Annotated in this window: 95 protein-coding genes, 7 tRNA genes and 2 riboswitches (2 of these 104 running past the window's edge); of the genes, 19 read left to right on the forward strand and 83 right to left on the reverse strand. The window is 46.8% G+C overall.

Translation table 11 applies throughout. The features are described from left to right. A protein-coding gene (locus CI595_RS20460) for a coenzyme F420-0:L-glutamate ligase (protein WP_095175482.1) crosses the window boundary here: on the forward strand, positions 1 to 376 show its 3' portion. The gene continues 827 nt to the left of window position 1, outside the view; 376 of the gene's 1,203 nt are visible here — the last part of the coding sequence; its start codon lies off the left edge, out of view; it ends in the stop codon at positions 374 to 376. 134 nt (positions 377 to 510) lie between these two features. On the opposite strand, the gene CI595_RS20465 is transcribed toward CI595_RS20460, so the two are convergent. From CI595_RS20465 to CI595_RS20495, 7 genes are all read right to left on the reverse strand, one after another. Further along, on the reverse strand, positions 511 to 1,263 hold the full coding sequence (locus tag CI595_RS20465) for an IclR family transcriptional regulator (protein ID WP_095175483.1): 753 nt from the start codon (positions 1,261 to 1,263) through the stop codon (positions 511 to 513). A 107-nt stretch (positions 1,264 to 1,370) separates the two neighbouring features. Next, a complete protein-coding gene (gene panB / locus CI595_RS20470; protein ID WP_095175484.1) occupies positions 1,371 to 2,219 on the reverse strand; it encodes a 3-methyl-2-oxobutanoate hydroxymethyltransferase in 849 nt (282 codons plus the stop codon). Next, the gene (locus CI595_RS20475; RefSeq protein ID WP_095175485.1) at positions 2,216 to 3,736 is read right to left on the reverse strand and encodes a tripartite tricarboxylate transporter permease; all 1,521 of its coding nucleotides are present in this window, start codon (positions 3,734 to 3,736) and stop codon (positions 2,216 to 2,218) included. The genes panB and CI595_RS20475 overlap by 4 nt, the downstream gene beginning before the upstream one ends. A gap of 22 nt (positions 3,737 to 3,758) precedes the next feature. Continuing rightward, the gene (locus CI595_RS20480; protein ID WP_095175486.1) at positions 3,759 to 4,184 is read right to left on the reverse strand and encodes a tripartite tricarboxylate transporter TctB family protein; all 426 of its coding nucleotides are present in this window, start codon (positions 4,182 to 4,184) and stop codon (positions 3,759 to 3,761) included. Between the two features lie 37 nt (positions 4,185 to 4,221). Then, on the reverse strand, positions 4,222 to 5,235 hold the full coding sequence (locus CI595_RS20485) for a Bug family tripartite tricarboxylate transporter substrate binding protein (RefSeq protein WP_095175487.1): 1,014 nt from the start codon (positions 5,233 to 5,235) through the stop codon (positions 4,222 to 4,224). Positions 5,236 to 5,250: 15 nt separating this feature from the next. Then, positions 5,251 to 5,880, reverse strand: coding sequence for a hypothetical protein (locus CI595_RS20490; protein WP_095175488.1), 630 nt, complete (start codon positions 5,878 to 5,880; stop codon positions 5,251 to 5,253). 12 nt (positions 5,881 to 5,892) lie between these two features. Further along, a complete protein-coding gene (locus CI595_RS20495; RefSeq protein WP_095175489.1) occupies positions 5,893 to 6,615 on the reverse strand; it encodes a ferredoxin family protein in 723 nt (240 codons plus the stop codon). 333 nt (positions 6,616 to 6,948) lie between these two features. Between CI595_RS20495 and CI595_RS26370 the strand changes: the two genes are divergently transcribed. Then, complete coding sequence (locus CI595_RS26370; protein WP_018593020.1) at positions 6,949 to 7,104, forward strand: hypothetical protein; 156 nt, start codon at positions 6,949 to 6,951, stop codon at positions 7,102 to 7,104. Between the two features lie 160 nt (positions 7,105 to 7,264). Here the strand turns inward: CI595_RS26370 and CI595_RS20500 are convergent, their stop codons facing one another. The 19 genes from CI595_RS20500 to CI595_RS20595 all read right to left on the reverse strand — a co-directional run bounded on the left by CI595_RS20500 (position 7,265) and on the right by CI595_RS20595 (position 19,798). Beyond that, complete coding sequence (locus CI595_RS20500; RefSeq protein ID WP_095175490.1) at positions 7,265 to 7,897, reverse strand: ABC transporter ATP-binding protein; 633 nt, start codon at positions 7,895 to 7,897, stop codon at positions 7,265 to 7,267. Positions 7,898 to 7,911: 14 nt separating this feature from the next. Next, positions 7,912 to 9,201 carry an ABC transporter permease gene (locus CI595_RS20505; RefSeq protein ID WP_095175491.1) on the reverse strand — a complete coding sequence of 430 codons (1,290 nt, stop codon included), beginning with the start codon at positions 9,199 to 9,201 and terminating at the stop codon, positions 7,912 to 7,914. Between the two features lie 13 nt (positions 9,202 to 9,214). Next, positions 9,215 to 10,582 (reverse strand): ABC transporter permease, encoded by a 1,368-nt coding sequence (locus tag CI595_RS20510; RefSeq protein ID WP_095175492.1) that lies wholly within the window; start codon positions 10,580 to 10,582, stop codon positions 9,215 to 9,217. Positions 10,583 to 10,720: 138 nt separating this feature from the next. Next, positions 10,721 to 12,094, reverse strand: coding sequence for a HAMP domain-containing sensor histidine kinase (locus tag CI595_RS20515; RefSeq protein WP_095175493.1), 1,374 nt, complete (start codon positions 12,092 to 12,094; stop codon positions 10,721 to 10,723). Then, positions 12,078 to 12,755, reverse strand: a complete 678-nt coding sequence (locus CI595_RS20520; RefSeq protein ID WP_095175494.1) for a response regulator transcription factor — start codon at positions 12,753 to 12,755, stop codon at positions 12,078 to 12,080. The genes CI595_RS20515 and CI595_RS20520 overlap by 17 nt, the downstream gene beginning before the upstream one ends. 364 nt (positions 12,756 to 13,119) lie before the next feature. Next, a tRNA-Leu gene (locus CI595_RS20530) sits at positions 13,120 to 13,200 on the reverse strand. A 42-nt stretch (positions 13,201 to 13,242) separates the two neighbouring features. Then, positions 13,243 to 13,315, reverse strand: a tRNA-Lys gene (locus tag CI595_RS20535). Positions 13,316 to 13,334: 19 nt separating this feature from the next. Beyond that, positions 13,335 to 13,406 (reverse strand) — tRNA-Gln (locus tag CI595_RS20540). A gap of 19 nt (positions 13,407 to 13,425) precedes the next feature. Then, positions 13,426 to 13,499 (reverse strand) — tRNA-His (locus tag CI595_RS20545). 30 nt (positions 13,500 to 13,529) lie between these two features. Continuing rightward, positions 13,530 to 13,603: transfer RNA gene (locus tag CI595_RS20550), tRNA-Arg, on the reverse strand. Positions 13,604 to 13,624: 21 nt separating this feature from the next. Next, positions 13,625 to 13,695, reverse strand: a tRNA-Gly gene (locus tag CI595_RS20555). A gap of 28 nt (positions 13,696 to 13,723) precedes the next feature. After that, positions 13,724 to 13,798: transfer RNA gene (locus CI595_RS20560), tRNA-Pro, on the reverse strand. Positions 13,799 to 14,027: 229 nt separating this feature from the next. Further along, positions 14,028 to 14,510, reverse strand: coding sequence for a metallophosphoesterase family protein (locus tag CI595_RS20565; protein WP_095175496.1), 483 nt, complete (start codon positions 14,508 to 14,510; stop codon positions 14,028 to 14,030). Positions 14,511 to 14,532: 22 nt separating this feature from the next. Then, on the reverse strand, positions 14,533 to 15,132 hold the full coding sequence (locus CI595_RS20570) for an XTP/dITP diphosphatase (protein ID WP_095175497.1): 600 nt from the start codon (positions 15,130 to 15,132) through the stop codon (positions 14,533 to 14,535). Positions 15,133 to 15,138: 6 nt separating this feature from the next. Continuing rightward, positions 15,139 to 16,290, reverse strand: a complete 1,152-nt coding sequence (locus tag CI595_RS20575) for a THUMP domain-containing class I SAM-dependent RNA methyltransferase (RefSeq protein ID WP_095175498.1) — start codon at positions 16,288 to 16,290, stop codon at positions 15,139 to 15,141. Then, positions 16,290 to 16,832, reverse strand: coding sequence for a phosphodiesterase (gene yfcE, locus CI595_RS20580; protein WP_095175499.1), 543 nt, complete (start codon positions 16,830 to 16,832; stop codon positions 16,290 to 16,292). Before yfcE ends, CI595_RS20575 begins: the two co-directional genes overlap by 1 nt. A gap of 40 nt (positions 16,833 to 16,872) precedes the next feature. Next, the gene (locus CI595_RS20585; RefSeq protein ID WP_095175500.1) at positions 16,873 to 17,202 is read right to left on the reverse strand and encodes a rhodanese-like domain-containing protein; all 330 of its coding nucleotides are present in this window, start codon (positions 17,200 to 17,202) and stop codon (positions 16,873 to 16,875) included. 148 nt (positions 17,203 to 17,350) lie between these two features. Continuing rightward, complete coding sequence (locus CI595_RS20590; RefSeq protein WP_095175501.1) at positions 17,351 to 17,674, reverse strand: hypothetical protein; 324 nt, start codon at positions 17,672 to 17,674, stop codon at positions 17,351 to 17,353. Between the two features lie 504 nt (positions 17,675 to 18,178). Then, complete coding sequence (locus CI595_RS20595; protein WP_095175502.1) at positions 18,179 to 19,798, reverse strand: AAA family ATPase; 1,620 nt, start codon at positions 19,796 to 19,798, stop codon at positions 18,179 to 18,181. Between CI595_RS20595 and CI595_RS27400 the strand changes: the two genes are divergently transcribed. Beyond that, positions 19,797 to 19,967: a hypothetical protein gene (locus tag CI595_RS27400; protein WP_162291933.1), complete on the forward strand. Its 171-nt coding sequence runs from the start codon at positions 19,797 to 19,799 to the stop codon at positions 19,965 to 19,967. The two genes, CI595_RS20595 and CI595_RS27400, sit on opposite strands and share 2 nt — an antisense overlap. 303 nt (positions 19,968 to 20,270) lie before the next feature. Here the strand turns inward: CI595_RS27400 and CI595_RS20605 are convergent, their stop codons facing one another. The 6 genes from CI595_RS20605 to CI595_RS20630 all read right to left on the reverse strand — a co-directional run bounded on the left by CI595_RS20605 (position 20,271) and on the right by CI595_RS20630 (position 27,842). Beyond that, positions 20,271 to 20,900, reverse strand: coding sequence for a D-sedoheptulose-7-phosphate isomerase (locus tag CI595_RS20605; RefSeq protein WP_095175503.1), 630 nt, complete (start codon positions 20,898 to 20,900; stop codon positions 20,271 to 20,273). Then, positions 20,875 to 21,888 carry an ROK family protein gene (locus CI595_RS20610; protein ID WP_095175504.1) on the reverse strand — a complete coding sequence of 338 codons (1,014 nt, stop codon included), beginning with the start codon at positions 21,886 to 21,888 and terminating at the stop codon, positions 20,875 to 20,877. The genes CI595_RS20605 and CI595_RS20610 overlap by 26 nt, the downstream gene beginning before the upstream one ends. A gap of 34 nt (positions 21,889 to 21,922) precedes the next feature. Further along, positions 21,923 to 24,355, reverse strand: coding sequence for an alpha-mannosidase (locus tag CI595_RS20615; RefSeq protein WP_095175505.1), 2,433 nt, complete (start codon positions 24,353 to 24,355; stop codon positions 21,923 to 21,925). Positions 24,356 to 24,511: 156 nt separating this feature from the next. Beyond that, the gene (locus tag CI595_RS20620; protein WP_187144052.1) at positions 24,512 to 25,342 is read right to left on the reverse strand and encodes a carbohydrate ABC transporter permease; all 831 of its coding nucleotides are present in this window, start codon (positions 25,340 to 25,342) and stop codon (positions 24,512 to 24,514) included. A 12-nt stretch (positions 25,343 to 25,354) separates the two neighbouring features. Next, the gene (locus CI595_RS20625; RefSeq protein ID WP_095175507.1) at positions 25,355 to 26,248 is read right to left on the reverse strand and encodes a carbohydrate ABC transporter permease; all 894 of its coding nucleotides are present in this window, start codon (positions 26,246 to 26,248) and stop codon (positions 25,355 to 25,357) included. Positions 26,249 to 26,450: 202 nt separating this feature from the next. Further along, complete coding sequence (locus CI595_RS20630; RefSeq protein ID WP_162291934.1) at positions 26,451 to 27,842, reverse strand: extracellular solute-binding protein; 1,392 nt, start codon at positions 27,840 to 27,842, stop codon at positions 26,451 to 26,453. A gap of 480 nt (positions 27,843 to 28,322) precedes the next feature. On the opposite strand from CI595_RS20630, the gene CI595_RS20635 reads away from it, so the two are divergent. After that, entirely contained in the window at positions 28,323 to 29,552 is a 1,230-nt protein-coding gene (locus tag CI595_RS20635) for an ROK family transcriptional regulator (RefSeq protein ID WP_095175509.1), read from the forward strand. 78 nt (positions 29,553 to 29,630) lie between these two features. On the opposite strand, the gene CI595_RS20640 is transcribed toward CI595_RS20635, so the two are convergent. From CI595_RS20640 to CI595_RS20675, 8 genes are all read right to left on the reverse strand, one after another. After that, positions 29,631 to 30,101: a DUF1700 domain-containing protein gene (locus tag CI595_RS20640; RefSeq protein ID WP_095175510.1), complete on the reverse strand. Its 471-nt coding sequence runs from the start codon at positions 30,099 to 30,101 to the stop codon at positions 29,631 to 29,633. A gap of 177 nt (positions 30,102 to 30,278) precedes the next feature. Then, positions 30,279 to 30,779, reverse strand: a complete 501-nt coding sequence (locus CI595_RS20645) for a COG2426 family protein (protein ID WP_095175511.1) — start codon at positions 30,777 to 30,779, stop codon at positions 30,279 to 30,281. Positions 30,780 to 30,791: 12 nt separating this feature from the next. Then, entirely contained in the window at positions 30,792 to 31,982 is a 1,191-nt protein-coding gene (locus tag CI595_RS20650; protein WP_095175512.1) for a pyridoxal phosphate-dependent aminotransferase, read from the reverse strand. Between the two features lie 110 nt (positions 31,983 to 32,092). After that, a complete protein-coding gene (locus CI595_RS20655) occupies positions 32,093 to 33,826 on the reverse strand; it encodes an ABC transporter ATP-binding protein (RefSeq protein ID WP_095175513.1) in 1,734 nt (577 codons plus the stop codon). A 258-nt stretch (positions 33,827 to 34,084) separates the two neighbouring features. Then, complete coding sequence (locus CI595_RS20660; protein ID WP_095175675.1) at positions 34,085 to 35,827, reverse strand: S8 family peptidase; 1,743 nt, start codon at positions 35,825 to 35,827, stop codon at positions 34,085 to 34,087. 96 nt (positions 35,828 to 35,923) lie between these two features. Continuing rightward, the gene (locus CI595_RS20665; RefSeq protein WP_095175514.1) at positions 35,924 to 36,703 is read right to left on the reverse strand and encodes a formate/nitrite transporter family protein; all 780 of its coding nucleotides are present in this window, start codon (positions 36,701 to 36,703) and stop codon (positions 35,924 to 35,926) included. A gap of 103 nt (positions 36,704 to 36,806) precedes the next feature. After that, positions 36,807 to 38,492: a formate--tetrahydrofolate ligase gene (locus tag CI595_RS20670; protein WP_095175515.1), complete on the reverse strand. Its 1,686-nt coding sequence runs from the start codon at positions 38,490 to 38,492 to the stop codon at positions 36,807 to 36,809. 109 nt (positions 38,493 to 38,601) lie between these two features. Further along, positions 38,602 to 38,688: riboswitch (ZMP/ZTP riboswitch) on the reverse strand. 92 nt (positions 38,689 to 38,780) lie between these two features. Then, positions 38,781 to 39,749 carry a carbohydrate kinase family protein gene (locus CI595_RS20675; protein ID WP_095175516.1) on the reverse strand — a complete coding sequence of 323 codons (969 nt, stop codon included), beginning with the start codon at positions 39,747 to 39,749 and terminating at the stop codon, positions 38,781 to 38,783. Positions 39,750 to 40,009: 260 nt separating this feature from the next. Between CI595_RS20675 and dltA the strand changes: the two genes are divergently transcribed. The 5 genes from dltA to CI595_RS26155 all read left to right on the forward strand — a co-directional run bounded on the left by dltA (position 40,010) and on the right by CI595_RS26155 (position 44,339). Beyond that, positions 40,010 to 41,554 (forward strand): D-alanine--poly(phosphoribitol) ligase subunit DltA, encoded by a 1,545-nt coding sequence (gene dltA / locus CI595_RS20680; RefSeq protein ID WP_095175517.1) that lies wholly within the window; start codon positions 40,010 to 40,012, stop codon positions 41,552 to 41,554. After that, a complete protein-coding gene (gene dltB / locus CI595_RS20685; RefSeq protein WP_095175518.1) occupies positions 41,551 to 42,723 on the forward strand; it encodes a D-alanyl-lipoteichoic acid biosynthesis protein DltB in 1,173 nt (390 codons plus the stop codon). Before dltA ends, dltB begins: the two co-directional genes overlap by 4 nt. Positions 42,724 to 42,801: 78 nt before the next feature. After that, positions 42,802 to 43,032, forward strand: a complete 231-nt coding sequence (gene dltC, locus CI595_RS20690; RefSeq protein WP_095175519.1) for a D-alanine--poly(phosphoribitol) ligase subunit DltC — start codon at positions 42,802 to 42,804, stop codon at positions 43,030 to 43,032. 25 nt (positions 43,033 to 43,057) lie between these two features. Beyond that, on the forward strand, positions 43,058 to 44,212 hold the full coding sequence (dltD, locus tag CI595_RS20695) for a D-alanyl-lipoteichoic acid biosynthesis protein DltD (RefSeq protein ID WP_095175520.1): 1,155 nt from the start codon (positions 43,058 to 43,060) through the stop codon (positions 44,210 to 44,212). Beyond that, the gene (locus CI595_RS26155) at positions 44,178 to 44,339 is read left to right on the forward strand and encodes a hypothetical protein (protein ID WP_156087479.1); all 162 of its coding nucleotides are present in this window, start codon (positions 44,178 to 44,180) and stop codon (positions 44,337 to 44,339) included. Before dltD ends, CI595_RS26155 begins: the two co-directional genes overlap by 35 nt. A 391-nt stretch (positions 44,340 to 44,730) precedes the next feature. On the opposite strand, the gene CI595_RS20705 is transcribed toward CI595_RS26155, so the two are convergent. From CI595_RS20705 to CI595_RS20775, 15 genes are all read right to left on the reverse strand, one after another. Further along, positions 44,731 to 45,432 (reverse strand): response regulator, encoded by a 702-nt coding sequence (locus CI595_RS20705; protein WP_095175522.1) that lies wholly within the window; start codon positions 45,430 to 45,432, stop codon positions 44,731 to 44,733. Continuing rightward, entirely contained in the window at positions 45,425 to 48,004 is a 2,580-nt protein-coding gene (locus tag CI595_RS20710; protein WP_095175523.1) for an ATP-binding protein, read from the reverse strand. Before CI595_RS20710 ends, CI595_RS20705 begins: the two co-directional genes overlap by 8 nt. A gap of 134 nt (positions 48,005 to 48,138) precedes the next feature. Further along, on the reverse strand, positions 48,139 to 48,789 hold the full coding sequence (locus CI595_RS20715) for a potassium channel family protein (protein ID WP_065544451.1): 651 nt from the start codon (positions 48,787 to 48,789) through the stop codon (positions 48,139 to 48,141). Between the two features lie 27 nt (positions 48,790 to 48,816). Next, complete coding sequence (locus CI595_RS20720; RefSeq protein ID WP_095175524.1) at positions 48,817 to 50,163, reverse strand: TrkH family potassium uptake protein; 1,347 nt, start codon at positions 50,161 to 50,163, stop codon at positions 48,817 to 48,819. Positions 50,164 to 50,370: 207 nt separating this feature from the next. Continuing rightward, complete coding sequence (gene ytvI, locus CI595_RS20725) at positions 50,371 to 51,528, reverse strand: sporulation integral membrane protein YtvI (RefSeq protein WP_095175525.1); 1,158 nt, start codon at positions 51,526 to 51,528, stop codon at positions 50,371 to 50,373. Between the two features lie 211 nt (positions 51,529 to 51,739). Next, the gene (locus CI595_RS20730; RefSeq protein ID WP_095175526.1) at positions 51,740 to 52,351 is read right to left on the reverse strand and encodes an NUDIX hydrolase; all 612 of its coding nucleotides are present in this window, start codon (positions 52,349 to 52,351) and stop codon (positions 51,740 to 51,742) included. Positions 52,352 to 52,354: 3 nt separating this feature from the next. Further along, on the reverse strand, positions 52,355 to 52,993 hold the full coding sequence (locus CI595_RS20735) for an ECF transporter S component (protein ID WP_095175527.1): 639 nt from the start codon (positions 52,991 to 52,993) through the stop codon (positions 52,355 to 52,357). A 291-nt stretch (positions 52,994 to 53,284) separates the two neighbouring features. Continuing rightward, positions 53,285 to 53,403: riboswitch (FMN riboswitch) on the reverse strand. Positions 53,404 to 53,524: 121 nt separating this feature from the next. After that, positions 53,525 to 55,258 carry an AAA family ATPase gene (locus tag CI595_RS20740; RefSeq protein WP_095175528.1) on the reverse strand — a complete coding sequence of 578 codons (1,734 nt, stop codon included), beginning with the start codon at positions 55,256 to 55,258 and terminating at the stop codon, positions 53,525 to 53,527. Between the two features lie 218 nt (positions 55,259 to 55,476). Beyond that, positions 55,477 to 56,130, reverse strand: coding sequence for a hypothetical protein (locus tag CI595_RS20745; protein WP_095175529.1), 654 nt, complete (start codon positions 56,128 to 56,130; stop codon positions 55,477 to 55,479). A gap of 201 nt (positions 56,131 to 56,331) precedes the next feature. After that, the gene (locus tag CI595_RS20750) at positions 56,332 to 56,802 is read right to left on the reverse strand and encodes a hypothetical protein (RefSeq protein WP_095175530.1); all 471 of its coding nucleotides are present in this window, start codon (positions 56,800 to 56,802) and stop codon (positions 56,332 to 56,334) included. A gap of 408 nt (positions 56,803 to 57,210) precedes the next feature. Next, on the reverse strand, positions 57,211 to 57,444 hold the full coding sequence (locus CI595_RS20755) for a GlsB/YeaQ/YmgE family stress response membrane protein (protein WP_095175531.1): 234 nt from the start codon (positions 57,442 to 57,444) through the stop codon (positions 57,211 to 57,213). A 198-nt stretch (positions 57,445 to 57,642) separates the two neighbouring features. Continuing rightward, positions 57,643 to 59,628, reverse strand: a complete 1,986-nt coding sequence (locus tag CI595_RS20760; RefSeq protein ID WP_095175532.1) for an alpha-glucuronidase family glycosyl hydrolase — start codon at positions 59,626 to 59,628, stop codon at positions 57,643 to 57,645. An 84-nt stretch (positions 59,629 to 59,712) separates the two neighbouring features. Further along, positions 59,713 to 60,573, reverse strand: coding sequence for a carbohydrate ABC transporter permease (locus CI595_RS20765; protein WP_331481677.1), 861 nt, complete (start codon positions 60,571 to 60,573; stop codon positions 59,713 to 59,715). Next, on the reverse strand, positions 60,560 to 61,465 hold the full coding sequence (locus tag CI595_RS20770; protein WP_095175533.1) for a carbohydrate ABC transporter permease: 906 nt from the start codon (positions 61,463 to 61,465) through the stop codon (positions 60,560 to 60,562). Before CI595_RS20770 ends, CI595_RS20765 begins: the two co-directional genes overlap by 14 nt. Positions 61,466 to 61,679: 214 nt before the next feature. Then, entirely contained in the window at positions 61,680 to 62,990 is a 1,311-nt protein-coding gene (locus CI595_RS20775; RefSeq protein ID WP_243135225.1) for an ABC transporter substrate-binding protein, read from the reverse strand. Positions 62,991 to 63,301: 311 nt separating this feature from the next. On the opposite strand from CI595_RS20775, the gene CI595_RS20780 reads away from it, so the two are divergent. Next, positions 63,302 to 65,080, forward strand: coding sequence for a sensor histidine kinase (locus CI595_RS20780; RefSeq protein ID WP_095175534.1), 1,779 nt, complete (start codon positions 63,302 to 63,304; stop codon positions 65,078 to 65,080). Next, a complete protein-coding gene (locus CI595_RS20785; RefSeq protein ID WP_162291935.1) occupies positions 65,074 to 66,597 on the forward strand; it encodes a response regulator transcription factor in 1,524 nt (507 codons plus the stop codon). The genes CI595_RS20780 and CI595_RS20785 overlap by 7 nt, the downstream gene beginning before the upstream one ends. Positions 66,598 to 66,655: 58 nt before the next feature. On the opposite strand, the gene CI595_RS20790 is transcribed toward CI595_RS20785, so the two are convergent. Continuing rightward, the gene (locus tag CI595_RS20790; protein ID WP_095175536.1) at positions 66,656 to 68,932 is read right to left on the reverse strand and encodes a hypothetical protein; all 2,277 of its coding nucleotides are present in this window, start codon (positions 68,930 to 68,932) and stop codon (positions 66,656 to 66,658) included. 475 nt (positions 68,933 to 69,407) lie between these two features. Here CI595_RS20790 and CI595_RS20795 point away from each other — a divergent pair, with 475 nt between their 5' ends. Continuing rightward, on the forward strand, positions 69,408 to 70,424 hold the full coding sequence (locus CI595_RS20795) for a reverse transcriptase family protein (protein WP_095175537.1): 1,017 nt from the start codon (positions 69,408 to 69,410) through the stop codon (positions 70,422 to 70,424). Positions 70,425 to 70,489: 65 nt separating this feature from the next. On the opposite strand, the gene CI595_RS20800 is transcribed toward CI595_RS20795, so the two are convergent. The 4 genes from CI595_RS20800 to kduI all read right to left on the reverse strand — a co-directional run bounded on the left by CI595_RS20800 (position 70,490) and on the right by kduI (position 73,739). After that, a complete protein-coding gene (locus CI595_RS20800; RefSeq protein ID WP_095175538.1) occupies positions 70,490 to 71,275 on the reverse strand; it encodes a DUF7402 domain-containing protein in 786 nt (261 codons plus the stop codon). A 70-nt stretch (positions 71,276 to 71,345) separates the two neighbouring features. Next, positions 71,346 to 71,984, reverse strand: coding sequence for an RpiB/LacA/LacB family sugar-phosphate isomerase (locus tag CI595_RS20805; protein ID WP_095175677.1), 639 nt, complete (start codon positions 71,982 to 71,984; stop codon positions 71,346 to 71,348). Between the two features lie 49 nt (positions 71,985 to 72,033). Further along, positions 72,034 to 72,834, reverse strand: a complete 801-nt coding sequence (locus CI595_RS20810) for a gluconate 5-dehydrogenase (protein WP_095175539.1) — start codon at positions 72,832 to 72,834, stop codon at positions 72,034 to 72,036. 41 nt (positions 72,835 to 72,875) lie between these two features. After that, the gene (kduI, locus tag CI595_RS20815; protein ID WP_095175678.1) at positions 72,876 to 73,739 is read right to left on the reverse strand and encodes a 5-dehydro-4-deoxy-D-glucuronate isomerase; all 864 of its coding nucleotides are present in this window, start codon (positions 73,737 to 73,739) and stop codon (positions 72,876 to 72,878) included. A gap of 202 nt (positions 73,740 to 73,941) precedes the next feature. Here kduI and CI595_RS20820 point away from each other — a divergent pair, with 202 nt between their 5' ends. Next, the gene (locus tag CI595_RS20820; RefSeq protein ID WP_095175540.1) at positions 73,942 to 74,805 is read left to right on the forward strand and encodes an AraC family transcriptional regulator; all 864 of its coding nucleotides are present in this window, start codon (positions 73,942 to 73,944) and stop codon (positions 74,803 to 74,805) included. Positions 74,806 to 74,905: 100 nt separating this feature from the next. On the opposite strand, the gene CI595_RS20825 is transcribed toward CI595_RS20820, so the two are convergent. Continuing rightward, on the reverse strand, positions 74,906 to 75,133 hold the full coding sequence (locus CI595_RS20825; protein WP_065544432.1) for an HPr family phosphocarrier protein: 228 nt from the start codon (positions 75,131 to 75,133) through the stop codon (positions 74,906 to 74,908). A 142-nt stretch (positions 75,134 to 75,275) separates the two neighbouring features. Beyond that, positions 75,276 to 77,330 carry a glycoside hydrolase family 127 protein gene (locus tag CI595_RS20830; protein WP_095175541.1) on the reverse strand — a complete coding sequence of 685 codons (2,055 nt, stop codon included), beginning with the start codon at positions 77,328 to 77,330 and terminating at the stop codon, positions 75,276 to 75,278. A gap of 161 nt (positions 77,331 to 77,491) precedes the next feature. On the opposite strand from CI595_RS20830, the gene CI595_RS20835 reads away from it, so the two are divergent. Next, positions 77,492 to 78,337, forward strand: coding sequence for a helix-turn-helix domain-containing protein (locus CI595_RS20835; RefSeq protein WP_095175542.1), 846 nt, complete (start codon positions 77,492 to 77,494; stop codon positions 78,335 to 78,337). Here the strand turns inward: CI595_RS20835 and CI595_RS20840 are convergent. Both CI595_RS20840 and CI595_RS20845 read right to left on the reverse strand, forming a co-directional pair. Further along, complete coding sequence (locus CI595_RS20840; RefSeq protein ID WP_095175543.1) at positions 78,331 to 79,293, reverse strand: N-acetylmuramoyl-L-alanine amidase family protein; 963 nt, start codon at positions 79,291 to 79,293, stop codon at positions 78,331 to 78,333. The two genes, CI595_RS20835 and CI595_RS20840, sit on opposite strands and share 7 nt — an antisense overlap. After that, on the reverse strand, positions 79,290 to 80,168 hold the full coding sequence (locus CI595_RS20845; RefSeq protein WP_095175544.1) for an AraC family transcriptional regulator: 879 nt from the start codon (positions 80,166 to 80,168) through the stop codon (positions 79,290 to 79,292). Before CI595_RS20845 ends, CI595_RS20840 begins: the two co-directional genes overlap by 4 nt. A 134-nt stretch (positions 80,169 to 80,302) precedes the next feature. Between CI595_RS20845 and CI595_RS20850 the strand changes: the two genes are divergently transcribed. Beyond that, on the forward strand, positions 80,303 to 81,616 hold the full coding sequence (locus CI595_RS20850) for a glycoside hydrolase family 27 protein (protein WP_095175545.1): 1,314 nt from the start codon (positions 80,303 to 80,305) through the stop codon (positions 81,614 to 81,616). A 117-nt stretch (positions 81,617 to 81,733) separates the two neighbouring features. Here CI595_RS20850 and CI595_RS20855 read toward each other — a convergent pair whose 3' ends face one another. From CI595_RS20855 to CI595_RS20870, 4 genes are all read right to left on the reverse strand, one after another. Further along, positions 81,734 to 82,582 carry a PD-(D/E)XK nuclease domain-containing protein gene (locus tag CI595_RS20855; RefSeq protein WP_243135226.1) on the reverse strand — a complete coding sequence of 283 codons (849 nt, stop codon included), beginning with the start codon at positions 82,580 to 82,582 and terminating at the stop codon, positions 81,734 to 81,736. Between the two features lie 262 nt (positions 82,583 to 82,844). Continuing rightward, positions 82,845 to 84,494 (reverse strand): DUF2264 domain-containing protein, encoded by a 1,650-nt coding sequence (locus CI595_RS20860; protein ID WP_095175546.1) that lies wholly within the window; start codon positions 84,492 to 84,494, stop codon positions 82,845 to 82,847. A 10-nt stretch (positions 84,495 to 84,504) separates the two neighbouring features. Next, positions 84,505 to 85,644, reverse strand: a complete 1,140-nt coding sequence (locus tag CI595_RS20865; RefSeq protein WP_095175547.1) for a glycoside hydrolase family 88 protein — start codon at positions 85,642 to 85,644, stop codon at positions 84,505 to 84,507. A 183-nt stretch (positions 85,645 to 85,827) separates the two neighbouring features. Beyond that, positions 85,828 to 89,991: a family 43 glycosylhydrolase gene (locus CI595_RS20870; protein ID WP_243135227.1), complete on the reverse strand. Its 4,164-nt coding sequence runs from the start codon at positions 89,989 to 89,991 to the stop codon at positions 85,828 to 85,830. 208 nt (positions 89,992 to 90,199) lie between these two features. Here CI595_RS20870 and CI595_RS20880 point away from each other — a divergent pair, with 208 nt between their 5' ends. Next, positions 90,200 to 92,665: a glycoside hydrolase family 2 TIM barrel-domain containing protein gene (locus tag CI595_RS20880; protein ID WP_095175548.1), complete on the forward strand. Its 2,466-nt coding sequence runs from the start codon at positions 90,200 to 90,202 to the stop codon at positions 92,663 to 92,665. A 24-nt stretch (positions 92,666 to 92,689) separates the two neighbouring features. After that, positions 92,690 to 94,066: an MATE family efflux transporter gene (locus CI595_RS20885; RefSeq protein WP_095175549.1), complete on the forward strand. Its 1,377-nt coding sequence runs from the start codon at positions 92,690 to 92,692 to the stop codon at positions 94,064 to 94,066. A 68-nt stretch (positions 94,067 to 94,134) separates the two neighbouring features. Here the strand turns inward: CI595_RS20885 and CI595_RS20890 are convergent, their stop codons facing one another. From CI595_RS20890 to CI595_RS20955, 13 genes are all read right to left on the reverse strand, one after another. Then, positions 94,135 to 95,079 (reverse strand): AraC family transcriptional regulator, encoded by a 945-nt coding sequence (locus tag CI595_RS20890; protein WP_095175550.1) that lies wholly within the window; start codon positions 95,077 to 95,079, stop codon positions 94,135 to 94,137. Between the two features lie 4 nt (positions 95,080 to 95,083). Then, positions 95,084 to 96,829, reverse strand: coding sequence for a glycoside hydrolase family 35 protein (locus CI595_RS20895; RefSeq protein ID WP_095175680.1), 1,746 nt, complete (start codon positions 96,827 to 96,829; stop codon positions 95,084 to 95,086). Positions 96,830 to 96,955: 126 nt separating this feature from the next. Next, complete coding sequence (locus CI595_RS20900) at positions 96,956 to 98,542, reverse strand: extracellular solute-binding protein (RefSeq protein ID WP_095175551.1); 1,587 nt, start codon at positions 98,540 to 98,542, stop codon at positions 96,956 to 96,958. Between the two features lie 80 nt (positions 98,543 to 98,622). Beyond that, positions 98,623 to 99,531, reverse strand: coding sequence for a carbohydrate ABC transporter permease (locus tag CI595_RS20905; RefSeq protein WP_243135228.1), 909 nt, complete (start codon positions 99,529 to 99,531; stop codon positions 98,623 to 98,625). A gap of 12 nt (positions 99,532 to 99,543) precedes the next feature. Further along, the gene (locus tag CI595_RS20910) at positions 99,544 to 100,506 is read right to left on the reverse strand and encodes an ABC transporter permease (RefSeq protein WP_242986957.1); all 963 of its coding nucleotides are present in this window, start codon (positions 100,504 to 100,506) and stop codon (positions 99,544 to 99,546) included. Between the two features lie 232 nt (positions 100,507 to 100,738). Beyond that, positions 100,739 to 101,776: a LacI family DNA-binding transcriptional regulator gene (locus tag CI595_RS20915; protein ID WP_095175552.1), complete on the reverse strand. Its 1,038-nt coding sequence runs from the start codon at positions 101,774 to 101,776 to the stop codon at positions 100,739 to 100,741. A gap of 325 nt (positions 101,777 to 102,101) precedes the next feature. After that, positions 102,102 to 102,836 (reverse strand): response regulator transcription factor, encoded by a 735-nt coding sequence (locus CI595_RS20920; RefSeq protein WP_095175553.1) that lies wholly within the window; start codon positions 102,834 to 102,836, stop codon positions 102,102 to 102,104. Beyond that, positions 102,811 to 104,544 (reverse strand): sensor histidine kinase, encoded by a 1,734-nt coding sequence (locus tag CI595_RS20925; protein ID WP_162291936.1) that lies wholly within the window; start codon positions 104,542 to 104,544, stop codon positions 102,811 to 102,813. The genes CI595_RS20920 and CI595_RS20925 overlap by 26 nt, the downstream gene beginning before the upstream one ends. Before the next feature lie 38 nt (positions 104,545 to 104,582). Continuing rightward, complete coding sequence (locus tag CI595_RS20930; protein ID WP_095175555.1) at positions 104,583 to 106,235, reverse strand: extracellular solute-binding protein; 1,653 nt, start codon at positions 106,233 to 106,235, stop codon at positions 104,583 to 104,585. Between the two features lie 452 nt (positions 106,236 to 106,687). Then, entirely contained in the window at positions 106,688 to 108,487 is a 1,800-nt protein-coding gene (locus CI595_RS20940; RefSeq protein WP_095175557.1) for an aminopeptidase P family protein, read from the reverse strand. A gap of 24 nt (positions 108,488 to 108,511) precedes the next feature. Continuing rightward, a complete protein-coding gene (locus CI595_RS20945) occupies positions 108,512 to 110,653 on the reverse strand; it encodes a Tex family protein (protein ID WP_095175558.1) in 2,142 nt (713 codons plus the stop codon). Between the two features lie 67 nt (positions 110,654 to 110,720). Continuing rightward, positions 110,721 to 112,202, reverse strand: a complete 1,482-nt coding sequence (gene xylB, locus CI595_RS20950) for a xylulokinase (RefSeq protein ID WP_095175559.1) — start codon at positions 112,200 to 112,202, stop codon at positions 110,721 to 110,723. Between the two features lies 1 nt (position 112,203). After that, on the reverse strand, positions 112,204 to 112,917 hold the full coding sequence (locus CI595_RS20955; RefSeq protein ID WP_095175560.1) for a helix-turn-helix domain-containing protein: 714 nt from the start codon (positions 112,915 to 112,917) through the stop codon (positions 112,204 to 112,206). 211 nt (positions 112,918 to 113,128) lie between these two features. Between CI595_RS20955 and CI595_RS20960 the strand changes: the two genes are divergently transcribed. Further along, on the forward strand, positions 113,129 to 113,731 hold the full coding sequence (locus CI595_RS20960; protein ID WP_095175561.1) for a hypothetical protein: 603 nt from the start codon (positions 113,129 to 113,131) through the stop codon (positions 113,729 to 113,731). Between the two features lie 48 nt (positions 113,732 to 113,779). Here CI595_RS20960 and CI595_RS20965 read toward each other — a convergent pair whose 3' ends face one another. Next, positions 113,780 to 114,211, reverse strand: coding sequence for a DUF2752 domain-containing protein (locus tag CI595_RS20965; protein WP_095175562.1), 432 nt, complete (start codon positions 114,209 to 114,211; stop codon positions 113,780 to 113,782). Between the two features lie 103 nt (positions 114,212 to 114,314). Between CI595_RS20965 and CI595_RS20970 the strand changes: the two genes are divergently transcribed. Beyond that, positions 114,315 to 115,091: a DUF975 family protein gene (locus CI595_RS20970; RefSeq protein WP_095175563.1), complete on the forward strand. Its 777-nt coding sequence runs from the start codon at positions 114,315 to 114,317 to the stop codon at positions 115,089 to 115,091. Positions 115,092 to 115,339: 248 nt separating this feature from the next. On the opposite strand, the gene CI595_RS20975 is transcribed toward CI595_RS20970, so the two are convergent. Continuing rightward, positions 115,340 to 115,343, reverse strand: partial view of a hypothetical protein gene (locus CI595_RS20975; protein ID WP_095175564.1) — the 3' end only. Its footprint extends 740 nt past the window's final position; 4 of the gene's 744 nt are visible here — the last part of the coding sequence; its start codon lies off the right edge, out of view — the gene reads right to left on this strand; it ends in the stop codon at positions 115,340 to 115,342.

Raw genomic sequence — 115,343 nt, forward strand, 5'->3', positions numbered from 1 at the left:
GGAAGTCATGATCTACGGTGACGGCGCCTTCAAAGACCCGGTGGGAAAAATCTGGGAGCTGGCTGACCCGGTCGTTTCACCTGCCTACACAGAGGGCCTGAACGGAACTCCCAATGAGGTGAAGCTGAAATACCTGGCGGACAATGATTTCGCTGATTTATCCGGAGATGAATTAAAAGCTGCCATTAAAAATTACATCCAGGAAAAAGATGAAAAAGCAGAAAACCTGAAGGGTACCATGGTAACCCAGGGCACGACACCAAGACGCCTGACAGACCTGTTAGGCTCCCTGGCAGACCTGACTTCCGGTTCCGGAGATAAGGGTACGCCTATCATCTATATCCAGGGATATTTTGACAATTACACAAAAGAATAATGGGTATTAAAAATCCGGGATTCCGGTCTTTTACAGACTGGGATCCCGGATTTTTGTCTGCCTGCCGGTTTCTGTATCCCCCGGGGCATTCCTTTAGTCGGCACAACAAAGGCGCCGGCCTGCAAATCCTTTTATCAAAGTTTTCTTCTGGCCTGTCCGGCATATTCATGCAGAAGCTTTCCTGACCGCGCGATCAATTCTTCCGTCATCCGTGTTGCAGGCCCGGATACACTGATGGCACCTAACGGATATCCATTTAAGTCCAGGATAGCTGCCCCCACACAGACCAGCCCGTATTCCAGCTCCTCCCGGTCTACCGCATAGCCTGCCTTTCTGATCTCTTCTACCTGCTGCTTTACCTGTTCCTGTGACTGCAGCGTATTCTCCGTATATTTGGTAAATTCCGTATCTTCCAGAATCTCTTCCAGTTCCGTTCCCGGCAGTGCCGCCATAATGGCTTTCCCCACTGCTGTGCAGTACATCGGCAGGCTTTGTCCGACCTTTGTACAGATCCTCATGGAATGGGGGCTTTCCTTTTTCTCAATATATACCACATTTCCCTTCTCGCGGATGACCAGATTAACGGTTTCCTGGCACTGCCTGAGCAGTTCATCCAGATACGGAAGTACAATATTACGCAAATCAATCTGCACATGTGTCCCAAGACGGAACAGTTCTATTCCCAGACGGTATTTTCCATCCGCATCCTGTTCCAGCAGCCCATGATATTCCAAGGTCCCCACCAGGCCGAAGGCTGTACTTTTATGCAGAGCAAGCATTTTACTGATTTCCGTTATTCCCAGCCTTTGATGGTTTTCAAAGCATTTAAGAATAGATATGGCCCTTTCGACGGACTGTATAGTATTCTTTTTTTCTTTCATTTCCATGGTGACTATTCTCCTAACATCCTTTAGTAGTTATTATAAGGCAGCCTTAATTTGAAGTCCACCCAAATTTCCACTATTTTCCATATCCATCAAAATGCTTTTTACCTTCAGGCTTCTGTGATTCTTTGGAGCTTTTCCACCTCATCGGCACTCATTTTATATGTATGGACGCTGTCATCCGGAAAACTTCCGCTGCGCACTTCCCTACAATATTCCCGGAATGCCTCCTGCAGCTGCTGCCCCACATGGGCAAACTGTTTTACAAACTTTGGTGTAAAGTTGTCATACAGCCCCACCATATCCGCATAGATCAAGAGCTGTCCATGGGTATGGGATCCTGCTCCGATCCCCAGGATGGGAATGCCCGCCTGTCTGGTGATTGCCTCCCCCACAGCCGCCGGCACACCTTCCACCAGGATACTGCATGCCCCTGCTTCCTCCAGTTCTTTTGCCTGGCGGATCAATTTTACCGCAGCATCCGCACTTCTCCCCTGTGCCTTGTATCCTCCCAACTCTGCCGCAAACTGAGGTGTAAGCCCAATATGTCCCATGACCAGAATCCCCACACTGCTGATGGCCCTGACCCGACCTGCGATCTCCGGCCCTGCGCCCTCCAGCTTCACACAGTCGCAGAGCGCTTCTTTTGTAAGCCGCCCCGCATTTTCCACGGCCTGCTGATCGGAAATCTGATATGACATATAAGGCATATCCCCCACAATAAAGGTCTCCGGCGCGCCCCTGCGCACAGCTTTGCAGTGGCTTATCATATCCTCCATGGTTACCGGATATGTCGTCTCATATCCCAACTGCACCATCCCCAGACTGTCTCCCACCAGGATCATGTCCACTCCGGCTTTTTCCTGGTATTTTGCGGTGAGGTAATCGTAGGCTGTTAAATATACGATTTTTTCGTTTTCTGCTACCATTTTTCTGAAATCAATTATACTTTTTTTCATACATCTTTTTCCTTTCTTACACTTAATTTTCGCTTCCGTATCTTTTTAACCGCAATTGGCATGATCATGAATAATACCATAAAAATCAACAGTGCCAATGAAATCGGTTTTTTAAAAAAGATTGCGGGGTTGCCGTTGGAAATCTGAAACGCCTGAGAAAAATACAGTTCCAATTTTGGTGTCAATACAAACGCAAGCAGCAGAGGGGCGGCCGGTATCCCACAGGTCTTTAAAAGGTAAGCAGCAATACCGGCAATAAGCATGACCCCAACATCGAACATATTATTATTTGCGGAAAAAGCGCCTACAATACATAATGCTGCAATGATCGGAGCTAAAATCCCACTGGGAATACATAAAAGCTTCATTAAAAATGGAATGATACAGATCGCGACCAAAATACAAATAATATTACCAATATACATAGAAGCTATTAGACCCCAAACAAACTCTGATTCCTGTGTAAATAATTGCGGCCCCGGCTTCAGACCCCACATCATCAAGCCGCCCAGTAAAACGGCCGCCGTACCCGAACCGGGAATTCCCAGTGACAGCAAAGGGGCAAATGCTCCGGCAGCTGCAGAATTATTGGCAGATTCCGAAGCTGCCACCCCTTCTACAACACCTGTACCGAATTCTTCTCCATTCCTGCACATTTTTTTGTTTGTCATATAAGAAATAAAAGATGCTATCGTTGCGCCTGCTCCCGGCAAAATACCAATAAAGGTGCCCATTATACCACCTCTCAGAGAAATTGGCAGCAACGCTTTTACCTCTTTTCGGTTCAAAATACTCTCCCGTATACTGATTCTTTTCTTCCCCAGAAAATCAAAATTATTTTTATTGATCACCATTTCGATCACCTGGCTGAATCCAAACATCCCTATAACTAACGGAATAAATGTCAATCCACTAAGCAGATTCACATTTCCAAATGTAAATCTTGAATATCCCGATATAGGATCAAGCCCTATTAGAGCCAGCAGTGCACCGATACAGGTAGCCATAAGGCCCGGTTTTGGATCATCTCCCAGCATCCATCCAATCGAAGTAAGCGCTAAAAGTAAAAGAGATACCATTTCAGCAGGTCCGAATTTAAGTCCGATATCTGCCAATGTAGGCCCTAGAATGGTCAAGAGCAGAATCCCAATGGTTCCTCCTATAAAGGAAGATAAATCCGCTGCAAATAAAGCTTTCCCCGCCTTATTTTTTCTGGTCATGGGATATCCATCTAACGCAGTCATGATAGCAGGAGAGTCACCCGGTATATTTAGCAATATGGCGCTAAAAGACCCTCCATACATGTTTGCGTAATAGATGGCTGCCAACATGATAATGGCTGTTGTAGGATTCATTTTAAAAGTAAGCGGTAATAAAAGTGCACAGCCTGCCAAAGATCCGATTCCCGGCATAGCTCCGATAATGATTCCCAATCCTGCTCCCAAAAGAGACGCCAGCAGATTTTGAAGGGTAAGTGCCGTTTCAAAACCTCTAAACAATAATTCAAAATTTTCCAAACATCTCACCTCTCTTTAACCATTATAGTATCCCTGCTATGCCTACAGGCAAAGGCACTTTCAGCCATATTCCGAATACTGCATAAATAATGATCCCTGTCAGAACTGATACAAAGAGTGATTTAAAAATTTTTGATTTTTCCAAAAACTTCATCCATCCAAATACCATAATGCTTACTGAAAAAGTCATTCCCACAATATAGATCCCGATTACCGCGGCAATTACGATCCCCACCGGGATCATTCCCTGCACCTCAAACTTTTTCTCACTTTTGAGCTTTTTATCCTTTATCATAAACAAACCGATGATGATCAGTAATATTCCTACCAAAACAGGCATAAATCCAGCTCCCGGTTTTGTCACCTCCCAAAATGTATATTTTGTAATCCCCAGTATCACACTGACAGCACCGGCTGCCATAAAAAAAAGTTCTATTACAAATAGCATGACGCCCCATCACCTCTTTTCCTGATCGATCAGCGTTTCATTCCAGAGCACCTGTTGCTTTAAAGATCGTTTCATATTTTTCCGCCTCACCATCAAGAAATGTCTCAAAATCTTTTCCTGCTATATATTTACTCGTCAGACCATTGGAATTTAAATATTTTTCTTTCCACTCATTGTCCTCTGTTACCTTCTTAAATACGTCAGCCCAGTAAGTCACAGCTTCTTCTGTCATTTCTGGTGCTCCAAATATTCCTCTGAACTGCTGAAAAACAATATCCGGATAACCCAGTTCCGTAAAGGTTGATATCTCCGGCAGTATACTGACCCTTTCAGGTCCAAATGCAGCCAGCAAACTGACCTGGCCCGCTTCCGCCTGACTGAGGCATTCATTGGGATTATAAATCCCTGCCGTAATATGCCCGCCCAACATAGCACTCATGACTTCTGAGGAACTGTTATAGGAAACGTATTCAAACTGCGCATCTCCATATTTATTCATCATTCCTGTTACCAATTCATCCTCTGTACCCTTGCCAGATCCCCCAACTGTAATACTTCCCGGATTTTCCTTTGACGCCTTCATTAAATCCTCTGCGGTCTGGTAAGGTGAATCTGCATTCACCCCTATCAAATATTCATCCATTGCCAGATTGCATATGGGCGTTAAGTCTTTATAGGTTACCTCTGTCTTGTTCAACATTGCACTGGTTATTTGCGCTGATACATAAGTTGTAATAGTTTCACTGCTTCCTTTCTTGGAAAATGTGTATGTATCCCCAACTGAACCGCCACCGCCAGTTTTATTAACCACCATGATGGGCTGATCACACCATTCATTTTTCTGTATGATATCTGCTGCCATTCTTGCATACAAATCGCTTCCGCCGCCAGCGCTGAAAGGGCAAATAAACTCCACATCTTTTTTCAGTTTAAAATCCCCTGCCGCTTTTCCACTTTCACTGTTCTCTTCCGAAGAGGATGTGTTACCGCATCCCACAAGTAAAACAGAAGCCAAAAGTGACCATAAGAAAAAAGCTACACCCTTTTTCATAAAGAATTCCTCCTCTTATTCCTTCTCCACAATTTTTGCTATCAGCTTCTCGGCCCTGTCCGTATTAAAGATCCCGCACATACAGGGTTTAAACAATTCCTGGGCTGCCTCCGCAGATGTCATCTTCCCCTTTTTCACCTGCTCTATCATTTTATATATCAGGCTCACCGCTACCATGGAATGCCCGCACATGGTTGATATCTCCAATATTTCTGAAGGAGGCAGCTTATCTGTTTCCCCCCATCTTCCCAGGGAATGTTCCACTGTATGAGGTTTCAGACCTGATTTGCAGCAGCACTCCTTTGCTCTGTCTGTAAGGCCTGATACCACAACTGACATTCCCAAATCCTCTTTTTTTAAATCCGTCAGCATGTTTACCACGTCCTCCTCGCAGTTAAAAACTGCCGTGATAACTGCCCTGTCCTCCACTGTCTCTATCATTTTTCTGCGGCTGCCCTGATAATACTCATTTCCGCTGCGGCAGTCTCCCATTGTGACACAGTGATTCTTTTCACTCAGTTCAAAAAACCGTTTCAATTTTGGTGCAGACCCAACGTGATTGATATCTTTGCTGGGCATACATAAAATAACCCAATCGTTTTTCAGATTTTCCACACTTCCGACTCTATGCAGTGTATGCGTCATATCTTTCCCCCCTTATCCTTTCTCTTGAAACAATGGTCTTCCCAACCCTACATTTGTTTTGGCGTTTGGAGAGATCCACATTCCCAGTGCTTTTACTGGCTCCACGTGGGGAATGCTTCCATCTTCAGCCACCTTGGAACAGATATCCAGGCTGAAAACCGTATGGATTTCCTCAGCAGTCTCCCGAATCACTCGGAGAACTGATTTGACCCTTGCAATGGGAACCGGGAACTCAAGAATTGCGGAAAGAACACGTTCATTTAAAAGTTCCTCCTTGAATTTTCCGGTCTGCGGGTTCTCCATCATACTTGTGACAGGGTTCTGCACCTCAAATTCAGCGCCCTCTTTCGCCACTGCCATGGCCATCCGTTCCACGTCATACATTCGGGTAGCAACCCCAGGGCGCCCCATTTCGATCGCAATACCTACCCATCCATCTTTGAATCTTCCGGTCACCTCATTTGTTTTCATCTCCTCTGTGCCGCGCCCTGATATCTGGGATTCCTCGGCAATTGTCAGAACATCACTCATAATACTTCTGATTGTTCTGGGAAATACCAACTTCTGCTGGTAAATGGCATCTTTTGGACAGATAGCAGAACGTTTGCAGACTCCGCATTCTACACAAGCATCAAAATCCATAAGGATTTGCCTCTCCATCCGTTTGATTGCATTTACCGGGCAGTAGTCCATACATTTTCCGCAGTTGATGCATAAATCTTTGTTGATTTTCATTCCCGCTCCTTTCTGTGCTATATTATAGCACATTGTATTATATTATCGCACTTAGTATTGTAATTATAGCAATTCCAGAGTATCATGTCAATGTTTTTACAATATTTAACCTATATCTGCTATATTTTCGTTAATTTTGTCCAAATACTCTATTAACGCAGAAAAGCAATGCATATTCAAGCTGTATCTATGCATATAAATTCCCGCTTTTTTATCATCTCTCTTCATATCGTATGTAAATATTCGACAAAAATCGACTTCGCTTATAAAAATCGTTCACCTGTTTTGCATATTTTATTGACTGCAGGTGCATCCTATTGCTGAGGTGATTTTATGGCATCCTATATATCCCCGGCAATCCGGGACAAATTTGAAACTCTGTCTGTTGATTTAAAAAACTGTATTCTGGAACGAAATGTCCACTTAGAATCCCTGCCTGATTTGATCAAAGTTTTAGAAGATATAGTGGCAGAGTCAGAAGGCAGATAACCGCCTGAACGCAAAAAGGACTTCCTTCTCAGTATAAACTGAGCCGGAAGTCCTTTTTTGTTTCTGCTCTGCAGATCACAAGAGTTGAACCTGCCCCCACTGCCGACCAGATAAACCAGCTGAAGGAATGGATAGCCGAAAACTTGATAAGGTCACATATCTAAAGCCCGTTAACTATATTTCCTTTGCGAAGTTTCAAAACCACATCAGCCTGTCTTGCCAGCTCATTAGAATGGGTGACCACAACCACGCATTTATTCATCTGATGTGCGCTTTGCTTAAGTATTTCCACAATTTCCGATGCCGTATCTTCATCCAGATTCCCCGTCGGCTCATCTGCCAGAATGACAGGCGCCTCACTTGCCAATGCCCGTGCTATAGCCACCCGCTGTTGCTGACCGCCGGAAAGCTTCAGCACATTCCGTTTGGCTTCATCTTTTGTAAGCCCAAGTTTTTCTAAAACAGGCATGGCCGGAAGGCGGGATGTCAGAGCTATATTTTCTATAGGTGTCATATAATCAATCAGGTTAAAACTTTGAAAAATAAAAGATACATGCTCTTTCCTGTGTTTTACCAAATCAACTTGTTTCAGTTCCTCCTCGTTGAAAAATATTTTTCCCATGGCAGGCACATCCAAGCCACCAAGTAAAGAAAGAAAGGTTGTCTTCCCACAGCCGGACGGACCGAGTATTGCATATAATTTACCGGCTTCAAATTCAGTTGTTACTCCTTTTAAGATTGGATTCCCCAAACGGTATAAATACGTCAGATTTTCTGTTTTCATAATGCTCATAATTTCAATTCCTCCTAATCTATTTTTGTAAGAATATCTTTTGGTTTCAGACGGATTACCGTATAGGACGCAATTGCTACACATAGCCCGACCACCAGAAATCCAATTCCACAGACAGAGACTGTCTGCCCTATCGTCACGCCCACATTAATCGTGTCTGCATCCACACCTGTCCGGCCTGCGAGAATCGCACAAACTTTATCGGCAATCAGTCCAGTCAGAAAATATGATGCAGTAAAAGCAAGTGCTGCCACGACAAAGTTTTCCGCTAAAAGCTGTCCGATGATGTCTGCTTTACTTTTTCCAACTGCCAGAAGTATGCCAACCTCTTGCTTTCTGTTCTTTGTCCACAAAAATAGAAGGAGTCCAAGTATAGCTATACCTACTGCTGCTATTGCTGTTACCACCATACCTACTGAATTCTGTATGGATTCCAATGGGTTGGATATAGCTTCGTATTCCTCATTGATAATCCTGGTCTTTAGGGTCTTACCTTTCATTTCCGGCAAATTCTCAACCTCATCACGTACGGCTTCAATCCTTGCCGGGTCATTTACCAATATGTCAATGCTCGGATATCCTTCAATCTCACGCCCAAAATTCTCACGCATCGTGGTAAAGTCTACAAACCCGGCATTCTCCGGAATTTGTGATGCTATCATAGCATCTCCGCCTGTGCCTCCTGCACCTGAATAGATCCCAATAAGCTCCAATGTCACTTCACCATCTATATCCATGTTATATAGTTGTATTTTGTCCCCAACTTTAAGCTGATTCCGTTTGGCTACTTCCTCTGAAAGGATAATTACATGTTTATCCTCTTCCGTAATATGGCGTCCTTCCTCCAGCGTGAACTTTCCACTTTGGAATGGGTCGCTGTTTTCAGAATTTAAAACGGCAGTGTTAGGCACTGGCATTTCTCCCATGCTGAATTGCCCGGGTATATAGTCAAAATTAATTCCTGACCCCCAAAAGCCCTGTTCATTCTGAGCATTTATCCCTACTACTCCTTCGATCTTTTTAATCGCATTGACCAGTTTCTCTGCGACAAAATCTCCTACATAGGAGTGTATTGCTCCGTTTTCCCCTTCTTGTGTCGTCCGCGGACCATTCTCAACATCTGCCTCCAGCCGGACGATACCGCCCACCTCTGTCCTCAGATTTTCTGCATTATCTATGGTTGCCTTCTGAATTGCGATGCCAGTCAGGACAAAAGCCGCCAGACAGGTTATCGTTAAAAATAAAAGTAGGCTCCGTAGCTTCTGTCGCCTGCAATACAGCAATGCACGCCTAATAAAATTCATGATCTCGTTCCTCCTAACTCATTTTTGTTAAAATTTCTTTTGGCTTCAGGGACATCACTTTAAAGCTGGATAACACCACGGCTGCCGTCACAGCCACTCCCTGTCCCAATAACAGAATCAGTGCCAGACTGCCATCAAACTGTAGATATTGTTTTACCTCAGTTCCTTTTGCAAATCCAGTTTCAATAGCACCTATATCAATGCTTGTTTTCAATAGCCCCCCAAACACCATGTTATCAATGCCATCCGCTGTCAAATAGGACAGGACTGCTGAACACAGGAATGCTGCCAGAAAGACACCCAACACCTCTGCCACAAACTGTCCGGCTATCTCCTTTTTTGTCTTGCCTATTGCCAGCAGGATTCCTGCCTCATGCACCCGTCCCCGAATACGCATGGTAAGGATCAGGATCAGCACGGCCATACTCGCCGCAGAAGCACATACGATCAAAATTTTAATCAGATGTTGGATTGCACCGAGGCTGCCTGCTATCTCCTTATACTGAAAATCATTCTCCCGGAGGGCAAAATCTCCCCAGTCAATGGTTTCCATCTTTTCTACTTTACTTATAATTTCCTTTAACAAGAGCGGGTCTGAGACATAGAAATTCACTTCTCCTTTGTACTCTCCCTCCTTCTGCTCATTCAGTTCCACTAAAAAATTGTGGTCAGAGAATATCAGGTTTTCTTTGCGCCCCGGTGTGGGGGTACCAGCCTCCCCCGGCTGTCCTGTCTTATCTTTATAAATACCGACAATCTCAGCTTCTGAAAATGCATTCTTTATCGGAATCGAATCCTGGTACTCCCCGTCAGCCTTATTAAGACCCGCATGGGTGAATTTCACACGATCACCAACTTTTAACTGGTTAGCCAAAGCAAGCTCTTCACTTATCAGTATTTTATTCTTATCCTTTTTTGTAAGGTGGCGTCCTTCTATAAGTTCCAGCTTATTTTCTATAAACTGGTCTGCCAGAGAAGTATAATTCATAGCAGCTACTTTCCCCATATTGCTCCCATCATTGAAACCTTCACCCGGGATAAAGTCCAATGCGTCACTTTTTGCATAGCCATAATTTAATGCGTTGCAATATTTTATGTTCCCTCCTTCCATTATTTCCCTGATATTGTCATCTGTAATAGCTGAAGTTCCCCCCTCACTGCGAATCATCTTACCATCTTCTAAATCAAAACCAGATGCAGGACGCAGATAGAATGCCCCTCCAATGGATGTCCGCAGTTCCTTTGCCGCAGTATCGGCTGCCGCCAGTATCGAAAAGCAGATAAGCAGAAATGCCGATATCAGGCAAAATAGTGTAAACAAGGTGACAGTCTGTCCTTTTTTTCTTTTCATATAGAGCAATGACCGTCTAAATACATTCATAATAAAACCATCCTTTCATATGTTCTGAATGCAGTTTTGCTGTATCTGTTTAGGATCATAAACAGTTGTGCTTAACTACAATTCAAAGTATATAAAAGGATGGTTTTGTTATGAATTAGGATTGATTTAGTTTTGGTTTTATTTGAAGTATACCGTAAAGCAAACTCCATGCGCACTGTTGTGTATGGTGCAAGACAACCCATGCAAATCCAAAATTGTTTTGACAATATAAAGCCCCAGACCGCTGCCACCGGTGTGTGTATTACGTGATGCCTCCACACGGGTGAGAGGTGCAAACAGATTCTCCTGATAATCTTCCGGGATATGGACACCTGTATTTTCTATCAACAAAGCTTCCGCTGTCAATTCAACTTTTACCTCTGCCCCATCCGGGGAATATTTGATCGCATTATTCAATACGTTTGAAATTACCTTTTCAAACAGCTTTCTGTCAACCTGTATGACAACATCACACAAAGCACTGCTGTCCAGCCTTATATTCTTCTTTTGTGCCAATGGAGCATAGACATCTATAAGTTCGCACACGCTCAGACGGATGTTTACACTCTGCTTCACCAGTCTGAAATCATCGGATGTAAGCCTTGAAACCGTCAGGATCTCCTTTACCAGATTCTCCATGCGCTCAATTGTTTCCAATGTCAATGGGAGGTATTTTTCCTTATTCTTATAATCTCCAATTCCATAAATCATACTTTCTACCTGCCCCTTTAAAATGGTAATCGGGGTTTTTAGTTCATGGGAAACGGCTGCGAAGAAGGTTCGGCGTTGCCGTTCCTGCTCTTTTTCTTTTTTAATATCCTCCTGAAGCTGATAGTTTGCTCCTTCTAATTCTGACATCGTGCCATTTAGCTTCTCTGCCATAGTATTCAGGCTCTTTGCCAGCACACCCAGTTCATCAGTCCGGTTAACATCACAGTGCCAGGTCATATCCAGTTCTGACATCCTTTTGGATATCCGGCTTATCTGTAAAACAGGCCTTGCCAATATCCGGCTGCATAGAAAGGAGCCAATGATAGAAATAAGAACAATAAGAAGAAAGATCCATGGCAGAAGCCTTTTAAAAACAGCTGCCATCTCATTTACACCTTTCATCCCTTGAGCCATCATCAGGCTATAAGGAGTATCAGAATCTATAAATCGGATTACCGAACTTACAGTCTGTGTTGCGCCTACATTCTCTGTACTGCCTTTCTGTAAAACATCAATTTTGCCAAATGTAAGACTTTCTCCTTCTCCCTGTAATGATACTGTTGCATTGTTTTCAAGACAGAAAGCTGTGATTATTTTTTCTGCTTCATCTCTGGCTGCTTTTTGCAATGCCTCAGCAAGCTGTTCAGAATTTTTAGAAAAATTCCGATTAGCCTCAGCTTTATAGCTTTGGGGCGTTACAAACATCACAATACCATAGATCAATAAACTGGTTATGATCAGAATGGCTCCAATGCTTAGAAACATTTTCGCAAATATACTGCTTTTAATCTTCTTTCGCAAATCGATATCCCACCCCTCTGACAGTCTCGATACAGTCCAGATCCAGTTTCCGCCGTAAATTCATGATGTGGATGTTGACTGCCTTTTCATATCCCGCATAATCATACCCCCACACCAGATTGAGAAGTTCGTCTCTTGTAAATACCCTTCCTTTATTCCGCATAAAAAGGACGAGCAGGTCGTACTCTAACTTTGTTAAAGGTACTTCGCTGCCTGATACGAAAACCTGTACCCCCACCGGGTCCAACCGGATATTCCCATGGCAGAGGCAGTCCCCGTCTTCTGTATTCTCCGCCTCGACGGACCGTCTAAGCAATGCTTCTACCCGTTTGAGCACTAATTTAAGTGAAAAAGGCTTCGTCATATAATCATCCGCTAATACGTCAAAGCCTCTCACCTGGTCGTCCTCCTCATCCAAAGCCGTCAGCATGAGCACAGGAACTTGCGATTCTTTTCTAATCATTTCACAGACGGCATATCCGTCAATTTTAGGCAGCATAAGGTCCAGCAGGACTAAATCATACTCCTTCTGTCTGAAATCCGTGATGCCTTCCAGCCCATCTCCGGCTACATCCACTTTGTAGCCTGCATCGGTCAATAATTCTTTTAAAATATTCTGTATCTCTGTTTCATCTTCAATAATTAAGATATTTGCCTTCAATATAAATGCCCTCCTGTTATAACCTAAACTTGTAAAGTGAGGCGGCCATTATCAAAAATGCCCTAATTAAGGATAACACAGAATGATTTCATTTTGGTTTAGTTCTGGTGATTTACAAGTAATTTCCAGTAAAACAATTCTGTCCATTACTAGCATAGCAGAAAAAAAAGCACTGAATCCCACAAACAAGAACTCACTATATATCATCTTTACTGGCTTTCGTGAACTGTACATTGCATTTGTTCACGTCCATATTTCTTCCTACTATTATGTGACAACGCAAAAAAAGAGCCTCTTCCCTCTCGGAAAGGACCCTTAATTTAGTCGCAACTTTCTTAATATAGGAGTTGCTCTGCTACATAACTGCGGATAACAGGACTTGAACCTGCACGTCGTAGACACCAGAACCTAAATCTGGCGCGTCTGCCAATTCCGCCATATCCGCATATTACAGAAAAAAATAGGAACAAGCACCTGCTTGTTCCAGTGAAGCATCGGGGATTCGAACCCCGGACAACTTGATTAAAAGTCAAGTGCTCTACCAACTGAGCTAATGCTCCATAATATTGAAACTTTGAACTGGGCTAGCTGGATTCGAACCAGCGAATGCAGCAGTCAAAGTGCTGTGCCTTACCGCTTGGCGATAGCCCAAGAGCGCCGTAACGGCAAGGGTGGGTAAAGGGATTCGAACCCTCGGCCTCCAGAGCCACAATCTGGCGCGCTAACCAACTGCGCTATACCCACCATAATCCATTATGCATCTTTCGACACAAGCGTGCTTGAAGGGATTCGAACCCCCGACCCACGGCTTAGAAGGCCGTTGCTCTATCCAACTGAGCTACAAACACATCCTCGGTTTTAAAACCGAAAGCGGGTGATGGGAATCGAACCCACATATCCAGCTTGGAAGGCTGGTGTTCTACCACTGAACTACACCCGCACGGGCACTACTTGCACTTGTTGAAACATCGGGGTGACAGGATTCGAACCTGCGACCTCCTGGTCCCAAACCAGGCGCTCTAGCCAAGCTGAGCCACACCCCGAAAGGTATCTTACCGTCTTACGCAAGTGCTCTTGCCTGACGCAAGATAAAATATACCATAGGGAAAGTGAAAAGTCAACACTTTTTTTAGGAATATTTTTATCTATTCCATTTTTTGACATATTTCCCTGGTTTTCCCTATTTCCCATATCAGTTCCGGTCAAAATACATACCTTTTGGGGGATGGCACCTGTGAGCCCTCCCCAGATGCCATTCATATGATTTTTCTATTATTTCAGATAATTAATTGTGTAGTGAGCTTCCCCATCCCTGTCGATTTCCATAAGGATATAGCTGGGTTCATGTCCCCACTGTCTGGGATAAGAGATACTTCCCGGATTTAATACCGTCAGATCTTCCTCTATTTTAAGCTCAGGTCTGTGGGTGTGCCCGTACATGACAATATGGAATCCTCTGGCACGTGCCTCCTCCTCCAGACGGCTGGTCCCCATGGATACACCATAGTAGTGTCCATGTGTGAGCAGTGCATGGTAATCCTCCAGCCACAGCTCCTCCTCCCTGGGAAGTTCGGAAAAGAAATCATTATTTCCTGCCACTATATGTACGGGACATCCTGAGATTGCCTCAATATAGTCCTCATGCCCTTCCACATCTCCCAAATGGATCAAATGCTGGATATCTCCCACTTTTCCCAAAACCTTCTCCAGATTTCCTTCATGACCATGGGTGTCGCTGACAATTAATACCTTCATATTTGAAAGTCCTTTCCATTTATTATAATAAATGTTCCTTCTCCAGCAAATCTTTCATACTGCGCAGGGCATTTCCTCTGTGGCTCACGCTGTTTTTCTCATCCGGCGGAAGCTGGGCAGTGCTGCAGCCCCTTTCAGGAAGATAGAAAATGGGGTCATATCCGAATCCGTTCTCCCCTCTTTCCTCATAACCGATCATGCCCTCTATTGTCCCCCGCGTCACCAGCTCCCTGCCATCCGGAAATACAGCCGCAATGGCACATACGAATCTGGCCGTACGTTTTTCATCCGGCACCCCCTCCAGACGATCAATGATATTCTGGTTCTTAATCTTGTAAGAGGTATCCTCTCCCATATAGCGTGCAGAGTAAATACCCGGTTCCTTGTTGAGATGATCCACTTCCAGCCCCGAATCATCTGCAAGCACCATCTCACCAGCCAGCCTGCAGACGGCCCGTGCTTTGATCAGTGCGTTCTCCTCAAAACTCATGCCGTCTTCCACAATGTCAGCCTCAATACCTGCTTCTTTCATGGATAAAATTTCAACCGGAAGGCCTTCCATGATCTCCCTGATCTCTTTCATCTTATTTTCATTGCCGGTTGCAAAGATCAATCTTTTCATCTGCTGTTAACTCCTCTTTTTCTTTGGGGGTTTCGGCCCCAAAAACTGATAGAAATACGTTTTTATCATGCCATTGTATATCTTCCTGTTTTTATCTGCTTTTCTTCCTATGTAGCGCTCTGCGTCCTGATAGGCTGTGATCAGATACATAGACCAGGAATCCAGCGCCTGATAACGCTCTCCTATGGTCTCGTAAAGGGAAGGAAGATTCTCCTTATCTTCCAGGCGTTCTCCGTATGGAGGATTGGTGACAATAAAGCCGTATTTCTTAGGATGGCTCAGGTCTTTGATGTCTCTCTGCTGAAAATGTATCAGCTTGTCAACACCTGCCCTCTCCGCATTTTCTCTGGCTCCCTTCACCATTTCAGGGTCCAGGTCATATCCCTGGATATCCGTATCCACAGACAGATCGATCATTCCCTGTGCTTCCTCCCGAACCTCATACCAATGTTTTCTTGAAATGAGATGTTTCCAGTCCTCACATAGAAAATTTCGGTTCAGTCCGGGTGCAATATTAGCGGCAATCATAGCGGCCTCAATGGGAAATGTTCCGCTTCCGCAGAATGGGTCCACCAAAATACGGTCCTTATTCCAGGGTGTCAGCATGAGCAGCGCTGCTGCCAGAGTCTCTGTTATGGGTGCCTTGCTGGTCATCTGCCTGTATCCTCTCTTGTGGAGAGAGATACCTGATGTGTCAATGCCAATGGTAGCCACATCTTTCATAAATGCCACACGAACCGGAAAACTAGCCCCGTCCTCCTCAAACCAGTCCACATGATACACTGCTTTCAGGCGTTCCACCATGGCTTTTTTCATGATAGACTGAATATCAGAAGGGCTGAACAGCTGGCTTTTCACAGAATTTGCCTTAGCCACCCAGAATTTCCCGTCCTGAGGGATATATTTTTCCCAGGGAAGAGCTTTTGTTTTCTCGAATAACTCCTCAAAAGTGACGGCCTTAATTTTAGCCACCTTTAAAAGTACCCGCTCCGTTGTGCGCAAAAACATATTTGCCCGGACAATTGCCCCGGCATCTCCGAGAAATGTCACTTTCCCGTCCTCTACTTCACTGATTTCGTAGCCTAAATCCTGTATTTCCCGTTTTAATACTGCTTCCAGTCCAAAATGACATGGTGCGATCAATTCAAATTTTTCCATTATAATTTTAACTCCTTAACAATTTCCCCGTCAAATCCGCGGATTGAGAACAAGCCGTCCTCCAGCACCGCATAGGTGGGGATATTTCCTTCCTTGGGAATGGAAACAGAACCCGGATTCAGGATAGTATAGTTTTCCTTCTTATCTGCACGCAATACATGGGTGTGGCCGTGTATAAAGATATCCCCATTTTTCATAGGCGGCAGATTTTCTTCATTATATATGTGCCCATGGCTGGCGTAAATAGTGCGCTCCCCATCCATGATCATGCAGTAATCAGCCATAATCGGAAACTGGAGCACCATCTGGTCCACTTCCGCGTCACAATTGCCACGTACCACATACAATTCATTTTTGTATTCATTGAGCATGGCGATGACTTCTTTTGGCGCGTAATCTCTGGGAAGGTCATTTCTGGGACCATGGTACAGCAAATCCCCCAGCAGGATCAGACGGTCTCCATTCTCCGCCTTATATGCTTCCAACATCCTTTTACAGAAATAGGCTGAACCGTGGATGTCTGATGCAAACATGTATTTCATAGATATATTCTCCTCTGTTTTTCTCATTAAGCTGTTTCGTCTACCTTATTTTACTATGCTCTGCGGGAAAATACAAGTTCGTTCCTTTATATGCGTGGAAACCGCCTACAACGGATTTCACACGGTAGCCTCTCTGCATCAGTTCCCTGGCTGCCAAAAGGCTGGCGCTTCCCCTGTCACAGTAAAGAACAAGGGTCTTATTGGCGGGAAGCGCTTCAAAGATATCAAGCTCCTCATACGGAATGTTGACAGCTCCGTCAAAATGGCTTGCTTCATATTCCTCTTTGTCACGCAAATCTATGATCATAACATTCCTGTCCCCATAATATTTATCCAGATCATGGGCTGAAATTGTTTCAATACCAGTCATATGAATTACCTTTTTCTTCTATTATATGCATACCAAATCCAGGACGCAAATAATAGAAACCACGCCCGCGCGGTTTCTATCATCATAAATCAGGGAGATTCCGGATGTTGTCCGAAATCTCCCTGACTGTATCCTCTTTTAGTTATAATTAATAGTTGTACTCTGAGGATGTGTTGTTTTTAGAAGAGTTTTTGCTGTTGGAAGAAGACTCATTCTGTGAGTTTCTTGTTCCGCAGTTCTCTGTTCCGTTTTTGTTTCCTGAATAGGAGTTCTTCTGAGAATTCTGGGAATTCTGAGAATTCTGAGAGTTCTGGGAGTTCTGAGAATTCTGGGAATTCTGAGAGTTCTGGGAGTTCTGGGAGTTCTGAGAGTTCTGAGAATTCTTGGAGTTCTGAGAGTTCTGAGAATTCTGGGAGTTATTTGCATTAGTGGATTTGTTGTTGCTTGACTCATTGCTATAATTTTTAGCCATGACTTTACCTCCTGGTTGTACATTTTTATTTACAGTCTTATTATGTCTTTTCTGCCCCAAAATATTCGCCACTGTTCAATTCTTCTTCTTTTCGTCAATTTATCCGGCTAAAATCATTAATATTTCCTTTTGTTATGCGTATCTCGTCAAAAAAGGATTGCATTTTTTTTCCTTTTATATTATAATATGGGTTGTAAAAAGAATTTACCCTTCAAAAATTTTTTTTACATTATAACCCCTTATTTAATTATTTATACTCCCCTCGAAACACCCTGTAGCTCCCCTACAGGGTGTTTCTCTGTCTATTTATAAGGGGTTGGGGGATTTCTGTGATTTACATCTCTGGGATGTGAGTGATCACAGGAGAGTTTTTACACCACTTTTACACCACTAAGCATTTATGGAGCATGGTTATACTTGTGTGGCCCAGAGTTCCTGCATAACCTTAGGCGGGATTCCGTTCTCCAGACCTCTGGCAGCGAATGTATGCAGTCCCTTTGCTTATCACTCTCCATTTACAATCAATACCTTTTTCCCCTGAAAAGCAAATCCATATTTATAAATTCTTTCTCGGCAGATTCCTTTTGCTTCCAAAGAAGCGGCATAATCCCTTTCTTCAATCTGGTGCAGTGCTGACCGGGCGGTATCATCCAAATCTTTTTCTTTCCTATCCTGAACTTTGAACTCTAGAATCATTGCCGCCTCATTTAAGTCTCTCGGCTCCATCATAACGTCATAGCGGCCAAAACCACTTTCCCGGTTAGATGTAATCACATAGCGATTTTCCAACTCAACCATAAGGCCCAGAACAAATCCATGATAGAACCGTTCCGGTTCACATTCTTCAGATGGCTGGCTTCCGCTGTCAAAAAAACTAAAAGTCGTTAGGGCAACACGATTCATATAAACATTCATGGCTTCCACATCATTTTTCAGCAATGCCTGAATGAAGCCATTGTAATTAGATGAAGTCGGGGAAAACCAGTCCCTTACCATATTTCGGAACATAATCATAACTTCGAGATTTGTAATTCCTAATGTATAGTCCTGTTTCCAATACTCATACAAAGAATCCTGTACTTTTGTTCCGCACACTTTTAAATATCCGCTGGCAAGCAACAGGCTCCATATTGCTTTCTCGTCAAAATCCAGCTGGTCGTATACAATCTGCTCGTCGACTTCTGTAGTAATGGTCTCCCCAGTTAATAACCGCTCAAACGCCTCCTTTATCTGTCCCGTTCCCTTCTGGATCTGGCTACTGATCAGTCGGTTACTGCTGGTATTAGCCCAGTATGGACCTGCATTATGGCTTTTCAGATAATTAATGATTGACCACGGATTATATATATCTTCTTGATTTCCAAACCTGAAGCCGTCATACCATCGCTTAACTTCGTCTTTCCGGTCATACAATCCATACTCCTGCAAGGCCTCATCCACTTCTGCTTCTGTAAATCCGAAGACATCCGCATATTGATTTGACGTGGTCGTTATCATGATTAGATTATTCAAATCTGAAAAAATAGATTCTTTACTAACTCTGGTAATTCCTGTCATAATAGCACGTTCCATATACGGATTATTCTTAAAAGTTGCATTAAACAGGCTTCTGTTAAATGACACCAATTCGTCCCAATATCCTCCAACATAAGCTTCCTGCATAGGCGTATCATATTCATCTAAAAGAATGATCACTTTCTTACCATAATATCGGTAAAGATAATCCGATAACCGATGTATTGCTAAAGAAGCCTCATACTCCTCCATATCAGCCGATACACTTAAAAAATACTCTTTTTCTTTTGCATTTAGAACACTGTCTTTCAGCAGAAAATCATATTTATTGTATAATAACTGAATCAAAATACATATTTTCTTCTTCACTTCGCTGTAGGAAGTCTCCTTAATAGTGGAAAAGCTCAATGCAATCACTGGGTATGTTCCCTGGAGCTCCCGATATTTTTCTTCCTTCCATATATTCATTCCATGAAAGATATCTGTCCCGGCGTAATTCACCGAGAAGAACTGTTCCACCATACTGAGAGTCAGTGTTTTTCCAAAGCGCCTCGGACGTGTGATCAGCGTAACATCATCTTTCTCTTCCCACCAATCCTTTATGAACATGGTCTTATCAACTGTACAGTCTAAGGGATGGCTTACTTACGTCAAGGATGGTGAGGCTGCCGTTACCACAGGTGAAAGCCGCAGACTACGGGGGCGGCCAGGCGAGTTCCGAAATATGGTAAGCAAGTATCCCCAACCCCTTATAAATAGACAGAGAAACACCCTGTAGGGGAGCTACAGGGTGTTTCGAGGGGAGTATAAATAATTAAATAAGGGGATGATCAACTAGCTGTTCAAGTAGAGTAAAAGAGGCAAAGTATGCATATAATCCTTTAAATTTACAGAAATCCTCTAATGTCTTAGGCGTATATCTGCATATTCTATGAACTTGTCATACATCGTCCATTTGTGATACATAGGGACATAAAAGTGTATATTCGTAGCTCATACGGTAAAATCATGTTCCCCCCATCACATCTGCAAAAAAATTCCGCAGGAGCTTTTCATCACCCCCGCGGAAGTTTTCAAACTATTATCCAAAAACGGCCTCCTCCAGCATGGCACACAGCGTATGATACAGGGGCAGGGTATACTCCTGAACACGGTACGTCTCTGCTGACGGCATCCGAAAACAAATATCACAGTATTTTGAGAGCACGGATTCCTTCTCCCCTGTGATTCCCAATACTTTCATCCCTTTTACTTTCGCGGTCTTTGCGCCCTCCACAATATTTGCAGAGTTTCCGGATGTAGTGATAGCTATGAGCACATCCCCCTTTTGTCCGTAAGCATAAACCTGCTGCGCGAATATCATGTCAAAGGAGGTATCATTTCCCACAGCTGTCATCAAAGACGTATAGCTGTTGAGGGAAATAGCGGGAATTCCCTGCTGCAGCCTACCGGATAAGGTCTCTCCCCCTTCCAGGTTCCTGAATTTTTCCTTCTCCTCATCCGGCAGTTCGCGCTTCAGCAGAAAGCCTTTCATCAGTTCTCCTACAATATGTTCCGAATCCGATGCACTGCCTCCATTTCCGCAGACCAGTATCTTTCCACCGCTTCGGCAGCTCTGCAGGAGCAGTTCAAAAGCTGCCCAGACAGGCTGGTCCCTCAAAACAGGATAATCCTCCCGGAATTTTTCATACACTGCATACTCTCTGCCCATTTTTCCCTCCCTGGATCGCCACGGAAAGTGCCGCATAATCACCGATCTTATTTCCCAGTTTAGCGGGCACGATCCTGCATCCTTCTCTTGAAATAGCCAAGGCCTCCTGCTCGATCACTCTCTGCGCACATGGCCATAACAGATCTTCACTTCTTTCGTAGACACTGCCCAGCACAATGATCTCCGGATTCAGAATATCTATGAGGATCGCAAGTCCCCTTCCCAGATAATATCCACTGGTTTCATAGATATCAAGCGCCAGAGGGTCACCACCCTTGGCAGCAAGAGCTACCGTTTTAGCAGACAATTCCTCAATCTGTTCAAAGCTCGGGCAAAAAGACGGGCGTTCACCTATCTGCAGCTTCTCCAGCACCTTCATCCTGGCGATCTGGGCAATTCCTCCGCCGCTGCAGAACCCTTCAAAAGAGCCGGATTTGCCAAACCCCACAGGGCCGCTCTCTGTCATTCTCACATGTCCGACTTCCCCGGCCATATTGTTAGCGCCATTATACAGTTTTCCATCCAGGATAAGGCCGGCGCCCATACCTGTGCCATATGTAAGGAATATCACATGCTGATACCCTCTGGCTGCCCCGAATTTCCATTCCGCCAGCGCACAGGCGTTGGCATCATTCTGTATGTATGCGGGAACCTGAAACTCCTTTTCCATAATATCCACAATAGGTATATTATCCCATCCATATAAATTGGGGGGATTCTTCACCACCCCCTTTATATGATCCAAGGGGCCTCCGCAGCTTATGCCTATTGCCTGCAGCCGCTCTGTCTGAATATGGTTTTTCCCAAGCAGTGCCCGGACTGCACCAAATAAATCCCGGATCACACAATCCGGCCCTCTCTTAGCCTCGGTAGCAAAGCATACTCTGTCCAACACCCGGCAGTCCTCATCCGCTTTTCCAGCTTCACCCAGCACCACTGCGCATTTTGTGCCGCCTATATCAATACCGATCACATAGTCGTCTTTCATAGTTCAATCTCCTCGCAGGCATTCTTTTGGCGCATCATTCTTCCCATTCCAGGAAATTCACCTTGGCTGGCTCTGCATCCACAGATTCACTGACCAAAAATGTTTTGATCTCATACGGTTTAAACTCCGCATGAATGGTTTTTTCAAGGAAATGCAGACAGATCTCAGCCTGACACGCCTTTCCCTCTGTCTCATAAAGCCTGACAATATATCCCCTGTCTTTCTCCGCCTTTTTCAGGGCAGACAGCACCACATGGGACTCACTCACTGTCAAGAGTTCTGCCTTCTGGGGATAGTCACCTTTGTGATACGTCTCTATCACTGTGACACAGGGCTGGTTTAATTCTTCTGCCCGCTGCACCAAATGTGCCTCTTTCCCGGTTCCCAGATGGGGAACGATGGTATAACAGAAATTCTGTATTCCCTGGTCTGTGAACTGATAGTCATCCTCCTCCTCATCCAGAATATAAGGATTATGATGTGCATACACAGGACTTCTTAAAACTGTCATTTCCATGCAGTTGTGCTCCATACAGGCACTGTATTTACAGTCATTTAAAATACCCACTCCACAGATCACCTTATGATTGTCCTCCTGCATTCCTGATAGATCCATCCAGCGCTGTACCGGTTCCTCCTCCCCGTTGCAGGCCTTCTCAATACAGCCAAATGGAATTTCGTATATTCCTCTGTACTGGTCCAGCGCAACCGGGAACTGGATTTTTACACAGCGGAATTTTTCCTGCCAGTTGATCTTTGCAGAAACCCTGACAGAACTGTCTTCCTTATATAATGTATAAATCTGTACCAGTGTGGAATTTTTGTATTTGCTGATGACCCGGATACTGCTCCTTACCGGCCCATCCTCTGTCTTTTTCACGGACTGCGGGACAAAGAATCCCTCTGTCTCATGAAATCTGGTGACACCATGGCTCCACGTATCCGAATTGTCCTTAACTACCACAGCTCTTCCGAAAACCCCGTCACAGTATTCAATCTTGTTTTCCTTATCCCAGATTGAAACCATTGCCCCTGTCTTCTCCTCAAACTGGACACGGACTTTTTCATTTTCCAAAACCAGTGCGCCAGAGGTATGCTCCTGCTCCTGTTCCTGCTCCACTGCATAAATGCGGAACACAGCATAACCAAGGGAGGGCACACAAGCCTGAAACACAATGCGGTTTCTTCCGTTCACCTTAGCGTCGGAAGAGATTTTTTGTGACGGTACCACATGGCCGCTGCTGTCTTTTACAATATAAGATTCACCCCTGCAGGAATTGCCGAACATTCCTGTCTCCACTTCCACGTATTCCTCCACTTCCCATCCATGGGGATTAAACACCACTGCCGGCAGCATATTCTCTTCCTGCTCAATCCCAATATGGAAGGAGATGGCCTGCAGGCTGTTATTCTCGTTTCTGGCTGCGATGGAAAGCGCCTCCCCGAATTCATTTCCGGTATCTTCATATGCCTTTTGGATACTGGTCCCTGCCAGGATATCATGGAACTGGTTAAACAGGACACGCTTCCATCCCTCTGTCAGTCCCTCCGTATAGCCATGTCCGGTGATAAGCTTTGACATAACAGAAAATTTCTCTGCCCTCAAAAGAGCATTCTCCGCCTTCCTGTTGTAACGCTTCACCTGAGATTCCGCACTGTAACAGCCACTGGAATGATGCTGCAAATCTCCATGTACCACCGGAAGTTCATATTTTCTTTCCCTGAGTTTCTCAAAGTAAAAATCCGGGTCAGCAAAGACGATCTGAACGTCATCCCATTCCTTTTGAAGCTTTTTCACAGTCTCAATATTTTCGATGGTTGGGCCGCCTCCATGGTTTCCCACACCATAAAAACACATCAGCTCATCTACACCGGCGTCAAACTCTTCCTTGCAAGCCCTCATATGGTCCTCCAGCCTGCCGAACGTACAGTAGGAAAATGGAAGACGAAAAGCGTGCACCTTTGAACCGTCATCTGATTCCCAGATAAAATTTCTGGCGGGCAGCCCCTTTTCATGAGGCCCCGGGCGCATAAACACATAATTTTCCATGCCCGACAGCTTCAAGATCTGAGGCATCATACCCTGATGTCCAAAGCTGTCCACATTATATCCGGTTTTGGCAGTCACACCAAATTTCTCTTTAAAATAATTCTGGGCAAGCAGAGCATGGCGGGCAAACGATTCCCCACAGGGGATATTGCAGTCCGGCTGCACCCACCAGCCCCCGCAGATCACCCAGCGACCTTCCCGGACTCTCTTTTCAATCTCCGCAAACATCTCCGCATCATTTTTTTCGATCCACTCATAAAACTGCGCGGAGCTTGACGTAAATATTACATCCTCATATTCACTCAGCCGTTCCAGCGCTGATCTGCAGGTGGCTTTATTTTCCTGGAATCCCTCCTGCCACGGCCAAAGCCATACAGGGTCCAGATGCGCATTTCCGATCATATACAATTTCTTCATAATTGTAACCTCCCAATCTTAGAAATATAGATATTACGGTCCTTACGCTTCCATCCTCAAGCCCGTCGGTACGATCAGCCCGGGATGCTCCGTATCTGTGCATGGGGAAGCGTGCTGCCTGCAGCGGAGTGAACCGTAACGTGCAGGTGATTGCAGTCAGCCTTTTGAGGCTCCGGTCATTGCAAATCCCTTTGACATATAGTTTTGTGAGAAGAAATATAAAACAAATACAGGAAGCATATAGACAATGGAATAAGCCGCCAATTGTCCGTAGATAACCTGTCCGCGTTCCCCAAAGAAACGGTAAATATTCACGGCAGCCGGTATTTTCTCTGTGGACTGCAGCAAAATCAGCGGTACAAAAAAGTTTCCCCAGCTCCCCACAAACGTGAACATGGCAACTGTAAATAATCCGGGAAGCATCAGCGGCAGCACCACATGTATCATACTCTTGACTGCGGACGCACCGTCAATCCACGCCGCCTCCTCCAGATCAACGGAAACCCCGTCCAGAAAATTTTTCATCATCCAGATGCCATAGGGAAGCCCTGATGCTGAAAGGAAGATAATAGTTCCCCCCAAGGAATCAACCAGTTTCATCATAATAAACATCTGATAAACAGGCACCATCACCGCTGTGATGGGAATAGAGGTCAAAAACAGCATCCCCATGGTGATCTTCTGTCCTGTCTTCAGCTCATATCTTGACAGGGGATATGCTGCCAGCAGGGAACACACCAGAACAATACCTGTCTGTACAACAGAAATAAACAAACTGTTCAGGAAACCCCTCTGGTTTTTGGCATCTGTGAGGATAACCCTGAAATTTTCAACACTCATATGCTTCGGCACTGCGAACGCCTGACTGGCTTCCGGATTAAATGCAGCAAATACCAGCCACAGGAGTGGAAGCAAAAATGCGCCTGCAATTATCAGCAAGATCATATAGGGAATGATTTTCTGTACGTTTTTCTTGTTTTTCTTCATGATGCTCCCCTCCTAATTGCCGTCGTTTGCACGAATCAGCCTGATATATACAAGACTCAGCAGAATCCCGATCGCCAGAATAAAAAGGGCAATGGCCATACCGTATCCTATCTGATATGCAATGAACGCTTTTTGATACATAAATATAGAAAGTGTTGTTGTCATAATAGCCGGTCCGCCTCCTGTCATGGCAAACACAAGGCCAAATGCGCCCAAGGTAGACAATGTCACGATCACGAATGTGGTGGCCATAGTGCTTTTTATCATGGGCAGTGTGATCCTGAGCAAGATCTGGAATCCATTGGCACCGTCAATTTTAGCTGCCTCCACAATATCATCTGATATATTATCCAGGGATGCCTGGAACATCATCATGGAATAGGCCGACCCTTTCCATATATTTGCTATGACAACACAGGCCATGGGAAATGTAAAGAGCCAGGAAACCGGCGATATCCCGAAAATACCCGTGATCTTATTCAATGTACCTGCATCGGCAAAAAAGGAGCTGAACATAAATGCCGCGATCACTTCCGGGGTGATCCAGCCTGCTACTACTGTAAAGCCGACAAATTTCCGAACCAGTCTGTTTTTCCCTCTCATGAGAGATGCCAGCAGAAATCCCAGACACTGCTGCCCAATAATACCTGAAAACACCAAAAATACCATGGTATTCTTTAATACAGTAAGAAGTTTCGGGTCTTTGAAAATCTCAATAAAATTCCTGAACCCCACAAATTTCATTGCCTGTGCGGAACTCCCCGTCAGTGAAATGTCCGTAAAAGAAAAAAAGACAGTCATGATCATGGGGCCTATGAAGAAAACGCCAAGCAGTAAAATTGATGGGGAGAAAAAAAGTGCTGTCTTCCATATCTTTCGTTTTTCTTGATTTCTTGTTCCAACCATCCTCAGTCTCTCCTTTAAAGATTCAGCTTGGAGCAATGCTCCAAGCTGAATGTAGATCCTTTATTTATAACTATTCAGTGCCTTCACAGTTACAGGCAAAAATCCATGCAGAATGGCCTTCGGCAATGGGATTTTTGCTTGGCTGCGGTACGCTTTCTTACGGTCAGCACAGTAAATGCGCTGACCTACTGAATAGTTTCCTTTATTTCACAGTCACGTTTTCCTCGCCCACAATTCGTTTCATCTCTGACTCAAAAGTAGCTGCCGCATCATCCGGACTTGCGCTTCCCATGGCAATGCTCTCCACCACCTCTGTAAACATGGTTGTCAGAGTGGAATATCCCTCTACGGACGGTCTGAAATGTGCATACGGCAGCATCTCGCCGGCCTCTTTTACTACAGACATTTTCTGTGATAAGTATGTTTCATCCTCCATGACGTCTTTACGCACGGCCAAGTCACCTGAGAACATGGCGTATTTAAGCTGGCAGTCTTTTCCTGCAATGAACTTCAGAAGTTCTTCCCCGCCGGTTTTATTATTGGCATTCTTGGGAATCGCCCAGGTCCAGCCGCCGGACATGGTGCTGAAACCGTCACCGCTTCCGTCATATGTGGGAATCTTGGCAACCGCCCAGGTATCAAGACCTTCCGGCCATTCATAGGTCCTTCCCTCTCCCCAGTTTCCGGGTACCCAGCTTCCTGTGAAGATCATGCCCAGTTTTCCGTTTTTCATATAATCACTTACAAAAAGGTCTTCCACTTTCTGCTGTGATACAATACTGAGAGGTGCACCGATCTTCTCCACATTGTAAACATCATTTACAAAATTATAGACCTTCAGTAAATTCTCTTTATCAACAACCCATTTCTTTGTGTCAAAATCATATAAAGTTCCGCCTGTTCCCGAGTAAAGCTCCTGGAAGGTTCTCATAGAAGTCTCCTCAGGTGAGGTTTTGGATGCATACAGGAAAAATGGGATAAATCCTTCGCCTCCAACCTCTTTCAGCTTTTTGCCGGCCTCAATGATCTCATCCCAGTTCTTTGGCTGGAACGGAACAGAAACCCCTGCTTCCTCCATCAGCTTCTTGTCATACCAAAGACACTGGGTATCCGTGGAAAACGGAACCCCGTACTGCACACCGTCAGCACCTTTGGCGCCGTCCAGGATAGCCTCCTCAAACTGGCCTGCATCCTCCCAATTCTTCATGAATTCATCCAGCGGTTCCAGATAACCGGCCTCCGCATCGGACATGATCATGAACCCATCCTCGGTTATCAGATCAGGAGATGTCTCTTTTGACTGCATCATCATTGTGATTTTTGTGTACATGTCAGAGCCATTGACGATTTCAATGATCTCCACTTTCTTTCCCGGATTCTGCTTCTCAAACTCATCTGCCAGCCCTCTGTAAAAATCAACACGGTCTGCCCCCACAGCCATCTTGATCACATCAGACTCAGCGGAACTGCCGCCGCTTTCCTCTGTCTCTGCTTTTTTTGTCTCATCTGCCGGTTTATCGCCCCCGCTTCCGCATCCAATCAATGATACACACATCATCGCTGCCAACAGACCTGCAATTTTCTTTTTAAACATAAAAATACCTCCTCCTTTACACAAAGACCAGCTTTTTGGTCTCTCTTTTTGATGAGTACATAGTAACATCGTTTTACTATAAAGTCAATTTATTTTACTATATAATGTGCAATTCGACCTTTTTCACATTTTTTTATCAAATTATTTGTGCACTTTTTCCATTTCGCAACAACATTACAGTCTCATAAGTAAACTCTCCGTACTATTGCCTTTTATTAACATCTATACTATAATGAATTTAAGAATACAAAGTCACTATGCATTTTGGGGTTTTATGTTTCTTTTCTACCTGCTCTCCCACAAACGCAAAGTCTGATCTCTGTAACTGTTCCGTAGATCTGCGTTTCCTGCGCTGACCGCAGGAAAGCATTTTGCATCCAGGCAAAACGCCCCTCACCAATGACGATTCTGTACGGATTTTTGCCTGTAACCGTAAGGGTGCTGAACAGCTGCAAATTTACTATATAAAGGCGGTATTATATGATGGAAAAAACCGGATCAAATATCCAGGACGTGAAATCGAAAAATAGAATGCTTGTTTTAAAGCATATAGCAACAAGCAGCGGAATATCAAGAGTTGATATCGCCCGGAGTACCGGGCTGTCAAAAATGACGGTAGGCAACATTGTTACAGAACTGCTCAGCTCCGGTCTGGCAGAAGAGACCATAAATGTTTCCAATAATACTTCTGCAAGTTACGGACGCAGGCCTATCCTTCTTACTCTGGCCCAAAACTCCCCCTGTATCTGCGGAATGCTGATCAAAAGAAAGCTGTTTCAGATCATTCTTTCTGATTTGGGCGGCAGGATCTTTAAACAGGTGGATTACCCTTATGACACCCTTAACAGCTCAGAAGACCTGCTTCAGATTTTAACGAAAGCTTATACGGAGTGTGCAGAAAGCACGAAACGGCGTATCATTGCAATTGGTATCGCTTCCCTCGGGCCATTGGATTCCTCAAAGGGTATCATACTGAATCCCCCTTATTTCTATGGCATCGAGAACCTGCCCATTGTTTCTATCATCAGGGAGGAGACCGGCCTGCCTGTATTTCTGGTGAATGACGCCACAGCAGGGGCTTTTTCAGAAAAATTGTTTGGCTCCGGCACCTCTATATCTAATTTTGCTTATCTTCATATTATGAATGGGATCGGAGCCGGGTTTATTTTGAATCATGCTCTATATGACGGGGATTCGGGTCAGAGCGGCGAGATCGGCCATACCTCTATTAATTTTGACGGCCCCCTCTGCGCCTGCGGCAACCGGGGATGCCTGGATCTATATGCCAACCTGGATAACCTGCAGCAAAGGATAAAGGAGCTTGCTCCCTTTTACCCCAACTCTCCCTTATCCATCCCCAAGACACCCGGCTGGCTGGACATTGTATCCTGCGGCAATCAGCAGGACCCTCTTGCAGTCACCGTGCTGGAGGAATTCTGCTCCTACATCGCCTATTCCCTCAGCAATACCCTGAATCTGCTCAACCTCTCCACCATCATCGTGGGGTATGATTCTGATGGAACCAACACCATCATCGAGGATCTGCTGTATCACAAACTCTCCAGGATCACCCTGACAGCCAAATTCAATCCTCTTTCCATCCTCCACTCCACATTCGGAGGCAACGCCCCGCTCATTGGCTCCGTAGCCCTTGCAGCGGACAAGGTTTTCAGCGGTCATCTCACACTGCTGGAACTGGAGACACTATAACGCATAAAAGGCGCTGTACAGCAAGGAATACGCAACACATATTCCTTGCTATACAGCGCCTTTCATAAGCCTTGGCCGCTACATCCTTCTGCGCAGGAAGGAGAGCAGGATCAAAACTGCCACAATAGGGAGTACCACCGGTAACAGCGCACTGACAATACTGATGATCAGAGCGATCACACCCACCACGATCAAGATCCCCAGTGCCAGATGCACGGTTGGGTTATTATGCATCTTTTCCTGCACATGGTGGAAACCACTGCCGGAGTTCTCGCTCCCACTCTGGCTGTAGGAGGTCTGGTTGTATGAAGACTGGCTCCCGTGCCCTTCCTGGTGACCAGTGCCGGACGCACCGGAAGTCTCCAGGATCGTGCGGGCGATCAGCCGGGGATCTCCCAGGCGCCCTGTCACCTCCGCCTCAGATGCGCCTTTTTTTATCTCATCGCTTATATATTGGTCGTAATATTGTACATGTCCATTTACCACATTTTGAGGAAGCTCTGAAGCGAGCGTTTCCCGCAGTACCTCTAAAAATTCTCGTTTGCTCATGGCATCAAAATCCTTTCCTGTTATACCGCCATCTTATCATATCTTTCCCAAAAAGTAATGATAATTCATTAAAATTTTTATTAAAATAAAAGAAAAATCCCCATGTCCCTGCCTAGGGTAATATAAAAACACCCTGGGGAAACTGCATCAACAGTTCCCCACAGGGTGTCCTCAATTCTAACTTAATACGGAACCAAGCGCTCCATATCCCAAAAAGCACATGATGATCGTGGCTATACAGAGTCCCAGCAAAATGGCGGGAACGGACTTTTTCAGATCCACTTCCAGAAGAGATGCGATCAAAGCTCCTGTCCATGCTCCGGTTCCCGGCAGCGGGATCCCCACGAACAGAACAAGTCCCCAGAACTCATATTTTTTAATCTTGTCACTCTTTCCCATGGCCCTTTTTTCCAGCTTAACGATCAGAGGGCGAAACACTTTTGTCTTCTTCAGCCACTTAAAAATCTGTCTGATAAAAAGCAGAATGAACGGGATAGGGATGATATTCCCGAGGATACAGGCAATGACGGCCTGAAGCATGGGAATTTTCAATACGGTTGCCAGTAAAAGTCCGCCCCTCAGTTCCAGTATGGGAACCATGGAAATCAAAAAGACGGCTGCTTCCGGTGTCAGGAAGGACGGCATGTTTTCAGCAAACCAATGTACTACGGATTCCATTAAAACCTCCTGTTACTTTACCTGGAATTCTTCAGCCAGAGCTTTGAAGCCAGGCATAGAATTCATGATTGTTTCGTAGGATACACAGTAAGCGATCCGCACATAACCGGGGCAGGCAAAAGAAGATCCCGGAACGATCAGGATATTGTGCTTCTTCGCCGCCGCACAGAAGGCCTTCTCGTCCTCCACCGGGGATTTTACGAACAGGTAGAATGCGCCTTCCGGCTTTATGCACTCAAATCCCAGTTCTTTCAGTCCATTATATAAGGCTTCCCGGTTACGGTTATAAAACGGTACGTCTACTTTGGCATCCAGACACTTTGCGACAACTTTCTGCATCAGGGACGGAGCATTGACATATCCGAGAATACGGGTAGCCACGTTCGCTGCTGCAATTACATCCTCAGCATCACTCACTTCATCCGGAATCACCAGATATCCGATACGCTCACCCGGAAGGGACAAGGACTTGCTGTAGGAATAACCAATGATAGCATTTTCATAGTATTTTGTCAAATACGGAACCTCAATCCCATCATATACCAGTTCCCTGTAAGGCTCGTCCGAAATGAGATAAATATCGGTTCCCAGCTCTTTTTCTTTTCCGCGGAGGATTTCTGCCATCTTCTTGATCGTATCCTCAGAGTACACAACACCTGTGGGGTTATTTGGAGAGTTGATGATCACAGCCTTGGTTTTTGCAGTGATCTTTTGCTCCAGTTCTTCCAGGTTCGGCTGGAATGTCTCCGTATTGGGGCTTACAACCACGATCTTACCGTCATAGTTTGAGACATAGCTGTTATACTCACCAAAATACGGTGCAATGACGATCACCTCGTCCCCCGGGTTCAACAGGGTTTTTAGGATAACGTTCAATCCTCCTGCCGCACCTACCGTCATAATGATATTCTGTTCCCCAAAAGCAGTGCCGAATCTTTTATTAATGGATGCAGCGATGGCTCCCCTTACATCCTCGTATCCGCTGTTGTTCATATATCCGTGCAGCACAACCGGATCTTCTTTCTCCAGCTCCTCATAGACTGCCTGCTTTACCTCCGCCGGCGCCGGGACATTGGGGTTTCCAAGGCTGAAGTCATATACATTCTCAGCTCCGTATTTGGCCGCCATAATTTTGCCTTCCTCAAACATAGCCCGGATAGCTGAACTGTTTTTTACCAAATTCACCATTTTATCTGCTATCATATTATTACTCTTCCTTTCTATGTAGTCTTTCATTCGGATACCTACGATTATACCATTTTCCGTCCGGCAAAATCAACGTTTTAACACATTAAATCAAAAAATTATTTTTTTTACACAAAGGACAGCTTATAAAGGCTGCTGTACAGACCATCTCTCTGCATCAGCTCCTCATGGGTCCCCTCCTCTGCGATCCCGTCGTCAGTCAGGACGAGTATCCTCTCCGCCTTACGGATCGTGGACAATCTGTGTGCAATGACAAAGGTTGTCCTGTCTTTTGCCAGGCTTTCCAGAGACTGCTGTACGATTTTCTCACTCTCATTGTCCAGTGCGGATGTGGCTTCATCAAAGATCAGGATCGGCGGATTCTTCAGGAATACCCTGGCAATGGAAAGCCTCTGCTTCTGCCCTCCGGATAGCTTGACCCCTCTTTGTCCGATATCCGTGTCATAACCATCCTCCAGGCCCATAATAAAATCATGCGCATTGGCGGCCCTTGCCGCACGAAGTACCTCCTCGTCCGTTGCATCCGGTTTCCCATAGCGTATATTCTCCATGACCGTTCCCGCAAACAGATATACATCCTGCTGTACAATACCAATATGATTTCTCAGACTCTGCAGCTTGATATTTCTCACGTCCATGCCGTCCAGACACACGCTTCCGCCGCTCACATCGTAAAACCTGGGAATCAGACTGCAGAGGGTTGTTTTTCCCGCACCGGAGCTTCCCACAAGAGCCACATATTCTCCGGCCTTTACCGTCAGATCCACATGGCTGAGCACTTCCTCCTGGCTCTCCTCATAGTGGAAAGAGACATCCCGGAATGCAATCTCTCCCTTCACATCCCCCAGTTCCACTGCATCAGGTACATCCTTGATATCCGGCGCAATGGCCATGATCTCCAGGAACCGGGAGTAACCACTGTATCCGTTCTGGAACTGCTCTGTAAAGGTGATCAGCTTCTTCACAGGATCTGTAAAGTTATTGATATACAAAAGCACGGTCACCAGGTCCTCCACAGGCATTTTCCCTCTTGTCATGAAAAACGCACCTACCAGAAGCACCGTGATAGTGATCAGGGTAGTAAATGCGCCCATGCCGGAGTTATAGGTTCCCATGTATTTATAACTACGTTTCTTGGAGTCCACAAAACGCTCATTGCCTTTCTGGAATTTCTTCATCTCTTCCTTCTCGTTGGCAAAAGATTTCACCACACGGATGCCGGAAAGGCTGTCCTCAATCTGGGTATTGATATCCGCGATCCGCGCCCTGTTTTCCCTGAATGCTGATTTCATCTTCCTGTTATAAATAAAAGCATAGATAAGAAGGAACGGCACAAACAGGAAGGCTGACAAGGCCAGTTTCGTGTTAATAAACATCAGGATAATAAACGCACCGATAAATTTAATGACAGAGATCACCAAATCCTCAGGTCCATGGTGCAGCAGCTCACTGATGTCAAACAGATCAGAGGTAATTCTGGACAGAAGATGTCCAACCTTCTGGTTATCGTAAAACGCAAAAGAGAGCTTCTGGTAATGTCCAAATATCTCGTTGCGCATATCCCGCTCGATCCTGGCTCCCATAATATGACCGTAATAGGCAATATAATAGTTACAAAATGCCTCCACCAGCACAAGGGCAACCATAAAAATACCCAGCTTCATGATCAGGTCTGTGGCCTCCCGCACAGGCTGGTTCACTACTGTGCTGGTGATATAGCGTACGATCAGCGGAATCACCAGCGTGATCCCCGCTCCTAAAATCGCAAAAAACAGGTCAGAAAAAAACAAACCCTTATAGGGCTTATAATAGCTGACCAGTTTTTTCAGTGTTTTTCCCATCTCTTTTTATCTCTCCTTTTCTTTCTCGTGTCTATTCCGTGTTTTCAGTATGATCTCAGACAACGATTCCATAGGTCTGCGCATTTTCTGCGCTGACCGTAAGAATGCGTTCCGCAGCCAAGTAATGATCCCATTGCCGAAAGCGATCCTGCATGGATCTTTGCCTGTAACTGGCCTGTAACTGTGAAGGTACGAAACAGTTACAATCACAGTATAAAACAGGACACTGTTTTTGGCAATGTCCTGTTTTATAAACTTTTACACAGGGAAACTGTCCCTGAGACATAAGGCTCCATACCCCGTCTGGTTATTGGGATAAGGGCCTCCCAGGAGATGGCGTGCCCCCCTTCGCAGATATGCCTTCACTTTTTCTCCGTAGAGAAACGGATCATTTCCTCTGACGATCCCCCATTCCATCAGCAGAGCCGCCGAACCGGTGACAAAAGGCGCCGCAAATGAGGTGCCGGTCCTGGAGGTATATCCCCCGTTTGGTGCGGCTGTTGTAATATCCACACCCGGGGCAGCGATATCAGGTTTTACCATATTCGTGATCCTGGTAAACCCCCGCCCGGAAAAATCAGCGTAAGCCTGGTATCTGGAATTGTATGCCCCAACCGAGATCACCCTTGCGGCTGTGGAAGGAATGGTAAGGGTTATCTCCGGCACGGGAAATAGGAAACGTGTACCTTCATTCAATGCCGCGCCTCCGGGCATCCACAAATTGTACCTGCCGTCCACAATCCTCCCCGGTATCAGGTTGATTTTCCACACGCCGCTGTCAATGTAAGTATTCTGGGGGATAAAGTCAATGAAAATCTCCTGGGACAGACTGAACGGACTGGGTTTCCCATAATAGATCAGGATCTGGGTGGTCCCCAGATTAAAGCGCTGGGGCCCCAGTATTTCCTGAAACGGCCCGGCCACCTGACCGTTAGGATGCTGAAGGGAAATATCCATCTGGTCCACATACTGTTTCCAGATCTGTATATTCATCCCAGTTTCATAAGCACCGATCTGGAACGAAGCCGCCTGACTTTCCCCCTGCCGGAGAGTCCCTGAGGTGTGCACTGCCTTGTTTCCTTCATTCCCCGTTCCCACGCATATGACTGTCCGCCCAAGATTGGACGCATTGTCCAGATATGCCTCTATGAGAGATTCCCCGCTGTGGGAACCATAATTATTGCCAAAGCTCAGATTCAGCGCGAGCGGCATTCCCATGGCAATAGATTGACGGATGCAGTAGTCAATCCCCTGCATCAGTTCCGTGGTCCTTGGAAATCCCTCCGTCTGAGGTGTCCCCAATTTCACCGCTATGATCTGGCTCTCAGAGGCCACACCTCTGCGCAGCCCCCCGGAAGCCCTGCCGTTACCTGCGGCGATTCCCAGAACGCCTGTGCCATGCCCGCTCAGATCACGGCTTGGGACCGCTGCGTACCGCTCTGCCGCTGTCGGTTTCTGAAGCGCCTCATCAATCTGCTCTTTGGTATACTCTGTTCCAATGACATAACCGGCCGGCGGATTCCCGGGCACAGTCTGGTCCCACAGTCTCAGGATACGGCTGCTCCCGTCTGCATTGCGGAAATCCGGATGGGCATAATCCACCCCGGAATCCACGCAGCCCACAAGAACACCTGCCCCAAAAAGCGGCTGTCCCAATGGTGAAAACCCGCTCTGCACCGGATTAATACAGGAAGCCGCGCGCCCCTGCTCCACCGCGAAAAACAACCGCTTGGGCATTTCAATAAATTCTATCTGGGGATATTCCGAAAGACTGTCGATCTGGTTCTCCGGAACAGAAAGTATGGCAAATCCGCCCAAAAGCTCCACAGCCTTTATCTCCGGGTTCAGCGCCCCCTGCAGACTTCCGGAGTATTTTACAATTAAATCCCACCTTCTCTCTTCCGGCTCAAACCCCACATCCAGTACAAGGGACTTTTCCCGTTCCTGCGGTGTGGCATCCAAGGCCAGATTCAAAAGATTTTCCAGCTTTTGATCCTGCATAACAGCTCCTGGTCTTTGCGGTATCTCTCCATTATATGCAAAAAAGGCGGCCAAAATCTGTCTTTTTTCCAAACAGATTCTGACCGCTCCTTTATATTACGAATTTAGCGCTTTTGATTTGGTCATAACATGGTACGGACCTGCCACGAAGAACACGCCGCCTATCATATTACCGATGGTTACAAATAAAAGATTATAGAAATAACCTCCTACGCTGACTGCTGCATCCCCTGCATTTAAGATTCCAACTGCCAGAATACTCATATTGGCAATACTATGCTCAAATCCGCAGATCATAAATACAAAAATACACCAGAATACCATGATCAGCTTTCCTGACTCGGATTTCATCTTTAATGCGCACCATACGGCAAGACATACCAGGATATTACAGAAGATTCCCCTTACCAGAAGCTGTACAGGTGTCAGAGACATCTTTGCGGCAGCTACCTGTGCAAAATAAGCTCCTATATCACCTTTTGGCACTCCGGTAAGCTGGAAGCCGGCAACACCTAACAGAGAACCTAAAAAGTTTCCGATATAACATAAGATCCATGCTTTGACTGTCTTGCCCCAGGGCACACATCCACTGAAGGATGCACTTCCAAGAACCATATTGTTGCCTGTAAACAACTCGGCACCCGCCATAATAACAAGGCTCAATGCTGCCGCAAATGCAAAGGCCTGCACGGCTTTCAGCATTGGGGACCCCGCTGCGTTCAATGGTGTTCCCAGAGTAAATGTTACAAAACTTCCGAATGCAATGAAAAGCCCTGCAGTGATGGAGGATACCATAAAACCAAAGGTATTGTTCTCCATGAAGTTTATCTTACCTTTCGCCGCATTACAGACTGCACTGAATTCATCAAAATACATATATTTTCCCCCGCTTCTTTCGCTAACGTATGCATACAAAATTCAGGTACGGCTTTAACCGTACCTGATTTCATCTTTATTCAGTTTTCAATATGGAATTTTATTAGAACAGACCGGAGATCTTTCCTGTCTCATCAACATCAATTCTCTCTGCAGCCGGAACTTTCGGCAGACCAGGCATGGTCATGATCTCTCCGGTAAGAGCAACAATAAAGCCTGCACCTGCGGAAATCTTCAGGTTACGAACGGTTACTTCAAAGTCTTTCGGTGCGCCCAGTTTTGTCTGGTCATCTGTCAGGCTGTACTGTGTCTTAGCCACACAGATCGGGCAGTTTCCATATCCAAGAGCTTCCAGCTGAGCAGCCTGTTTCTGAGCATTTGCTGTCAGAACCGCTTTCTTGCCGCCGTAAATCTTCTGAACGATCTGGTTTAATTTGTCCTCAATGCTTCCTTCCAGCTCATAGGAGAATGTAAAGTCATTCTTCTCTTCCACAAGACGTACCACTTCTTTAGCCAGTGCAACGCCGCCTTCACCGCCTTTTGCCCAAACTTCGGAAAGTGCAACATTTACGCCCAGTTCTTTACATTTTGCTTCTACCAGGTCAAGCTCTGCCTTGGTATCGGTCGGGAATGCGTTGATCGCAACAACACACGGAAGTTTGTAAACATTTGTGATATTGCTTACATGTTTCAGTAAGTTCGGGAGACCTTTCTCCAGAGCTTCCAGGTTCTCGTTATTTAAGTCTGCTTTCGGTACGCCGCCGTTGTATTTCAGGGCACGTACAGTCGCTACGATAACAACTGCGCTCGGTGTCAGGCCAGCCATACGGCACTTGATATCCAGGAATTTCTCTGCACCTAAGTCAGCGCCGAATCCTGCTTCTGTAATAGCATAGTCACCTAATTTCAGTGCCATCTTGGTAGCAATGACTGAGTTACATCCATGAGCGATATTAGCGAACGGTCCGCCGTGAACGATTGCAGGTACATGCTCCAGAGTCTGAACCAGGTTTGGTTTCAGAGCGTCTTTCAGCAGTGCACACATAGCACCTTCTGCATGTAAATCATGAGCTGTAACAGGTTTCTGCTCGGAAACTTTGCCATATGTATAACCAACGATGATCCTTCCCAGTCTCTCCTTCAGGTCTGTAATGTCTTTTGCCAGACACAGAACAGCCATGATCTCGGAAGCAACTGTGATATCGTATCCATCTTCTCTCGGACAGCCGTTTGTCTTTCCGCCAAGACCATCAACTACAAAACGAAGCTGGCGGTCATTCATGTCCACGCATCTTCTCCAGGTAATCTTTCTTGGGTCAATGTTCAGGTCGTTGCCCTGATAAATGTGATTATCCAGCATTGCTGCCAGCAGATTGTTCGCTGCACCGATCGCATGGAAATCACCTGTAAAATGCAGGTTGATATCTTCCATTGGAACTACCTGTGCATATCCGCCGCCTGCGGCACCACCTTTTACACCGAATACCGGTCCCAGGGATGGTTCACGGAGCGCTACCATTACATTTTTTCCTAATTTCTGAAGGCCGTCAGCCAGACCTACTGTTGTTGTGGTCTTTCCTTCACCGGCAGGTGTCGGGTTGATAGCGGTAACCAGAACCAGTTTTCCGTTCGGTTTATCAGATTCTTTTAACAGATTGTAGTCAATTTTAGCTTTGTACTTACCGTACTGCTCCAGATATTTGTCATCAATACCTGCTTTTTCTGCAATCTTTGTAATTGGCTCCATTGTGCACTCCTGTGCGATTTCGATGTCTGATTTGAATCCCATGTTAATACCCTCCTTTTCATAGCAATAGCTTTGTCTTCTGCCTGCCACCACTGTCTATGTATGAACCTCTTTGAAAAAAAAGGGCAACATTTGTCAATTACACAATTACAAACGTTGCCCAGACGGTCGGCTCTCACTTACATTTTGACTTCACTGTGGTGCTCCACATTGTAATCCGTCAGAAATCAAAACTATTATTTTGTTATGTCTATAATTTATCACAATTTCCGATTACTGTCAATGCTGTATTATATTAAAAATTCACAACAATATTTCGACAATTTTACTCTATTTTCCAGCGATAAACGCTAATACCTCTTCTTTTTTAGGCATAACACGGAGGGCGCCCTTCTTTGTAGTAATAAGAGAGGAGGCACCATTGGAGAATTCCAGCATTTCATAGAGCTGTTCCTCTGTAAGGCCTTCCATTCCGTGCTCCAGCACATAATTCAGCGCACATGCGCCGAAGGTATCCCCGGCCCCTGTTGTCTCGATTGTATTCTCCTGTAAAAACGGCGCATGGAACACTTCTCTGCCCTCATGGAACGCAGTGCTCCCTTCTTTTCCCATGGTTACATTCATCAGCTTCAGATTAGGATACTGTGCAAGCAGCATATGGGCGCCTTCCTTCACATCCTTGGTTCCGGTCATGAATTCCAGCTCCTCCTCTGAAATTTTCAGCAGATCACATTTTGAGAGGCCGTAGGCGATCTGTTCTTTTGCAAGCTCCATGCTGCTCCACAGAGGGGGACGCAGGTTCGGATCAAAAGAGATGAGAAGTCCGGCCTCCTTTGCAACATCAATGGCTTTGGCAGTGGCTTTGCGCACCCCTTCATGGGTCATGGACAGTGTTCCGAAATGGAATGCCCTGGCTGATCTTATGTATGCTTCATCGATCTGCTCAACATTCAGCATCATATCCGCACCGGGATTTCTGTAAAACGCAAAGTCCCTGTCCCCGTCCTCAAACGTATGGACAAATGCCAGTGTTGTGTGGACCTCCTCGTTCTCATACAGATGGCTGGTGTCAATACCCAGGCTGTTCAGTGTGCTTCTCAGGGATGTACCGAACTGGTCCTTTCCCACAACCCCCAGAAAAGATGTAGTTTTTCCAAGGTTATTCAGCATAGCCAGCACATTACACGGCGCCCCGCCCGGATTTGCCTCGAAGATGGGATTTCCCTGTCCGCTCACACCGTTCTCCGTAAAGTCGATCAAAAGCTCGCCCAGCGCGATAACATCAAAATTCTTATTCATATATGTTCTCCTTGTCCGTTTTATTCTACTGTGAATTATATTCGTTTTGCCTGCTTTACGCAAGTACCGCGGCATAATTATTCATAAAAAATACATTGGATGTAGAATTTTTGTCACTGCACAGCTAGGAAACAAGGGATTGATTCTTAATGAATCGAAAGGTTTTCTTTAGAATTTCTTTTAAATTGAGCCTGCAATTTCTTTTAAATTTTATGATGTAATGAAAAGGTAAGAAAAATGTCGAAACTGAGGTGATTTTTATGAATATATTGAACCAGATATCTGAGTATGCCTCCATCTGCCCGGAAAGAACAGCCATCTGCTGTGACGGCTTGTCTGTTACTTACGGGGAGCTGGAGTTATATTCTTCCCGCCTGGCCTGCCATCTTGAGCAGCTATGCGGACAGAACCGTTCCCCCATCGCAGTGTACGGGCACAAACATCCCCTGATGCTTGTATCCTTCCTAGCATGTGTGAAATCGGGCCGGGCCTACTGCCCCATTGACACCTCCGTACCGGATTCCCGTGCGGAAATGATCCTGGACGCCCTTGATTCACCTGTCTTTTTATCCCTCTCTCCTCTGCGGGCTGAATGCAGGGACAAACGTACACTATCCCTGGAGGATATTGATATTATCGTGCATACGGATCTATCCTGTATGAATGGCTGTCTGGAAACCGGCAGACCAAAGCCGGTTTCCGGGGATGATGTTTTCTATATCATATTTACTTCCGGAAGCACCGGTACCCCAAAAGGAGTTGCCATCACGGAAACCAATCTAAGCAATTTTCTGGACTGGTCCATCACCCTTGGAACTCCAACCAATGCCAAAAAGGGAAAGGTGTTTCTGAATCAGGCCCCCTTCTCCTTTGATTTATCTGTTATGGATCTGTACACCTGTCTGGCAGTGGGCGGAACGCTCTGGTGTCTGACAAAAGATGTGCAGAAGGATTACCGGAGACTGCTGGATTCCCTGAAACGCTCCGGGGCTTCCATTATGGTCTCCACACCGTCCTTTGCGGATGTGTGCCTGTCAGACCCAGCCTTTGCCCAGGCCTGCCTGCCTGACCTTGGTCTGTTTTTATTCTGCGGGGAAACCCTTACGAACCGGACAGCCCGAAAGCTCCTGGAACGCTTTCCCGCTGCCAAAGTCATGAATACATACGGCCCCACCGAATCCACCGTGGCAGTCACCCAGGTGGAGATAACCCCGGAACTGGCCGCCAGCCCTTCTCCTCTCCCTGTGGGCAGGGCAAAACCTGGCACTCTGCTGCAGATCTGCGGTCCGGACGGCAGTGTACTCCCGGAAGGGGAAAAAGGGGAGATAATGATCATAGGTGATACGGTAAGCCCAGGCTACTATCAGAATCCCACACAGACCAAGAGCCGCTTTTACCCGTATACCAATAAGGGCATCATCCAGCAGGCATACCGCACAGGTGACAAAGGGTATCTGAAAGACGGAATGCTCTATTACTGCGGACGCATAGACCTGCAGATCAAGCTGCACGGATACAGAATTGAGCTGGAGGATATTGAAAATAATCTTCTCCGCCTCCCTCAGATAGAAAAAGCCGCCGTACTCCCAAACACGAGGGAGGGGCGTGTCAAAAGCATCAGTGCCTATCTGGTCTGCCCCGGCATGACGGCGCCGGAGCGCAATTACGCAGAAACTTTGAAAGAGGGACTGCGCACATTCCTTCCGGAATACATGATACCTAAGAAACTCGTATTCATGGACCGTCTTCCCATGACCGGAAACGGAAAAGTTGACAGAAAAGCTCTGGGAGACCTGGTTCTTTGAGTTTTTACGAAGGGCTTTCCTTCTTTGTCTGCCTTTTTCTCTTCCTGATACCCGCCGTCATTCTGGGCATCATGGAAAAAAAAATGGGCCACTACACCCTGGCTGTCTCCCTTGTATTTATCGTCCTGGTTTTCGGCCACAGTCCCAGACAGTTCCTCTACCTGCTCTTGTTTTACGCGTGGTCTTACCTAGTGGTACGCGGCTATGCGGCTGTCCGCAGAAAAAACGGCAGGAATGAAAAACAGTATTATCTGTTTCTGGCAGCCATGCTGCTGCCGCTGATATTATGTAAACTATCGCCCTTGTTTCACATGAACATTTTCGGATTCACGGGCATTTCTTATATGAGTTTCCGCAGCATTCAGATGGTCATAGAGATTTACGACGGAATCATTGAGGAGGTTCCACTCCTGGAATTTTCAGGATTCCTCCTTTTCTTCCCCTCCATCAGCTCCGGACCCATTGACCGGAGCCGCCGTTTTCACGATGACTGGGAGCGCACCATACCGAGGGCGGAATACCTGGAAATGCTGGGAGAAGGCATTTTTAAACTTCTTTTGGGCCTGGTCTACAAACTGGCGCTGGGCACTCAGCTCTACACACTGCTCACCATATGTGAACAGTCCATGGGGCAGCGCGGCGCCCCCTGGTATTTTGCCGCCGGGTATGCCTGGCTGTACGGTTTCTACCTGTTCTTTGATTTTGCAGGATATTCCCTTATGGCAGTGGGAACCGCATATATTCTGGGCGTAAGGCTGCCTGACAACTTCCGGGCGCCTTTCAAAAGCCTGGATATAAAAGAATTCTGGGACCGCTGGCACATAACCCTGTCCCACTGGTTCCGTGATTTCCTATTCACCCGTTTCATTATGAAATGCTCAAAGAAAAAATGGTTCTCCACCCGCCTGAACAGAGCCTGCGCCGGATTTATTGTCAATATGGGCGTCATGGGATTATGGCACGGCGTCACGCCCTCTTACATCCTCTACGGACTCTACCACGGTATCCTACTGTCAGCAACAGAGGTCTACCAGAAAAAATCAGGCTTCTACAAAAAACACAAAAACCAAAGACTATACAAAGCAGTCTCCTGGCTGCTTACCATAAACCTGGTGATATTCGGCTTCTTTATCTTCTCCGGAAAATTTCTGGAGCTTTTAACCGCCTGATATCCGGCACCGGCACCTATACGCAGCAAACACGCTGCCCGGTGACCATCAATGATACTTAAAAAGGAGAAATGAAAAATGGAAGAAAAAATTTTAGATCTATTAGCAGAAATCTGTGAGGATGACATTGTAAAAGAAGACTTAAAAACCGAACTTTTCCAATCCGGTCTTCTGGACTCTCTGGGATTTGCCGAACTCCTCGCCGGTCTTGAGGAGGAATGCAGCGTTGTCATTGCCCCCTCAGAAGTCACCAGAGAGGAGATGGATACCCCGGAGAAAATTCTGGCTCTCGTGAGATCCAAATGCTGACCCAGGAAAGGCAGGCGCAAGAAACATGAAAAGACTGACTGCATTTTTCACGGCTTTCGTACTATTCCTTGTCACTGCGGCAGGCATTCATCTGACTGTCCGTGACAAGAAAATCCCGGACTCCCATACATTTTCCACATGGGCCAATGAGACCAAAACACGATCCCGTGAAACCATAAAACAAAACCTGAACTCCCACAGCCTTCTGGTATTCGGCTCTTCCGAGTTCATGCACGGACAGGACACCCCCTACCATCCCTCATCCATGTTTGCTGACAGTGACTTTCAGCCCATGCTCATAGGCGCGGGCTATTACCAGTCCCTGAGCCATGCCATCGCCCTCAGCGCTTTAGGGGAGGGGCAGAAAAAAGCCGTTCTGTTCCTATCCCCACAGTGGTTCCGAAAAACGGGTGTCCTGCCCCAGGCCTTTGCATCCCGTTTCTCGGAAAATGACTACATGGGTATGCTGCAGAACGAGACCCTTTCAAAAGAGACAAAACAGTACATCATAGACCGCACCCACACCCTTCTGAAAGACGACCCCAAAACCCAGAACCGCCTGACCACCTACGAACGTGTATGGAACACCAAGACCGCAACAAGCGAGGACACTCTCATAGCCAACGCCTGGCAGAGCTTCCTGAACGAGAAAGAAAAAATAACGGTCCCCCTTCTCTTTGACCTAACCGCCAAAAAGCCAAGTCCACCCGCCGGCAATCTTTCCATCAACTGGACCCAATGGCTTTCCAAAGCCGAAGAAGACGGTGCCCGCTATCAGGAGAACCAGTTCTACATAGATGACAAAAACTACAAAAAACTAAAACCGCGCCTTTCCAAAAAGAAAGACTGCAACAAAAAAGCCATCCACGGCTACGGTTCCTCCCCGGAGTACGATGACCTCCGCTGTTTCCTGAATGTCTGCCGTGACATGGACATCAAGCCATTACTTGTAGTCCTGCCTGTAAACGGCTATTACTACGACTACACCGGCTTCCCCCAGACCGCCAGGGAAACCTACTATTCCAACATCCAAAGCCTGGCCGAAACCTACAACGCCGAGCTTGCCGATTTTTCAGCCGACGAATACACCAAATACTTCTTTGAAGACCAAGTCCACATCGGACGGAAAGGATGGGTACTGATCAATGAAAGCCTTTACAACTTTTATAAAGAACCTTAAAAAAAATCCCAAAACCCGCTTCCTCCTCCAAGTCCTCTCCTTCTACGCCCTCCTCATGCTCCTCTACCTCTACTTCATGACCGCCAACCTCTCCACCGCTCCCCCCTTCCTCTACTCCCAATTCTGAAGCCGCCCCGCGGCTTCTTTTTCTCCCTCTTCTTCCCAACACTCCAACGCACCGCCCCATCTTCTTCCTGACGCTACAACGCACCGCCCCATCTTCCCCGCCAACACCTGAATCCCATTAAAAACACCGTGGCCGACAGTCTTCTCCCGGTACTGCGTTGCGCAGGGCTTTTAGGAAGTCTTAATGCGAAACGGCCAAAGATTGGCAGATAAAATTGGGTTCACAAAACCCAATTTTAAGCGGTGATGAGATGTAAAATCATCAGATTTTACATCGGTTCGCCGCGGTTCTGTCAATCTTTGGCCGTTTCGCATTTAGACTTCCTTAAAGCCCGAAGCCGCAGTACCGGGAGAAGACTGCCGGTCACGGTGTTTTTAATGAACAATGAACACTACTCCCTCTTTATCATCCGATACCCAATCCCAATATGCGTCTGAATATACCTAGGCTCCGAAGGCTCCTCCTCAATCTTCTTCCTAAGCGTCGCCATAAACACCCGCAGGGAAGGCACGTCACTCTGCATCACATTTCCCCACACTTCATTCAGTATAAAATTATGTGTCAGCACCCTCCCCACATTCTTAGCCAAAAGACACAGCAGCTTATACTCGATAGGCGTCAAATGGATCTCCTCATCCCTGATAAATACACATCCCGAAGCATAATCAATCTTCAGATCCCCATTCTCAAAAACAGCGTTATCCTCCACACCCCCGCTGCTCTGATACATAGCCCTGCGGAGACTTGCCCGCAGCCTTGCCAGCAGTTCCTCCACGCTGAATGGCTTCGTCAGGTAATCATCTGCCCCCGCGTCCAGCGCATTTACCTTATCTGCATCCTCGCTTCTGGCACTCACCACAATAATAGGTACATTTGACCAGGATCTCACCTTTTTGATCAGATCCACACCATCCATATCCGGCAGCCCCAAATCCAAGATGATGACATCCGGCCTTTGAGACACAGCCTCCATCAAGGCCTGCGCCCCGTTTTTCGCCATGTGGTACCTGTATTCCTGCATATCCAGTGTGGTTGCCATCAGGTTTCTGACTGCTTTATCATCCTCCACAATAAGTATCAATGGTTTATTCATGTATCACAACCTCCTCTGCCGGCAATGTGAAATAAAAAACACTTCCCCGGGGCTTGTTATCCCTTACCCCGATCTCTCCGCCGTGTGCATTTATAATAGATTTACAGAGGGCAAGTCCCAGGCCCAGTCCGCGCCTGCCGTCCCCCTTCTGGTTCTCCGCTGTATAAAACATCTGAAACAGCTTATCTTTCTCTTCATCCGCCACACCTTTTCCATTGTCTGCAATTTCCGTCCACACAAATCCATCCTTTTGAAACACGTGGACCTTAATCTCCGATCCGGGTGGCGTATATTTAATGGCATTATCAATTATGTTAATAAACACCTGCACGATCAGTCTGGTATCCATCTTTGCCATTAGAAATTCATCATCCTGCTTCACAGTGATCCTGTGTTCTCCGCTTTTTCTGTCCAGATGGTGCATGGCCTCGTTGATCACATCATCCAAAAGTTCCGTCTGTCGTTTCAGATTCATGGCACCGTTCTCGATTCTGGTGACCGACAACAGATTCTCTACCAGATTGATCAGCCAGATGGCATCATCATAAATATCCCCGTAGATCTTATACCTCTGCGCTTCCTCCATCTGGGCACCACCGTTGAGCAGCACACTGGCATTTCCGGATATACCGGTCAGCGGCGTGCGCAGGTCATGGGATATGGCACGAAGCAGATTTGCCCGCAGCCGTTCCTGCCTGGCATTCATCTCCACCTCTTTTTTCTCCTCATCCAGCCTCTGCTTTTCAAGTGCCAGAGCACATTCATTCAGCATGGCAAGGAGCAGGCTTCTCTCAAAGGCAGTGAGTTCCTCGGCCCCAATAACGATCCCAGCCACTGCCAGCGCTTCTTTTCTGCCCCTGACAGCCAGATACAGGCATTTTGCCTCGGGCAGCGTATCTGTTGTGGCACCGGCATGTTTATTGTTCTGGTATACCCAGGAGACCACTTCCAGTTCTTTCTCATTGATATACGGCTCTGCGTCCCTCATCTCCCGGTTATCTGTCCGCGGTACCAGACTGCCCGTTTCATCGGGCATATAGAAAATGACCATACGGCCCAGCATTTTCTCCATCTGCACCATAGTCTCTGAGATGATCTGTGAAACATCCCTGGCCTTCTGCAGCTTCTGGCTGGTTTCCAGCAGAATTTCCGTACGGTAAGCCTTCTCCGCCGCCTGGTGTGCCTGTTCCTTCACCCTGGTGGTCAGGGTGGATATGAGGAATGCCACAAGGAACATAATAATAAATGTAACGGGATATTCCGGTCCGTAAGCTTTCAGGGAATACCTGGGAAGAGTAAAGAAAAAATTAAAGGTAAACACACTGATAAAAGAGCTTACCAGACTGTATGCCTTACTTTCTGTCCACATGGCAGTGAGTACCACTCCCAAAATATACAGCATGATGATATTGACCTCTGAAATCCCATGACTGTACATCCAGCCTCCGATTCCCGTTGAGGCAACCAGCACTCCCACTGTTTTCAGGCTGTCTTTCAATGTAAATCCTGTGCTGCCGTGCCTGATCCTGAATCCCGCTGTACCCGTATTTTCCTCCATAGAGGGAATAATGTAAATATCAGGATTAGAGCCCAGGGCTGTGAGCCTGTCGGCAAAGCTGACTCTGGAAAATGAAAGACCTCCTATCCATTTTGTCCGGCCCAGTACGATTTTTGACACACCGGCCATTCTGGCATATTCCGCGATCTGCTGAACCACATCATCCCCATACATGGTGATGACCCTGGCCCCCAGTTTTTCAGCCAGCTCCATATTTTCCCTCAAGATTTTCTTATCCGTATCCGGCAGATTTTTATCGTGGGATGTCTGTACATACAGGGCCGTAAAGGCACCGTGAAAGGCATCCGCCATACGTGCAGCCGTTCTGATCACCCTGCCGTTGGAGGGGGATGGTGATATCCCCGTAAGGATATGTTCTCCCGGATAAGAGGTTTCCCGTACCGCCTCCCCTTTCTCAGCGATCTTATTGATCCTGTCCGCCATTCTTCTAAGCGCCATCTCCCGCAGGGCAGTGAGAACGCCCGAGTCAGCCGCATGATTTCCGAGACGTTCCCGCACTTTTTCCGGCTCCGCATCCACAAATTCCACCTGATCGGCCTGGTCAAACACTTTATCCGGAACGCGCTCCCCTGCGGGCCTGCCGGTCAGAGAGGATATCACATCCGAAAGGCTTTCGATCTGCTGTACATTCAGGGTTGTATATACATCTATCCCTGCCCGGAGCAGTTCTTCTATATCCTGATAACGCTTTCTGTGCCTGGAACCGGGCACATTTCCATGCGCCAGCCTGTCAATGACTAAAAGCTGCGGCTTTCTTCCGATCGCACTGTCTATATCAAACTCAGGGGACAGCTTTCCCTGGTAATTATGGAAAACAGGTGCAAGCCTCTCCATTTCCTCCCGCAGATCCCATTCCAGGGGAATACAGCCAATCACCACATCGCAGCCCTCTTCTTTTCTTTTCCCTGCATCCCGCAGCATCTGCACCGTTTTTCCGGTACCTTCCGCATAGCTGAAAAATATTTTCAGTCTGCCGCCTCTATCCAAATCCATTGATGCTCCCCTTTCTGTACTGCTTACCTCACTCCCAGCAAAATATGCGGTTATCTGACGGGAGTTAATAGGTTTATTATAGCTTATTTTATAAAGTAATCAAATAAATCGTAAAAAAAGGCAAAGAGCGCCGGCTATCTCGCCTTTGCCAGCGCTCTTACATCTTTATAATGTCCCATTATGATCAGGGTTTCACTCCCCCGGAAAACATATTCCGGGCGGGGCAGAGGGTAGATCTCCTCCTGTTCCTTGACTGCCAGGATACTGATATGATATTTATTCCGCACTCCTTTTTCCACAATGGATTTTCCTACCCACGGTACCGGCACAGGGATTTCATAGATGGAATAATCAGGCGTAAGTTCAATATAATCAAAAATATTTTCCGTGCCGAATTTTACGGCCAGCCGTTCTGCCATCTCTCTTTCGGGATAGACTACCTTATCCGCCCCGTTTCTGAGAAGGAATTTTGCATGTACATCCCTGTTGGCCCTTGACAGGACAAAGGGTGCGCCATAGTCTTTGAGAAGCGCTGTGGTTTCCAGGGAGCTCTGAAAATTGTCTCCAATCGCCACTACGCACAGATCAAAATTCCCCACCCCCAGAGAGGCAATAAAATGCTCATTGGTGGTATCCCCGATCTGCGCATTTGTCACCAGATCAAGCGCGTCATTGACACGCTCCTCATTTATGTCAACCGCAAGGACTTCATTTCCCTCTTCGATCAATTTAGCGGCCATATGTCGCCCAAAGCGGCCCAGTCCCACAACAAGAACCGATTTCATATTTTACTTTTCCTCCTTTAATAGGCCTTAGCCTACAGATACTTTTTCCATTGGCAGTTTTGACGGTATACACGCAATCCTGTTGCCGAAAGCAATGAGTATGGTAATACCTCCAACCCTTCCGATAAACATGAGCAGGATCAAAACGATATGTGACACAGTGCCAAGCTGAGCTGTGATTCCAAGGGACAGCCCCACCGTTCCGATCGCGGATGCTGCCTCAAACAGCGCATCCTGGATCATGACCCCATCTGCAGAGGATATCAGAACCGTTCCCACAAGGATCAAAAGCCCGTACAGCATGGTCACACAGCTTGCGTGCCGCAGGGCATTTTCCTCCATTCTCCGGCGGAAGCACTCAATATCCTTCCGTTTCCTGAATTCCGACCAGATACTCAAGATCATAATGAACATGGTAGTTGTCTTGATTCCTCCTGCAGTGGAGCCTGGGGAACCACCGATAAACATCAGCCCCACCATAAGGATCTTGCTGCACCCGGTAAGGGTTGTCAGATCCACGGTGTTGAAGCCTGCTGTTCTGGGCGTTACAGCCTGGAAAAACGCACATAACACCTGTTCGCCAAAACTCCGCCCCTCCATGGAGGGTTTCCCCAGTTCAAAGAAAAATATAAGGACAGCTCCGCCGAAAATCAGAATGGTCGTTGCCATAAGCACCACCTTGGTATGGAGCTTATAATTTTTATAGTGCCATTTATGTTCCCTGATATCTGACCAGACAAGAAATCCCAGTCCTCCTACTATAATAAGAAGCATAATGGTAATACTCACCAGCGGGCTGCCCGAAGCAGTCATAAGGGACGAACCGGGTTCAAAATTCCCCATCAGATCTATTCCCGCATTACAGAACGCCGAGATAGAATGAAATACGGAAAAATATATGCCTTTTCCAACTCCAAGCCTGGGAACAAAATAAAAGCTCAGCAAAATGGCTCCGATCCCCTCGAATAATACCGTTCCGCCGAACACAAACTTTGCCATACGCACGATCCCGCCCACCTGAGGTGCAGCCACGGATTCCTGCATCAGAAGCCTCTGCGACAAACCAATCTTTCTTTTTGTGATAGTAAGCGCGGAAATGGCAATTGTCATAAATCCAATGCCGCCTATCTGTATTAACAATAAGATAACACCCTGGCCGAATGAGGACCAGAATGTATAAGTGTCATGCAGGACCAGTCCTGTGACACATGTTGCTGATGTAGCAGTAAACCAGGCATCCATAAATGGAACCGCAGTCATCTGCCTGCTGGACACAGGCAGCATCAGCAGAAGCGTACCTGTGGTGATCACCGCCAAATATCCAAAAACTATAAGTTTCGTTGTGGTCCAGTGATGTTTCTTTATTCCTGACATAAGAGTTTTCCACCCTTTTTATTCTCTTTATATGTTGTTCTGTAACATAACTGTTACATATCTTCACAGTTACAGGCCTGCTGAGTAGTTATCCTGTAACTACATATTCTAAATTCTTTTATATTAAAACGGCGTAAAGCTATATTAAGGACACATTAAGATAGCATAAAGATTTATATGCTCTTTATGCTATCTTGTCCTGTTCTCTTATTCTTTATTCTCTATCTGTTCGTCGTCCCTGGTATTGCGGTAAAACCATTCCAGAAGGTCCTCCAGCGCTTCCTTGACGGACTGAAGAGGCTTGTCAAACATTCCGGATTTATAAAAATTGATCACAACAGCACCAATGGGGACTGCAAGTATCATGCCTATCACACTGCTGATACGGTATCCTGTATACATAAAAATCAAAGTAAGCAGCGGGTCCATGCCAATGGAATCCCCCACCATTTTGGGTTCTATGATCCGTCGCAGCAGTTGAGTGACCAAATACAGAATGATAAGCCCAACCGCAAACTTTGTATCTCCGGACAGCAGTTTAAATATGGCCCATGGAATAAGCGCCGTACCGGTACCGAAAAACGGCAGCATATCCAAAAAGGAAATGAGAAACGCCACCAGAACAGCAAAACTCACCTGTAGAAACAAAAGTCCCACGCAGAGTATAGCCCAAATGATCGCCATGATCTTAAACTGTGCCTTAAAATACCCGCCAAAAACTTTCTTGAAGCTGTCTGAGAGCACCTTCCATTTTTCCTGTATGATCTGCGGCGTGTTATTCCGCCCAAACTCCAGGATCCCATCCCTGTCCGCAATGAAAAAATATGCAGACAAAATGGTAAAGATAATAGATATCAGCACACTTGGAAGATGTTTTGCCAGGTCTCCCGCATATCCCACCGTCCACTCACTGATATTACCCACCAGTTTTCCAATCCGTTCTCCCAGATCATCCTGTATATTATTGATAGAAGTCTGTACATTTTCCGGAAGCTGTTTCATAAATTTATTCAGGTTGTGTTCCACCTCACGAAAATCTTCCCGAAAACCGCCGTAAATATCTGGCGCCTGGTTAATCAGCTCGCTGGTTTCCTCCACTGCTTTTGCCCCAATAAAATACCCCGCCCCGATAATGGCGGCCAGAACTGCTATGATGATCAGCATTGAGGTATGCTTTCTGGCTATCTTCATCCGTCTCTCCACCATACGAACCAGAGGACTTGCTATCATAGCAATAACCCAGCCAATGACAAAAGGCATAAAAAATCTGAGGAATTTGATTCCCAGAACAATGAACAATATAACGCCTAAAACGCTGAACAACGCCGCCAGAATACCTTTAACATACTTTTTCCACTTCTTCATATCTAAATATCTCCCATGCCTGCCTGTTTTGACTGCTGTCACTGCAATCTGACAGTAGCCGGGGCAGATTTTGCCTGCACCGGCTACTTTAAGTATACTCTCATCCGCATGGGATACAATGCATATCCCGTTAATTTTTTATGAAAAATTTGCGAACTGTATCTGGTTGTTATTTTTCCTTCGGAAAGGTCAAAAGTGTTTGTTTGTACTGTCAAATTTCTCTGAGAAAAGCAAAGGGTTCCTCGTCATGCAGAAAATGCATCAGCATATATGCTGTCATGATCGCAGCCTTCTCTTCTCTCAGGATCCGCCTGACTTCCTCCCTGTCCGCCAGCACAATCTCCAATTCCTCGGAGTCTTCCAGGCCGTCCCCGGAAATCTCACCGGAAGTATAGCCATACACCGTGGCGCAGGATTCGTCAGTCATGCCAATAGTTGTGAAGTACGGCTTTTCGTACGCCGGATCCACATCAATGGGGGACAGCTCAAGTCCGGTTTCCTCTTTCATTTCTCTGATTCCGGCCTCTTTGTAGTCCTCACCGGGTTCTACCAGTCCCGCCGGAAATTCATAGATATAACTATCAATGGCATAGCGGTACTGACGCACCAGCACCACTTTGTCCCTTTTCTCTCCGTAAAGGCTGTAAATGATCACACCATCCGGGGTATTTTTCTTCGTTCTTATTTTCAGGTCATTTTCTGTCTTTGCCCTGGACGCCACGTAATAATGGCCTTTTCTGCCTGTTTTGCTCTCCACATCCAAGTGATAGAGATTCACGTGGGGGTTTTCTGTGAGCGGCGTCACTTTTTTTATTTCCGGCATATTTTATTCTCCTCGCAGTAATACTCTGATCCTTTTATATATAAGCAGTGTGACGGCAGAAATGATACATCCTTTCACCAGATTAAACGGTGCCACTGCCAGCACTACAAAGGTAAACAGGTTGTTGATCGCAGGATGGATGGATGTGCCCATCTGGATAAATGCGCTTACCGGCATGCCAAATGCTGCCCCATATGCGGGAAGCAGAATAAATGCATTTACCACGCAGCCTACAACAGCCATTGAGATCGTTCCTATCACCATTCCGATCACGGCAAATTTTTTATTCCTGTGGTATTTATAGAAAAATGCTGCCGGAACAATGAAAGAACACCCAATCAGGAAATTGGCAATCTCACCTACCCCCGCTGTGGCGGAGCCATGGATCACTGCATACAGCAGTACCTTTAAAAGTTCGATCATAATACCAGCCACCGGCCCCATGGCAAACGCCCCTACCAGTACCGGTACTTCTGAGAAGTCCATCTGATAAAACGGCGGTGCGATCACCGGGATAGGAAACTCGATCATCATCAATACCGTAGCCACTGCCCCAAGCATAGCTACCTGTGCCAGTGTCCTGATCTTAGAACGATTCTGCGCCCCTGCAGGCCTTTTGTTTACAATTGCGTCATTACTCATTTTCATTCTCTCCTTTTTATGATGGTTTCATAGTAACTATTCAGCAGGTCTGCGCATTCACTGCGCTGACCGTAAGAAAGTGTACCACGGCCAAGCAAAAATCCCATCGCCAAAGGCGATTCTGCATGGATTTTTGCCTGTAACTGTGAAGGTACTGAACAGTTACGTTTCATAAAAGGAAATTCTTCTTTTCTGTCATTGATGTACAGATTCCATCCTGCTGCACTGCCACAGTAATAATGAAAAAATGCCCTGAGATCAGGGCACCGACGAAATCTGTATTGTGACATACATTTTCTTCTCTCATCCAGACTTTAACTGTCGGTACCGGAATCACACCGGTTCAGCCATTTACATGGGTCGCGGACTATACCGCCGGTAGGGATTTACACCCTGCCCCGAAGAATTTTCTTTTATTCTATTGGGAATTATAGCGCATTTGACTATATTTTTCAAGGGTTTTTGTGGATATTGTCTGCCTGACACCATTTTGCTCTTTGTCGATTTCGCATAAAATTGGACCTTGCCATATTAGGATTTTTGGGTACTCACTTCTATGTGATGACATGGGTGGCTGCCCGCGATCAAAACTTTCTTACCTTGAAAAGCAAATCCGTACTCATAAATTTTTTCTTTACTGATTCCCTTTACTTCCAAAGACGAAGCATAATTTCTTTTTTCAATTTGATCCAATGCTGCCCGGCTTGTATCTTCTAGATCTTGTTCTGTCGCTCCCTGAACCTTAAACTCCATGATCATAGCACTATCCTTCGGATTTCTGGGTTCCAGCATAACATCATACCGACCCAATCCACTTTCACGGTTAGATGTTATCACATATCGCTCTTCCAAATCCACTATAAGCCCAAGAACAAAACCATGGTAAAAACGCTCCGGCTCGCTTGCCTCAGAAGGCTGACTTCCGCTGTCAAAAAAGCTGAAGGTCGCAAGAGCAACACGATTCATATAGATATTCATAGACTCTATATCATTTTTCAACAGTGCCTGAATAAAGCTGTTATAATTCGCTGCAGTCAAAGCAAACCAGCCCCGCACCATATTCTGAAACATAACCTTGACCTCAAAATTCGTGATTGCCAGGCTGTATTGCTTTTTCCATGGTCCATAGAAACCATCTTGTACTTCTATATCAGCCACTTTCAGATAACCACTGGCAAGCAGCAGGCTCCAGATAGCACTTTCGTCTATATCCAGATGGTCATAAACTATCTGCTCTTCAATTTCTGTAGTAATCGCCTTCCCTGCCAGAAGACACTCCAGTGTCTCTTTCACCTGCCCGGTTCCCTTCTGAATCAGATTACTGATAAGGCGGTTACTACTTGTATTAGCCCAATATGGTTCTGCACTCTGTTTATCTAGGAAATTGATAATAGACCATGGATTGTAGATTTCTGTTTCATCCCCGAACCGAAATCCGTCGTACCACTTTTTCACTTCATCTTTCCGGTCATAAATCCCATATTCCCGCAAAGCGTCCTCTACCTCCGCTTCTGTAAAACCAAACACATCCGTATATTTTGCAGAAGTTGTAGTGACAACCTCCAGATTATTCAAATCAGAAAAAATAGATTCCTTGCTGACTCTGGTTATACCTGTCATGATAGCTCGTTCCAGGTAGGGATTATTTTTGAAAGTAGCATTAAATAAGCTTCTTATAAATCCTACTAATTCATTCCAATATCCCCCTACATATGCTTCCTGCATAGGAGTGTCATATTCATCCAGGAGAATGATCGCCTTCTTTCCATAATAGCGATAAAGATAATCTGATAACTGATATAGAGTCAAAGAAGCTTCGTAGTCTTCCATTTCAGCGGAAACATTTAAGAAATCTTCTTTTTCACCCTCATCCAGGATATCTTCTTTCAGTAAAAAATTATACTTGCGATATAAAAGCTGGATCAGCTTACATATTTTCTTTTTCACCTCACTGTAAGAGGTTTCCTTAATACTGGAAAAACTAAGCACGATCACCGGATACGTTCCCTGCAGCTTCCGGTATTTTTGCTCTTTCCAGATATTCATTCCCTGGAAAATATCTGTCCCGGCATATTTTACAGAAAAGAACTGTTCTACCATACTGAGTGTCAGCGTTTTTCCGAAACGCCTGGGACGGGCTATCAGCGTAACGTCATCCTTTTCTTCCCACCACTCTTTAATAAACTTGGTCTTATCAACCAGAAATATATTCTCTTTCCTTATTTTTTCAAAATCCTGCAATCCGATCCCCACAGTTCTACTCATCATACACCCCTCCCTTTTATACCATAATTTTGCCATGCATCACATACAAATTTTACTATCACTTTTATCATTATAGCCCAAAATATTATTTGATACAATGTAATCTAAAAAAGAGCCTGTAATCCACACCCAACCGGGCAGAACAACAGGCTTATTCAGCAGCTCTCTTATAAATATGATGTATTTGGGTAAATCATTTTTGCCTATATGATTTTTATTTATTGTCTTTGAATGTTTTCTTGTTCTACCATGGATTTCTCAATTTCCATCCTTTTATCCGCCCATTTTTCCTCAAGCTCACCCAACGCAATTTGTTCCTCGGTAAAATTCTGCGCATACTCTTCTTTTAAACTACTCATATATTTTTCAATCGTCATATTTTTGCGAGTTACTTCCCTCATCGCGTCTTCATAATTCTTTGCACCGCCGTAGGCTTCATAAAGGGCATCGACTTCTCCTTCCTTCTTCATCTGCTCATAAATTTCTACATTAAATTCTATTGCTCTATCCAAATCTTCATCCGAAGCCGAAAAACCATTTTGGGTTGCAACATAATATAATGATTTAAATTTACAGATAAAATTAAATGCATCCTCTTCCGGAACTTTAGAATTTGTCAACTTAAAAACTTCCGTCTGCCACTCCAATTCCTCATCAGTAATCGTTATATGATCACCTTTTGCATATATATCATCATTAACAGGTTTTAGTTTGTCATTCTTTAAATATGGGTTCTCCCTTGTAAGCTCTGCAAATGCTTTTGTTTTATCAAAATCCTGTCCGGCATCATCACTCTTGCTATAGAATAGAATACTCCCTCCTATTGCCAGCAAGCATGATCCAGCAATTAATATCTGATTTCTTTTTTTCATAATACCCCCTCCCTCTAATCGCCTAAATATATTCTACTTTTTAGAAGAACCTTCACATCTCCGACTTTCCTTCCAACAGTTTCCATTACTGCTTGTTCGGAAATCAGATAACTTAATGTAGTACTTCCTGTTCGATAGCAAGACCCTCCTTGTTCGTTACACAATTTTTTTAAGCAAACCTGCCAGTACAGATGTGAGATTTTAGTCATATGGTATTAAATATCCGCCATCATAACTTACGATTTTATCTATGGCAGGAATACTCAAGCTGATTACATATTCACAAGAACAATCGGTACCAGAGATTATAAATTCATTCAGCCCTTTTGACAATTCAACTGTAATCTCACCGGAATCTTTTTCACTTACATTACCCTCTTCTAACTGTAAGATTTTCCTCCAATCTTGAAATATTTCTAATTCATTTTTATCTTTGCTGTAAACAATTTTCATCGTCCCCGGCGTATTATCACTGACTTCAACTGCCAACAGAACACCATATGAATCATGTACTTTTACCTTCCCTTTGGACATAATAACATTATCATTTTGCTCAATTTTTGATGCCTCAAATGATGTAGTTTTTATTTGAATAGGCCAATCTGTATACGCACAGCCAGATAAAATACTTGCAACTAAAATCAATAAAATAAAGCCCTTTATTTTTTTCATGGATACCCTCCAATAATTCTTATCTAATAGTTTACCAGGCATTGTGCTTTATTACAAGAAGCCAATGCAGTGCTAAAATACCATATTGGCTTGCAATAATATTTGCGGCACTGTCTTACATAAACAATCATGATAACAAAAGAAATAGCATCCTACCGTCCAAAGTAGATGCTATTTCCATAAATACGTTTTAAACTACTGAGGGCAATCGGAAATTCAATTCCAATAACCTTTCGCTTGTTTTGCAAGCAGCGCTTTTTTTCCATAACATATTCAACTGCTGCCCATTTCTTTCATAACACTTTAAAACAGAAATCCTTATTCTTACTAACAGCCTTTCAGCCACTAGTCCTGTCTCCGCATTAATCGTACGCCTGTCCGACAACGTCCAAACTCCCTAACTTCTCATCACTTAAATATTTTCTTCGCAACAAATAAGAAAATACATGCGCCAAAGACAGACACAATAACATTAGCCAGAAAACCATATGCATGGAATCCCACTAATGAAATGACGGCGCTGCCCACAAAGGAGCCGGCGATTCCGGTGATAATGGTTCTGATGAATCCTCCTTTTTTTACGTCCATGATCTTCCCGGCAATCCAGCCGGATACTATACCTATAACTAATGATGTAAGCATTTTTCCCTCCTACTATTACTCCTCTTATGGTATGTCTGTTACTGTTCAATCTTTGAATATATCATTATATGATATCCTTATATAACAATAATATTATTGTACCATAATTACGATCATGTTTCACCATCAACTTCTTATCACAGAACAAAATCCCCCTGCCTGTAACATCACCGTTATCAGGCAGGGGGATTTTATTCATTAGAAGATCTCTCTTCCCATTTCATCAGGGATCATAGATTTTCTATAAAAGAAACTGTTGATCACATCGCACCATTCCCGGCTGTTTTCTGTCTGGCGCACAAAGCGTTCTTTGACTCTTTGGAAAATGTGCTGCGGGATTTTATCCTCCAGGCAGTTCCAGTCTCTCTGCATTTTTTGAACATCAGCATATCCCTCAAAATGACTGTCATATATATGCTGAATCAATGTCTTCCCGGAACGCAGCCGGTGTGTGTAGGGAACACGATGGAAAAACAGCAGCAGATTTTCCGGACAACTTTCTGTATCTCTGTACAGAGCTGCATTTTTCTCAAAATACTGCTCACTATATCCGGTGCCCTTTTCGCTTCTGTCGACACCCACGGCCAGATGGTCGGCTCTGTGGTAGGTACCCCATTTGGAGTATTCGTATCCTTCCGGATTCGGCCCATAGTGGTATGCAGGATTCACCATAAAACCGATTCCCAGAGGCGCCGTATATTTTTCGTAAACTTCTCTGGAACGAAGAAGGATATCTGCGATCATCATCTTCACATCACTGTCTCTGCTGATCTGCAGAGAAATCCACTCCTGCACAATCTCTTCTGCTGATATCTGAGGATTCCAGGCCAGGCGCCCGAAGCCGTACAGGTTGGCGCCTGCAAGATCATGCCCTGTCCAGTTGGCATCCCTTCCTGTGTTGGCGACAGCAGCCATGCCGCATTTCTGCTGTCCGAATGTCCTGCCTGAGACTATGTCCGCAACGGTATCTTGGGGTTTTCCACAGCCTGTAGAAAAATCAAGCACTTCTTTCCACATGGGAACAAGATAACACACATCAATCTGCTGGCCTGTGTATTCCTGAGCTATCTGTACTTCCAGCATTTGGTTGGTGTGCTGGAGGCCGCCGAAAAGGGGATGCACCGGTTCTCTCACCTGGAAATCAATGGGGCCGTTTTTGATCTGAAGGATCACATTGTCATCAAATTTTCCGTCCAGAGGCATAAAATTGTCATACCCGGCACATGCACGGTCTGTCCTGCGGTCCCGCCAGTCCTGCTGACAATTGTACACAAAGCATCTCCAGATGATCGTTCCTCCATAAGGCTTTACCGCACGGGCCAGCATGTTGGCGCCGTCCGCATGGTTCCTGCCGTATGCAAAAGGACCCGGACGTCCCTCAGAGTCTGCCTTTACAAGAAAACCTCCCATATTGGGAATCCGGCTGAAAATCTCACCGCATTTTTTCTCCCACCATTTCCTCACGTCCTCATTCAGAGGGTCTGCGCAGGGAAGCCCGTCCAGAGTCATGGGCGCTGCAAAATCAATGCACAGATACATGGAAATACCGTATTTCCCAAAGATACCGGCAATCTGCGCCAATTCGTTATAGTGCTTTTCTGTGATAAGCCATTCTGCCCCATCCCGGACATTCACATTATTGATGGAAATTGCATTGATTCCAACGGAACAAAGCAGTCTGGCATAATCTGTGATCCGCTTCGTTACGCATACTTTTCCGTTTTCATAAAAAAAAGAGTTTCCTGCGTAACCACGCTCAATGCTGCCGTCTATGTTGTCCCACTGATTCAGCATTCTGATGGGATTCTGCGGATTTTCCTGAAGGGAAATACCCGTGATATCTTTTCCTGCGGAAACCATAAGAAGAAACCGGAAGGTTCCGTACAAAAGTCCGTTTTCCCCGGCTGCACGGATATAGATTCTGTCATTTTCTTCGGTTATCTCATATCCTTCCGTACCCAGGTCCGGGGATGGATCTATTTCTAACAGAATTCCTGCTTTCTCCCTGTCATCTGTCCTGATGATCTGAATGCTGAATAGTTTTTCAGATGCCGTCTCTATTTCCTGCAGAGCGCTTTTGACCAGCTCTCCGTTTTGGTCTGTATAGACAGACTTAAAAAATTTCCTGTTCCTCTGATTTTCTATCGGTTCATATGCAAGCCACGCCTGCTCCCAGTTACACATAATTTCCTCCTCGTCTTTCATATCCCAGATATTGTTTCAGCATGTCTGTCTCCACACCTGCCAGTATAACAATTGCGGAAACTATCATCCCTTTAATCCGGAGGTTGCAATTCCGTCCGCCAGATATTTCTGGAAGAAAATAAATATCAGCACAATCGGCACAATGGAAAGAGTCGCCATTGCAAACATAGCACCATAGTCCGATGAGGAACCCGGATCGCAGAACAATTTCAGCGCCAGGGCAACCGGATACATGGCGGCATCATTGATATAAAGCAGAGCTGACATAAAATCATCCCATCTCCACATAAAGGAGAAGATACCGCCCGTGATCAGCGACGGTGCCATTAGCGGCAGGATGATACGGAAGAAGATCCCGTAATAGGAGCATCCGTCTATCTTAGCAGCTTCATCCAGCTCTGTGGGGATACCTTCGATAAAATTCATCATCAGATATACAAAAAATCCCTGAATGGCAAAGAAAAACGGAACGATAAGCGGAGAAAAACTGCCTACCCAGCCAAGTTTTTCATACCACAGATACTGGGGCACCATAAGGATCTGTCCCGGCAGCATCATGGATGCCAGCATGGCACCGAATAAAATCTTCTTGCCCCTGAACTGGCATCTGGCAAAGCCGTAAGCCACACAGGCGGAGGATGCCAGCGTACCGATGGTACCCACAACTGCTATAAAAAGAGAATTTTTGAAAAAGGTACCAAAGGACACCCCCGCAAAACCTCTCCAGCCATTGGAATAGTTCTCCAGTGTAAATGTCTCAGGAATCAGGCTTCCCGCTGTTGTAAAAATGGTGCTTGTCTCTTTGAAAGAGCTCATGAACATCCAGCAGAGCGGATACAGCATGGCTAATCCGAAACCGCAGACTAAAACATGATAAACAACTGTTCTTATATTCTTCGTTTTCACAATCTCACCCCTGTTCATATACCCAATATTTTTTCGTCTTAAACAACACAAATGTGATCACCGCAATAATGCCCAGCATAACCCACGCCATTGCGGATGCATATCCGGATTTGCTGAAGGAGAAGGACTGCTGGTACATATACACAGCGTAGAATAAGGTAGTATCCATAGGTTTCCCCTGTGTGATGATCAAACTCTGTGTAAATGCCAGGAACCCGTTGATCATCTGCATAACCAGATTGAAGAAAATGGTAGGCGTCAGAAGCGGCAGGGTAACGCGGAAGAACTTTGTCACCTTGTTGGCACCGTCCACATCTGCTGCCTCATACAGCGATTTTGGAATCTGTTTTAATGCAGAAAGGAAAATCAGCATGGAGGAACCGAACTGCCACACAGCCAGCAGGATCAAGGTCCAGATCGCCGTCCTGGTATCACTGAGCCAGGCAAAGTTTGTATCAATTCCGAGCATTCCCAGAATACTGTTCACTACACCGTCAGGTGCAAACATCCTCTTCCACAAAATAGCCACTGCCACAGAGCCGCCGATGATGGATGGCAGATAGTATGCCGCACGGTAAAAGCCTGTAGCTTTTGTTGGTTTCACCAGTATCATAGCCACCAACAGGGCAAAAATAAGCCTCAGCGGAACAGACACCAGCGCGAAATAAAGAGTCGCTTTGATGGAATGCCAGAACACTTCATCATTTGTAAACATATCTATGTAGTTCTTGAGTCCCACGAACTCCGGCGGGGACAAAATGTCATAGTCACACAGGGAGTAGTAAAAAGAGATTCCCATAGGTATGATCAAAAACACCAAAAATCCTATGATAAAAGGAAGGCAGAACACAATTCCTGCTGTCTTTTCCTTATTTAAAAACTTGTATAATTTTTTACTGGTAGGTTTCAAAATCTCCTCTCCTTTCTAAAGGCAGAAAAAGGGCTGCCGCCGTCCAAAAGACTACAGCAGCCCTGATTATTTATTGATGGGTAACTTGTTCAGTACCCTCACAGTTACAGGCAAAAATCCATGCAGAATCGCCTTTGGCGATAGGATTTTTGCTTGGCTGCGGAATGCTTTCTTACGGTCAGCGCAGTGAATGCGCAGACCTACTGAACTGTTACTATTGATGTTCCGCGTAAATTTCGTTTGCGCTTTTGAAATATTCCTCCGCAGCCTGCTCCGAAGTATATTCCCCGTATTTCACTTTCTCCTCCAGCTTTCTCAGCAGATCCTGAGACTCGCTGGTCCCCTCCGGTGCCAGAGGCGGCAGTGCACTGGAATTTGGAGTGATAACGTCCGTGATAAATGCAGCATTTTCCTGGTCTTCCTTGCTGAGTAATGGCATGATCTCCTCTGAGATCTTGCTGGACACCGGGATTCCTCTTTCTGCCAGAAGGATCTTGTATGCCTCTGAAGAATTTGTAAAGTAATTCAGCACTTTCACTGCCTCTTCCGGATTTTTCGTATCAGCGCTCACACAGTAATACATACTGGGTTTTACATAGTTGGATTTTTTCGGGTCTGTGGATGGTATGGTTGTGATCGCAATATCTGTTCCCTCCGGTGCTGCTGTCTGGTAGGCAGTCAGCATGGCAGAACCATTGATGGTACACCAGGTCATATTGTCCGGATTGGAACCGTATACCATTGGGTCTTCCTCAACGCTGGCTGTATCAGCCGCCTGGCTGGGGGAGATGTGCCATCCCTCTTTGACACCGTCTTCAGAAATTTTAAAGTAATCTACATAGTCCTCTGCGCTCTCTCCGCCAAGTTTGTCCACTACCTGAATCTCATTAGCCCTTGCATAGACTTCCATGTACATTCCATAATGGATAAGGTTTGCCCGGTATCCGGTCTCATCATAGACCTGCTTTGCGATTTCGATAAACTCATCTAAAGTCATATTGTCCTTGATCGTGATCCCCAGTTCATCCAGCAGTGTTTTATTATAGAACATACAGGAGGCACTGGTCCCGGATGCAACACCGTAAATCTTGTCTCCCACCTTGCCCATATTGACTGCATCTTCTGACAGATCGGAGGTATCCAGAGTTCCGTCTTCAATATAGGGTGACAGGTCTAAAAGCTGGCCCTTGTCCACATACTGCTGCAGATATGACATATCCATCTGGATGATGTCCGGCATTTTTTTGCCTGCCGCTGAGGTGGCCATTTTACTCCAGTAATCATCCCACTGGAAGAACTGTCCCTTAACTGTAGTTCCCTCTTCTTCCTTATATTTATCCAGCACCTGCTGTGTACGCTCATTTCTTACCTGGTTTCCCCACCAGGCCATGGTCAGTTCTCCTGATGCTGCTTCCTCTTTACTTCCTTTTCCGCTCTTGTCTGATCCGCACGCTGTCATGGAACCTGCTGCCAGTGCACATGCCAGTGCCACTGCTGCTGCTCTTTTTAAATATTTCCTTTTCACTGTTTTTCCTCCATGTTTTCTTTTGAGAAGCTCCTCTTGATGTATCTCATTATATAATGATTTTCCCCGGATGAAAATTGATAAAACTTACTTCCAAACACAAAAAACACACCTGCATCAGCAAAAAAATTACTTTACCTGTAAATAATTGACTTCCGGCATTTTTTGTTTGTTTTTTCCGGGCAAATCAATTGCACTTTTATCTTTATTTTACTATAATTTTTTTAATCCCACGTTTTCCTCCCTCAGGGAGGCGAGCGCAGAGGAGCACTGATTTCATTTCACACATACTGAAAAGAAGGGCGTTGACCATGAAAAAAATGGGAAGAATACAAAGCATGTCCCTGAAATACAAAATACTGACCGTTATCCTGACCGGATTTCTGGTGCTTTTTCTGGCTGGGATCGTCAGTCTGGATTTTGTGTCAAATTCTTATGAAAAAAAGCTGTACAATTCAATTGCGGCCACTCTCACCGATTCCGCACTTGAGATTTCCGACCAGCTTCAGTACATTGATACGATCGTGGATTCCATACTGGCGAACCAGACCATACAGGGCAGTCTGGACCGTTCAGGCAAGAGCACCCAGAACTCCGAAAAACAGCTCTGTTTTAACCAGGTGTACTCCACTCTTTGTGATTATTTCTTTATTTTTAACAGTGACGCCATTTCTTATATCTCCGTGTTACAGGGAAATGATGTCATCAGCACTTCCAACCGGAAGTTCCAGACTGTACCGGAATCTGTCCGCAGCAAACTGCTCAAGACAGCCATCGACAACCAGGGAGCCACTGTGACGGTCACAGATTACGGACCTGACTATGGGATCTTCATTGTAAAGGAACTGAGGAAAATAGAAGGCCTCAGCCTGGATTTCCTGGGTGTTCTGATCATAAATATAGATATGGATGCTATTATCTCTGCCGCCACAGCCGCCAGCGCGGAGTTTGAAGATATCTCTTATTACCTGTATGATGATAACAGCCTCATATTTAATGACAGTGCGCTGTCCCGGGAAGATTCCGACCAATTGTATAAAGAATTAAAAGGAGACTATGATGTTGTCTCCCTGAAAAACGAAAAACTGTTTGCTGTAAGCGGTTTGATCCCCACCTATGGCTGGAATTATATCTGCACAGTCTCCTATACTTCCATCTATCAGGCCATCACGCTCTCCAGCCAGTCCTTTTTCCTCATTATGATATTGGCTGTGATCATCGTGGGCATCTTCAGCACCAAACTGGTCTTTGCGCTTTTCAGGCATTTTGACCGTCTTATTGAAAATATGAAACAATTCGGGGAAGGCAGATACGAGATTAACGCTGCGCCCAAGGAATACCAGCAGGATGAGATCGGGCTTCTCTATAAAAATTTTGATACCATGGTAGAAAAGATCAATACCCTGATCAATGAAAATTATGTCAATGAGCTGCTGAAAAAAGAGGCACAGATCAAGGCAATGGAAAGCCAGATGGACCCCCACTTTCTATACAACACACTGGATTCTATCAACTGGCGGGCACGCATGATCAAATCAGAGGAGATATCCCAGATCACTACAGCCCTTGGAAATCTGCTGCGCCTGTCTCTCGGCAACAACTCCAAGGACTTTACCCTGCGCCAGGAGCTTACCATTGTGGACAATTATATTATCATACAGAAAATAAGGTATCAGAAGCGTCTGGATTTCTCTGTGGAGATCCCTGACAGCCTTCTGGATATTCCCATTCCCAAATTCACACTACAGCCATTGTTGGAAAATGCCATCCGCTATGGTTTGGAGGAATCCTCCGAGACCTGCTATATTACCATCACTTCCCATATAAAGGACAACACTGTAATCCTGAAGATCATGAATACGGGTTCCGCTTTTGAGGAAAATTTCATGGAAAAGCTGCTGGACGGGGAAATACAGCCTCACGGATTTGGAATTGGAATCCTGAATATCCACAAACGAATCCAGATGACTTACGGCAGTGAATACGGACTGCATTTATATACCATAGAAGATGAAGAGACTTATGAAGAATGTGCAGCAGCAGAAATACACATTCCTTATGCACAGAAAGAGGAGAACAAGCCATGTTAAAACTATTGATCGTGGACGACGAGGAAATGATCTGCCAGGCCATTGCCAACATTATTGACTGGAAAGCCTATAATATTCAACTGGTGGGAACCTGTACAGACGGGGTGGAAGCCTATCACACTATTCTGGATGAATGCCCGGATATTGTGATAACAGATATTCGGATGCCCGGCATTTCGGGCCTGGAATTGATCGAGAGGATCAACCGCACGGATCTGTGCACGCAGTTTGTGATACTCTCCGGATACGGGGAATTTGAGTATGCCAAGAGAGCTATGAAATGCGGCGTCCAGCATTATCTGCTGAAGCCCTGCACAGAGACTCAGATCGTTGACTGCATTCAGGAAGTGACTAAGGATTACTATAAAATTGCTTTTGCAAGGGATATGAAACCGGAGCAGGACAGCCGGGCTTTCCATAATCTGCACAAAACCCTGATCCGGAATATCATACGGGAGGGAATCTCCTGTGCACAGGTGTCAGATACCTTTTTTGACTTGTACGAACATTATATCAACCTGACGGATGTGCCTTATCAGTTCTGCAGCGTCTATTATCTGGAAGAGAAAGATCTGGCAAGGTGCCTAGAACGCTTTGATGACTACTGCCGGGAAAATATGCCGGAGGTAGAGCGGTATGCTGTCTATATACAGAATGTCCTTCTGGTCTTCTTCCCTAATTTTGAGACCTCTTATGCACAGCTTGACAGTTTTTTCAAAGGCCTGGATTTCCCCGGACAGACGGTGTCTGTGGAGTACAGCCGTATGAGATATGCAGATTTGAAAACTCTGTTAACCATGCTGATCAAGAAACTGAAACGGTACGACATTCTTTATTTTATAGACGGCACAGATGCAGTCCCCAATTTTAACTACGGACAGATTGTGGACCGTGTAAACCGGCTGGTGCCTGTGCTTGCGGATAAATATGCAGAGAGCAGGGAAGAGATTGTGATGGAGCTGAAAAAAATACTCTATGCTATTTCCAATAAGGATTTTCTGCTGCAGTTATCAGATAATATAATTATCTCTTTGGGGACACAGCTCCCCTCCCACACACTGCCGGAAATCACGGATTTTTTGTACCAGCTCCACAAAGAGGAGGATACAGGCCGTATTGCGGAGTCCGTGCTGGATTATATGAACAAGCTTTCGGAGGTGCAGTCTTTTAATACAAAACAGTACAGCCCTTTTATCTCGCGGCTAATCGACTATATTTATGAACACTACTCCAACCCCGATCTGACGCTGAAATGGATTTCTGAAAATTATCTGTATATGAATGTGAACTATGTAAGCCGCTGTTTTACAAAGGAGACAGGGGAAAAGTTTTCGGGATTTCTTATGAAATTAAGAGTGCAGAAGGCAAAAGAGATTTTGGCTGCCCGGGATACGGAACAGATCCAAAACGTGGCCCAGCTTGTGGGGTGCGGAAATACGCCTTATTATTTCAGTAAGATTTTCAAGAAGTGTACGGGGCTTACGCCTTCGGCTTATGTGAAGAAGTTGGGGAAATAATATAAAAAACGCCGGGACAGCCACCACATAAGCCGCCCCGGCGTTATTATATCTACGGTCACATCCCCTGGATCTGTGCTATCACTTCTTCCGCGCTCATCCTCTGGTCATATGCTGACCTAGCACGTGACTTATCATATACGGATGCCAGGTTGTTTTCATATTCCTCCTGCGTTACGCTTTCCCCTTCCCAAAAATACTGGTAAATAGGTACACCATTTTCATCAAGCTGAATATCTGTGTTATCCTCCGCACCATATTCTCCACTGCATACAGTCATGAACTCTCCGTCCTCTATGTCATAGACACGATCGTAATACCTATCCATATGACCACCGGTGTCACAGAACAAATTTTCATATTCTATATAAGTCAGACCGTAGTTATAGAGATGCTGGGTTGACAGACTGCCATAATGATAGGTACAGACAGCATCCCCCTGGGCTGTACAACTTCCAAACAAATACAACTCAGGTATGGCATCATCGTTAATATAGATCAATGCATATCCTGCCCCATCATTATTCCATTCATTTTGTATATAATCAATATATAGTTGTTTCCATTCGTCCGAATCACTGGACAAATTTTCAGTATCACGGACAAACCGGTTGATATAAGTATTTGTATAGAGAATGTGGTTGTCATCTTCTATTTTAAATTCAATCGTGTCTCCAGCCTGATGTGTTCCTGAAAAGGGGTCCTCAAACACAACTTGTATCACATCTCCACTCACCGTGTATGTACCGTTTCCACTTTCAGATACACCAATATTGTAGGAAAAACTGCCATCATCTTCAAATACCATATAGGCTCCGCTCCGCCGCAGTCCGCTTCCATAAGCATTTCCAGCGTCCATGAGCTGGCCTGTATCATCCATGACATCACTCAATATCCACGTTCCTGCCATGTCCGTCTGCCCGCTGCCCGATGACTCGGAATCTTCTTGTACTTCCGCATCAACAAACTGCGTATCTTTTAGGGAAAATCCATTATCCGTCAGCATCCTTACTATCTGGCTGCCCGATTCCTCGTCTGTCTTTATCCACATATTTGCCAAATCTATGGCAGCATCACGAATCAGCTTTCCATCATTATAAATTTTGAAAGACGTGCCACTATGTATGATCGGTACAGCGTAAACCTTTAGTTCTTTGCTGATGACCATGTAAAAACCGTAAGCATTCTCTTTGAAGTCATGGGAAAATACCATCTCCATGGAATACGGTGAATCTGCTGTAAGATCCGGGTACAAATTTCTTATGTATTCATCTTCCTTGATCCCGGACTCTGTCTCTTCTAAAAGGTCACCAAGCTGTAGTGTTTCACCTGCTTTTACATATTCGTTCGGCATTCCGGTTTTCACAACTATTTTATGATTTCCCTCATATTCCTGCAGTTCAACACTGGCCCAGACATCCTCACTGTCAGCCTCCTCAGTCCCCCTCACCAAACTTAAAAAATCCCATAATGCCAAGGCATCACTTCCCTGTGAGAAATCTGTAGTAACATTTCTATACTGCAGCTTCCCCGAATCCCATAGTATGGGATAATTCTCTATAGAATCAGATGGGACTTTACCTAAAATGGCCCCTTCCACGCCAGCCGTCCAGTCAGCATATTTTTCCTCCACACGAACCTCTTGTTCAAGATTCCATCCCAAGGGAAGCAAATATTTATTTACATTCCCATCTGAGGAGTAATAATCCCGGTCCGCATAAGTAAACACTGCATTATTTTCTTTTACTCTGTCAAAATTTTTCACCGGATCATCAAGACCAAATAAGTCTCTTTCTTTTACATAGCCCCGCATTTTACCTATATCCGTATTGGCTTCTATTTGACAGTAGCCATTGGATATATCCTTTTTGTCCGGTGCCAGTATAATTAAGATTTCATCATCTTTCTTCAGCAGAAATCTTTGCGGAGCCGTTGTTGCGGGAGCCTCGATCAGAGATAATTCACCCGTTATAGTGTATTTCTGATTGACAGCATATTCAACCGGTCGAACATTTGCGCCTGCACCTGTTGTATCATAGCTGACGACCGGTATCTTGTCGTCTATTGTCCCATTCCAGGACTCCTTATTTATATACACACGTTTTTTTCCATTCTCTACCTCCAGCCATCCCTTTTCTTCTCTGATAACTTTTCCATCATCCAAAAACTGCTTTCCAAGGCTTAGATACTCTTCACCGGGACCTGCATATGCCTCCGTAACTTTCTTTGTTTTTTCTTCCTCACTGCTCTTGACTTTATTGTCTTCCTTCTTTCCACATCCAGCCAGAGCCAAAAGTAGTCCAAACAATAATAAAAAGCTAAATATTCTTTTCATAATTTTAAATCCCCCCATCTCTTTGTTTTAGTATACTGGAAATGGTATGGATTGTAAATCTTTATACGGAACGTCTTTCGCATTTTACCTCCCCGGTTTTATTGATCCCTGAAGACAAATCCGGGCATATAGGTAGATTAATGGCACGTCACTGGCCGCTATCTGCGGAATGGGCTGCAATATAGTAGAAGGCATGAGTTGATCTATAACAGTTGTCAATTCCGACACCCCTATGTTATGATAAGATTGCGGGAACAATAGCATATCCGGTATCTTTACGCTTTGCTGTACTGAACCGGTCGGGCGGCGAGTCGCCGCCTGATCATAAACGGGGAGACATTAGACTTCCGAACGCTCCGAGGTACTTCTGCACACTGCGTGTGCTGTACGGCCTTCGGCCTATGTACATCTGCGCATTCTCCAGAATCACCTTCTTGTATTGTTCCCGCAAAATTCATATCCGGGATGTGGTTAAATGGCAGGCAATGATCTATGGAAATATAGTGAGGCAAAAGAAGCAGAAGACGTACTGCGTTCCTTTCATTTGCTGGAAGGCACGGGCGTCAGTGATGAGAAATATCTGGCTTGTCTTTATGCAGTCAGTAATCACACAGAAGAGCATTACCATACTGCAGTTATACAAAAAAAGAACGGCGGGATGAGAAAGTTGTCGGTACCCGACACACTGCTGCGGACAATACAGCGGAATATTGTAAAAAATGTATTATGCGAACGTTCCGTCTCGCAATATGCAACTGCATATAGAAAGAAAGCTTCCGTCATGGAAAATGCCCGGCCCCATGTTGGTGCAGAAATGGTGATGAAACTGGATATCAAGGATTTTTTTGACTGTATTACCTTTCAGATGGTATATCAGTATGCATTTCCGGCGATCTACTATCCGCCTTCCATCCGGATGCTTTTGACTTCCCTGTGCTGCCGGAACGACTGTCTGCCACAGGGAGCCCCCAGTTCTCCGGCAATCTCCAATCTGGCTATGCGTTCTTTTGATCAATATATGGGCGCCTGGTGTGGGGAACGGCAGATGCAATATACCAGATACTGCGATGACCTAACCTTTTCCGGTACTTTTGATGAAAAGGAAGTAAAGCAGAAAGTCCGTAATTTTTTGCACGTACTGGGATTTGAATTAAATAGAAAAAAGACAAGAGTCCAGAATCAGTCCCACAGACAGACCGTGACAGGACTTGTAGTAAATGAAAAAATGCAGGTGAGCAGAGAATACAGAAACCAGCTCCGCGCAGAGATTTATTATTGTCAAAAGTACGGAGTGACCTCACATTTGAACAAAATGGGGAATCCTGCCTGGATGAGGGGAGATGAACCGGATGGTAAAAGATATCTGCAGTATCTGCTCGGAAAAATAAATTATGTGCTGGCAGTAAATCCCCATGATGATCATTTTTGTAAAAAGAGAGAGGAACTATCTCTTATGGTCAGGGAAATATCTACCCGGAGCAACACACTCTAGTGCGGGAAAGCACCGGCATACATATCTCATAAATCCCCGCCGGCAAAAAACGGCGGGGATTCCCTTTAGGCTTCCGTTCCATACACTTCCAGCTGCACAAGCGCCGGAAAGGGGGACGGTTCCTCTGATCTTATCAATTCTCCGATCTGAAGCCATTCGATCTTTTTCTTCTCAAATGTAAATTCCTGAGCGTCCCCTGTCTTTTTTAATTCCAATTCCATAGCAGTGCCGTCTGAAAATGTGACAGTCGCCTTTTTCCACCAATTGTCATGTGGGTAATCCGCTCTTGCATAAAGGACAATCCGGTCAGCCTCCACCGTCCGTCCAAATTCCAGCTTCATGGCTGCATCTGCCCGCTGGTTGATCCCCCAGGATTCATAAGGCCACTCCCCGTGGCAGGCCGCCGCAGTGATACCGTCAACAGCATTCATGGCTGCAAAGACAGACTCTCCTCTTGTCTCCACATTGGCTGATGCGTGTGGGTAACAGTTGGTCTCCCCATGGCAGTCATTCACATTCAGCGCCAGGTTCCGGTATGCCTCATATTCAAAAGGATAAGCTTTTCGGATGTGGATCAAATGCCTGCTTCCGGAAAATGTCTTGGGTGACATATTGACCCGCTTTTCCCCAAAAGGAATCTTGTACCATATATTTCCTGTCAGATACACCAGGGAATGGCCCCTTCCGTCATCCAGGGACAGCCAGTAAAATGCCGGTATCTCAGCCGCCTCCACTACGATCTGATCACCTTCCCTGTATTCCGCGCAGTAAGGAAGGTTCACTTCTCTCTCCCCGCGGGCAACCGCCAGTGTGAAGCCGTTTTTGTCCTGTACTTTTAAACTGATAGACATCTCTCTACCTCTTCTCTCTTTCTATTTCTGCACGAATGCCTGTCCGTTTCACCAGACAGGCATTCAGATATTAATTCAGTATTTTCTTCACTGCCTCTGCCATCTCTTCACATTTGCAGTCAGCAAAGAAATATTCCCGGAATTTCTCGCCGCTGAGTGCGCCTTTTACAAGCTCCCGATCCAGGTTTTCCAGAATCTCGGGAAGGGCTTTGTATGTCACCTCTTTTACCTTGTCCAGGATCTGTTTGTTACGCTTCTCCGGAACTGCACGTTCCCTTGGGTATCCCTGTCCGCTCTCCTCACAGAAAAGTTTCTCAAAGATATACTGGAGATTCAGGTCTCCGCCCCAGCCAAACCCTTTTGCAAAAGGAATGGCAATGGCATTGCCGTCATTGATCTGGGCAAATGTGTAGGCATCCAGGGCGTCCTCCACATGACCGCATATAACCCCCGGGAAGGAGTTGCAGGCCAGCATTGCGCCCTCGCCTGTACCGCAGCCGGTGATCACATAATCGGCTGCACCGGAATTCAAAAGAACTGCTGCAAGGATCCCCACCTGTACATAGGTGAGCTGGCAGTCATCCTCTGCTGTGTACATACCGTAATTGCGCACTTCATGCCCCATGGGTCCCACTACTGTTTCCAATGCTTGACAGATGATCTGGTTTTTAGCCGCCTGGCTGTTTTCATTTATTAAAGCAATTTTCATGATCTTTTTTTCCTCTCTTACTATGACCTCTAAAAAGTAAATATCTTTATCACGGCTGTTTTCCAATGTATGCCAGGATCCCTCCGTCCACATAGAGAATATGGCCGTTTACAAAGTCAGATGCATCGGACGCCAGGAAGATGGCAGGTCCCATCAGGTCCTCCGGGGTTCCCCAGCGCGCCTGAGGTGTTTTTGCCAGGATAAACTGGTCAAATGGATGTCTGCTGCCGTCCGGCTGCTTTTCCCTGAGGGGTGCTGTCTGGGGTGTGGCAATATACCCCGGCCCGATGCCGTTGCACTGGATATTATATTCGCCGTATTCTGACGCTATATTCTTTGTCAGCATTTTCAGGCCGCCCTTTGCAGCCGCATAAGCGGAAACCGTCTCACGGCCCAGCTCGCTCATCATGGAACAGATATTGATGATCTTGCCGTGTCCTTTTTCCATCATGCCGGGAATCACTGCTTTTGACACAATGAACGGTGCGTTCAGGTCAATATCAATGACCTGGCGGAATTCCTCTGCCTTCATCTCTGTCATAGGAATACGCTTGATGATACCTGCGTTGTTGACCAGAATATCAACGGTGCCCAGTTCTTTCTCAATATCAGCCACCATTTTTTCCACCTGGGCCTCATCCGTCACATCACAGATATAACCTCTGGCGTCAATTCCTTTGGCTTTGTAGTCAGCCATAGCCTTATCCATGTGTTCCCGGCCTCTGCAGTTAAACGCGATCTTCGCACCGGCGGCTGCATATGCCTCCGCAATGGCAAATCCGATCCCGTAGGCTGCTCCTGTCACCAGGGCAACTTTTCCTTCTAAAGAAAATAATTTGTTTGTTTCCATATGGGTATCTCCTCTCTTTTTTCTGTCATCGTGTTCTCTGTTTACAAGATATCTTGGTTTCTGATGCCGTCCATATCGTCAAAATTCTGGTTTTCTCCCACCATTCCCCAGATAAAGGTATAATTTCTGGATCCGGAACCGGAATGGATGGACCAGCTTGGGGAGATCACTGCCTCCTCATTTCTCATAACAATATGTCTTGTCTCCTGAGGTTCTCCCATATAATGCATGACAAAAGCATCCTCCGGCATGTCAAAATACAGATATACTTCCATCCTTCTGTCATGGGTATGGCACGGCATGGTGTTCCAGACACTTCCCGGCTCCAGACTTGTCATTCCCATCTCCAGCTGACAGCTCTCCACCTGGCCCGGAAGAATATATTTGCAGATGGTTCTGTGGTTGGACTGCTCCAGACTTCCCAGCTCCACCTTGTTTTCCTCTTTGATGATCACCACATCTTCCTCTTCTGTCCCCTCCCGTTTGATCAGTACAGTAGGATAGGTAGTGTGTGCGGGAGCACTGTTAATATAAAATTTTGCCGGATTTTCCTTGTCTGTACTGGAAAATGTAATGTCCTTTTTGCCCATGCCGATGTACATTCCGTCCCTTGGCGCCACCTGGTAAGTTCTGCCGTCCACACAGATGCTGCCCGGGCCTCCGATATTGATAACTCCCATCTCCCGTCTCTGTAAAAAATATTCTGCTCTCAGTTCATCTCCTGCCACCAATTTCAGCTCTTTTTCGGCCGGAGTGGCGGAGCCGGTGATGATTCGGTCAATGTGGCTGTACACCAGCTTGATCTCATCGGGTACAAACACGTTCTGTATTAAAAATTCTTCTCTGAGGCGCTGGGTGGTATAGTGTTTCACATCCCTGGGTGATGCTGCGGTTCTGAGTTCCATAATGATTCCTGCCTTTCTTTTGCTTTCCCTTATCGTTATCCTCATCTTATCATGACGGATTTTCGGTTTCCTGTGTTTTTCTTTCAGAAATATTGCAAATCTTACACTGATGTTTTATACTAAAAGCGTGACGGTTCCATACCTTCACAGTTATAGCCACAGAAGCAAGACGGCATCCGTTGATCACCGGGAGGAAACATCCATGAAAATATATAGTTCCTGTAAAGAGGGAATACGTTCCTGTATTGAAACGCAGACATTTTCCGCTGCGCATCTGTACAGCTATGAGAAGCCTATGGATATCCATATCCATGACTGTTATGAAATTTATTACTCCATCTCCGGGGGAAAGCAGTTTTTGATCGACAACCGGTTCTATACTTTCAATCCCGGAGATATTTTCTTTATCAATCAATATGAAAGCCATTATCTGTCCCAGATCGACAATGTGAAACACGAACGGATCATTGTCTCCATCTACCCTGATTATCTGAAGCAATGCTGTTCCGGCAAGACCGATCTGAACTACTGCTTTACCTGCCGAAATACTAACTTCGGACATAAGATTTCCCTGTCCCTTGAGGAACAGAAGCGCTTTCTGTACTTTATACATAAGCTGTCCGAGAATAACGAATACGGACAGGATATTTTAGACCACGCAGTATTTCTTCAGCTTATGACCTTTTTAAACGGCATCTTTCTGAGAAACTGCGACCACGACCTGCCCCGGCATGAACCTGTCGGAAGCCGTCACGAACAGATGGACGCCATTCTTTCCTATATTAATCAGCATATCTCTGAAGATCTTTACATTGAGCGGCTGGCTAAACACTTTTATATCAGCACCTCCTATCTGTGCAGGATATTCAAGAGTGAAACGGGAACCACCATCAATAAATACATTACTGCCAAACGCATCACCCTTGCCAAATCATATCTTTCAGAGGGATATTCTGTCACAGATGCCTGCATCCGCTGCGGCTTTGGGGACTATAGTAATTTCCTGAAATCTTTTACAAAAGCTGTGGGGATCTCCCCCAAGAAATACGCCCAGTTCTCCGCATAAAAACAACCCGGCTCGAAGAGCAGAAACTGCTCTTGGAGCCGGGTTATCTTACCGGAAACAGGTACCTGTTTTCACGGGGCAGGGAACTGCCGGGCTAATTTTATGCTGCATAGGTCCGGATCAGCTGCTCCAGATTTCCGACGCCCTCATCGGAATAAATTTTCAGTTCTACTTTTTTGCCGGCCCCGATGGCCATCATTCCCATAATGGATTTGGCATCCACCATATAGCTGCCGTAACAGGCATCAATCTGGAAGGGAGCCTCTGATACTTTGTTCACAAAATTCACAATTTCATTTACTTCTTTAAAACAAACTTGAACGCACATAAAACCATTCTCCTTTTTTTAGTCTTTATATGATCCGTGATTTTCTTCTTATTCTGAGTACATTATAATCGAATCTTTCAGGAATAAAAATGGATTATTTTTCGATTTTATGTGATATTTTTTTATTTTTTTCGCCTTTTTTCTATTTTTCCTGTCTGACCCAAACTGTCATTTCATTTTCTCCCCTGTTTGCCCAGACATAATATGGTATGAAACGAAGCTTAACCGGTTCCTTTACAGCAGCTTTCAGAGAGTGATATAAGCCCTTCCGGATAGACGGCAGCTTCTGCCGGAATCCATCCGCCACAACAGAAGTGACCGGTTCCCCTGCCACTGTATAGGCTTCTGTGCGGGTCTCTGCACTGCAGTCCACTGTAAGCAGATGCAGATCTGCCCCATTGTCAACTTCCTCCAGGCAGTACACCACAGGGCCTCTTGCCACTGCCACCTTGCCTATGTCCTCCCGGACTCTGGGGTCAGCCTGCAGGATTTTCACATCCATGGCAAATTCCAGAGTCATGGATTCTCCCGGATCCCAGCTTTTTGTCACATACAGGTAACCATCCCTCATGACACAGGCACCGTCCTGCACGCCCTTCAGTGAAAAACCGGTCTGAGCTTCCTCTCCCCCTGCTTCCTCCCTGCACCAGTCCGGAATCCGGAGGGCTATGGTGAACGGTACCGATTCCCCGCTCACCTCTATGGTCACCTTACCGCTGTGGGGCAGCCCGGAGCTGATTGAGATAGTCACTTCTTTTCCATTCACCTGCTTTTTCACAATACTTCCCATATAGAGATGTACAAACAAGGTATCTTCTGTCTCCGTGAAGGCGTAAGCGCTGAGGGAACTCAGCAGCCTTGCCAGGTTGGGAGGACAGCAGGAACAGCCGAACCATTTCTGCCGCACGGGCTTCACATGCGCCTTCCTCTCATCTTTATGGCAGGCCTCAGGATTTACTTCCAGTGGATTCACATAGAAAAAGCTTTTCCCATCCAGGGCCATTCCGCTGAGTACACAGTTGTACAGTGCCCGTTCCATCACATCCGCATACCTAGAATCAGGTTTCATCTCCAGCATTCTCCTGGCAAAAAATACAAGGCCTATGGCTGCGCAAGTCTCTGCGTATGCCGTGTCATTGGGCAGGTCATAATTAAAAGAAAATGCTTCCCCTATCTGGGTGCCGCCTATTCCTCCGGTGATATACATCTTCCGGTCCACCATATTATCCCATAATTTTTCGCAGGCTTTATACAGGCTCTCATCCTGCGTCAGCCTGGCTATATCTGTCATTCCCGAATAGAGATAGACCGCGCGCACCGCATGGCCCACCGCTTCCTCCTGTTCCCGTACCGGAATATGCGCCTGATTGTATGCGTAGCGGAGTCCATCGGGCTGATCTTTCACACCTTCCGGGTGTTCTTTATCAAAGTAATAGGGTCTGCGGCCTCTTTCATCCACAAAGAATTTCCCCAGGTTCAGATATTTTTCCTCTCCTGTGGCCTCAAACAGGCGGACCAGTGCCATCTCCGCGATCTCATGGCCCGGATACCCCTTACATTTTCCCTCTTCCGGGCCAAAATGTTCTGCCGTATAGTCCGCATATCTCATGGCCGCTTTCAGCAGTTTATCTTTCCCCGTAGCCTGATAATAAGCCACTGCCCCCTCGATCAAATGTCCGAGGCAGTACAGCTCGTGATGGTCTTTCAGGTTTGTAAATATTTTATCTTTCCCGTTCAGGATATAATAAGTATCCAGGTATCCGTCCTCCTGCTGGGCGGCACAGACGATATCAATGGCATGGTCCGCTGTCTTTTCCAGCTCCGGGTCCGGGTGCTGGGTGAGGGAATACCCTGCCGCCTCAATCCATTTATAGAAATCACTGTCCTGGAAAACAAACCCGTAAAATTTATCTTCCGGGTGTTCGGGGTCCTGTGGAAGAGCCTCAAAGCCACGGAAGGTGTAGGAGGGTTCCCGGAACGTTTCCCCCTGCTCTCTTCTCTCCAGGTTCTTCTTACCCGCGATCTTAAAATTCCTCATACAGTAGCTGGGAACAGCCCCCTCAACCTGGTCATTCAGTGCATCCCACTGATAGGGCAGCATCTGGGTCCTCACCAGCTCCATCTCTTTTTTCCAAAAATCATCGGTTATCTGCACGCTCCTCAGAGAAAGCGGCCTGCTGAAATTTTTTCTGTCCATTTTATCCATCCTCCATCTGCTTTTTGGGCTGCCGGCAATATCACTTACCGTACTTGATCTGTCATGATAATTTTAACAGAGCTTTGCTTTCCTATCCATTGCCAATACGGAATATGACATGTATAATATGGAAATAAAGCTATAGAAAAGGAGAGTCTCTCATGCTTCTTATGGAAAAAATGGCGCACCGGCAGATAACCGGCGCCAACTATATTACATCCATTAACGGCATGGTCCATCCCGACCGTGTACTTTCAGAACATGATTTTCTTTACATGCTGGAAGGGGACTGGGAGATCATGGAGGATGGAAGTGTATATGAAATGCACCGGGATGACCTGTTGATCCTCGGCGCCGGCAGGCACCATTACGGCGAAAAACTATGTAATCCGGGAAACAGGCATATGTATTTCCACGTGCTGCCCTCCCCCGCTGAGAAGGGCGAAAAAAACGGCATGGAAAAAATGGAACCATCCACACTTTTTCCATGCCATACCCTGCTGCACTGCCGCCACAATCCCCACATCCGGATGTATTTTGAAGAAATCATATCTGCGTTCTGGTCAGACAGTCCTGAAAAGCTCTGCCGCCTCTCTCTGCTTTTTAATCTGCTGTTATGTGAAATTGCAGAGCTGCAGGCTGCCGCCGGAGACAAAGGACCGTCTGATCCTCTGGTGGAAGATATCTGCCGGCAGATACAGTCTAACCCCCAGAGGTTTTACACTGCCGGGGAAATGGCGGAAGCTCATTTTATCTGTGCCCGCACCTTGAATAACCGCTTTCAGAAAGCCTGCCAAAAGACCTTCTATGCCTATCAGATGGAGACCAAGCTGGAGATGGTGCGGTACTTTTTGATACACCAGCCTGATGCCCCTCTTCATGAGGCAGCGGTCAACTTTGGATTTTACGATGAATTTCATCTGAGCAAAGCTTTCAAGAAACACTTTAAAATGTCTCCCTCCCGGTATCGGAAATACCATGCCTCATGCAATGTGCAGACCTACTGAGCGGTTACAAAATAAGCATCTATGCCGTTCGCAATTCCCTGTACCATATTTTTCTGCATCTCAGGGTCCTGCATTCTCTCATCATCACTTTGGTTGGTCATAAAACCCATTTCCAAAATGGTCACCGGAACTGTACTCCAGTTGATGCCCGTCATATTGTCATAGAGCCTTACGCCATTGTTTTTAATGCCTGTTGCCTGGCAATACGCATTGATGATCTCCTCCCCCAGCCTGCTGCTTTCCTCATGAAGCTGCCCCACATAGGGATTGTCAGCAGATGGGATCATAGTCATGGCACCATTTGCGCTGTTGTCCTCGCTGCCGTCGGCGTGGATCCTGACAAGGATCTGAGCACCGTTCTCGGCGGCGATCTGCGCACGTTCCACATTGCTGACGGCGGTGTTATTGTCCTCTCTTGTCATGATGACCTCATAACCGCGGTTTTTAAGCTCCTCCTGAAGCTGCATGGAAACAGCCAGAGTCAGTTCATATTCCGGAACACCGGTGTAGACGCCCTGGGTACCTGATGCGAATTTATCCTTCATCTCCTCAGAACCGGGGCCAAGGGGTTCCGTTCCCCCTGTATCTGCTCCCGGTCCCTGATGTCCGGGGTCGATGGCTACTTTTCTTCCGTTGCTCTTTTGGTCCGCAGGAGGCGCTTCCTGTGCATCTGCTTCCTGCGCATCTGCTTCCTGGGCATCTGCTGCCTGGGCGCCTTCTGCTGTCCCTGCGTCCTGACCGGCACCTGCTGCTTCCTCCCGCTTCGCTTCCTTCAGCGCCTCCAGTTCTTCTTCCAGCGATTCCGACGTTTTCTGCATTTTATTTATCTGCCTGTCCATACGCCTCATTTCCTGCTGAAGTGATTTGCTTTTCTGTACACCTGCCACGGCAAAGACTGCAAGCACAGCGGCCAGCACAAAGATCAAACTGCCGAAAATAATTCCCATTTTTTTCATTCTCCCATTCCTTTCCTGCTGCATTTACCGTTTCCATTGCTCTCCCTGTAGCTGCCCGGGCTAATACCCACATGCTTTCTGAAGATTTTTGCAAAGTAATTTCCATTGGAAAATCCGTTTTTTCTGGCGATACTGTCTATACTCCACTCTGTGCCCAGCAGATCATTCATGGCAGACTGCAGACGGAGTCCTGTCAGATAGGACAAGGGTGCACGCCCCATCTCGTCCTTAAACGCCCGGGACAGATGCTCCGGGGATAGATCCAGTCTGGCTGCCAGCTCCTCTATCCCGGTAAGCCTTGGATATTCCTCCTCCATGATTTCCGCTGCCCTCTGCACAGCAGAGCTTTTTTTCTGTGCTGCCGGATGTTCTGTCTCCCTTAGCAGAGCGCAGAGAAAGCGGTAGAGAAACTCCCCGCCCTGGTATTTTTGCAGCCGCTCCCCGTTTGTCAGGCGTTTCTGCAGATGCAGTGCCATACGGATCGGCGGGCTGCTTTCATCCAGGGACATAAGATCCGGGCATATGTTCCTTATTTTACGAACAAACGGAATCGCCCCGTCTCCCAGAAAATGCAGATATAAAAATTCCCACGGCTCATCCCGGCCATTTTCCAGATAGTATCTGCTCTTTTCGGGAAACTGTACCAAAAAACCCTGCCCCCGCCGCACCTTGTACCCGAAATTATTTTTCTCAAATACGCCCTCCCCTCCAAGTGTATACTGAAAGAGAAAGCCTTCATATCCCGGCCTGTCATCATTGTAAAAATCGTACGTTTCCCCTAACCGGCTCTCCACGCCGCCGTCCAGCAGAACCAACGGCTGTCCCTCCATGTCGTCCTGATTCAGAACGCCGAATATCCCCCTGTTGTACTCCATCAAAAATTTACCTCTATATATCAGATTTCTATTCTTTTGTTTTACACACAATCTTATTATAATTAGTGTTATGGAAAAAGTCAAAAGATTAAAATAAGTCAAATTTCTACCCGAATGATACCAGGAGGTTTTTTATGAACAAAAACAGTTTTGCAAAAGTCCCGCCTATGGGCTGGAACAGCTATGATTATTATGACACTGCCGTAAATGAAGAACAGGTAAAGAAAAACGCGGACTACATGGCTGCACACTTAAAAGAATACGGATGGGAATATATTGTGGTGGATATCCAGTGGTATGCACATAAAGCAGGTTCTAAGAGAGACCAGTTCCAGTACATTCCCTTTTCCGGACTGGAAATGGATGAATATTCCCGCCTTCTGCCTGACCCGGAGCGCTTCCCCTCCTCGGCCGGCCAAAAAGGGTTCGCTCCCCTGGCTGATTATATACATAGCCTGGGACTGAAATTCGGCATTCATATCATGCGCGGGATCCCCCGTATTGCAGCCCAGGACCATATGAAGATAAAGGGCAGCGAAGTCACTGCCGACATGGCAGCAAATCCCTATTCCATCTGCCCCTGGAACCCGGATATGTACGGCCTCAACAATTCTCCTGCCGGACAGGCTTACTATGATTCCCTGCTGGAACTGTATGCATCCTGGGGTGTGGATTTTATTAAATGTGATGATATCTGCAACACCTGCAACCAAAGCCCTCACCGGGAGAATCAGTATAACGCGGCCCATGAGGTGGAAATGCTGGCAAACGCCATCAAACGCTGCGGGCGCCCCATCGTGTTCTCCCTCTCCCCCGGACCTGCCCTGATCGACAGGGCATGGCATTATGAGAAATATGCCAATATGTGGCGTATCACGGATGATTTCTGGGATGACTGGAAATATTTAAAGGATATGTTTCGCCGCTGTGAACTGTGGCAGACACAGGTTTCGGAAGGATGTTATCCCGACTGTGATATGCTCCCTCTGGGGTGGATTGGAAAAGGCTTCGGCAGGGAGCGTATGACAGGATTCACCAGAGAAGAACAGCGGACCATGATGACTCTTTGGTGCCTTTTCGGTTCTCCTCTTATGCTGGGCGCAGAGATGACCAAAATGGATGACTGGACCCTGTCCCTGCTCACAAACCGGAAGGTACTGGCACTGCTGCCGCCCTCCTGCCGCCCCAGACAGATCTGCCTGGATGAGGATAAGGCGGTCTGGACTGCATGTGATGAAAAGGAAGGGACTCTGTATACCGCACTGTTTAATCTCAGTGATGAAACTGCTTCTGTCAGTGTGGGTCTGGACGACCTTGGAAAAGGATTTGAGGAGGACGCTGCACTTACCGATCTGTGGGACGGAGCAATCAGCCGCAGCGAGGACCTGGAGATCCGGGCTATACTTCCTGCACATGGATGTGTGCTGTATCAGGTTCATATAAAATAGGACCCCGCCCGGAGGGCTTTCTTACACATAAAAAAGTTCAGAGGGATTTCCTATGTGATAAAGAATAAGCAGCAGTCTGTGAAAACTTAATTTCACTTTGACTGCTGCTCCTATTTTTTACATCCGCACCATACATTCCTTTTTGTAAAAGCTTATCCCATATTTTAAAATCTCTGTGTAGCCCTCATCCCGCAGCTCTGCATCGTATTTCTGTTCCTTTATCTGCCGCAGGGCAGACGCACATGCTTTCTCCATATCGGAAAACTTTGCGGAGACCTTGATCTCTAAAATAACTGCCCGTCCCCGGATACTGGGAGTTTTTAATATAATATCAGGTCTGCCTTTTCCGGATTCCCGGTTTGACAATATCCTGTATTTCCCTATATTTTTTAACAGCCCGGTCAGAAACCCATGATAGTAGCTCTGGGCATAATCGTAAAAGCTGATCGTTTCCTGAAGCTGGCTGCTGATCTCCTCCTCCATCACCCTGAAATTTCCATGTTCTATGGCCTCATACAGCACACCTAGATCCATGTTCCGGACCTTTTGGTCAAACCAGGAGAGGATCGTATTCTTATAAATATAACGAACTTCTGCATTTGGGATCGCCATCTCAATATACTGGTCTTCCCCTACCATCCGCCTGTCTGTCTGCCTTAAATACCCTGTAAAAAACAGAAAATTCCACAGGTTATCTTCCGACTGATACACATCCCCATATGTGATATCTTCATGGACAGGCTTTTCGATCGTACTGCCCTCGATCAATGCCTCCAGCTCTCCTCTGACCGAAATATCTGCCCTTTCCACCAGCCCTCTGACAATACTGTTTGATGAAGTATTGGCCCAATAAGGGGAAGGAAACGCCTCTCTGTCTGCACATAAATCCTTGGTAAACTTAACAACGCTCCATGGATTATATACCTCCTCGTCACCGAAACGATATCCGTCGTACCAATGCCGCATTATATCTTTTTTCTCTTCAAGACCATAGTATTGACGCCTTTCCCTTTTTCCCAATTATACTTCATTAACAGAAATAGATAAAGCCCCTTTTCGGTATAAAAAAGGGGCTTTATCTCTAATAGTGTTACTGTTTCGTAGCTCTTTGCACAGTAACGCGCTTCGCGATGCACCGATATGAGCATTCTGCCCCGTATCGCGCTGCCTGCCTCGGGATTTTCATGCTTCCGGCATGAAAACGCCTCCCGGTACAGTGGCCTGTGAACTAATATAACACTTCCGTCTCTATAACATTTTTCCCTTTCCGGATCTCATATTTCACAACAGGGATCAAAGTTTTGCTGTGAATCAGGTTGGTATTGGGGTCCGGCTTGATGACCATGGATTCCCCTTCTCCCTGCAGGGAACGCACTTCACATCCCTCCGGTTCCGTCATGGGCAGGGCAAATCCGGCATCATAAGCGGTACAGTCATAATCACTTTCAATGGTATGTATCCTCCTGTGTCCCGCACCGGTGGGAATGATACGGGAATGCACCAGGATTCCCGGCAGGGGAGACCATACAGAAACGATCTGTTCTTTTGTCACCTCATAGCTCTTTGCCTGCCCGCGGATAAAAATATGTCCCAGCACTTCAAAAGACAGTACACTGTCCGGTGCGGCTTCCTGAACATTCACCGGGGAGCGCATCACGCTGAAGCCATATTTTGTGGAGTAGGCGAACTTGGCGTATTTTTCCTCGGTATGGCCGTGAACATGTCCAAAGGTACGGCCTCCCGGAAGGGCCACCACATTGCCGCCGGCTCTTCTCTGTATGATCATATCCGCCTTCTCCAGGTATTTCTCTGACCGGAGCAGAGGAAGAGGCGCCGCCTCGCAGGTCCAGAAAGGGTCATCCTCCGGCAGGGCAAGACATGCAAAGGCCTTCATGGCCCAATAGGGCGACTGGGGAGAATTGTAGCTCTCCGTCATCTGCAGATTGGGATAGCAATACCCAATGGTCAGAAGCCCTGAATGATCAAAGATCGGCTGATTCATCCAATACTCCAGATGCCGTACAAGGATCCCCTTCATAACAGGCAGGGGAAGAGGCTCAATATGCGCCATGACGCAGGCAGAATAAAAGGCCGCCTGTGCAAAGCGGTAAGTCAGAGAGCGCCCATAGGGAAGGGCACTGCCGTCCTCTGCAAACCAATACACAAAGTCTTTCCCAAACTGCTCCGCCCGTTCCAGGTAACGCCTGCACCGCTTGGGATCCTCCTCCTTCATGACCATTGCGTACACAATTCCATAAAACTCCATGGCAAACGGAATATAATAATCCGCCTGTCCGTTCTCTCCGTCCAGATACCAGCCGCCGCCAAGGTAGCAGGACTCAATGAAATCCAGGCTTTTTTCCATTCCCTCTTTGTCATAGGGCATTCCCGTCTTTCTGAGTGCCGTGTTCACCAGGATGTGGAAGAAACGCCAGTTACAGTCACAGCATTTATTCCGGTTTATCTCCCAGAGCCAAACACTAACCTGTTTCTTCTCCTTTTCCGTCAACGGCTCCCAGATCTTCTCTCCTGCAAACAGGATGGCAAAGGCAATGGCAGCCATCTCCACCAGCTTCTGGTCATAATCTCCACATTTGCCCCAGTATTCCACTGAAGCAGGGTCTGTACCGGAAACCAGGCCCTGCCTGTATATCTTTTCAAAGGCCTCATCACTTCCGCCCCCTGCCCAGAAGGCAGCCAGTCCCCAGAGCGGACGCGAAAATCCTTCCATCCAGGCACTCTCATCCGGATAATGGGCGCTGGTGCAGCCTATGTTCAGACGGGCTTTTTCTTCACTGTAATACGGTTTCAGCGGGTTCAGGATCTCCAGCATCCATTTCTCAAAATCCTGCCTCGTGTTCAGCTTTCTCTTATCCATAAGGCACCTCCTACCAAATCCAGAAATCTCTGCCCATCAGCCGCAGAACTGCTTCTATAAAGAAATAATCCCCGTAAATAATAGGTACCTGAAGGTTCTCCCCCTCATCATGATACGCCACTTTTCCCATACCCAGAACTCCGTCCTCATCCGGGTTCCAGTTACAGAACTGTTCTTCCATGGCACGCAGGATCCGCAGGGCACTTTTCTCATACAGGTTTTTCTCATTTTCCGGCACATGTTTCGCGATCTCCAGAAGGCCGCAGGCTGCACAGGCACCGGCTGTGGAATCATAATACAGCGGCTCCTTGGGTGCTCTGAAATCACACAGGGGAAGATAATCCGTAAGGGATACATTTGCAATAAAATAGTGGGCTGTCTGCTTTGCCGCGTCCAGGTATTTTTGTTCTTTTGTGTGGGCATAACTGATGGCAAATCCATAGACTGCCCAGGACTGTCCTCTCGACCAGGAAGACCCCTCCTCATACCCCTGCCCTGCCGGTGCTTCCAAAAGCTCTCCGGTCAATGGGTCCAGTATGGCAATGTGATTACAGGAACCGTCCGGGCGCAGTATCTTCTCCATTGCTGTGTCTGCGTGTTTTCTGGCGACCGCTTCAAAACGCGGATCCTTTGATTCCTCGGAAGCCCAGTAGAGCAGGGACAGATTCATCAGACAGTCAATGATCATCCATCCTGCCTTATCGTCATTCCAGGCTCGTATGAAGTTTCCCAGCACATTAAATCTGCCTGCCAGCAGATTGGCTGCGTGCTGGCCTCTGATATAGGACTCATGACTGCCTGTAAGCCGGTAGTCCGCCACTGCTGTGTGCATCCACATGAAGCCCACGTCGTGGTAAAGCCCTTCATATTCCTCCATGGATCTGTCCAGGCGTTTCTCCACATTTTCAGCTTTCCTGCGGTATATTTCCTTCCCTGTGGCGTGATACATCTGCCACAGGATCCCGCCCCAGAACCCATTGGTCCACCAGGCGATATCCCGTTCTCCCAAATCCTCCTCATAGTGTCCATTTTTTGGAATGTAGGGAATTTTATCCCCCAGCCTTTCACATTCCTTTTCCATTTTCAGATCGAATCTTGCAAAGGTTTCTTCCAGCCATTTACAATCTGCTTCTGATAAAAATTTCTGCATGAATCTGTTTCCTCCGAATATTAAATATGGTAACGGTTCAGTACCCTCACAGTTACAGGCAAAAATCCATGCAGAATCGCTTTTGGCGATGGGATTTTTGCTTGGCTGCGGAATGCTTTCTTACGGTCAGCGCAGTGCATGCGCAGACCTACTGGATCGTTACTAAATATGTTATCTCTTCCTCTATGGATTTACATATACCGGTTTCATCAACCCGTCTGCTCCGAATTCCACCCGGTCCATACAGGTCTCACGGTGATAGCCTTTTCCCTCCGGATAATCACTGAAAGGAGTGGCAAATCTATGATAAGCCATGTAATAAGTATCTTCCCCGGACCCTTTGAAAATGCAGTGATGGCCTGTCCCCAGCACACCCGTCTCCGGCCTCTTCAAAAGCACGGGATACAGGTATTTCACAGGTCCGTACAGACTTTTTGAGATACCGTAGTTCACATGATAATCCTCACATCCGGTGTCCTCACACGACCAGGTAAAATGATAGATCCCCTGCCTTTTCAGAACGGTCACAGCCTCTCTGAAATCCTCTGCGCCCTCCAGGTTTTTCATGGTTTCCGGGCAGACATGGAGCAGGTCGTCACTTAACTTTACAATGGCCGGCTCCCCGTTTCCAAACAGCATATACACCTGCCCATCCTCTTCATAGATGGAAGGGTCTATCACCTGACTCATTTTTACCCCTGCGGCCTGCACCGTTTCAGGGGTCAGCAGAGGTTCCGGCTGTGCCAAAAAACCGGACACCGGGGAATCACTGACAGCTGCACCGATACAGGAGACACCATCCGGCCTTTTTGCGCAGAAATAATAATAAAACCGTCCATTCCGCTGAAAAACAGCCGGAGCCCAGGCCGAACCCACAGACCAGGGAACCTGCTCGGAAGCAACATCCAGTATGATGCCCTCGTCCTTCCATTTTCTCAGATCTTTGGAGGAGAACACATGGAATTTTGTCCCTGACCAGTGTGAAAAACCGTCTGTTGTGGGATATAAATAGTAAGTCCCATTAAAGTTCAGCACATCCGGGTCTGCATAAAGCCCCGGAAGTACAGGATTTTGTCTGCCGTGCAGTCTTAAGATACAGATAGATTCCGGTTTTATGTCAACTTCAAATCTGTTGCTCTCAAACGCGGCTGCCGTTACCTTGGGAGTCACCAGATCCGGGTGTTCAAACGTGTTTCTGTCCTCTCTCCCAAATCCATCCATTCTGTATAGGCTGCCTGCAAAACGGCTGTTTTCCTCACCCTCCAGGCATATCTGTACCTTCTGCTCCCGAGGCAGTACATTGACCAGTTTGATGATCACATCTCCTGTGTCCTTTTCCAGGCTGCTGGTAATATAAACCGGCTCTGCCAGAACCCGAAGCACCTCTGTCTCCTGCTCCGGAACTCCGTCCACAAATGTCTCCACCCTTCTGCCCCGAACACGGATCTCCAGGTCGTAAGTCCTTCCCACTTCCACGCTGCGGGTCCGCTGGATCAAACAGGAATTTCTCCCATTCACATCCTCACCGATGATGGAATCTTGATTGGCCCATCCGCCAATTTCCCAGAACAGGCGGTTTTTCTCATCCTGCTGCCCAAAACTTATGGTAAATCCCTTTTTGCCGCTCAACTCTCTGGCATGCAGATGAATGGTATAGTCTCTGCTGCTTACATCCATGAGCTTTTCCTTCGGTTTGTCAGGGTTCACCACTGTTTTCGGATATGTATACTGTTTCCCTGTCTCTTCCTCTGTGATCACGATATTGTCAAATACCACCTCGGATTCATTGGCTTCCAGGACAATGGATCCGGGAAGACTGTCCGGATACCTGCTCAGCATTACGGACGGACCCTTATCCTCAATTTCCTGCTGCAGCACCACATCCCCGTGATGGTTCATAAAAAGTTTCTGAACATAATAGCTGGGAGAAGGCACTGCCCTATGGTTATCCATCCATATCATATCCGGTTCCCAGTTTACATAATCCTTATGACAGAACAGCGGTGCATAGCATGTCAGTTTTACTGCATGGGCTGCGTTCTGCATTCCCACCATAAAAGATGCTTCCGCCAATGCATTGAACCAGGTATTATCATGGGAAGCATACTCTCCCAGAAATACCTTAGGTCCATTCTCAGGAAATGCATCGTAGCGGTGGTGATGGGCGATAAACCATTCCGGGGACTGGTAATAATGTTCATCCACCAGATCAGCCCCCTCCTCTCTTGCGGACCGCCACCCTCTGTCGTATTCCCTGCCTGCCGCAAAGGGGCCGCTGGTGCCAATGATCCGTATCTCCGGATATTTCTCCCGGATCGCCTTATGAAAAAGAGGGTACCGTTCAAAAAACGGCTCTCCCACCTCCTCATTACCGATACCGATATATTCCAAATGAAACGGTTCGGGATGTCCCATTTTGGCCCGCCTGGCGCCCCAGAAAGAGTCTGCATCCCCATTGGCAAATTCGATCAGATCCAGTGCATCCCGGATATATCCTTCCAGTTCATCTCCCACAGCCCCCTCGCGGGTATGGGGATTATAGCCCCCGGGAAGTACAGGAACAGGCTTTGCACCTAAATCTTCGCACAGCAGAAAATATTCATAATACCCCAGTCCCATGGTCTGGTTATATCCCCAGTTATTTCGGCAGGCAGGCCGGTTTTCCACAGGGCCGATGGTGTTCTTCCACCGGTACAGGCTGTCCCTGTCTTTGGCGTGCAGGGAACCGCCGTGGATCAGGCAGCCTCCGGGAAAACGCAGAAATTTAGGATGCATATCCTCCAGAAGCTGCGCCAGATCTCTGCGCAGGCCGTTCTTTCTGTTCTTATAGGTATGTCTTGGAAACAAAGACACAAAATCAAGTTCCACACATCCGCTTCCCTTTACTGTTACAGCCAGTCTTCCCTGCCTGTCATCCATAGGCGCCTGCAGCGTAAGCTGGTATTTCTCCCAGTCTTCTGTCATATAAATACTTGCACAGGTATAGACCTGTCCATTTGCGGAGCGCAGGGAAACTTCCAATCGCTCACAGTCTCCCCTCTCTTTTCTGGCATAACAAGTAAAGTCATAGGACTCATCTTTTTCAAAGGAGATTCCCTGCCCGAATCCCAGATTCCAGACACCGGTATCCTCCCCTGCCTCCGGTATTTCCATCACCAGATAATGGGGATTTTCAGGGAAAAGCCCATGTTCTTTTTCCACGCGGAGTTCTGTTTTCCCGCCCTTTTCAATCTTCTCCCAGGCCGTCAGTCCATGATACTCCGGGTTGTCTACAGAACAAAATTCAAAGGCACGGTTCTGAACCAGTTCCGCATATAATCCGCCGTCTGCCGCATGGTTCAGATCTTCAAAAAAGATGCCAAACAGGTCCTGCATCTCTGCTTTTTCTGCTTTTGTATTAATGTTTACCTTTATATCAGGTTCTGCATTTTTGCTGCCCCACCGCTCATACAAGCGCTGGTATTCACTTTCCTTCAGCACCAGCACAGACCCGTGGCGTTTGCAGACATTTCCCATATCATAATCCGCTGCTTCAGCCACTTTAAAATCACCGTTTTCCAGACTTGTACAGATGAGGGGAAGGTATCCGAGTCCTTCTGCAAACCGGTCCACCATAAGGCACCACTTCCCTTTTTCCCCCATGGGGAATGCCGCCGGACCCTCCACTCCCATCAGCGTGCGCAATTGTTCTGCACATACCTCCGTAAATTCTCCCTGCAGGCTTGTGCCTTTGTCCATGCGTATATTTTTATTGGTTTCATCCTTTGAGAATCGGTAGAAAACGCCTTCTTCCTCTATAATGGTGGTGTCTATTACATGATGATCCCTCTCAATGTATTTTTCCGGTGCTGTGAACACCCTAAAATCTCTGGTGTAGGAACAATAAATTCTTTGTTTATGCGCTGAGTCCCCCGGCTCTTTTGTCATGGAGGCCCAGAATACAAGGTAGGATCCCTTCTCCGGATCGTAGATAGCCTCCGGCGCCCACGCACAGCCGGCCCCCGGGATTCCCGTCTCAAAACTCCAGGGTTCTGACCAGTGAAGCAGATCTTCAGAGCACCAGACAATGATCCGGGTACTCCCCTCTATCTGTGCTGCCGTCCAGCCTTTCTTGCTGGCAATCCTCAGATCTGTGGCAATGATATAAAACTTTCCATCTATGACAGACTTTATTATAAATGGGTCCCTGACTCCTTTTTCTCCGATCCCGGACCGGATCACCGGCCTGCCCTCATTCAAATCCTGCCAGTGCATCCCGTCTCTGCTTAGCGCAAAATACACCTGTTCTCCATCCGGAGACTCCCCTGTAAAATGTACAAATAAATAACCGTTTTCTCTCTGATCCATGCAGTTTTTTCCTCCTTACTCATGCCATATCCCGGTATTTTGAAATCGGTTTCAAATTTTCTTTCATTCTACTACACCCAGCGGACTTTTACAATGCCTTTCGGGAAAAAGTCGCTGATTTACAATAAGTCTCTCCCAATTCCATTGTTTTCCCCTGCCGTTTCCTTATAATATGTTTTAGCAGAAAAAGAAACTAGGAGGTATTCCATTGAATACAACATTTTATCCCATAACACAAAGCTGCAGATTCCATCCGGGAGACTGCCCGGATGCATGGCAGGCATGGTATGATGACTCAGCCTGGGAGACGGTTTCGCTCCCTCACGACTGGTCGGTAACTCTTCCGTTCTCCAGAGAATATTCCAGTGGTACCGGATACCTGGCAGGCGGCATCGGATGGTATCGGTTCCGGATCACACCCCACGAATCCTGGAAAGGTAAAAGGCTGTCTCTGGCCTTTGACGGTGTCTATAAAAACAGCCGTGTCTGGTGCAACAGCTACTATCTGGGAAACAGGCCAAACGGATATATTTCCTTTACTTATGATATTACAGAGCAGTTTTGTTTTGACCGCGAAAACATCATCTGTGTCTGTGTAGACCACAGGGATATTGCGGATTCCCGCTGGTTCACCGGCTCCGGTATCACCCGAAAAGTACAGCTTCTAGTACAGGAGCCTGTGCATATGGTCCCTTACAGCGCGGCGTTTGAAACACCTGAGGTATCCCCTGAAAAAGCGATCTTTCGTGCATCCTGTGAGATAAAAAATGATACCTTGCAGGATGTACGGGCCACCGTTACATTCAGGCTTTTGAGGACAGGATATGATGGTCTTGCTGCCAATGAAACACAGAGAGGGCAGGCCGTAACCAACCCTTCGGCTGCTTCCGGGGTGCAGGCCGAAGCTTCTGTCAATATGTGCTTCCCTGCCGGTACCGTATGCAAGGCTGAGGCTTCCCGTGTGGTAACTGCCCCTGTCCTGTGGTCTCCGGATTCACCGGAATTATATACTTTGGAAACCTGGATCTGCCTGTCCGGTGAGTGTGCTCCGGAAGCTGACTGCACTATAGGATACAGGATTGACACACGCAGCGTCGGATTCCGCAGTATCTGTTTTGATGCTGACAGAGGCTTTTTCTTAAACGGCACAAACACTCTGATAAAAGGAGTCTGCGTCCATCACGATGCTGGCTGTCTGGGTGCTGCCGTGCCCGCCGCAGTATGGCGCAGGCGCCTCAGAAAGTTAAAGGATATGGGATGCAATGCCATACGGATGAGCCACAATCCCCATATGCCGGAACTTTATGACCTCTGCGATGCGATGGGTTTTCTTGTCATAGATGAAGCATTTGACGAGTGGGAAGGTCCCAAAAACAAATGGAGCACCGGACACAATGTGTATCCCCCAAAGCACCAGGGCTACTATCTGGAGTTTCCCCAGTGGCATAAAGAGGATCTGACAGCACTTGTGCGCCGTGACCGCTGCCATCCCTCTGTTATCATGTGGAGTATCGGCAATGAGATCGACTACCCCAATGACCCTTACTGCCACGCCTCTTTCACCACCATGACAGGCAACAATGATGCGGATAAACCTGCGGAGGAACGGCAGTATAACCCCCAAAGGCCGGATGCCGGACGCCTGGCTGTGCTCGCACAAAAACTGTCCAAAATCGTGAAAGAAAATGATAAGACCCGTCCTGTCACCCTGGCTGCTGCTTTCCCGGAGCTGTCTTCGGGACTGGGCTTCCTGGACTCTGTGGATGTTGCCGGATATAACTACAAGGAACATCTCTATGAGGAAAGCCACCGCAGATTCCCCGGCAAACCATTTATCGGAAGCGAAAACGGTCACAGCCTGGAAGCGTGGAGAGCAGTGACGGATAAGCCCTGGATCTCAGGACAGTTTCTCTGGACCGGAATTGATTATCTGGGGGAAGCTAAAGGCTGGCCCATTCATGGCTCCGGTGCAGGGCTTCTGACACTTGCCGGATTTGAAAAACCGGGTTATTACCGCAGACAGAGTCTATGGTCCTCCAAGCCCATGATACATCTGTCCACTGCCCGGATGGACGCTGACCGGGGGGAATGGACCCCTGTTGCTGATACCTGGAACTACCCGGAAAAAGAAGAAGTGCTTATAAAGTGTTACACCAATCTGCCCCGGGCAGAAATATGGCTGAATGACAAGTGCCTGGGCACTTTTGAGAAAGATCCGGACGCGGATGCCATTACTCTTTCCGCTGCCTACACGCCCGGCACACTGAAAGCACTGGGAACCGCTTTGGATGGAACAAAAGTCTCACACACACTGATAACTACAGGCACTGCCTGCTGTGTATCCCTGCAATGTTTTGAGGACTCCCCGCATCCCGGCCCCCAGCCCGTGTTATATCAAATTGAGGCACTTATGAGAGATACCTGGGGCAATCCTGTCCTCTCCGACTCTTCCCTCCTGCATGTGACAGCAGATAACGGCAGAATATGCGGGCTGGAGAATGGAAACCTGGCGGATGTGACGGATTACAGCGCCCACTTCAGACGGGCATATTGCGGCAGATTATTAATTTATGTAAACCATATCAATGAGGAAAAAGAAGTGACCATCACGGTTTCCGGTGACGCGGAGGCAAATATAAAACCAGCGGTCCTGATACTTCCTCCATTAAAGTGACAGAGATAGAAAGAAGGAAACTCCATGAAATTCTTTCACTATGACAAAACCTTAAGCATTATGAAAACACCACAGGGCACCATGACCCTGTCCCGCATCTTCGTACCCTTTTTTACGGAAATGCTGCTTCTTAATATGATGGGCACCATCAACACCCTGATGCTCTCCCATTACTCAGATGATGCCGTGGCAGCCGTTGGCTCTGCCACCCAGCTTCTGGGAATGATACTCACCTTTTATACCGTGATCGGCACAGGCGCGTCCATAGTCATCAACCACAACCTGGGTGCTGAAAATACAGAAAAGGCTTCTGACGCTGCTTTTACCTCCATTATCTTGTGCGGCACATTAAGTTTGGTTCTGGGCACCTCTCTTTCCCTGGCAGCCAGGCCTCTTCTGGGCCTTATGCATCTGGAAGGGCAGGTTTTGGACTATGCAGTCACCTATTTCCGGATCGCTGTGCAGTTTTCATTTTTTCAGGCAGTGACATCCAGCGTCTCCGGCATTTTCAGAAGTTACGGGAAGCCTAAGATATCCGTCTGCGTGTCCCTGACCATGAACTGTATGAACGCCGCACTGGACTATCTGATCATTTTCCGCCCGGTAGAACTTCCCCTTTCCGGGGTATCCGGCATTGCTGCCGCCTATGTATGCAGCCAGTTGTTCGGACTGCTCCTGATACTCACTTTCCTGCGGAAAATACCGCTGGGGCTGAATTTCAGAAAAAAAGGTCCCGCTTCATTGAAAATTGTCACAACTATGCTGAAGGTGGGCATCCCGGGAGGTGTCAGCACCATTTCCTACAATCTTTCCCAGGTAGTCTCCACCTCCATCATTGCTATATTGGGGGTTGGTGCTATCTCCACTAAAATATATGTGTCCAACATTGTATTTTACGTGTATGTATTCGGCATGAGTCTGGGATTATCCACTTCCCTTATGATAGGGTGGCTCGCCGGAGCGGGTAAATATGAGCAGGCATACAAGTTAAATCTTCAGAACCTGAAACTGACCATAGGCGCCAACGTGACCCTTTCCTTCCTGATCTTTCTTCTGGCAGAGCCTTTGCTTGGATGCTTTACCTCGGACCCCCAGATCATTGCCATGGGCAGGCATCTGATGCTCATTGATATCCTGGTAGAAACCGGCCGGGGATTCAACCATGTGGAAGAAAATTCCCTGCGCGGCGCCGGGGACGTGATCTATCCCATGACGGTATCTATGATATCCTGCTGGACCATGAGTATTCTCTTTTCCTATATTCTGGGAATCCGCATGGGACTTGGCCTTGCAGGGTGCTGGATCGCCTTTGCCATGGACGAATTTTTCCGCGGAACTGCCTATCTGATACGCTGGAGATCCAGAAAATGGACCGCAAAAACAGTCGCGGCCCATGTCTAGTCAGCAAAACGGGAGCACCATACAGGCACTCCCGTTTTGCAAAAATGATCAGCGTGACCGTCAGTTTTTTATTGCAAATTTCCGTTACCATCCTCACACTCTATCTCCCTCACCCCTGCCAAAGCCCCATACTGCCCCGGTGATATCCCGGTATACTTTTTAAACACCTTGCAAAAATACCCGTCATCCTTAAATCCCACCCGGTATCCCACGGCGGAGATCTTCATGGAAGTGGTAGCCAGCAGCTCCATGGCACGGTGTATGCGTATTTCATTCAGGCAGGCAAAGATGGTTTTTCCGATGTTCTTTTTAAATACCCGGTTCAGATAATCAAAATTACAGGAAAACTCCTCCTCAATTCCTGCACCTGATATCTGCCGGTGATAATTCTCATTCAAATAATTCAAAAGCTCATGGACCCGGTGATAGGAGGATGGGATTCCGTGGGTGGGCCTGGCCGTCCAGGAAGACAAAGCCTCCCTGGAGATTGCCACCAGGGCCTCCATAAAGCGGCACTCACACGCCACTTTATAATTCTCCATCTGGTTTCTATGCTGTTCCATGGCTTCCTGGATCAGCTGCAGCACCCGCAGATAGCCTCCCTTTCTGCCCAGAGAAACGTGCTTCGGCAGCCACAGGACGTCATCTCTGTACCGCTTATGGGAACCGCTGTCCTGCTGCAGGCAGGTTCCCCGGATCTGCAGAAGGTTCTCCATAAAACCCGGCTGCACCTCTCTTCTGTAGATCTGGGGATGGCGGAAATGGATATAAAAATACTCACACCCGGAGGCCTTCAGTCCTTCGTGCACAAAGTCCGTATCCAGCAGAAGTATATCTCCTTCCCTGAGTTCATATTCTTTTTCCTCTTCCCTCAGGTACAGCACCCCCTGCTTCATAATATACAGGATATATTCATCCGGCTGCCGCCTTCTGTGTACATAGGGCGGCTCCAGCACAGCTGTGTCCACCAGCCTGATCTGCGGCAGGATATTGGCATTTATTTCATAATACATCTCTTCATCCAAGGTCCGGTTCACTGCAAAGTGAGATGCTGCCCGGCGCTTTTCCCTCTGTCTCGAAAATAAGGATCGTATTTTCCCCTTCTCTCAACAGCGGGGCCGGTATATATAACCGCTTCTGCGGACCGATCTCCCAAAAACGTCCGATATTAAATCCATTGACCAGCACACAGCCTTTTCCCCATCCGGTAAAGTCAAGGAAGGTATCCCCTGTCTCGTCAGCCTCAAATGTAAATTCATAGAATCCCGGCTCTCCCGCTTTGATCGGGGCCTCAAAATCCAGACTGCTTAGATCTTCCATTGGCAGGCAGTATTCTGTCCAGTGATAATGCTGATGGCCGTTGATCTGCACGCTTCTGTCAATTCCTTTCCGCTGCTGCTCAAGAGCCGGCCCAAAGTTGACGCGGCCCATATTTTCCATCAAAATGGAGATCTTCTCCCCCTTTTGGACCGGATCCTCAAACGCATACTCTGTCAGCAGTTCCCTGTCATACAGTGTCAGTACAGGCTTTTCATCCACAAACATATTTGCTCTGTCATTTGCGCCCCACAGACGGATCTTTTCAATAGGTCCCTCGTATTTCAACGGACTTTCGTACAAGATGTAGCCGTATCCCTGCCCCAGCTTTTCCATGGACTGAGGATATACACAGTCAACCGGAGAGGCTATGTTTTTCAGGTTTCCGAAAAGCCCGGCTTTTCTGGCTGTCCTCAGCGTTCCGTAGTCTTTTCTTTTTATCTCCGTACTCAGACTTACTTCCCGTATCTCCGCATATTTGCTGATAACCCGGCGGAACGCTTCATATTTCGGTGTGATCCTGCCGTCCTCAGTCAGCAGAGCATCATAATCGTAGGAAGTCACATCCGGGGTCAGCACATCATAGTAGTTGGAGCCATTTGTAAATCCAAAATTCGTGCCGCCCTCAAACATATAAATATTCACATGCCCCTCAGACAGGATTTCATCCAAATCCTTCACATGCTCATCCAGATCTCCGGTCTGATGGCATTCCACACCCCAGTTGTCAAACCAGCCCACCCAGAACTCCATGCACATAAGGGGCTTGTCCCCTATCTTCTCACGCATAATGGCAAACTGTTCTTTTCCCTTGGAGCCAAAATTTCCGGTCTGCAGGACACCGTCTATTTTTCCGCAGTCAAAGGCGTCTCCCCACGGACCGTCTGAAGTGACAAGAGGAACCTCACATCCGCATTCTGTCATGAGATCCTTCATGTATTCCAGATACTCCCTGTCATCACCATAGTAGCCGTACTCATTCTCCACCTGCATCATAATGACCGGACCGCCCTTGGTATACTGCAGAGGCGCAATGACCTTAAAAAGCTCCTCATAGTATTCTCTCACATGCTGCAGATAAGGCTCATACATACAGCGAAGGCGCATACCGTCCTCCCGCAGAAGCCAATAGGGAAGTCCGCCGAATTCCCACTCCGCACAGATATAGGGAGACGGCCTTAAGATCACCATCAGTCCCAGCTCCTGGGCCGTCTTCACATAACGTGCAATATCCAGAATACCGCTGAAATCAAACACGCCTTTCTCCTTCTCATGAAGGTTCCAGGGAATATAGGTCTCAACCGTATTACATCCCAAAGCCTTTAATTTTTCCAGTCTGTCCCTCCAATATTCAGGAACCACACGGAAATAATGCATCCCTCCGGAAATAATCTTGATCTTTTTTCCGTCCAGATAAAAATCATCCTTTATCTCAAATTTTTCCACAGTTACTCCTTTCTGAACTTTCATTTGTTCATACGGCAAATGGGAATGCCAAATGCCGGGCACTTTTCGCTGCGCCAGTATTGGTATTCCCATGCGTTTTACTAAACTTTCCTAATTAGGATTTTATCACTTTTCGCCTCTGAATGCATCAATATCTTTCTGGATAGATGCCTTTACTTCTTCATAGCCGGCTGCTTTGATCTTTTCCCTCATTTCATCGATGGCTTTGTGGGGATCATCATATTTACCATAACCAAGCTGAGGCAGATATTCAGATAATACATTGGCAATGGCTGCCTGCTGTGTCTCAATTGCGTTTTTGTCAATGATCAGGTTTTCAAATTCATAGTCATATGCAATCTTATCATAGTTGTCGATCATATCCTGTGTGCCATCCCACCAGCTTACATTCTGCAGCTCCAGGTCATCGTTACGTCCGCACCAGAAGTTGGCATCCACTTTGTCAGTTGCCTCATCCCATCCTTCCGGATAATCCAGCTTGCCGTCCTCTGTCACAATGTAGTCTGTTCCCTCAACACCATAGTTGATGTAACGGTAGCACTCTTCGTCGTTGCGCAGCAGATCATATACCATCAATGCTCTCTCCGGATGTTTGGAGTTTGCGCTGATGGCTGCGGCGCCGTGAGTCTTGAGTGGTTTTGCCACATTGTTGTTTTCCTGTCCCCAGTAATACATTTTCACATCAGAACCCGGCTGTTTTACATCCATGTTGGGTTTTACCTGTGAATAGTAAGTCTGGCTGTGGTGCTGGTCTGCCGCGCAGGTACCTGCATACATTTCCACTCTGGTATCGCCGTCATAGTTCAGGGCATCCTCACGCCATACGCCGATCTCATTCCATTCTTTCATCATGTCAGCAGCTTCATAGATCGCATCATCCTCCATGAACGGAGAAGAAACGGTATAGGGATCTTCTTTGGAGGTAAACCAGAATTCATAATTACCTGCATTGCATCCGATAAGCGGACGGTAATTGGTATTAGATAAAATGTATGGCTCCAGAAGGCTTCCCAGGTTATTCTTACCTGCATCCCACGGTACAACATCCGGCTTGTTGTCTTTTACATATTTGAAATATGTCGTCAGTTCATCAAATTTTGTGATGGTTCCATCCGTGATGCCTGCCTCTTTTGCCCAGTCTCCACGGTACATCATTCCATGGTTTGTATACTGGGTGTATTTATCCTCAGGGATGAACATGATCTCATCATTCAATTTACAGATATCCCAGTTGCCGTCAGCGTCAACCTGTTCCCAGGTCTTCGGTGCGTATGTCTTCAGCATATCTTCTGTCAGGGGCAGGAATGCACCTTTCTGCGCATTTTCCCAGCCGTACAGCCAGTCTGTAGCGGTTGTGATAATATCAAGGGATGCGTCACCGCTTAAAAGCTGTGTATTATACTGTGTCTGCCAGTCAGCCCACTCAACATAAGTGAGTTCCAGCTCTGCATTTACTTTTTCAGTCAGGACTTTGTTTAACGCTTTCAGCACCTCATCTAATCTGCCGTTGGAAGGTTTGTTTCCCAGAACCAGCATGTTGATGACTTCATGGCTGGAAGTGTCAATGGTTCCGTCCTCTTTTACTTTGGAACCTCCGTCACCGCCTTTGCTTCCGCAGCCTGCCAGGCTTGCTCCCATTAATACAGCCATGGTCAGGGCCAGAGTACGTTTTACTGTGGTATTCTTTTTCATTTTGATCCTCCACTTCTTATATTTTTTATTCATATAAATCCCTTACAGGGTAATTCATATCAGTCAGCAGTTACAAAATATCAACCTTTTACCGCTCCCACGGTGATACCGGAGATAAAATATTTCTGTACAAAAGGATACAAAAATACGATCGGTCCGGTTGCCACAACCGCTGTGGCCATCTTCAGTGTATTGGACGGAAGGTCTGCAACCGTCACAGCGGCACCGGCCATTGAGTTCTTAAGCGCAGCGGCCTGGTTTATGATGTTGTACAGATAATACTGCAGCGGCTTATAATCCACCTCTGAACCCAGATACAGGGATGAGAGGTACCATTCGTTCCAGTAGCCCAGGGCCAGAAACAGACCCACAGTTGCCAGCGCCGGTTTCAGCATGGGCAGAACAAGGGAAATAAAAATCTTGAAGTCTCCGGCTCCGTCAATCTTACCGGACTCGGTGATCTCAAAGGGCACGGATTTTGCAAAGTTCTTCATCAGAATGATCAGCCACGGTGTCATAAGCAATTGGAAGAACACGGCAAAGTAGGTTCCTTTCAACTGCAGATATCTGGATACCCAGATGAAAGTGGGCGCCATACCTGCGGAAAACAGGGTTGTAAAGTAGATGAAAAAGGAGATTACATTTCTGAAGGGAAAATCCTTTCTCTGCAGGGCATAGCCGGTCATGGCAATAACGAACAGTCCCACAAGGGTTCCGCAGACCGTAAGAAGGATGGTGACTGCGTAAGAGCCCAGTATCATTTTCGGGAACCGGAATACCCAGGTATATGCATCTAATGTGAATTCTTTCGGAAGCAGGCCGAACCCTTCCTTCATGATCACGCTCTCCGTACTGAGTGATGCCGATATGATAAGAATAAACGGCAGCAGACAGATCAGCGCAAAAGCTGTGATCACCAGATAAGAAATCATTTTTACGATCCAGGTACTGGCGTCCTGTTTTATCTTTGTCTTATTTTGATTCTGCACTTTACTCACCTCCTAGAATAATGCGTAATCCGGATCGATCCGTTTTACCAGCCAGTTACTGAACATAACAAGGGCAAATCCAAAGATGGACTGGTACAGCCCCACTGCAGACGATGTAGAGAAGTTGTTCTGCGTTGTCATGGTCCTGTATACGAACGTCTCAATAATATCGGTTGTCTGGAAGAGCTGGGAGTTATTGCCTACCATGTTCCAGAATAAACCGAAGTTACCCTTCATAATGCCGCCTAAAGCAAAGAGCAGAAGAATAATGAATGTAGGTTTCAGGCTTGGAAGGATGATGTAGCGGATCCTCTGCCAGCTCGTTGCTCCGTCCACTTCCGCGGCTTCCATCATACCGGAATCAATACCGCAGATGGCTGCAAAATAAACAACCGAACCGTATCCTGTCTGCTGCCACATCTGACAGAAGATAATGATAAACGGCCATATACCTGCCATACTGTAAATCTTGACAGGGTCTCCGCCGGTTTCACGCAGCAGGGTATTTAAAGCACCTGTATCGTAATTCAGGATATTAAATGCGATGGCTCCGATCAATACCACAGAGATGAAATACGGCAGGAACATAATGGTCTGGGATACCTTTTTAAAGTATTTGTTGCGCACTTCGTTGAGCATAACGGCAAGTGTGATCTGCACCACATTGCCCAGAACAATAAAGACCACATTGTAAAGCAGTGTATTTCTGGTCAATTTCCAAAGTTCACCGGATTGGATCAGGAATTCAAAGTTCTTCAGTCCCACAAACGGACTGCCGAAGATTCCATCCCGGAAATTATAGTTCGTAAACGCTATGTACACACCCGGCAGGGGGCAGTAATTAAAGACTATAAAAAACACCACGGCAGGAAGACACATCAGCAGCAATGTCCGGTTGTCCTTTACTTTTTTCAAGAATGGCTTTTGGGTACCTGCCATGACCGCTGTTCCTGTTTTATTTTTCCTTGCTTTCACATCATTCTCCTCCTCTTTTTGAAATCGGTTTCAATAATTCCCTGTTTTCACTCACTCTCCTAGGTTAAACACACGTGCATTTCCTCCTATTCTTGTCCTCTTTTATTACAACTGCCCTTTAGCTGCAGATGTTTTTATGTATTTCCACCATGTCCGTGCCCCTGATATTGAAACCCGTTTCAATATGGATATAATCTTACACTTCTATGTTTTAAGCCATTTACGTTTTCTCTTACCCGTTATACTTTGCCGTGGACTCACGGATCACAAGTTTAGGGGGTATGAGCTGCATTTTAGACGGATTCTTTCCCTCGATCGCCATGATCGCTGTCTCTACCAGAGTATTGGCGAATCTGTCATAATCATATCCTACGCTTGTCAGGCATGGTGTCTCAGATTCCGCGATAAATGTGTCATCAAAGCTAAGGATGGAGATGTCATCCGGTATAAAAAGTCCGTGGCGGCGGATAGACTGCATAATGCCCATTGCCATAAAATCGTTGATGGCAATGACCGCTGTGGGAAGTTCTTGTCCGCTGTCAAAAATCCTGTCCATCACCTGAAGCCCGCACTCCACGGAATACTCCGGTGTCTCCACAATGTCATCAGCAGAAAATGCGATCCCATGTTTTCTCAGACTGCTTCTGTAAGTGACCCGCTTTGTATAAGTGGAATTCACATCTTTCCTGCCTCCAATAAGCGCAATCTTTTGGTGGCCGTACGCGATAAGATGTTCCATTGCAGCCTCCATGGCCTTTTTCTGATCTATATTAACCTGGTAGCAGTCACTGCCGTCCAGTTTGCCTGTGATGACTACGGGGATCGTATCTGTGATCTGGTTGATCTTCTCCACATACTCCTCGTCTGAAACCATCTCGTCCACTTTGCCGCCGATCATGATCAGGGCATCCACCCGCATCTCGATCATCTTCTGCAGGTTCTGTTCCTGAAGTTCCATATCATTCAGATAATTGCTGAGCATCAGGCTGTAGCCTCTCTCATTGGCAGCCCTCTCACAGGCCACGGCAAGTGTTGCATAAAAAGGATTTCTGATATCCGGGATCAGGAAACCAATGAGCTTTGTCTGTGTACTGCTCAGACTGCGCGCCATGGCATTTGGCCGGAAATCATATTTCTTGATCAGAGCCTCCACCTTGATCCGCTTCTCTGTGCTGACATTGGCATTGCCTGTCAGGACCCTGGAAACGGTTGCCGGGGATACTCCTGCTTCCTTTGCGATATGATAAATACTAACTCTCTCTTTTCCCATTGTCTCACCTGTTCATATATAATGTATAGATTGTAATACTTCCAGTATAATATATGAAACCGCTTTCTACAAGACAAATCTTTTAGATCACTGCTTTGTCATATTCACCAATCGATTTATCTATATTATAAAGGGAGAATCACAGAATGCACATGTAATTATTTTTTTATTTTGGTACTTTTTTTGATTCCGGGTAAAAATTTTACCGGCTTTTGTTCAATGCTACATAATCCTTCAAACAGGCCTGCACTGCTCTGACCAAATAAATGTGCGGCGGCAGCAGGCATCCGGCCATCGGGTAGGGATTTTCTAAACTGTTACATTTCTACAGATTCTTCCTGTATTTGCTGGGGGATATCCCTGTGTTTTTCTTGAAAACCTTTATGAAATAAAAATAGTCATTATAGCCTGTCTGCTCTGCAATGGATTCCACGGAAAGGCTTTCATCCGCAAGCAATTCCTTTGCTTTCTGGATTCGTTTTGAGGTAATATACTCTGAGAAGGAGAGTCCCAACTCTGCCTTTAACTGGCTGCTCAGATAACCGGTGCTGATCCCGTGAGCCTCCGCCAGGCCGGAGAGGGTGATATTTTCTGTGTATCTCTCCTGTATCTCCCGGATGATCTTGTTCATCATGGAGGAGTTTATGGGTTCCGCCGCAGATACTTCCTCCGCCTCCCCCCGCTCACTTCTGAATGCTCCCAGCAGTCTTTCCAGAACCTGGTCCAGCTTCTCCTGCTCCACCGGTTTCAGCAGATAGTCAAATGTCCCCATCCGGATCGCGGACTGCGCATACTCAAATTCCGCGTACCCGCTGATGAAGATCACTTTCACATCCAACCCTTTCTCTCTGATCTTCTCCAAAAGCTGCAGGCCGTTCAGGCCGGGCATACGGATATCGGAGATCAGGACATCAGGCTTTTTCTCCAAAATCTCCTCCATGGCAGCCACCCCATTGTTTGCTTCCCCGATCACCTGAAACGGCAGTCCTGATCTTTCAATCTGCTTTTTTAAACCGATCACCACCCATGTTTCATCATCTGCCAGATAAATCCTGTACATTTTCACCGCCCCTTTCCTCTACCTCTTCCGGTATTATGATCGTGATTTTTGTCCCCACTCCCAATCTGCTCTCTATCCGAAATACCACGTCATCCCCGTAAAATAATTTTAGTCTCTGGTATATGTTTGCCACTCCGATCCCCTTCTGTCCGGTTGGCTTGCTGTCCAGATTGTCCCGCATCCATACCAGTTTTGCCGGTTCAATCCCACAGCCATTGTCCTCCACCACAAACATCATATGGCTCTCCCCCTCCATGTGTATGGATACGTTTACTTCCCCGTCCTCCATTTTCTGTTCCAGACCGTGGAATACGGCATTTTCCACCAGAGGCTGAAGCATGAGCTTGATCACCCGCTTCTCTTTCACCGCCTCATCCATCTCAATGTCCACATCTATCTTACCCATGAAGCGGTAATCTATGATCTTGGCATATTCCCGGATGTAGCTGACTTCCTCCTCCACACTGACAATGTTATCCCCTTTTACGGCAAAGCGGAATACCTTTGACAGCGCCATGGTGATCTCCGCAATATCCTCCACCTCATAGTACAGTGCCATGGAACAGATACACTCAAAGGTATTATACAGAAAATGAGGATTGATCTGATTCCGGTAGGCTAAAACCTGAAGCTGTTTCTTGGCGATCTCCGCCTCATACATTTTTTTCTGGGATTCCCGGATTTCCTGGTTCATCTTCTGCTGTTTGTCCAGCATATGGTTCAGGCTTTGCACCACTGTACCGATCTCATCCTCCCTGCCGATCTCCATTCTCTCCTCAGGCCGGTACACAATCCCCTGGATAAACAGATCCACCCGGTGCAGTGGCCCTACAAAACGTTTATAACAGAACCATACCAGCAGGATCAGGAGGGCAAATGCCAGCACATAGGCTGTGGTCACAAATTTTTTGCCGTTCTCGGTGCTGCTGTTCATTTCACTCTCTGGTATACGGCTGACCACTTTCCATCCGTCCATGCGCACACTGCGCACTTTCACATAATAGCCGTCCGTGCTCCTCATCATACTCCTGTCCAGCTCTTCCAGCCCGTCATTTCCTCTGGATGCGATTATCTGATCATTGCCGTCCAGCAGATATACCTGTGTATTCTCCGTGGTCTGGGAATCCTCCAGAAGCCCTGACAGGTTATCTGTCCGCATCATCATCACGCACATGCCGATCTGAATGCCGTACTTCCGGTTATTCAGATCATAGACCGGAAAATATACCGTATAAAAAGGCACGCCTGCCTGATTCAGATAAAAGATATCTCCAAATTCCATCTTCTTCTTCAAAAGTGTTACAAAATCCGGGTTATTTGCTGCCTTTCCCATGGCTGCGATCTGGTTCAGAGAGGTGTCATAGAGATAGATTCCAGCTATGTCACTCTCCAACAAAACCGTATTGGAAAAAATCTCCGACAAATCTTCTGACGCCATGACTCTCGCAACAGGGTCCATGGTAAAATAGTCATATGTGGTGGGCGCATAGGCCATGGCAGTGGCCACATGGTTCAGCGTATCATGGAAATCTTCCATTTTTCCTTCTACCTGCAGCAGAATCTTTTCATTCAGATCAATGGTCCGGTCCCTGAGCATTCTGCTGGAATAGCTGTCCGTCACAGTGTATGCCGCCAGCAGAAGGAACATAATAAGGGCAGTGAAGGCGATAAGCTGAAGCCATAAACTGTCTTTTAATCTCTTCCTCATAGTTGTCCTCTCCCTCATTTATAAATGAATACGCAGGCCTACTGAACTGTCACGTTTATTTTCTCTATACTCTTGCCGTATTCCCTGCAGTTTTTCTGATATATCTCATTTTTATAGGCATCCAGGCTGTCAATTCCCATTCTGTTCAGGGTTTCTGTCATCTCCGTATACCGGGCTTCGGCTTCCTCCCGGCTTTCCGCCAGGACGATCCGGGGAATCTGTTCCTTTTCATATTCCCTTATTTTCGCATCCAGGATTCCCTCCTCGCTCTCCGGGGGAATATCCTCCGCCGTTAAGGGAAGCAGGGATTCATCATATCCTGCTGTCCTCTCATGGCTGCCGTAGGCGGTAAAGATCTCCTTTTCCGCTTCTGTGCTGCTGCCTTTTTCCGGTTCCGGCAGTACGCTTCTCTCCCAGGAGAAGTTGTCAAACATCCACCAGGCCCCCTGCCCGGTCTGCCCGTAATCCAGAGATGCTTTTTCCCCTTTTTCTGTCTGCACCACATATCCTTGGTCATCCAGATGATAATCACTGCCCTCATATCCAAAGCTCCAGAATAAAAGCCCGTCATCACTGCTCATATAATCCAGCCATGCCGCTACCTGGGCGGGATGGCTGCAGTCTTTTGAGATAAACGTTCCCAGCCAGCCTGTGGGCGCTCTCAGATTTTTTCCGAGAACCGGGGTCTCCCCGCCTGAGGAAAAGATAGGTCCTGAGGAGACCCATTCGGTGTAATCAATGCCGCTGTTTGCCACATTGCCTATAAAGCAGAACACATTTCCTTTGGCCATCAGAGTCTTTATCTTTGCATTTTCATAAGTAAGCTGTTCCGGAGATGCATAGCCTTTCCGTATGGCCTCATTTAAAAACAGAAGCGCATGCTTTGCTTCAGGCTGCAGAAGGATATCCCGGTAATTTCCGTTCTCATCCACCCGCTCGGCGCCAAAAGTGTATTCCAGAAATTTCACGGTGGGGTCGCTGTATCCCTTTCCATCAACCAAAAGAGGGATCACCGCTTCCCCTCCTACGTCCAGATGCATATTTTTCACCTGTTCCCAGGCAGCCAGAACCTGTTCCTCTGTCTGCACATCCTCAATGGTCAGACCGGCTTTCCTGAGCAGTTCCCTGTTCCATATGACTGCATTGTTGTCATTATAGTTGGTCCAGTCCTCATAAAACTTGGAACTGGGCTTCCAGATTTTCCTGGAATCCTGGGAATTCATATGGGAGGGATACGCATACCAGCCGCCGTCCCGCTTGATCAGTTCCTTTTTAATATCTTCGGGAAAAGACTTCAGGAGATGGGAATCCGGACAATACTTTTTTAAAAATTCCTCCAAATTCCAAACCTTTCCTGATGTGATGAGCTGGCTGATCGTCGTCTCATCCGTGAGGGATATGATGTCCGGCAGTTCATCATTCAGCAGCATCAGACTGAGCTGTGCGTCTGCATTCTGGGGCGGCACGGTAATATCCAGGGCCAAGCCTGTCTTTTCGGTAATATCCCCGGTAATGGTCCCCTCCCCTGTACTCCAGGAGGGCGGTTCCCAGAAATTCACATCGCAGAATAAGGAAGCCGTCACATATGGTTCCCTCTCCTCTTTGGCTATATCCTTCTGTCCTGCACCGCATCCTGCAAACAGCAAAACACCTGCTGACAGGGTGATCAAAATCATTTCTCGTATTTTCATCTCTTCCTCCAGATTGTGTCACGAACCGGCAGCAGTCCGGTCACCCGAACTGTCACACAAACTCCTCTGCTGTTATTCTATCATTGCAGGCACTACATTGACAATGCCATTCCCCAACTGTTTTTTCTATGATAGGGTTTGAGTTACTATTCACGGCTGCTATCCCGCGAGGTGTTTTTATGCGCTTGCGCATGAAAATCCCGAGGCAGCCAGCGCGATATGGGGCAGAATGCTCCATATCTGTGCATCGCGAAGCGTGTTCCTGTTTACAGAACTGCGTTTTTTGCAGGGCTGTGAATAGTAACGGGTTTGAAGGTAACGGTTCACTGCGTGTCCGGTCACTCGTTACACCGGCTTTTTATTTTTCCTAATAAAAAGCGCTTATATCCATAACCAAGTACAGATATAAGCGTCTTCCTGTCATACTTCCGTTGACCGTGTTAGGTCACGGCTTAAATCTCGGCTGTAGCCTCCTTAAGCCATTCACGCTCCTCCTGGTTTTCAAGAAGAGGTGCTATGGTCTCATACACGTGTTTGTGATAAGCATTGAGCCATTTGCGTTCTTCTTCCCCAAGAAGTTCCGGCAGGATAGCCTCCCGCTCGAAGGGAACCAGGGTCACAACCTCAAACTCCATGAACTGGCCGTAGGCATTTTTCTCACCTTTTCGGCACATGAGCAGATTCTCGCAGCGGATCCCGTATCTGCCTTCCAGGTAAAGTCCCGGTTCGTCGGAGATCAGCACACCCTCCTCCAGAGGCACATAGCCGCCCGGACGGATCGCGCTGTTCCAATTAATATTCTGGGGTCCCTCGTGTACGTTCAGAAGGAATCCCACACCGTGTCCCGTACCGTGATTGAAATCAAGACCTCTCTCCCACAGCGGGCCTCTTGCCAGGCAATCCAGATGCGCTCCGCCCATTCCATACATAAACTTTGCAGTTGCCAGGCGGATGTTTCCCTTGAGCACCAGTGTGAAATGTTCTTTTTGTTCCTGTGTCAGCTCACCAACCGCAATGGTCCTGGTGATATCTGTAGTCCCCTGCCAATACTGTCCGCCGGAGTCGATGAGAAAGAATCCCTCCGGCTCCACTTTGGCGCAGTCGTCTTTGGCAGGTGCATAATGGCACATCGCCGCATTCGGTCCGTAGGCGCAGATGGTTCCAAAGCTCAGATCCAGAAAATCAGGGTCCTGGGCACGCAGTTCATAACTTTTTTCTGCAGCGCTGTACTCTGTGATCTCCTCTTTTCCCACATTCTGCTTCAGCCAGTATATAAACCGGCACATAGCCTTTGCATCCTTTATGTGGGCTGTGCGCACATTTTCCCTCTCCACCCGGTTCTTCATAGCTTTCATAGGTTTGGACGGGTTAACACAGTCCACCTTCTTTACACCCGCAGGAATATTTTCAAACAGAGTATAATTGACGACCGCTTCATCAAGCAGTACTACATCTTCATCCGCAAGTTTTTTCACATCCTCATACACCTGGAAGTAGGGAAGGATGGTGATTCCGGACTTCTTCAGTTCCTCCCGGACTTCAGCGGAAACAGCCTCCTCCTGTACATAAAAATATACGTCCTTCTCTGTGAGGATCACATAGGAGAGAATCACAGGATTGCACTCAATATCATTGCCTCTGATGTTCAGCAGCCACGCAATATCATCCAGGCTGGAGAGCAGATGGGTATTGGCACCCTCTTCTTTCATGATCCTGCGGACATCTGCCAGTTTCTCTTCTCTGGATCTGCCCACATATTTCACGTCCACAAGAAAAGCCTGCTCTCTTGACATCATAGGTCTGTCACTCCAGATTTTTCCGCCCAGGTCGTCCTGGCACAGAAAACGGCCCTGTTTCCTTTCCATCATGTCCGCATAAGCCTTTCCCTGGCCCACACTGACGGTCCTTCCGTCGCATCCCAGACAGCCGCCCGCCGGAATGTTTTTCTCCAGGAACTGGTCCACGGTAGGAACGCCTTCTTCCCTCATTTTCATAAGGGTAATACCGGTATCCTCCAGCTCTTTTCCCGCCTGGATAAAATACCGCCCGTCTGTCCAGAGATATGCGCTGTCTCTCGTCACCACCAGGGTTCCCGCAGATCCGGTAAATCCTGAAAGCCAGGCACGCACCTTAAAATACGCCCCCACATATTCCGACTGGTGAAAATCCGCTGTGGGCACAAGATACATGTCCATGCCTGCCGCTGCCATCTCTTCCTGCAGCTTCTCGATCCTTACTCTGTTTGCATTCATTCTCCACGCTTCCTTTCCGTATCCTCAGATACCTTTCATAGTAAGAGAGATCCTCTTCTTTTTCAAATCCACACTGAGAACTTTCACATCCACAACGTCACCGACACTGACCGCCTCAAGGGGATGTTTGATAAACCGTTCCGTCATCTGGGAAATATGCACCAGGCCGTCCTGGTGTACCCCGATATCGACAAACGCTCCAAAGTCAATGACGTTTCTCACCGTTCCTTTCAGGACCATGCCCTCTTTTAAGTCCTTCATATCCAGAACGTCTGTGCGCAGCACCGGTTTCGGCATCTCCTCTCGTGGGTCACGGCCGGGCTTAGTGAGCTCTTTTACAATATCTCTCAGGGTCATCTCCCCCACACCCAGCTTCTCTGCCATCTTCTTGTAGTCCTTCACATAATATACCGCATTGCCGCCAAAGATATCCGCCGGCTTCATTCCCATACTGTCCAGGAGTTTTTCCGCAGCTTCATAGCTCTCCGGATGGACACTGGTAGCGTCAAGAGGGTTTTTCCCGCCTGTGATGCGCAGGAACCCGGCACACTGCTCAAAGGCTTTTGGTCCCAGCTTTGCCACTTTCAGAAGCTGCTTTCGGTTCTCAAAACGTCCGTTTTCTTCCCTGTAGGTTACAATGTTCTTTGCGATCGCCTTGCTGACACCGGACACATACTCCAAAAGAGAGACCGAGGCAGTGTTCAGATCCACACCCACCTTGTTTACACAGTCCTCCACCACGCCTGACAGGGCTTCGCCCAGCTTCTTCTGGTTCATGTCATGCTGATACTGGCCTACGCCGATGGATTTGGGATCAATTTTCACCAGCTCCGCCAATGGGTCCTGGAGACGTCTTGCTATGGATGCCGCGCTCCTCTGCCCCACATCAAAGTTGGGGAATTCCTCTGTGGCAAGTTTACTGGCAGAGTATACGGAAGCTCCGGCCTCATTGGTGATAACATAATGCACCTTCTCCGGAATCTCTTTTAAAAGCTCTACGATCACCTGCTCCGATTCTCTGGAAGCGGTTCCGTTGCCAAGAGAGATCAGAGTGATACCGTATTTTTTGATCAGCTTTTTCAAAGTTTCTTTCGCAGCCGCGATCTTAGCCGGTGTAGTGGGCGCTGTAGGATAAACCACCACGGTATCCAGCACCTTCCCCGTGGGATCTACCACAGCCAGCTTACAGCCGGTACGGAAAGCCGGGTCCCATCCGAGAACCACCTGTCCCACAATAGGAGGCTGCATGAGAAGCTGTTCCAGGTTCTTCTTGAAAACCTTGATCGCACCGTCCTCCGCCTTCTCTGTCATATCATTGCGGATCTCCCTCTCAATGGCGGGACCGATCAGACGGCTGTAGCTGTCCTCCACCACATCCTTCAAAACAGGCGTAGTGTTTGGATTGCTGCGGGTGATCACCTGTTTTTCCAGGTAACGGATAACATCCTCTGTGGGCGCCTCTATCTTCACGGTCAGGATCTTTTCCTTCTCCCCCCGGTTCAGGGCCAGGACTCTGTGGCCTGCCACTTTTGCGATGGGCTCCTCATACTCGTAATACATCTCATAGACAGACTGCTCTTTGGGGTTCTTGGCCGCAGAGATCACCCTTCCCTTCTTCACGGTCATATCCCGGATACGGATGCGGTAGTCCGCTTCATCGGAAATGCTCTCAGCCACTATATCCTTTGCCCCTGCAATGGCATCCTCCACTGTCCCCACTTCTTTTTCCTCAGACAGAAATGCCCTTGCTTCCTCCTCCAGAGACTTGTCTGTCATCTGCAGCAGAATAATATTTGCCAGAGGTTCCAGGCCCTTTTCCTTGGCGATTGTGGCTCTTGTACGGCGTTTTGGACGATACGGACGATATAGATCTTCCACAACAACCAGGGTCTGGGCTGCCAGGATCTGCTTTTTCAGCTCCTCCGTCAGCTTGCCCTGCTCCTCAATGCTGGCAAGAACCTGTGTCTTCTTGTCCTCCAGGTTGCGCAGGTAATTCAAACGTTCGTACAGATTTCTCAGCACTTCGTCGTTCAGCGCACCGGTGGCCTCCTTACGGTAACGGGAAATAAACGGTATGGTATTTCCCTCATCTATCAGTTTAACGGCAGCTTCCACCTGCCACTTCTCCACTTTCAGTTCTTCTGTCAATGCTAAAATGATATCCATGGGGTTTCTCCTTTTATCCTTCATTCAAGTTTGTCATATAACACCTTATCAATAGGAAGGGAATTTGTCAAGAAAACAGCGTTTTGTTTCTCTTATACAGCTCCTGAAAGCGGGCAAAGCATTCCCTGTAGATCTTTACCCGCTCCTTATCCGGGACTGTCACCTCGGTTCCCGGACGGGTCAGCACGCCGCACGCCTCCTCATAGGAGGAAAACGCGCCGCAGCCCACGGCTGCCGTCATGGCCGCTCCCACGCAGGCCTGTTCCGCCTCCCCTGCTGTATGGATCTCAGCCTCAAAAACATCTGCCTGTATCTCCCGGAAAAGCTGTCCCCTGGCTCCGCCGCCGGATGCGATCACCCTGTCAAAACGGATCCCCATGTCTTTCAATATCTCCAGGGATCCCTTCAGCCCGAAAATAACGCCTTCCATTGTGCTTCGGATCAAATGTTCCCGGCTGTGGTACAGGCTCATGCCAAAATAGATTCCCCGGGCATTGGGGTCATTGCAGGGACAGCGCTCTCCGCTCAGATAGGGAAGAAAGAGGAGTCCGTCACTTCCCGCAGGGGCTGTCCCGGCCAGGCTTGTCATCTCCTCAAAATCCCTCATATGAAGCATATTATCCCTGAGCCATTTCAGGGCCACGCCACCGGTCAGGGAGGAACCCTGTATCTCCCAAAGCCCTCTGCCTGTATGGCAGAAGGTATTTGTACGGAATCCCGTATCGTAGACCGGCTTGTCAAGGGCACAGGCCACCTGGCTGGCAGTGCCGATATTGCAGGAGAGGATTCCCGGCTTAATGATCCCGTTCCCGACCAGCTGCATCATGGAATCACCGCCCCCCAGAAATAAGGGCGTGCCCTCCCTGATCCCTGTTTCCTTTGAACAGGAAGCACTGACACTGCCTCCCCTTTCAAAAGCTTCCCCGCAGACCGGAAACATTTCCCGCTGAAGGCCAAGCCTGTCGATCAGTTCCCAGGCCCACTGCCTCCTTTTCACATCAAATATGCCTGTGGAGGAGGCATCTGTCACATCCGTGGCTGCCTCGCCGCACATACAAAAGCGGATATAATCTTTGGGCAGCATGACTTTTGCAGTCTTGGCGTACCGTTCCGGTTCATGTTCCCGCATCCAAAGCAGGGAGGATATGAGAAACCCTGTACAGGGTGTGTTTAAGGTGATTCGGTTCCACTCCTCCCTGGATATGGTGTCCCAGATATGCCCAATGGCATCCTGGGAGCGCTGGTCTGCCCAGATCACAGCATTTCGCACCGGCTTACCGTTTTTGTCCACTGCTGCCATACCGTGCATCTGTCCCGAAAAACTAATGCCCCTGATATCTGCCGCTGCCCCCGGGTGTTTGCCCAGCAGCGCCCTGATGCATTCTTTTGTCTGCTGCCAAAGATATTCCATATCCTGCTCCGCCTCGCAGGGTGTTTTTTTTATCATGTCATATCCTGCTGCCTCTGTGCCCAGCACCGCGCCGTCAGCACCCAAAAGCATAACTTTTACACTTGATGTCCCCAAATCTATTCCGCAATAATATTCCATTTCACTTAGCTCCCTCACCCGGCCTGCATTCCCAAAGTCCGCATCCTTTTCGGATAAATGCCTCCAGTTCATCCTGCAGTTCTTTTTCAAAAGCTTTCCATATATGATTCAGACAGGACAGATTTACTACGTCCTCCTCCAATATGATGGACGGCAGGTACCCCAGGTTCTCATAGAGGGAGGCCACTACCTCCGCATTGGCTCTGGTATTTCCCTTTTCAATCTCCCTGTAGCGCTTCACACTCACGTCCAGGACATCAGCCATCTCACTCTGGGTCATTTCGTTTGCCATACGGATCTTGTACCAGATGGTCCGCTTGGAGGTATGAGGAAATACCTGATACCTGAGAAGTTCGATCTCCCTGGTAAAAAGCGCTGCCGCACTCCCTGCTATCTGCGCGGATTCCATGCCCTGCTGTACGGTCCAGACAATGAGCTGGAGCAGCTCTGCTCTCTTCTTGCTGCTGCACTGTTCCATCAGTTCGTCCAGTACCGTTCGGAGGCTGCCGCGCCCTGAGATCAGGTAATCCACATCTATATTATTCTTTTTCAGATTATACAGCTCCTCACCGGAGATGATCTTTTTCCCCTTCTCCAGCTTGCTGTAATGGCTCTGCGTAATCCCCATGACACTGCCCATGTTCTCCTGGCTCATGTTCTGCATCTGCCTGTACGCATTTAACCGATTTAACATTTTATCATAAGCATTGCTCATGGTTCATCCATTCCTCACTTTAAGTTTCACGTATTGGATAGTTCCATGTTCAATTGTAAATTGTTTCTGTACGCCCTTTTATATCCTATTTGTGACTATCCCTTATATTTTCCAGTCTTGCCCTATTTTCCTATCCATGATAGAATGTAGTTTGACAAACGAAAAAAATATTCTTATATGATTGAAAATACATGAAATGAGGTTTGACTTTATGAATGATCCTTATGATGAGAATAACCAGGAGATGGGATATGGGCAGGAGCCCCCGCAGGGTCCCGTCATCTATCCGGAACCGCCGGCAGAACACATCTATGAAGGCAGTCCCGGTTTTGCCTCCGCTGCCCTTACAATGGGAATCCTTTCCCTTGTGTCCATGTGCTGTTTTCCGCCTTTGGCACTTTTATTCGGAGGGCTTGGCCTCCTGTTCGGCATTATATCAAAGGGAACCTATGCCCGCCCCGGCAATGCCAAAGCCGGCATGGCACTTTCCTCCGCGGGAATCGCCATTGTGGCGGCCATTGTCCTGTTCTTTACTTCCACCATGCTCTCCACCAGTGAGGGACGTACGTTTTTCAGCCAGTATCTGCATATACTGACACATCCTGAAGAATATACGGAAGATGACATTTATGATTTCCTGCAGGATTACCTGTACCGCAATGCAAACCCAGGCAGTGGTTCCGGCAGCGGCATCACTTCCCCCTACGGTCAGGATGATGATCATGACTATGAAGATCCGGACCGGCCGGATCAAAATGACGGTGGACAGGATCACTATTATCCCGCACCGGATGAGGGTGATAATTTTATCTAAATGTTTATGAAAGCGTCTGACCGGAGCCTGCTCCCATGCCGGACGCTTTTACAATATATCAATTCCCCATACCAGCTTCAAAAGATTTCGCACCACCCACTGGATGAGTATAATGGCTGCTGCCAGATAAAGGTACAGGTCGCGGTAACGCATTCCCACTGCCAGCCTGCCCCTGGTCAGGTATTCTATGGTGTGGGAGATCATATACCAGGCAAAGACAACAGCAGTGTACACCACCACCGGATGACAGAGAAAGGATCTTACGATCTCCCCCCGGAAAAGGGCTGCACATGCCCTGGTACCTCCGCAGCCCGGGCAGTAATAACCTGTCAGCTCCCAAAAGATGCAGGGAAGGGAAAAGATTTTCATCTGCATAGGAAAGCCCTTGGTGACTCCTGCAAGGACTGCGGCGGCTCCAAGGAGCATCCACCCCAGTATATATAGACTTTTTTCTTCTTTTTTACTCATTCGCGGTTCCATTTTACCCTCTTGTAACCTGGTTTAGTTATGTTATAATAAGCATGATAACGTGCCGGAATTGCCGGCCATTTCCTTAAATACGAAAGAATGGAGATTTTATTTTATGAAAAGAAATTCTGCTGCTATAAAGCTGATCGCCCGTGAAAATCTCTCCGGCAGATACGGCACCCCCATGGCTGCGCTGCTCCTGATGTTTCTGTGCAGTCTTCTGCCTTCCATGTTGATCACTAGTACCATGAGCACTGCTACTGTCCTGGGGATCGTAACCACCCAGCTTCTCAATTATATGGTTTCCCTGCTGGTGGCTGTTGTGGGCGCAGGTTATGCCAAGCTTATGCTGAATATCAGCCGCGGTGAAGCTTTTGCGGTAAAAGACTTGTTCTTTGCCTTCTCACACCACCCTGACCGTTTCATTGTTGTCCACCTGATCCTGCTGGTTATACAGTTTATCTTTGCCCTGCCCTTTGACCTGCCGGGTTATATGAACAAGGACATGTCTGACAATGCCTTTCTGCTTCTCATGCTCTTCGGCAGTCTGACGAATCTGGCGGTGAACATGATACTTGGCCTGTTCTTCGGCCTTGCAGACTATCTTCTCCTGGACAACACGGACATGAGTGCCATGGAGGCAATGAGAGAAAGCCTGCGGCTTATGAAAGGAAATAAAGGACGTCTCCTCTACATGGACCTGAGCTTTATCCCCCTTATGCTGCTGAGCCTGCTTTCCTGCTATGTGGGATTTCTGTGGCTGACACCGTATATGAGAGCTGCCGGCGCTGTGTTCTATATGGACGTTACCGGTGAACTGGATACTCCCAGGCCGAAACCTGCGCCACAGGAGAATGACAGTTACAATCATTCATATTGGACCGGACAGTAATTATCATACATCCAATTTAAGAAGATAGCAATAATTGATAGGTTTTATACCGAAAAAAACAAAATACAACCATTCAGACAAGCGGAACCGTTACGCATCCGGCCATAAAAAAACATTTCACCATGGGCTGGGCGTCTGTTCATACGGTCTTGGCAGTACATGCGCAGACCTGTCTGAATCTTCACTAAAAACAGGCAGCAGAAGGTATGCTATGCAAACCTTCTGCTGCCTTAAACTATGGCAGGCATCTAT

The organism is Blautia hominis (assembly GCA_002270465.1).
Classification (GTDB): Bacteria; Bacillota; Clostridia; order Lachnospirales; family Lachnospiraceae; genus Blautia; species Blautia hominis.

Excerpts from the sequence above, each read along its gene's own strand:
- CI595_RS20465 (WP_095175483.1), bottom strand. The coding sequence starts at position 1,263 with ATGGAAATGAAAGAAAAAAAGAATACTATACAGTCCGTCGAAAGGGCC.
- panB (WP_095175484.1), bottom strand. The coding sequence starts at position 2,219 with ATGAAAAAAAGTATAATTGATTTCAGAAAAATGGTAGCAGAAAACGAA.
- CI595_RS20480 (WP_095175486.1), bottom strand. The coding sequence starts at position 4,184 with ATGCTATTTGTAATAGAACTTTTTTTTATGGCAGCCGGTGCTGTCAGT.
- CI595_RS20485 (WP_095175487.1), bottom strand. The coding sequence starts at position 5,235 with ATGAAAAAGGGTGTAGCTTTTTTCTTATGGTCACTTTTGGCTTCTGTT.
- CI595_RS20490 (WP_095175488.1), bottom strand. The coding sequence starts at position 5,880 with ATGACGCATACACTGCATAGAGTCGGAAGTGTGGAAAATCTGAAAAAC.
- CI595_RS20495 (WP_095175489.1), bottom strand. The coding sequence starts at position 6,615 with ATGAAAATCAACAAAGATTTATGCATCAACTGCGGAAAATGTATGGAC.
- CI595_RS26370 (WP_018593020.1), top strand. The coding sequence starts at position 6,949 with ATGGCATCCTATATATCCCCGGCAATCCGGGACAAATTTGAAACTCTG.
- CI595_RS20500 (WP_095175490.1), bottom strand. The coding sequence starts at position 7,897 with ATGAGCATTATGAAAACAGAAAATCTGACGTATTTATACCGTTTGGGG.
- CI595_RS20505 (WP_095175491.1), bottom strand. The coding sequence starts at position 9,201 with ATGAATTTTATTAGGCGTGCATTGCTGTATTGCAGGCGACAGAAGCTA.
- CI595_RS20510 (WP_095175492.1), bottom strand. The coding sequence starts at position 10,582 with ATGAATGTATTTAGACGGTCATTGCTCTATATGAAAAGAAAAAAAGGA.
- CI595_RS20565 (WP_095175496.1), bottom strand. The coding sequence starts at position 14,510 with ATGAAGGTATTAATTGTCAGCGACACCCATGGTCATGAAGGAAATCTG.
- CI595_RS20570 (WP_095175497.1), bottom strand. The coding sequence starts at position 15,132 with ATGAAAAGATTGATCTTTGCAACCGGCAATGAAAATAAGATGAAAGAG.
- CI595_RS20575 (WP_095175498.1), bottom strand. The coding sequence starts at position 16,290 with ATGGAAAAATTTGAATTGATCGCACCATGTCATTTTGGACTGGAAGCA.
- yfcE (WP_095175499.1), bottom strand. The coding sequence starts at position 16,832 with ATGAAATACATGTTTGCATCAGACATCCACGGTTCAGCCTATTTCTGT.
- CI595_RS20585 (WP_095175500.1), bottom strand. The coding sequence starts at position 17,202 with ATGACTGGTATTGAAACAATTTCAGCCCATGATCTGGATAAATATTAT.
- CI595_RS20590 (WP_095175501.1), bottom strand. The coding sequence starts at position 17,674 with ATGGCTAAAAATTATAGCAATGAGTCAAGCAACAACAAATCCACTAAT.
- CI595_RS27400 (WP_162291933.1), top strand. The coding sequence starts at position 19,797 with ATGGTCTTATCAACTGTACAGTCTAAGGGATGGCTTACTTACGTCAAG.
- CI595_RS20595 (WP_095175502.1), bottom strand. The coding sequence starts at position 19,798 with ATGTTCATAAAGGATTGGTGGGAAGAGAAAGATGATGTTACGCTGATC.
- CI595_RS20605 (WP_095175503.1), bottom strand. The coding sequence starts at position 20,900 with ATGGGCAGAGAGTATGCAGTGTATGAAAAATTCCGGGAGGATTATCCT.
- CI595_RS20610 (WP_095175504.1), bottom strand. The coding sequence starts at position 21,888 with ATGAAAGACGACTATGTGATCGGTATTGATATAGGCGGCACAAAATGC.
- CI595_RS20615 (WP_095175505.1), bottom strand. The coding sequence starts at position 24,355 with ATGAAGAAATTGTATATGATCGGAAATGCGCATCTGGACCCTGTATGG.
- CI595_RS20620 (WP_187144052.1), bottom strand. The coding sequence starts at position 25,342 with ATGAAGAAAAACAAGAAAAACGTACAGAAAATCATTCCCTATATGATC.
- CI595_RS20625 (WP_095175507.1), bottom strand. The coding sequence starts at position 26,248 with ATGGTTGGAACAAGAAATCAAGAAAAACGAAAGATATGGAAGACAGCA.
- CI595_RS20630 (WP_162291934.1), bottom strand. The coding sequence starts at position 27,842 with ATGTTTAAAAAGAAAATTGCAGGTCTGTTGGCAGCGATGATGTGTGTA.
- CI595_RS20635 (WP_095175509.1), top strand. The coding sequence starts at position 28,323 with ATGATGGAAAAAACCGGATCAAATATCCAGGACGTGAAATCGAAAAAT.
- CI595_RS20640 (WP_095175510.1), bottom strand. The coding sequence starts at position 30,101 with ATGAGCAAACGAGAATTTTTAGAGGTACTGCGGGAAACGCTCGCTTCA.
- CI595_RS20645 (WP_095175511.1), bottom strand. The coding sequence starts at position 30,779 with ATGGAATCCGTAGTACATTGGTTTGCTGAAAACATGCCGTCCTTCCTG.
- CI595_RS20650 (WP_095175512.1), bottom strand. The coding sequence starts at position 31,982 with ATGATAGCAGATAAAATGGTGAATTTGGTAAAAAACAGTTCAGCTATC.
- CI595_RS20655 (WP_095175513.1), bottom strand. The coding sequence starts at position 33,826 with ATGGGAAAAACACTGAAAAAACTGGTCAGCTATTATAAGCCCTATAAG.
- CI595_RS20660 (WP_095175675.1), bottom strand. The coding sequence starts at position 35,827 with ATGCAGGATCAAAAGCTGGAAAATCTTTTGAATCTGGCCTTGGATGCC.
- CI595_RS20665 (WP_095175514.1), bottom strand. The coding sequence starts at position 36,703 with ATGTATTTTGATGAATTCAGTGCAGTCTGTAATGCGGCGAAAGGTAAG.
- CI595_RS20670 (WP_095175515.1), bottom strand. The coding sequence starts at position 38,492 with ATGGGATTCAAATCAGACATCGAAATCGCACAGGAGTGCACAATGGAG.
- CI595_RS20675 (WP_095175516.1), bottom strand. The coding sequence starts at position 39,749 with ATGAATAAGAATTTTGATGTTATCGCGCTGGGCGAGCTTTTGATCGAC.
- dltA (WP_095175517.1), top strand. The coding sequence starts at position 40,010 with ATGAATATATTGAACCAGATATCTGAGTATGCCTCCATCTGCCCGGAA.
- dltC (WP_095175519.1), top strand. The coding sequence starts at position 42,802 with ATGGAAGAAAAAATTTTAGATCTATTAGCAGAAATCTGTGAGGATGAC.
- dltD (WP_095175520.1), top strand. The coding sequence starts at position 43,058 with ATGAAAAGACTGACTGCATTTTTCACGGCTTTCGTACTATTCCTTGTC.
- CI595_RS26155 (WP_156087479.1), top strand. The coding sequence starts at position 44,178 with ATGAAAGCCTTTACAACTTTTATAAAGAACCTTAAAAAAAATCCCAAA.
- CI595_RS20705 (WP_095175522.1), bottom strand. The coding sequence starts at position 45,432 with ATGAATAAACCATTGATACTTATTGTGGAGGATGATAAAGCAGTCAGA.
- CI595_RS20710 (WP_095175523.1), bottom strand. The coding sequence starts at position 48,004 with ATGGATTTGGATAGAGGCGGCAGACTGAAAATATTTTTCAGCTATGCG.
- CI595_RS20715 (WP_065544451.1), bottom strand. The coding sequence starts at position 48,789 with ATGAAATCGGTTCTTGTTGTGGGACTGGGCCGCTTTGGGCGACATATG.
- CI595_RS20720 (WP_095175524.1), bottom strand. The coding sequence starts at position 50,163 with ATGTCAGGAATAAAGAAACATCACTGGACCACAACGAAACTTATAGTT.
- ytvI (WP_095175525.1), bottom strand. The coding sequence starts at position 51,528 with ATGAAGAAGTGGAAAAAGTATGTTAAAGGTATTCTGGCGGCGTTGTTC.
- CI595_RS20730 (WP_095175526.1), bottom strand. The coding sequence starts at position 52,351 with ATGCCGGAAATAAAAAAAGTGACGCCGCTCACAGAAAACCCCCACGTG.
- CI595_RS20735 (WP_095175527.1), bottom strand. The coding sequence starts at position 52,993 with ATGAGTAATGACGCAATTGTAAACAAAAGGCCTGCAGGGGCGCAGAAT.
- CI595_RS20740 (WP_095175528.1), bottom strand. The coding sequence starts at position 55,258 with ATGAGTAGAACTGTGGGGATCGGATTGCAGGATTTTGAAAAAATAAGG.
- CI595_RS20745 (WP_095175529.1), bottom strand. The coding sequence starts at position 56,130 with ATGAAAAAAAGAAATCAGATATTAATTGCTGGATCATGCTTGCTGGCA.
- CI595_RS20750 (WP_095175530.1), bottom strand. The coding sequence starts at position 56,802 with ATGAAAAAAATAAAGGGCTTTATTTTATTGATTTTAGTTGCAAGTATT.
- CI595_RS20755 (WP_095175531.1), bottom strand. The coding sequence starts at position 57,444 with ATGCTTACATCATTAGTTATAGGTATAGTATCCGGCTGGATTGCCGGG.
- CI595_RS20760 (WP_095175532.1), bottom strand. The coding sequence starts at position 59,628 with ATGTGTAACTGGGAGCAGGCGTGGCTTGCATATGAACCGATAGAAAAT.
- CI595_RS20765 (WP_331481677.1), bottom strand. The coding sequence starts at position 60,573 with ATGAACAGGGGTGAGATTGTGAAAACGAAGAATATAAGAACAGTTGTT.
- CI595_RS20780 (WP_095175534.1), top strand. The coding sequence starts at position 63,302 with ATGAAAAAAATGGGAAGAATACAAAGCATGTCCCTGAAATACAAAATA.
- CI595_RS20785 (WP_162291935.1), top strand. The coding sequence starts at position 65,074 with ATGTTAAAACTATTGATCGTGGACGACGAGGAAATGATCTGCCAGGCC.
- CI595_RS20790 (WP_095175536.1), bottom strand. The coding sequence starts at position 68,932 with ATGAAAAGAATATTTAGCTTTTTATTATTGTTTGGACTACTTTTGGCT.
- CI595_RS20795 (WP_095175537.1), top strand. The coding sequence starts at position 69,408 with ATGGCAGGCAATGATCTATGGAAATATAGTGAGGCAAAAGAAGCAGAA.
- CI595_RS20800 (WP_095175538.1), bottom strand. The coding sequence starts at position 71,275 with ATGTCTATCAGTTTAAAAGTACAGGACAAAAACGGCTTCACACTGGCG.
- CI595_RS20805 (WP_095175677.1), bottom strand. The coding sequence starts at position 71,984 with ATGAAAATTGCTTTAATAAATGAAAACAGCCAGGCGGCTAAAAACCAG.
- CI595_RS20810 (WP_095175539.1), bottom strand. The coding sequence starts at position 72,834 with ATGGAAACAAACAAATTATTTTCTTTAGAAGGAAAAGTTGCCCTGGTG.
- kduI (WP_095175678.1), bottom strand. The coding sequence starts at position 73,739 with ATGGAACTCAGAACCGCAGCATCACCCAGGGATGTGAAACACTATACC.
- CI595_RS20820 (WP_095175540.1), top strand. The coding sequence starts at position 73,942 with ATGAAAATATATAGTTCCTGTAAAGAGGGAATACGTTCCTGTATTGAA.
- CI595_RS20825 (WP_065544432.1), bottom strand. The coding sequence starts at position 75,133 with ATGTGCGTTCAAGTTTGTTTTAAAGAAGTAAATGAAATTGTGAATTTT.
- CI595_RS20830 (WP_095175541.1), bottom strand. The coding sequence starts at position 77,330 with ATGGACAGAAAAAATTTCAGCAGGCCGCTTTCTCTGAGGAGCGTGCAG.
- CI595_RS20835 (WP_095175542.1), top strand. The coding sequence starts at position 77,492 with ATGCTTCTTATGGAAAAAATGGCGCACCGGCAGATAACCGGCGCCAAC.
- CI595_RS20840 (WP_095175543.1), bottom strand. The coding sequence starts at position 79,293 with ATGAAAAAAATGGGAATTATTTTCGGCAGTTTGATCTTTGTGCTGGCC.
- CI595_RS20845 (WP_095175544.1), bottom strand. The coding sequence starts at position 80,168 with ATGGAGTACAACAGGGGGATATTCGGCGTTCTGAATCAGGACGACATG.
- CI595_RS20850 (WP_095175545.1), top strand. The coding sequence starts at position 80,303 with ATGAACAAAAACAGTTTTGCAAAAGTCCCGCCTATGGGCTGGAACAGC.
- CI595_RS20855 (WP_243135226.1), bottom strand. The coding sequence starts at position 82,582 with ATGCGGCATTGGTACGACGGATATCGTTTCGGTGACGAGGAGGTATAT.
- CI595_RS20860 (WP_095175546.1), bottom strand. The coding sequence starts at position 84,494 with ATGGATAAGAGAAAGCTGAACACGAGGCAGGATTTTGAGAAATGGATG.
- CI595_RS20865 (WP_095175547.1), bottom strand. The coding sequence starts at position 85,644 with ATGCAGAAATTTTTATCAGAAGCAGATTGTAAATGGCTGGAAGAAACC.
- CI595_RS20870 (WP_243135227.1), bottom strand. The coding sequence starts at position 89,991 with ATGGATCAGAGAGAAAACGGTTATTTATTTGTACATTTTACAGGGGAG.
- CI595_RS20885 (WP_095175549.1), top strand. The coding sequence starts at position 92,690 with ATGAAATTCTTTCACTATGACAAAACCTTAAGCATTATGAAAACACCA.
- CI595_RS20890 (WP_095175550.1), bottom strand. The coding sequence starts at position 95,079 with ATGTATTATGAAATAAATGCCAATATCCTGCCGCAGATCAGGCTGGTG.
- CI595_RS20900 (WP_095175551.1), bottom strand. The coding sequence starts at position 98,542 with ATGAAAAAGAATACCACAGTAAAACGTACTCTGGCCCTGACCATGGCT.
- CI595_RS20915 (WP_095175552.1), bottom strand. The coding sequence starts at position 101,776 with ATGGGAAAAGAGAGAGTTAGTATTTATCATATCGCAAAGGAAGCAGGA.
- CI595_RS20920 (WP_095175553.1), bottom strand. The coding sequence starts at position 102,836 with ATGTACAGGATTTATCTGGCAGATGATGAAACATGGGTGGTGATCGGT.
- CI595_RS20925 (WP_162291936.1), bottom strand. The coding sequence starts at position 104,544 with ATGAGGAAGAGATTAAAAGACAGTTTATGGCTTCAGCTTATCGCCTTC.
- CI595_RS20930 (WP_095175555.1), bottom strand. The coding sequence starts at position 106,235 with ATGAAAATACGAGAAATGATTTTGATCACCCTGTCAGCAGGTGTTTTG.
- CI595_RS20940 (WP_095175557.1), bottom strand. The coding sequence starts at position 108,487 with ATGAATGCAAACAGAGTAAGGATCGAGAAGCTGCAGGAAGAGATGGCA.
- CI595_RS20945 (WP_095175558.1), bottom strand. The coding sequence starts at position 110,653 with ATGGATATCATTTTAGCATTGACAGAAGAACTGAAAGTGGAGAAGTGG.
- xylB (WP_095175559.1), bottom strand. The coding sequence starts at position 112,202 with ATGGAATATTATTGCGGAATAGATTTGGGGACATCAAGTGTAAAAGTT.
- CI595_RS20955 (WP_095175560.1), bottom strand. The coding sequence starts at position 112,917 with ATGAGCAATGCTTATGATAAAATGTTAAATCGGTTAAATGCGTACAGG.
- CI595_RS20960 (WP_095175561.1), top strand. The coding sequence starts at position 113,129 with ATGAATGATCCTTATGATGAGAATAACCAGGAGATGGGATATGGGCAG.
- CI595_RS20965 (WP_095175562.1), bottom strand. The coding sequence starts at position 114,211 with ATGGAACCGCGAATGAGTAAAAAAGAAGAAAAAAGTCTATATATACTG.
- CI595_RS20970 (WP_095175563.1), top strand. The coding sequence starts at position 114,315 with ATGAAAAGAAATTCTGCTGCTATAAAGCTGATCGCCCGTGAAAATCTC.